We start from the raw sequence: 111,771 nt of genomic DNA, 5'->3' as shown, positions 1-111,771 counted from the left end.
GCCACTTCGTGCCTCGCGCCTTCATCTTGTGGTGTTTCGTCCCGGCCTTCACGAACGGCTTCTCCGTGCGGCCGCCACCGGCGACCACGCCGATGGTGGCGCGGCAGTCCGGGGAGAGCCGCTTGATCTCGCCGCTCGGCAGCTGAACGACCGCGGCGTCACGCTCGTGCGTGATGAGGTCCGCGTTCACGCCGCTGGAGCGCGCGAACTTCCCGCCGTCGCCCGGCTGACTCTCGACGTTGCAGACGGGCACGCCCTCGGGAATCTCGCCGAGCGGCAGCGTGTTGCCCGGTTCGATGGACGCGGAGACGCCGACTTCGATGGCGTCGCCGACGCCGACGCCCTCGGGAGCGAGGACGTAGCGCTGGTCGCCGTCGGAGAACTCGACCTGCGCGACCGGCGCGCTGCGCGCCGGGTCGTGCTCCACGCCGACGACTTCGCCGGCGAGGACGTCTTCGTCCTCTGCGTTCTTGTGCGTGAGATTCGCCTTGTATCGGTGCGACGGCGCACGGAACGTCGACGTCCCGCGCCCGCGTCGCTGCCCTTGGATTCTGCGTCCCATTGTTAGAACACCCCGATGCGGGAGGCGACGTCCTGCGCGTCGTCCTCCTCGGAGAGCGTCACGATGGCTTTCTTCTCGCCCTTCATCGTGATCATCGTGTTCACGTCGGTGACGGTGACGTCGTACTGTTCGGAGACGGCGTCACGGACGTCGGGCTTGTGCGCGTCGATGTCGACGATGAACTGGAGCTTGTTGTCGAAGTCCATGTCGTTCATCGCTTTCTCGGTGACGAGCGGGTAGTCGATGACGTCGCGGTCACTCATCGCTCGCTCACCTCCTCGACTGCGGCTTCCGTCCAGACGGTGAGGCGTCCGGCGTCCGCGCCGGGCGCGAGGTCCTCCGCGCTGACGTTCGCCGCGGTGGCGACGTCCACGCCGGCGAGGTTCCGCGCGGCCTTCGACGGGCCGGCCTCGCTGGACGTGACGAAGAGGATGGACTTCGGCTGCTTGTACTTCCGACCGCGGAGCTTCCCCTGCCCCGCGCGGACGGTCCGGCCGTCCTCGGAACGCTCGATGTCGCCGTCGACGCCGACGGCTTCGAGGAAGGAGACGACCTCCTTCGTCTTCACGAGGTCCTCGAAGTCGTCGGAGACGACGAGCGGAATCTCGGTGTCGTCGTCGAACACGTGGCCGCGTTCGGCGACGAGGTCGGCGTCCGCGGTCGCCGCGATGGCGCTCCGGACGGCCGCCTTCCGCTCTTTCGTGTTGAGGTCGAGCGACTGGTCTTTCTCCTTCTTCGGCGGGTGGGCCTTCCGGCCACCGACCGTCTGCGGAACGCGAGCACCCTGTCCCTCACTGCGGGGGACGTGGGCCATCCCGCGACCGCTCCCGAAGGATTCAGCGGACGTGCGGAGACCCGCGAACTCGTCCGCGCCGTATTTCTGTTTTCGGTTGGCCTGAGCGGCGAGCACGGCGCGCTGGATGAGGTCCGGGCGGAAGTCGGAATCGAAGACCGCCGGGAGGTCCAGCGTGCCAGCGTCGTCGCCGTCGAGGCTGCGTACGGTTGCCTGCATGATTTATCCCTGCTTGCTCTCCGTGCTGACGTAGCGCACCTCGGGGTCGAGGCGCGGCGATTCGTTCGGGCGGACCGCCGGCCGGAAACGCAGGAGGCGTTTGTCCGGACCGGGGAGCGAGCCCTTGACGAGCGCGTACGCGCCGGAGACTTCGCCGTAGTTGACGAAGCCGCCGTCGGCGTTCACGTCGTCCTCCTCACCGAAGTCGAGGAGGCGTTTGTTCAGTTCCGTGCGCTGGTGGTACCCCGTCTGACCGAGCTGGGGGACCGTCGAGCGAACACGGCTGGGGTTCCACGGGCCGAGGTTACCGATACGGCGCCGCCACCCCTGGCGGGCGTGTTTGCCCTTGCGTTTCTGGACGCCCCAGCGCTTGACCGGGCCCTGGGTGCCCTTCCCCTTCGTGACGCCTGCGGCGTCGAGGAACTCGCCCGCTCGGAAGACGTCGCCGAACTCGTGTTCGCCGCCGTCGCCGAGGAGGTCGAGCGCGAAGTCGGCGCGGTCCGCGATGGAACCGCCGCCGACGCGCGTCTCCATCACGTCGGGTTTCTTCTTCGGCACGCCGGACAGAACGTCCGGCGTGGTGTGTGTGATGACGCGAACGTCGCTGACGTCACCGTTCTCGATCGCTTCGGTGATGACGTCGGGGTCGCCGCCCGTTTCGGGGACGGAGAGCGCGCGGTCGAGGTTCTCGTCGAGGTCGTCCGCCCACACTTCCGTGAGGGGCTTCTGACCGTACGGCGTGTCCTCGTAGACGCGCACTGCGGCCGCTCGCATCGGTGGTGTTTCAACGATAGTGACGGGGACCGAGGTCTCCATCCCTTCCGTGGGGGAGTCCGGTTGGTCGTCGACCGTCACGACGTGCGTCATGCCTGCCTTGTACCCGGCGAAGCCCTGGAGGCCCGGCTGCCCGTCGTCGCTCGGCCAAGAGCTGAAGCGTGGAACTTCACTGGCCGCGCGCTTCCGGGGACCGAACCCCATCGAGCCTTTGCGTGGTCTGCTTGGTTGTGGCATCGTATCACTCCGTGAGCGTCAGGCACGCGAGGGCGGCGAACAGAGCTTCTTCCGTTCGCACGACCTCGCTGCCCTGGTCCGGGATGACGTTGAGCCAGGCGTCGAACCGTCCGGATGCGCCGGTGGAGTCGGTGGGGACGCAGTCGAGCGCGGCTTCGGTCCCGATAGCACTCGGGTCGATGCCGAGCATTGGCGGCAGCCCACGCGTCGGCGCGCCGAAGACCGCGGTCAACCCCTCACGCGCGACGCGGTCCGTGTGGTCCGTCAGCCCGGACGCCGTCAACGGCGTTCCGAAGCGTGACGTGGCCACGCGGTAGCCCGCGTCGTCACGGGAGAGTTCGCCCCCGATGGTCCCGCGAAACACGTCGAACCCCGGAAGGGGAACGTCTACGAGTTTCGCGCGGACCGGTCGTCGCGAAGAGACCCTGATGGTCACGCGCTCCCCCTCCCGAACCTCCATACCGGGAGGCGTCAGGAGAGAGACCGGGTGTTGCATGCCGCAATTGACCCGAACGCGCCCGTCAGATCCGACCTGGGTCACGATTCCCTGTCGTTTCGACCCCGAACCGCTCGATTCGGAGCCGGTCCATGCTGACACGCGGAGCGGCGGCAGGATTCCGGCGTACTCCAGTTCGTCGCGTTCGTCGAAGGCCTCCTTTCGGAGGTACGGTGGCGTTGCGGCGTACCGCAACACCGTTTCGACGAACCCGCCGCCCCACTGTCGCTCGCCGTCGGGGTCGTCGAAGACCACGAGGCGGTCGACCGAGTATACCGCCGCCGCACGGGCGACGTAGCCGAGCTTGCGAGTCGCCTCGCGTTTGTCCTCGGCTTCTCGAACGAGGGACGACGGCACGAGTACGCTGAGTGTCATGCCGATTCGCGTCCACGTCTCACCACGAGACTGTAACCACACTACCGACGTTGCGATTAAAAGGGTGTTGCTTCCCATCCGACGCTGAGACGCCGTCACACGGTACGCACGCCCAGTATCCGACCCGTCACCAACCCCCATCCCCTGTCGCGATTCGCAAGTCTTTTTTACGTGACCCGCATTGGATAGGATGCAGGCAAGCACTAGTAGTGTAGTGGTATCACGTGACCTTGCCATGGTCACAACCCGAGTTCAAATCTCGGCTAGTGCACATCCATAACCTTCCTTTCGTGACCTGGATCCGCGAGCGACTGGTGTTTCGCATCGAGTAACCGTTCTCGTCTCGCGACGACTCACGTCCCTCTATATCTTTATGCGAGCGCGCGCGTTAGAAGGCTGGCCTCGTCGCCGACGGGGTCGGAGGCAACGCTGGCTACGGGCGCGGGAAACGACTTACGTGGTGCGGCCTCCAACCTCGACGTATGACGGCCATCGCGTTTCTGAGCGTCGCACCGGTTCGGGAGGGGAGCATGGCGGCTGACGTGGCGAAAGCCGTCGACGCCCTCGACGACTTCGACGTGTCCTACGAGACGACGCCGATGGGGACGACCATCGAAGCGGAAGACGTCGGGACCCTCTTCGACGCCGCGCAGGCCGCACACGAAGCCGTTCCCGGCGACCGCGTGTCGACCGTCCTGAAGATCGACGACAAGCGGACGAGCGAGTCGACGGCGCGGGAGAAGGTCGAACACGTCGAGCGCGAGCTCGGCCGGCCGGCGAAACGCGAGCGAGAGGAGTGACTCCGCGGGCGTGAGGTCGGGGAGAACGCGACTTCGGCGTCGACGGCCGGTGACGCTGTCGCTCCGTGGGTGTAGAGTTGGAGCGGGGTTACTCGCCGGTATCCTACGTCGGCGATCGACCGCTCCGTCCCTGACTCGGGTGGCTTCGGGCATAAGGCCGTCGAAGCGCCGACTGAGAAACCCTTTACGGGGTGACGCCCGACTCGTGGAGTATGGAGAGCGTGAGCCGGAACGCCATCGAGTTGGCGGACGAGGCAGTAGAGTTCGCGGGCGAGTTGAACGTCGGCGCGTTCGACCTGGAGAACGGCGCGACCGTTATCGACTTCGGCGTCGACCACCGCGGCGGCGTCGAGGCCGGCCTGCTCCTCGCGGAGTTACAGACGGCGGGGTTGGCGACGGTGCAGACGCGGATGGGCGAGGTCGCGGGCGCGCCGTTCCAGTTCGTCGAGCTGTCCTGTGACCGCCCGGCGATCTCCCTGCTCTGCAGTCAGAAGGCCGGCTGGGAGGTCACCGTGGACGGGTTCGAGGCGCTGGGAAGCGGGCCGGCGCGCGCGCTCGTCGCCGACGAGCCGGAGTTCCGCGAGCTCGGGTATACGGACGCGTTCGACCTGACGGTGTTGACGCTGGAGACGGACGGGCTGCCGTCGGAGCGCGTGGCGGCGGAGATCGCGGAGCGCGCGGGCACCGCGACCGACGGTCTCTACCTCCCGGTGTATCGGACGGCGAGCGTCGCGGGGAGCGTGTCGATGGCGGCGCGGCCGGCGGAGCTCGCGGCCTTCCGGCTGTTCGAACTCGGCTACGACCCGGCGGACATCCTCGGGGCGTCGGGGAGCGCGCCGGTCGCGCCGGTCGCGGCGTCAGAGGAAGAAGCCATCGCGCGGACGAACGACGCGCTGGCGTTCGGCGGGCAGGTCACCCTGCGCGTGCGCGAGGACTTCGACGCGTTCGACGAGATTCCGTCGAACGCCTTCGAGGAGTACGGCGCGCCGTTCGCGGAGATATTCGCGGAGACCGAGTGGGAGTTCGCGGACGTCGATCCGCGGGCGTTCGCGCCGGCGCAAGTGACGGTGGACGTCGTCGGCGGGCCGACCTACGCGGTCGGGGAGACCCACGAGGAGCTCCTGCTCGACTCGTTCGACCTGCGGGAGTGAGGATGCGGTACAAGCCCGTGCCGCCCGCGCCGGACTCACCCGACGTGGTTTCGCGCGCACGCGACAGCCTCCCGGAGTCCGTCGACCCGGACGTGGACTGCTGTGCGCGCGTGATGGACGCCGTCGGCGTCGACCGCGGAACGGCGGCGGACTGGCTCGTCTTCCTCGCGGCGCTCGGTCTCCTCGACGAGCGAGACGGCACGTACGCGCAGAGCGCCGCGGCGGTCGAACGGGGCGCGCTCGCGGACGCGTTCGTCGAGCGCGTCTACGGCGCGCGCGAACTCGTCGACGTCCTCGACGACGACCCACGCACAGTAGAGGACATCGCGTCACGGGCGTCGGTGCTGCGTGACGCGGAGCGAGTCGCACGGCTGCTCGCGTGGTGTCAGCTCCTCGGACTAGCGGAGCGAGCGGACGGCGGGTATCGAGTCGCGAACGAGCGCCGCTAGAGGACTAGATGGGTTCGAGGGGGCGGCGGGGCGCGCGGTACCAGAGGAGGTAGACGCCGAGCGCGCCCGCCATCGTGGTGACACACCAGAGGGAGATCGGGTCGATGCCGACGACTGGGGCGGACGCGAAGCCCGCGGTGAGGGCGATAGCACCGAGCGCGGACGCGACGAGCGCGGCGGCGGCGTCGATTGAGAGGCGGGCGTGCGAGTGGGTAGTGACGTACTGGCGGACGCGAGCGCGCTGCGTGGCGAGCGCGCCGACGGGGGAGCCGAGCGTGAACGCGATAGCCGCCGGGTAGGGCGAGGGGAGGAACGGCACGAGGACGAGGAGCGCGAGGGCGTTCGTGATCGCGCCCGCGGCGAGCGCGCCGGCGACGCGACGGAGGCGGCGCTTCATACGCGTTCGACAGGGTGGAGTCTGATAAACCGTACGGCCGGGTCAGGTGCCCGCTTAGCGCGGTATCGGAGCGCACGCGGGAGGGGGCGTCAGCGGCCGCGGAAACGCGGCGTCGGCGGCCGCGGTGCGGTGGTCAGTCGAGGAGCGTGCGCACGGTGCCGACGCCTTTGCTGGAGCCCTCGCGGAAGACGAAGCGCTGGCCTTCTTCGAGGAGGTACGGTTGGAACTTGAAGCGGACAGTCGCCGAGCCGGTGTCGCCGGGGAGGAGCTGGCCGCCCTCGGGTTCGAAGACGGCGGCTTCGCTGATGGTTTCGAGGTGGACGACGGGTTCGTAGCCGGCGTCGATGCGGGTGGGGTGGTTGAGGACCATGACGTCGGCTTCGAAGCGCCGGGTGGCGCGCGGGGCGCTGTCGCGGGGGACGAGCGCCATGCCGCGGGTGATGTCGTCGGCGCGCACGCCGTTGAGGGCGATGCCGACGATGCGGCCGGCGTCCGCCTTGTCGACGCGGTGGTAGTGCATCTCGATGGACCGGACGTCGACGTCGCGGAAGGAGCCGTCGGGGAAGGGGCCGAGGGCGAGTTCGTCGCCGGCGGCGACGCTGCCGGATTCGATGGTGCCGGAGGCGACGGGGCCGACGCCGGTGACGTTGTAGGCGCGGTCGACGTAGAGGCGGAAGTCGCCGTCGCGCTGTCCGGCGGTCTTGGGGAGGCGGCGGAACATCTCGTGGAGGACGTCGAAGCCGTCCTCGGTGACGGCGCTCGTGCGGACGAGGGGGACGACGGTGTCGTCGAGTTCCTCGATGGCGGTCTCCGTGCCGTAGCGCGAGACGGGAAGGGGAGTGCGGCCCGCGCCGCGGAGGAGCCGTTCGACTTCGGTTTCGACCTCGCGGAGTCGCTCCTCGGAGACGAGGTCGGTCTTGGTGACGGCGACGATGGTGGGGAGTTCGGTGGCGAGGAGGACGCCGAGATGTTCTCTGGTCGTACTGGTCGGGCCGTCGTCGGCGGCGACGACGAGGAGGCCGTAGTCGAGCTTCTGTCCGACGAGCCCGCGAATCGTGGTGTGGAGCCAGGGTTCGTGGCCGACGGTGTCGACGAAGGAGACGACTCGGTCGGCGGTTTCGACGACTTTCGCGCGTTCGGGTTTCCGGTTCGGGTGGTCGACGTGGACGGTGTCGCCGTCGGCGAACCCGTAGACGCCGTAGGAGATGTCGGCTGAGAGGCCGCGTTCGACCTCGTGGGGTTGGACGTCCATGACGCCGCGCGTGCCGCCGTCGCCGTCGTCGGCGCGGCCGGTGACGAGCGAGCCGACGAGCGTGGATTTCCCGTGGTCGACGTGGCCGGCGGTGCCGACGATGATGTGGTCGTCGCCGCCGTCGAGCGCCGTGCCGTCGTGGATGGACGCGATACCGACGAGTCCGCCGTTGTCAGCGCCCCACGTCTGGACGTCGGCGATGTGCGCGCCGGCTTCCTCGGCGAGGAAGCTCAGGACGTCGAGCGTCTCCGAGAACGCCTCGGGCGAGGTTCCGGCGATGCCGCCGTCGTCGGTGACGCCGACGACGTAGAGCGCTTCGCCGTCCCCGGAGAGGACGCGGTGGCGGAGTTGCGCGGCGAGACTCTCCAGGCGGCCGTCGGCCAAGTGGACGTCTCGCGTGAGCCGTTCCTTGAACTCGACGTTTCCGCCCTCCTCCTCACCGCGTTCGAGGGCGGTGCGGAAGACGGCGCGGTCGAGGGCCATGTGGATTGGTAAGAGCCCACACCCAAATACGTGCTTCGCACAACTGAGAACCGTTCGCACAGTAGGGGTAGGGAGCTCGTGAGAGAGCGGCGGTTGTCCGTGAGCGGATGAGGCGGGCTACCGGAACGTGTCCGCGAGGTCGGCGAGGCCGACGAGGCTCGACACCGTGGGGGTGTCGTCGCCGCCGAGGTGGACGGCGCGCCAGCCGACGGCTTTTGCGCCGGCGACGTCCGCGTCGGCGCTGTCACCGACCATGACGTAGTCGGTCGCGTGCAGGGCGGCTTCGGCGGCGACGAAGGCGTCCGGCGCGGGTTTGTGCGCGCCCGCGTCGTACGAGGTGACGAGCGCGTCGACGTGGTCGTCGAGCCCCGTCGCGGCGAGTTTCCGCGACTGGAGGGAGCGGACGCCGTTCGTGAGCACGCCGACTGGGCCGCGGGCGGCGACCCGTTCGAGGAGGACGGACGCGCCGGGCGTCGCGTGCACGCCTTCGACTTCCGCGGCGGCGAGCGCGCGCGTCAGCGCCTCGGGGTCGGCGTCGAGGCCGAACTCGCGGACGACCGCCGACATCCCCGCCGAGTACGGCTCGTCGTCGAGCGCTTCGAACGCGCCGGAGAACGCCTCGCCGTAGACGTCGCCCCACGCGTCCTCGTACGCGCCGACGACGCGGTCGAACGCGTCTTCGAGCACTGCGTCGAACCCGTCGTCGAACGCGACGAGCGTCCCGTCGAGGTCGAAGAACACGGCAGTCGTCATACCGAGGGCGACGAGCGCTGCCGGTAAAAACGATGGCCCTCCCCGTCCGGGCGCGCCGTCGCCGCCCGCACGTTGATTGTGCCGCGCGCCGAAGAGCCGCGTATGAGCGTCACCGGCGTCTGTCAGCTGTGCGAGTCCGCGCAGGCACGCTTCGCGTGCGACCGCTGCGGCCGCGTCGTCTGCGCCGACCACTACGACCGCGGCTCCGGGCTCTGTACGGACTGCGCGAAACAACGAGGCGGCGAGGAGAAAACCACGAGCGGCCGCGAGCGCGGTGACCGGCCGGACGACTGGGGCGAACCCCGCTAGCGGTACTCGTTCAGTCGTTTCTTCAGCTTCCGAGCGGCGTCGCCCGCGGCACCCGCCCAGTTCGGGGAGTCCTCGCCGGCGAAGATGATGCCGCGCGTGGAGTTCACGACGCCGACGCCCGCGTCGGTCAGGCCGTGTTCCACCGCTGCTTCGGCGTCGCCGCCCTGCGCGCCGACGCCGGGGACGAGGAACGGGAGGTCCGGAGCGCGTTCGCGGACGGTCTCCAGTTCTTCCGGGGCGGTCGCGCCGACGACGAGGCCGACGTTCCCGTGCTCGTTCCACTCGCTCGCGCGCCGCGCGACGTGCTCGTAGAGGTACTCGTCGTACGACGCGAGTTCGAGGTTCTGGAAGTCCTTCCCCCCTGGGTTCGACGTCCGACAGAGGACGATGACGCCCTTGTCCTCCCGCGAGAGGAACGGCTGGAGGCTATCTCTACCCAGATAGGGGTTGACGGTGATGGCGTCGGCGCGGTCGAGCGCTCGGGCGTACTGGCGGGCGGTGTTCCCGATGTCCGCGCGCTTCGCGTCGAGGATGACCGGGACGCCCTTCCCGTGGGCGTACGCGATGGTCTCGACGAGGCTCGTCCACCCGTCAGGGTCCTCGTAGAAGGCGGCGTTCGGCTTGTAGCACGCGGCGTGTTCGTGCGTCGCGTCGATAATCCGTCGGTTGAACTGCCAGCGCGGGAAGTCGGCGTCGCGGACGTCGTCGGGGAGCCGGTCGAGGTCGGGGTCGAGGCCGACGCAGACGACGCTGTTCGTCTCGTCGATGCGGTCGGCGAGGTCGTCGAAGAAGCCCATCGTTACTCGCCAAGCGCGGCCGCCAGTACATCAACAACTCGCTTTACCTCGGCCGCGTCCGCGACGAAGACGAGCGTACGCGGCGGTTTCGACGCGACGGGGCGAACGCGCAGGCCGGCGTCCGCCGCGGCCGTCCGCGCGTCCGCTCGCCCCCGACGCAGGTCGACGTAGAGGCGGTCCGGCTGCATGTAGACCGCGCCCGCTCGCTCGCCGTCCAGTTCGATATCGTACGCCCGCGTGCCGTCCGGCGTCGGTTCGGCGTCGGTGTCGGCGTTCTCGACGGTGACGCGGTCGAACGGCGGGACCTGCCGGCCGGTGAGTTCAGAGGCGAGGAGTTGCGCGAGGCGGCGGCCGTCGGTCGTCTTCTCGGCGACCATCAGGCCTCCTCCTCCAGCGCGTCCCGCGCCACGCGAGCGGCGTCGTCGGCGGCGAGGCCGTGCCGGCGCGCGTACACGACCGCCGCCGCGTCCGCCGTCACACCCAGATTCCCCTGGAGGTCGTTGATGGCGGCGACCGTCTCTTGGCGGTCGTGCCCCTCCGCGACGAGGTCGTCGAGCACGCGCTCGAACGCCGAGCGCTCCCGGAAGAGGGAGTCGTCCACCGTGAACTCCTCGGGAATCTCGACGTCGCTCGCGTCGAACGTCGCCGCGACCCGCCCGTTCTCCCGGCGCAGCAAGCCCTCGCGCGCGCCGACGTCGAGGAGTTTCTTCGCCTGGTCGGGACTCATCCAGTCCCGGTCCAGCGAGAGCGCCACCACGAACTCCTGCTCGCCGATCTCCTCTTTGCCCTTCTGGAGGAACGGCGCGCCCACGGCGACCCGGAGACTCATTACCGAGTACTCCCTCACGCGGCGGCCTAAACCCCGCGGTCCCGACCCGCCTCGACGGCCCAACCACCGAACGCAGCCGGCCAATCAATCACCGCCCGCGAACAGATAGCTAACCACTACGGGTGGGGCATCGAAAGGGGGCGACTGGTCGCGTTCGCTCGGCGACCCCTATCCGCGAGCTTGCGAGCGGATATGTCGTCGAGCGGGCGCGAGCGGGAGCCGGCTTTCGGAGAAGGCGTCGACGAATTCGGAGATGAGTGAGACCGAGTGCTCGCCGAGAGTGCGGTCAGAACGAAGCCGAGTGGGAGCGAATCGACGTGGGGAACGAAAGCGTACTAGCGCCGATGAAAGCGAAGGCATCAAGTACGCGACGGGCTATTTCCTCCGTATGCAATACCAGGGTAAGTCTAAGCGCACGAAGACTGGTGCGCGAACGCGGCCGCAGCACAAGAAGCGCAAGGCGGAGCTCGGTCGGTCGCCGACGGAGACGACGGTCGGCGAGCCGCGGTTCCGCACCGTGGACTCTCGCGGGAACGAGAAGAAGGTTCGCGCGCTCGCGACGAACGTGGCGAACGTCACGGACGGCGGCGACACGAGCCGGCTGGAGATCGTGGACGTCGTGGAGAACGACGCGAACCCGAACTACGTTCGGCGTAACATCATCACGAAGGGCGCGGTCGTCGAGCTGGAGGACGGCACGCAGGCGCGCGTGACGTCCCGCCCGGGGCAGAACGGCCAGGTCAACGCGGTCGCGCTCGAATAATCGGTTTCTCACCCGTTTTCTCCCGTCCCGGAGCGGCCGCCACCGACCGGATTCCGTTGACGGCATCGTTTATCGGGGTCGAGCGCGTAGCGAGGGGTATGACGCAAGGGCCGACGCCGACGCACACGCGCTCGGACGTGGTCGCGGTGTTCGAGGCGACGGAGACGCCGGGGACGCCGTTGACGGCGAGCGAGGTCGCAGAGGAGCTGGGGTGTGCGCGCCGGACGGCGTACGGGAAGCTGGAGTCGCTCGCGGCGTCCGGCGCGCTGGAGACGAAGAAGGTGGGCGCGCGGGGGCGCGTGTGGTGGCGAGTCGAAGGTTCGTCGACGACGCCCGAGGAAGCGCCGGAAGCGACGGTAGAAGCGGCAGCCGCGACCGGCGGCAGGACTGACGGCGACGGTGAGGGGAGTGACGACACCGACGCTGACGGCAGTGCTGAGGGTGACGGGGATGCCGGGAGCGACGCCAGTGCCGACGCGGATGCCGACGGCGACGGGTCGCTGGCGGAGGCGCAGTTCCGCGAGTTCGTGGAGACGGTGTCGGATTACGCGATTTTCGTGCTCGACGAGAAAGGACGAGTGCGGACGTGGAACGAGGGGGCGCGGCGGGCGAAGGGCTACGAGGAGGAGGAGATCCTGGGCGAGCACGTGTCGACGTTCTACACGGAAGCCGACCGGGAGGCGGGGCGGCCGGAGACGAACCTCGCGCGGGCGGCGGCGGAAGGGCGGGTCGAAGACGAGGGGTGGCGCGTGCGGAAGGACGGGTCGCGGTTCTGGGCGAACGTCGTCATCACGGCGCGCTACGGAGAAGGCGGCGACCTCCGCGGGTACACGAAGGTCACGCGGGACATGACGGAGCGCCACGACTACGAGCAGCGGCTGCGCGAGCAGCGCGACGAGCTCGACGAGCTGAACCAGATCAACACCGTCATCCGGGATATCGACCAGGCGCTCGTCGCGGCGACGTCGCGGGACGGTATCGAGGAGGCGGTCTGCGAGCGGCTCGCGGCGTCGGAGACGTACGCGGCCGCGTGGGTCGGCGAGTACGACGAGGAGTACGAGACGATGACGGCGCGGACGGCGGCGGGCGTCGACGCGCCGCGTCTCGACGCAGTCAACGCGGGCGACGGCGACGGCGCGACGGCAGTCCGTGAAGCGGGCGCGGTCGCGCTGCGAACGGGCACCGTCCAGCGCGTCGGCGAACTCGTGTCGAGCGACTCGGAGAGCGAGAGCGGGGAGTCGGTGGTCGCCGTCCCGCTCGTCCACGAGGACGTCGAATACGGCGTACTGGTGGTCTCTGCGGACCGCGCGTCGGCGTTCGACGAGCGGAAGGTCGCGGTGATGGCGGAGCTCGGCGAGACGATCAGTCACGCGGTCGCGGCGGTGCGGCGGAAGGAGCGCGAGCGGACGCTCACAGCGCTCCAGCAGTCGACGCGCGACCTCCTGCACGCGGAGACACACGAGGAAATCGGGGACATCATCGTGACGACGCTCACGGACGAACTCACTCTCGACGACGCCTGCGTCTACCACTTCGACGCCGCGGAGAACACGCTCGACGCCGTGAGCTGGGCCGCGCGCGACGACGGCCGGGCGAGCGAGACGCGCGCGCTCGACGCCGGCGCGGGGTCGGCCGTCTGGCAGGCGTTCGTCGACGGCGACACGGGCGTCGTGGGTGCGGGGAGCGACACACTCGTCGTGCCGCTCGGCGAACACGGCGTGCTCGCCGTCTCGGCACCGGGACACGACGGGTTCAGCGGGAACACGCGGAACCTCGTCGAGCTGGTCGCGGCGACGGCGGAGGCCGCGTTCGACCGCGTGGAGAGTCAGGCGACGCTCCGAGAGCGCGACGAACTCTTACAGGAGCAGAACCAGCGGCTCCAGCGCGTGAATCAGGTGAGCACCATCATCCGCGACGTCGACCAGGCGCTCGTGGAGGCGACGACGCGCGACGAGATTCAGCGCGTCGTCTGCGAGCGCCTCACGCGCAGCGACCGGTTCCGGTTCGCGTGGATCGGCACGCCGACGGACAGCGGGGAGGCGCTCGCTCCGGCGGCGCAGAGCGGACAGGAGCGCGGCTACCTCGACGACGTCGACCTCGCACCGGCACCCGCGGAGGCCGCCGAACCCGCGGTGACCGCGCTCCGGACGGGTAACGCGACCGTCGTGTCGAACGTCGCCGAGAACCTCCGGGACGGCCAGTGGCGCGCGGACGCGTTCTCTCGGGAGTTCCAGTCCGTCATCAGCGTCCCGCTGCACTACGGTGACGTGACGTACGGCGTGCTCTCCGTCTACGCCGACCGCCCCGGCGTCTTCGAGGAGATGGAGGAGTCGGTCTTCGTCGAACTCGGCGAAACGATCGCGAACGCCGTCAACGCCGTGGAGTCGAAGCGCGCGCTCCTCAGCGACCGAGTGGTCGAGATCGATTTCCACCTGGGCGACGACGCGAGCGTCCTCGGTCGGCTCGCCCGCCGGCTCGACGCCGACCTCACCGTGGACGCGGTCCTGCCGCTCGCCGACGACCGCGTTCGCGTGTTCTTCGCCGCGCGCGACGTCGACGCCGACGCGGTCACCGACGCGCTCGCCGAGGTGGACGCGGTCGAGTCGAGCCAGTACCTCGGGACGGCCGGCGACCGCGTCTTCGTGGAAGCCGTCGTCGCCGGTCCGAGCGTCGTCGGCGCGCTCGCGGAGTACGGCGCGGCCCTCGGGTCGCTGACGCCCGCGGTGGACGGCCTCCAGCTGACGGCCGAACTCCCCGGGGCCGCGAGCGTCCGCGAGTTCGTAGAGTGGCTCCGCGGGCGCTACGCGAGCACGGAGTTCGTCGCGCGCCGCGAGCGCGAACGCGCCCCGAAGACTCGGGAAGGGATTCACGCGGAGCTCGACGACGTGCTCACCGACCGCCAGCGCGAAATCCTCGAGACCGCCTACTACAGCGGGTTCTTCCTCACGCCGCGACAGAGCACCGGGACCGACGTCGCCGACATGCTCGGCGTCTCACAGCCCACCGTCTCCGAGCAGCTCAGAACCGCACAGCGCAAGCTCCTCGACGTCATTCTCGACGGCCGGACGGCGGACTCCGCGACGTCGACGCCCGGAAAAACCGAATCAGGTGGGGTCCACGGGAGTTAGCGTGGGCGGTGGTGGTTCCTGTGGCAACTCCATTCCCCCATCCCCCAATGGAGGCATTTGACCCAAAGAACCAGATACACATAGAAGCAGTTCCTATCAATATAACCCCTGTCCAGTCCGGTGGGTATCAACATAGCCGGTCGTCGGTGGCGGATGAGGAAGCCGTGCGGTAGCGTCCGATTCGACGCGGCGAAGCGACGCGGAGAGTCGGCGCGAGAAGGCGGAGGAAAAGTCCGAGCGAAGCCGGAGAGGAGGTCGCGGCGCGGCGGCCTACTGGAAGCCGATGTGGCCGCTTTCGCGCTGCTGGGTCGGCGTGTTTCCGCCTTTGAACTGTTCTTCGACGGTGTCGTAGTAGTCGAGGAGGTCGTCCGTGATGGTGGGACGGACGTTCTCCATGGCGCGGCGGAAGTGCCGCATCTCGACTTCCTCGGCGTCGTCGTCGTCGCGGAGCGCCTCGATGGCGGCTTCTCGGGCGATGTTCGCGAGGTCGCTCCCGACGTAGCCGTCCGTGATTTCCGCGAGCTCGCGGAGGCTGACGTCCGGCGCGAGCGGCGTGTCGCTCGTGTGAATCTTCAGGATCTGCTCGCGGCCGTCGACGTCCGGCTGCCCGACCATCACCATCCGGTCGAAGCGCCCGGAGCGGATGAGCGCCGGGTCGATGATGTCCGGCCGGTTCGTCGCGGCGACCACCATCACGTCCTCCATGTCCTCCAGCCCGTCCAGTTCGGTGAGGAGCTGGTTCACGACGCGCTCGGAGACGTTGTTTCCGGCATCTTGGCCGCGACCGGGCGCGAGCGCGTCCAGCTCGTCGAAGAAGATGACGGTCGGGCTGACCTGCCGGGCCTTCCGGAACGTCTGCCGGATCGCCTTCTCCGACTCCCCGACCCACTTCGAGAGGAGCTGCGGGCCGCGCACGCTGATGAAGTTCGCGTTCGTCTCGTTCGCCACCGCCTTCGCCATCAGCGTCTTCCCCGTGCCCGGCGGCCCGTAGAGGAGCACGCCGGACGGGGCGTCGACGCCCATCCGCTGGAACTTCTCCGGGCTGTTTAGCGGCCACTCCACGGACTCCTTCACGTTCTCCTTCGCGTCCGTGAGCCCGCCGACGTCGTCCCACGTGATCTTCGGGAGCTCGACGAGGACCTCGCGCATCGCCGAGGGTTCGACCTCGTTCAACGCGCCGCGGAAGTCCGTCCGATTGACGATCATCCGGTCGATGAGGCTCGGCGGAATGTCCTCCTCGTCGAGGTCGATCTCGGGGAGGTACCGCCGGAGCGCGCGCATCGCCGCCTCCTTCGTCAGGCTCTCGATGTCCGCGCCGACGAACCCGTGCGTCTCGTCCGCGAGGTGCGGGAGGTCGATGTCGTCCGAGAGCGGCATCCCGCGCGTGTGAATCTTCAGGATCTCCTCGCGACCCACCTCGTCGGGGACGCCGATTTCGATCTCGCGGTCGAACCGACCCGGCCGACGCAGCGCGGGGTCGACGGCGTCGACGCGGTTCGTCGCCGCGATGACGATCACCTGCCCGCGCCCTTCGAGGCCGTCCATCATCGTCAGGAGCTGGGCGACGACGCGCCGCTCGACTTCGCCGGTGACGTCCTCGCGCTTCGGCGCGATGGAGTCGAGTTCGTCGATGAAGATGATGGAGGGCGAATCCTCCTTCGCGTCCTCGAAGATCTCGCGGAGCTGCTGCTCGGACTCCCCGTAGTACTTCGAGATGATCTCCGGGCCGGCGATGGAGAAGAAGCTCGCCGACGTCTCGTTCGCCACCGCCTTCGCCAGCAGGGTCTTCCCCGTCCCCGGCGGCCCGTGGAGGAGGACTCCTTGGGGCGGTTCGATGCCGAGTTTCTGGAAGATCTGCGGGTGCTTCATCGGGAGTTCCACCATCTCCCGGACGCGCTGAATCTCGTTCTGGAGTCCGCCGATATCCTCGTAGGTGATGCCGCCGCCGGTGCGCTCGTAGCCGCTGATGGGCTCCTCGCGCAGCTCGACGTCGGTGTCCTCGGTGACGAGGACGACGCCCTCCGGCTCGGTCTCGACGGCGATGAGCGGGATGGCCTGCCCTGGCGACCGCATGAACGGGTGGTTCGTCGAGGACATCACGGGGACGATGTCGCGTTCGACCACGGGCCGTTTCAGGATCTGTCGTTTCACCATTCCGGCCGCGTCGCTCCCGAACTGCACGCTCGCCTCCTCCGGCGGCGCGAGCACGAGCGTGTCCGCTTTCTCCGCTTCCGCCTTCCGGATCTTGACGCGTTCGCCGATACCGACGTCCGCGTTCTGCCGGGTGAAGCCGTCGATGCGAACAGTATCAGTATTCCAGTCCTGACGGTCCGCACGCCAGACTTTCGCCGCGGTCGTCTCCGCGCCCTCGATCTCGATGATGTCCCCCGGGCTCAGCTTCAGGTGAAGGAGCGTGTCGGGGTCGAGGCGGGCGATACCGCGTCCCGAGTCGTTCGGGTACGCCTTCGCCACCTCGAGTTGGACTTCGTTCATTGGTTGGGGTCTCTGTGGTGAGGTATCTTTCACGCCGACGAAAGAATCTTCCGCCAGCTGCTGTGTGTTTCACTACCACACGCGTCTACAAAGACGTGACGCCGCCCCCCTCCGTTGCCGGAACCCCCGACGCGACGGCCGGCGGGGGCGGGGGTCGGTTCAGCGATTATTCTTCGACGCGGTCGCGGTGTTGGTCGAGGGCGTCGTCGATGCTGAGTTCGCCGCGGGCGACGCGGCGGGCGAGGTCGTCGGGGAGGGTGCGGTCGTCGGGGGAGCGTTCGCGGGATTCGGCTTTGATGACTTGGAGTTCGCCGTCGGTGGGTTCGAAGTCGCGGGAGGTGGTGCGTTCGCCTTCGAGGCGGGCGATGTTGACGGCGGCGAGGACGTCGTCCATGCCGCGCGCGCCCGCGCCGAGGTAGGGGGTGGTGCCGGTTTCGTCGACGATTTCGATGGGGGCGTCGACGTCGTCGAGGATGCGTGCGCCGTGGAGGCGCGCGCCGTCGCCCATTCTGACGATCGGGTCGAGCGCCCCGGCGAGTTCGTCGTTGACGACGGCGGCGGCGTCCTCGGCGGGGACCTGGAAGGCGGCGACGACGAGGTCGCCGGAGAGCACGGCGATACCCGGGTTCGGGCCGGGGTCGACGCCGATAATTGTTCGTTCCGCGCCGCCGCGGAGGTAGGCGAGGGCTTCGTCGACGGCGCGCCGCGGGTCGTCGGGGTCGGCGACGACCGTCTCCACGTCGAAGTCGGCGTCGTCCGACTCCGCCGTGACGACGACGTCCGCGTCCGCCGGGAGCCCCTCGTCCGGTTCGATGGTCGTGAACTCGACGCCCCGGTCTCTGAGCGCGTTCACGACCTCGTGGTAGACTTCGAAATCCGCCGTCGCGACGACTATCACGCTCCCACCCTCGCTCTCGCGCGGCAAAAAGCCACGCGTCGCCGAGGGACGACCCGAAGAGATACCCGTCTACCGCCGAAACGGCGCGGTATGCGACTTCCCGCAGTCATCAACGCGGAACTCGGCCTCCGCTGGGCGCAGGCCCTCCTCCTCGTCGCGCTCGCCGTCGTCAGCACGCTGCTCCTCACGTGGAACCTCGCGTTCGTCTGGGTCGCCATCCTCGCCGCCTGGGCGCTCGGCCGCGCGTACGGCAGGCGGAGCGCCTACCGAGACGTCGGCCGGGCCGCCGACTGACCGGACTGCTTTTGCGACGGGGCGAACTACTCCCGGGTAGTGAGCGATTCGCACGTCTCGACGGGCTGTCCGCCGCTCGACGACCTTCTCGGCGGCGGCCTCGAACGGGGGCAGGTAACGCAGCTCTACGGGCCGCCGGGAGCGGGGAAGACGAACGTCGCGCTCTCCGCGGCGGTGCAGGCCGCCGACGCCGGCGGTACCGCCGTCTACGTGGACACGGAGGGCGTGAGCGTCGAGCGCTTCCGGCAAATCCTCGAAGCGAACGCGGAGGACCCAGACGAGGCCGCGGGGAACGTCGTCATCGAGTCCGCGCACGACTTCGCCGAGCAGGCGGAGGCCGTCCGAGACGCGAGCGACTTCGCCGAGCGGGCCGACCTCGTCGTCGTCGACTCCATCACCGGCTTCTACCGCCTCGAACGCGGAAGCGACGACCAGGGCGGCGACTCCCTGCGGGAGGTCACCCGCCAGGTCACTCACCTCCTCTCGCTCGCCCGGAAACACGACCTCGCCGTCGCCGTGACGAACCAGGTCTACTCCGACCCCGACGCCGGCACTGATTCCGTGCGCCCGCTCGGCGGCCACACCCTCATGCACTGGACGGGCGTCGTCGTCCGCCTCGAACGCTACAAGGGGAATCGCCGCCGCGCCGTCCTCGAAAAACACGGCGCGAAACCCGAAGGCGAACGCGCGAACTTCGCCATCACCGACCGCGGCCTCGAAGCCCCCTCCGCCTAACCGACGACGCGCGGCCGGTTGGCTACGCGGCGTGAAAGAACGAGGAACAGTGGGTCGCGCGGCTTAGAGCTGGTTGAGCTTCCGGAGGAGCTGGCCTTCGTACTCCTCGTCCGCCTGGATGCCCTTCATTTCGAGGACGTTGCGTTCGAGCTTGTCGACGGCGACGTGGAAGGCGTTGTCCGCGCCGTAGCCCTCGCCGGTCCCCATCGCCTGGCCCTTGTTGGTGCGGAGGCGAATCTGACACTGGATGAGGGCGGTGCCGCGGAGCTTCTCCTTGTGCTGGTGGAAGCGGACGTGCGCGTGCAGGACGTCCATCTCCGCGTACTTCGAGGCGACCTTGCTGATGGTCTCGCGGACGTCGTCGCGCGAGAGCGTTTCGAGCAGGTCGATGTTCGTGATCTGGACGTCCATCGTCTCCTCCTCGGTGTAGGAGAGCGCGCGGAGCACGTCCGTCTTCGTGAGGACGCCGCCGACGACGCGGTCGTCGTCGGGGTCGGTCACGACGAGGCCGGAGTAGTCGTTCTCGAGCATCGTCGCGACGGCGTCTTCGACGGACGTTTCGAGCGCCACGGTCTCGACCGGGCTCGACATGACGTCGTAGACCGGGAGGTCGAGGAGGCGTTCGATTTCGCCGCTGCGGTCGCCGCGCGTCGTCTTGTCGCCCTGGCGGACGACGAAGTCGACGATGTCGTTCGTCGTGACGACGCCGGTGAGGAAGCCGTCCTCGTCGACGACGGGGAGGCGGCTGATGCCGTTCTCGCGGAGGAGGTTGATGACGCGGCCCATCGTGTCGTCCTCGTCGATGGTGATGACGTTCGCGGTGTAGATGTCGGCGACGTCGAGCGCGTCGAGGCTGTCGAGGACGGCGTCGAGGATCTGGTCCTCGGTGATGATGCCCCAGAGGCGGTCGGCCTCGAAGACGGGGGCGACCTTCGTGTTACCCTCGACGAGCATCCGCGCGGTCTCTCGGATGTCCTCGGTGCGGTCGATTTTCGGCGCGGGCTTCATCATCGCGTGCGCCTTCGTGTCGTCGTCGATGTGCGAGCGGAGCAGCTGGCGCTCGGTGATGACGCCGGCGTACTGGCCGGCCTCCATCACGATGATGCCTTTCGGGTTCTCCTCGTCGAAGAGAGAACGGACTTTGCCGAGACGGTCTTCGGATTCGACCTCGACGTAGTCCGGGGTCGCGATATCAGCGATGTCCATAGCGTACTCTGGATTCACGGCCGACACTCTTGAAGGTTGTTGCAGGCGGTCGTGACGCGCCGAAACACCGATACGTCGTCGGACGGTACCGTCCCCCATGGGAGACCCGGCATGCTACCTTCGAGTCTGTCCGGCCTGCGATGCGACCTGCGACATCACCGACGACGCCTGCCCCGACTGCGGGGAGCCGCTCGCGGAGGGCTAGGCGTCGAGTTCGTCGACGGCGTCCCGGAAGAGACCGTCGAGAATTTCGGGCGTCGTCGGGTGGTAGGCGCGACTCGGGAGGTCGCGGACGTCGAGACCGAGCTCGACGATTACCTGCATCGTTTTCGCCATGACGTCGGCGTGGTAGTGGAGGCCCTGATACCCGAGCACCGTGCCGTCCTGGGCGACGACGAGGTCCGCGCCGCCGCGCGGGACGACTTTCGCCTCGAAGACGCCGTCGTCGCTCGCGTCGCGGGAGACAACGATGGGGTCGTAGCCGGCCTCGCGCGCGGCGTCGGCGGTGTGGCCGAGGCGCGCGTACGGGTAGGTCCCGAGGCCGGAGAAGACCACGCGGTGAACGGTCGGGTCGTAGGTCTCTAACTCCTCGCCGCGAGCGTGCGCGAGGATGTTTCGCCCCGCGGTGTAGCCTTCCTCTTTCGCGACGTGGAGGACTTGCTCGCGGCCGGTGACGTCGCCGACGGCGAAGACGCGCTCGTCGCCGCGCGCCTGCATCGTCTCTGCGACCCAGCCTTCCCCGGGGTCGACCGCGGTGTGTTCCAGACCGAGACCGTCGAGTGTCGGCACGCGACCAGTGAACAGAAAGAGGTCGTCCGCCTCGACCGTCGACCCGTCATCGAGGTGGACGGCGACGCCCTCGTCAGTTTCCTCGACGGCTTCCTCGCGCACGCTCGTGCGCACGTCGATGTCGTACTCCTCGCGGTAGCAGTCGAGGAGGTCGTCGCCGAGGCGGTCCGGCGCGTCGTCCAGCGGCCGCTCGTCGTGCTCGATGACCGTGAGGTCCACGTCGCCGACTTCGGCGAGGTAGGGCGCGAGTTCGAGGCCGACGAACCCGAAGCCCATCACGACGCCGGAGTCGGGGAACTCGGTCGCGTCGAGGACGCGCGCGGAGTCCCAGTAGTCGACGTCCTCGATGCCCGGCAGGTCCGGGACGTTCAGCGAGGAGCCGGTGGCGACGACCACGTAGTCCGCCTCGATTTCGCGGTCGCCGACGGCTACGGTGTGTCTCTCAGTCTCCGGCCGGTCGGTCGACGAGCGGGATTCCTCGGCGTCGACGAAGCGCGCGGTGTCGTGAATGAACTCGACGCCGTCGCGCTCGGCGAGGTCGTGGATGGCGTCGCGGCGGTAGCCCGCCCACCGCCCCGTGTTCTCGTCCTTCCGCTCGACGATGGCGTCGACGTCGGGCGCGACGGCGGCGTTCAACCGCGGGTCGTGCTCCGCCTGGTGCTTGTGCTCGCCCGCGGAGAGCACCTCCTTCGACGGCATACACCCGCGGAGGATGCAGAGCCCGCCGCCCGGGTCGCCGTCGTCGACCATCGTCAACTCCACGCCCTCCGCGTCCGCGAGCACTTCCGCGACGGCGGAGCCCGCGCTCCCGTACGCGCCGATGAGCACGACGTGCGTCATAGGTCACCCATCACCCGCCGCCGCCAAAGACCTACGCCCACCAGCACGCGCCGCTGGCGGTGGCGCGCGCCGCGGCCCGCGGTTTTTTCCCGACTCCCAGCGAGGTTGACAGCATGAACCCGCGAGAGAACTCCCTGAAACACATCCTCGACGCCGGCGACCCCGCGTTCGGCGTGCTCGACAACACCTACACGCCCGCCGCCGTCGAACTCCTCGGCGAGTTCGGCTTCGACTTCGTCTGGATCGACTTAGAGCACGCCGGCCCCAGCCCGATGGACGGCGAGCGCCTCGACGGCCTCCTGCGCGCCGCCGAACTCACCGACACGGAACTCCTCGTCCGCGTGCCCGCCGGCGACCCCGCGATGGTCCGGAAAGTCCTCGACGCGGGCGCGCGCAACGTCTTCCTCTCGCGCGCCGACACCGCCGCCGACGTCCGCGAAGCCGTCGAAGCCGCCTACTTCGAGGTCGACGGCGAACCCGGAAACCGCGGGCTCGCCGGCCCCCGCGCCGCCCGCTACGGCCGCGCCGAGAACTATCCCGCGACCGAAGACGAAGAAGTCGTCGTCGGCGTCACCCTCGAAACCGCCGCCGCCGTCGAGAACATCGACGACATCCTCTCCGTCCCACAGCTCGGCTTCGTCTTCGCCGGCCCGAACGACCTCTCCGTCTCCCTCGGCCACCCCGGCGAACGCGACCACCCCGACGTCCGGGCGGCCGTCGAAACCATCCGCGACTCCGCGCTCGACCACGGCGTCCCCGTCGGCAACCTCACCGCCGGCATGGACGACGTCATCGAGAAAGTCGACGACGGCTACCAGGTCCTCAACGTCGGCTCCACGCTCGGCGCGCTCACCGGCCAGTTCGGCGACTGGCACGACCGCTACGAGAACCAGTAGGCGGCGAACGCGTTTCGAACTGGAGAGAAGTACCGCGTATCCTCACCCAGCAGTAAACCACCAGCGACAGAAAGCACGTCGGCTACGACCGCCGGAAACCGGGAGGAGAGATGTACACCTACCCGCCAGCGACGAGAGCTCGAACTTCTCCGGGAGCACCAGGCGCGGCGGCGCACCGACGCGGCGGTCGAGTTCCTCGGGCCTCCGTGAGCGTCGACGGCGAACTCACGGACAACACCTCCCGTCGTCACGCGCGGGACATGGTGCGTCCTCGTCGGTGATGTAGCAGCCGCAGAACTCGCAAATCGGCGGGTCGAACGAAGTGGTCTGACTCACGCAGACCACCCCCGACCACAGACGTTTCTGCGGGGAGTGAAGAACGTTGAATCCGGGAAAACCCGGATAAGAGAGTGGGGTGGGGCGGATTGTGAACCTCAGTCGCAACTCTCCGAGTTGCTCCCTAGTTCAAATCCGCCCGATCACTTTCGGCGAAAAACGGACTCCTCGCTTCGCTCGTCGTCGTTGTTTCGTCAGAAAGTGGGTTGGGGCGGATTTGAACCGCCGGCCTCCTCCATGTCAAGGAGGTGTCATAGCCTGACTAGACCACCAACCCTCGGGGCTTCCTCGCATCTCTTCGTAGCCGCGGGGTACACTTGACGGTTTCGAATCGGAAGACCGCGCGAAAGAGTTATACTGATGGACAGACTTGTACATCGTAAGCCAACAACGGACATTGGAGTTCACTATGCAGGATTACATCGAGCGCGTGACGGACGGCGAAGACCTCTCCGTCGAGGCCGCCCGTGACGCCGCGACGGCGGTCTTCGAAGGGGCGACGGACGCACAGATCGGCGCGCTGCTCGCGGGGTTGCGCGCGAAGGGCGAGACGGAGGCGGAGATCGCGGGATTCGCGCAGGGGATGCGGGACGCCGCGCGGACCATCGACCCGGACCGGCGTCCGCTCGTCGACACCTGCGGGACGGGCGGCGACGACTACGACACCATCAACGTCTCCACCACGTCGGCGATCGTGACCGCTGGCGCGGGCGTCCCGGTGGCGAAGCACGGGAACTACTCCGTCTCCTCGAACTCGGGGAGCGCGGACGTGCTGGAGGTCGCGGGCGTCGACGTCGAAGCAGAGCCGCCCGCCGTGGAGGAAGCCATCGAGGAGGACGGCATCGGCTTCATGCTCGCGACCGTCTTCCACCCGGCGATGAAGGCCGTCATCGGGCCGCGGCAGGAACTCGGCGTGCGGACGGTGTTCAACGTGCTCGGGCCGCTCACGAACCCCGCGGGCGCTGACGCGCAGGTCGTCGGCGTCTACAGCGAGGAGCTCGTCCCCGTCATCGCGCGGGCGATGGCGCACATGCCCGTCGAGCACGCGCTCGTCGTCCACGGCAGCGGCATGGACGAGATCTGCATCCACGACACGACGACCGTGGCGGAGGTCCGAGGAGAGGACATCGAGGAGTACGAGCTCGAACCCGCGGACATCGGCGTCGAACGAGCACCCGTCGAAGCCATCGCGGGCGGGACGCCGGAGGAGAACGCGAGCGACCTCCGCGGCATCGTCACGGGCGACGTGACGGGCGCGAAGCGCGACGTCATCCTCGCGAACGCGGGCGCGGCCATCTACGTCTCGGGCGAGGCCGACTCGCTCGAAGGCGGCGTCGAACGCGCGCGCGAAGCCATCGCGTCCGGTGACGCCGCGGCGAAACTCGACGACCTCACCGCCGAGTCGGTCGCGCAATGACGCGCGCGAAGGTCTGTGGGCTCACCCGCGAAGCGGACGTCGACGCGGCCGTCGACGCGGGCGCGGACGCGCTCGGCTTCCTCGTCGACGTCCCCGTCGACTCGCCGCGCGAGATTCCCGTGGAGCGCGCGGCCGAACTCGCCGCGCGCGTCCCGCCCTTCGTCACCACGGTCCTCGTGACGATGCAGGAGACGCCCGGTCGGGCGCTCGGCCTCGCGGCGGACGCCGGCGTCGACGCCATCCAGCTCCACGGCGGACTCGGCGTCGGCGACCTCGCCTACGTGAAGGCGAACTTCGACGGCGCGCTCCTCGCCGCCGTCGACGCCGCCAACCCCGAAGAGGCGGCGCGCGTCGCGGGCGTGGTCGACGCGGTGCTCCTCGACTCTCTCGACGCGGCGGGCGCGGGCGGCACGGGCGAGACGGCGGACTGGCCGGCGACCGCGGACGTGGCGCGCGACCTCGACGTCCCCGTGCTCCTCGCGGGCGGCCTCACGCCCGACAACGTCGCGGAAGCGGTCGGCGTCGTGGCACCCTACGGCGTCGACGTCGCCTCCGGCGTCGAAGCCCGCGGCGGCGAGAAAGACAACGACGCCGTCCGGCGATTCGTGCGGAACGCGGAGCATGGAGACGCGGAGGTCGTGACGCCGTGAGTGGGCTCGACTGCACGCGCGAGGCGTTCACGGAGCGCGCAGCGCCGGACGACGGCCCGGTCGTCGCGTACGCGACCGCGACGCTCGACGTGGAGACGACGCCGCTCGCCGCCTACGCGGCGCTCGCGGACGGCGACCGCGCGTTCCTCCTCGAATCCGCACCTAAGACCGCCGCGAGCGACCCGGACGGCGCGTTCAGCCCGCCGACGGACGGCCAGGAACGCCACGCGCGCTACTCCTTCGTCGGCTACGACCCCGACGCCGTCGTCACCGTCGACGCCGGCGACGCCGGGGTGGAACGCCGCCGCGACTCACGCGCCGCAGAACACGTGTCAGTCGCCACCGGTTCGACGGACGGTGGAGACCGTGACTGCCTCGGTTTGCTCCGAGACGCACTGCCGGACGTGGAGCGTCGGGGGTTCCCGGACAGCGACCGGCAGGCGTTCACGGGCGGGTTCGTGGGCTTCCTCGCGTACGACGCGGTCTACGACCTCCACCTCGCGGAAGTCGGCGTGGAGCGGCCGGCGGAGACGCCGACGCCGGACGCCGAGTTCGTGCTCAACACGCGGACGGTGACGTTCGACGCGGCGACGGCGGAAGTGGAGCTCGTCTGCACGCCCGTGCTCGCGCCCGGCGACGACCCGGGCGACGTCTACGACCGCCTCGACGCGGAAGCCGAGCGCGTCGCCGACGTGCTCGCCGACGCCGCCGACCCCGCGACCGGCGGGTTCACGAAACACGGCGAGCAGACGACGCCGCGCGACGCGTACGAGGAGTCCGTGGAGAAAGCGAAAGAGGCCGTGCTCGACGGCGAGTTCTACCAGGGCGTCGTCAGCCGAACGCGGGAGATCGAGGGCGACCTCGACCCGCTCGGCCTCTACGAGTCGCTGCGGGACGTCAACCCCTCGCCGTACATGTACGTCCTGCGCGGCCCGGAGCGCTCCGTCGTCGGCGCGAGCCCGGAGACTCTCGTCTCCGTCGCGGGGACGCGCGTTCTCAACAACCCCATCGCGGGGACGTGCGCGCGCGGCGGGAGCCCCGTCGAGGACCGGCGGCTCGCCGGCGAGATGCTCGCCGACGAGAAAGAACGCGCGGAACACACGATGCTCGTCGACCTCGCGCGGAACGACGTCCGCCGCGTCAGCGAGGCCGGGAGCGTCCGCGTCCCCGAGTTCATGCGCGTCCTCAAGTACAGCCACGTCCAGCACATCGAATCGACGGTGACGGGAACGCTCGCCGACGACTACGACGCGTTCGACGCCGTGCGCGCGTCGTTCCCCGCCGGGACGCTCTCCGGCGCGCCGAAGCTCCGCGCGATGGAGTACATCGACGCGCTCGAAGCCCGGCCACGCGGCATCTACGGCGGCGCAGTCGGCTACTTCTCGTGGACCGGCGACGCCGACCTCGCCATCGTCATCCGGACCGCGACAGTCGAGCACGGCCGCGACTACGACACTGTCCGCGTCCGCGCGGGCGCGGGCATCGTCGCGGATTCCGTCCCCGAGAGCGAGTTCGAGGAGACGGAGCAGAAGATGGGCGGCGTCGTCGACGCGCTCGACGCCATCACCGAGCGCGACGAATCGGCCGACGCGCCGGAGGTGGAGCGGTGAGCGTCCTCGTCGTCGACAACTTCGACTCCTTCACGTACAACCTCGTGGAGTACCTCTCCGCGCACGTCGAGGTCGACGTCCTCCGGAACACGGCGTCGCTCGCGGACGTCGACGCGGTCGACCCGGACGCCATCGTCATCTCGCCCGGCCCCGGCCATCCGAAGAACGAGCGAGACGTCGGCGTCACCGCCGACGTGCTCACGGAGCGAAGCACGAGGATTCCGACGCTCGGCGTCTGCCTCGGGATGGAGGCCGCCGTCTACGAGTACGGCGGGTCGGTGGGGCGCGCGCCCAGCCCCGTCCACGGGAAGTCGAGCCCCGTCGCCCACGACGGCGACGGCATCTACGCCGGCCTCCCCGACGGCTTCGAAGCCGCGCGCTACCACTCCCTCGTCTGCACCGACATCCCCGACTGCTTCGACGTCACCGCCACCACCGAGCAAGCCGGCGAAACCATCGCCATGGGCGTCCGCCACGAGACGTATCCGCTCGAAGCGGTCCAGTTCCACCCCGAGTCGGTGCTCACCGGCGTCGGCCACGACCTCGTCGAGAACTTCCTCACCGACGCCGGCGTCGTCTGAGCGCGGAGAAAGAGGGGGCGAACGAATCGAACGGGCCGGCCGAACGCCCGGTTCAGGATTTCTCAGAGGAAGTTGCTGACGACCCAGAGCGCGCCGACGACGACGACGGCGACGACGACGAGTTTCCACGCGACGCTGAGGACGAATCGGCCGACGAAGACGACGACGCCGATGACGACGACGGCGAGGAGGAGGCGGCCGAGCGTGCTGTTGAACGCGTCGAGCTGGAGCGGCATCGCGGCGAGCAACGCCGGGAGCGCGGGGAGTGCGGCGAACATACCCGATTTCTCGACCGCGAGCGGCAAAAACGTACGGGCCGCGCGCGGTATGGCCCGGTTCGACAGACAGGTCAGTCCCGATATGGCCCGGTTCGACAGACGAGTCAGTCACGGAACGACCCGCGGCCCCGGGAGCCCAAAGTTGATAGCGGTCTGGCGGTAAGAACGGGTAATGGTACGTCTGCGGTGGATCGGCCTCGGGCTGCTCGCCATCCCGCTCCTCGACGCGCTCTTCTTAGTGTTCGTCGCCGGAACCATCGGGTGGCAGCTCACCGTCGCCGCCGTCGTCATCACGGCGCTGCTCGGCATGGTGTTCGTGCGCTCCGAGAGCCGGCACACCATCCGGAAGCTCCAGGAGAAGCTCGCCGTCGGGGAGACACCGACCGACGAACTCGTCGACGGCGGCCTGCTCATCGCCGCCGGCGCGTTCCTCCTCACGCCCGGCCTCGTCACCGACGCCACCGGGTTCCTCCTCGTCTTCCCGCCGACCCGCGCCGTCGTCCGCACGGTGCTCAAGGAGTACGTCATCGTCCCGAAGCTCGACGCCGAAACCGGTGGCTTCGCCACCGGCAACGTCTACACCTTCGGCTTCCCCAACGACGCCGGCGGCAGCGCCAACACCGGTAACCCGGGATTCGGCGGCTTCGACGACTTTGACGGCTTCGACGCGAACACCGGCAGCTCCGACGGCTCCGGCGACTACGTCGACCTCGACGACGACTCCTACGACATCGAATTCGACGACGACGACCGCTCCTCCACCGGCAACTAACCCTTCTCTCGCACCTCGGCGCGCCCGCCGAAACCACACCCGCGACCCCGCGCCTCGCATCCGATTTCTCGTACCGAAAGGAAACTCTTAAACTCACAACCCGGCTACGAAGGAATGCAGACGCACGCCCGGGCCAGTAGCTCAATTAGGTAGAGCGCCACTCTGATAAGGTGGAGGTTTGCGGTTCAAATCCGCACTGGCCCATCTTCATTCCTCTCAACGTCTCCGCCCTCGGTGATATTTTTCGCGTGGTTCTCGTCGTCGTCAGACTCTTCGCAGTCGGTTCCACCGTTGTTTACGGGGCATGCGTGGATTTTTCAGGCGTTGAGCAGTACCTCAGTTTTGGGCCGTCTGTTCGTCGCTGTTGTTTTCTGTGCCCTCAATGACGACATCGCCGAGGTGTTCGCGTGCACGTCGCATCACCGCTCGCTCTTGTTCTGTAGATTCCCGGCTTTTTCGATGCGACGACCGATATCCCGCTTCATACGGTTCATCATGTCGTCAGGGATTTAGATGACTACTTGCGCCACTAATATTATGTATTACAGCACTTCCCTATTCTTTTGTGATGTTCTGTTGGAGTAATGATTGTGCAAATTGGCAAGAGCATATGTGTACTCGGGTAGTATTTCAGTACATGAGTGCAACGCACGACGACAACACAATGAAGTCGACTTCGCTCGAATCCCCGAAAGCGACCTATATGAATTCATGAATCCTATCCGGCAGGAACAGGCTGACGGAACCGTGCCGCTCAACATATCCAGAAGTGAAGCGATACGGCGGACACTTCACGTGGTCGCAGACGGCTCGGAGCTACTAGTCGAGGAGGAAGACGAGGAGTAACTATGGTTCCTGAAGACGAGATCTCAGACGGTTTTCTTGAAACACTGGACAATCTTATTGAATACGAGGAGGTAGTCAAAGAGAATTTTGAGTTATTAGAAGAGGTCCTACATGAGCACGGGAACCGAATCGAAGTCAGAGTTAGAGAAGACTCAATTGTCCAGGCACTCGGGCAGACACTGGTTCCAGATGTGAAGCCAGACGTAGCCAAAGATATCGGTCTCAATATTTTTGAGTTCATAATATATGGAGACCTGGATAGCGTTAATTATCTACAACGAGAGGCTGAAAGCCCGGAGTATGTTAAGGGCCTCGTACATTTACTCTCACTCTACGGCACGCAGATGTCCTCTATTCGATTAGCTCGTCTTCAGGGCGATAAGTTTTGGAGTCGAATCAATACGGACCTCACTATTCGAGACCAAGGAGATCGGTATGGGATGACCCACCGGTTGGAAATTGCTCTGGATGAGACAGTAGAATTTGAGGCAAGCCCCCCATCAAACCTCAATCTCATTGGATACTTTATCAATCAGCAGATAAGGGCAATGAATTCATTCGGGACAACTGCCGGAGTATCAAAGTCTGAGATTGAGCAGTTCAAAGAGTTGGCTAATGAGCTAATAGATACGCATAACGAGCATTCAGATGGCTGAGAACACCCTAAGTCGAGAAGAAGCAACGGGATCTACGGTTAATTTAGACAACGTTAAACAGGTAACCACAAAGCGTGATGGGGAAGAGACACAGGGCTCTGCAAATCTCTTCGCCTTTGACCACGAGGAAAGTGGCGATACGCTTCTACACGTTGATTACGACAATCCATTAGAAGATGAAGAGGATGCAGGTCATGTAAACAAACCAGAGCACCCAGACGGACAAAAGATCTCTTTTGACCAGTTACTGATTAGCAGCGCAGAAAGGAACTCTGATGCAATGGTTCAGTCCATGGAATTGGAATCCCACATCTCCGACATATCCCGGAAGGCAGTTCTCGAGCCGTTATTTCGAGCTACGGCAATAGTCGGAGCCGCCATTACGAGCCTCCTCACGTTAGCTATGGTCGTCGCCGGCGGCTACCCTTTAGCAGCCGTATTCGCGATTGGAGTAATCTTCTGTATCTACGCGTACTATTATGACCTTCCATAGAAATGAGGGACTTCCTATTATTCGAAGGAGTGACTGAGACTTTGTTCGCGGCGTCATTTATTGCGCTAGCCGGAGGGGTTGCTAGAGGGTCATTCTGGAAGTTTTCCTTTGCAGCCGGTGAAGTCACTGGTACTTTTCCACCGTGGGCCGCTGCAATTGGGATACTGCTCTCGCTTGCTTTGATCTTCTTTCTCTCGTCAATTCTATGGGTGTCGACCAAGCGAAAAAACGCGATATAGACGACCAACGATTCGCTTCTCTACAACCACACTACCATCCCGCGTTCGCGTTTCTGCGCGTCGGGTGAGTGCGTGCCGCGGTAGTGTTGTAAAAACGTCTCCAGACCGTTCCATCCTCTGCAGATAACGAGGCCGTTGAGGAGGTCGGTTGCTTCGCGTTCTCTCAACCAGGCCTTCATGTCGTCGTGGCTCTCGTGCTGTGTCCATCTTTTCCGCATAAACAAAGTGCCGAGGTATCCTAGCCGTTTCGGCAGGGTTCGGGGGCATTTCGGGGGGAGATGTCCGACTCTACGCCAAAAGCCAGGCAGAGAAACGGATCGTTCGGTAGGAAATTATGGCAAACCAGTGCGGATTTAATGTTGTGTCACTCAGGACCGATATGGCTCCCAGAATCTTGTTACAAACTGCATCAGTACTAACACTTCTGATATTGGGAGAGATAGCCGCAATAGCGGTATTCAAAAAGGACACCGGTGGATACAAAATTCGGCCTGCTGATGTGGCGAGAGACGGAAACCTTGAGCAGTATCAACCGGTCATCCTCGTAGCCACACTTGGTGTTGGGATTACAATATTTCTGGGTTTAATCTATACCGGTTTATTGCAGTCTGCAGTCCTAGCTTGGCTCAGTTCGTTCTCAGTTCTCACACTATTTACATATAATGTTGGTCTGGTGTCTCTAGCAGTTATTCTGGGAACGTACTATAGCCGAGGGAAGAGTAACGACCGCCGGTTAGCCTATCTGATTCTGATTCTTATAGGATCATCCGCGTTATTCGCACAGTTACAATATGGCGTGTTCGGTGGATTCCTCTAGTCAGAAAGCCTGTGCACTCCGTTCACCCCGTGGCGTTCTTATCAATACTCGCTCCATCTTCGTAGTCCCATACCCCGACGGATGGGGGGCGAGGGTAGGAGACGTGTACGCAGCCCTCATACTATAGAGCTCCCGATAGACCGCGATTTATGCACTCTCCGCTCTAGGCGGAATACAAAAGCACTCAGACGTGCTTGTATGTGGCTAGTTTTGCGGTTGATCTGTAATATCTTAGACAGGAATCCTGTATCGTGCTCAATGTCGACGGCGAGTGAATCGGCGCAGATCTCGGGTACCCAAACACGCTCGATGTCGCGCCGATACACTCGGGGTCGAATTAGGCAGGCGAGTCGCGCACGAGAGATGTCGGTGACGTGTCTGTTGTTGTCGCCGGCGGGGAGCGCGAAGAAGCGGGAACCGAGGGGTTGAGGGATCCGCGCGTCGAAGGCGCGACTATGGCTTCGTACGAGTGGACGCGATTTCTCGTCGTGCTCGTCGGCGGCGTCCTCGGGTTCGGGCTGGCGAGTTCGGGGTTGTACGCGGCGGGCTACGGGTCGGTGCCGGTCGCGAATCTCTTCGCCATCACGGTGACCGCGGGACAGCTCGTCTGGGTGTTGGGGTACGGCGTGACGGCGTTCGTGCTCTGGTTCGTGTGGTTGCGCGACCTCGAACTCACGGGTGTGTAAGCGGAGTTAGGGTCGTGGTGCGGGCGAGTCGAGGAGGTCGTCGTAGCGCGCGCCGGTCTGTTTGAGGGTCGCCGTGGAGTAGAGGCGTTCGTGGGGAACGGGGAGGTAGTTCTCGGCGAGGTCGTCGATACAGGCGTCGACGGCGTCCTGTTCCCGGCCGTGAATCATCGTGAAGAGGTTGTACGGCCAGTCCTGGTCGGGTCTGCGAGGGCGGTTGTAGCAGAGGGTGACGTGGGGGAGCGCGCCGACGCGGGTGGCGCGCTCGTCGAGTTCGTCGCCGGGGACGTCCCAGACGACCATGCAGTTCGCGTCGAATCCGGTGACGACGTGGTTGACGACGCAGCCGACGCGCTTGATGCAGTTCCGGTCGAGGAGGCCGGCGATGGTGTCGACGACGTCCTCCGTGGACGCGTGGAGGGCGGTTCCGGGGCGGCTGGCACCGTCGGTCGTTGCGTCCCGGGAGACGGCGTCGGCGACGTCGGCGTACGGGGTCGCGGAGAGCGGGAGGCCGTCCTGGATGGCGAGGAGGACGCGCGCTTCGAGCGGCGTGAGGTCGGTCATCGCGTCCTCGCTCACGGGCGTGGGTTCGACGCGCGTGTTCCCGGTGGATTCGCGGACGAACTCGTCGCCGTTCACGACGGGGAACTCGAGGTTGATGTAGTAGTCCGTGACGAGCGGGAGGACGAGGACGTCGAGGCCGGTTCGTGCTTCGATGTCGGCGAGGATTCCGTCGCGTTTCTCGCGGGAGGACGCGGTGACGACGAACCACATGTTCCAGTCGTGGTTCCGGCGGTAGTTGTGGTTCACCTGCCGGTAGGAGTTGACGACGTCGGCGACCGCGTCGAAGCGGTCTTCGGGGACGCTGAGCGCGGCGAGCGTCGACGAGCCGATGACGGGCGGGTTCAGGACCGCGCCGAACCGCCGGAAGACGCCGCGCTCGCGCAGTCGCTCGACGCGGGCGAGCGCCTCGTCCGCCGTGATTCCGAGGTCGTGGGCGACGGCCTCGAACGGATTCACCTCGACGGGGAAGCCGCTCTGGTATTCGTCGACGAGGCGAGCGTCCACCGTATCCAAGTCCTCGCGCCAGTCCGCCATTACCGGGGGTAAGGACGCGCCGGAGTAGGTGTCTTTCGCCTTCCGCGCGATCGGGATGCCATCGTTTTTGCTGGACGAGCCCTAACGTTCAGGTATGAGCGATTCGTTCGGCGACTGGCCGCTGCAGCGGTTGATGACCGAGGTCGTCGGGTCCGGGCCGAAGTCCGCGGACGACATGACGGCCGCGCAGGCGACGGAGGCGTTCGAGCGCATCCTCGCCGACGAACCCGACCCGACGACGCTGGGCGCGTTCTGGCTCGCGAACCGCTGGAAGAAGAACAATCCCGAGGAGCTGGGCGCGTTCCTCGACGTGATGCGCCGCGACTCCGTGAAGACCGGCGTCCCCGAGTGCGACCCCGTGGACTGCGGCGCGAACTACGACGGGAAATCCCGGAGCGCGCTCCTCGGCGTCGCGTCCGGCGTCGTCGCCGCCGCCGCCGGCACGCCCGTGGTCGTCCACTCGGGCGACCACGTCCCCTCGGGGATGGGCGTCGCCTACAAGCACGTCCTCGACGAACTCGGCGTCACCACCGACCTCGGCCCGAGCGAGTCGGCGGACATGGTCGACTCGACCGGGTTCGGGTTCTACTACCAGCCGCGGTTCAACCCCGGCGTCCACGGCCTCTTCGGCCGCCGCGAGCGGATGGGCGTCCGCACCTTCGTCAACACCGTCGAGACGCTCGCGAATCCCGCGAACGCCGACGTCCACCTCGGGAGCTTCTACCACCTCGCGTTCGCCACCAAGGTCACCGACACCTTCCGCGCGTCCGAGGAGACCGACGTCGACCGCGTCCTCATGTTCCAGGGGATGGAGGGCTACGACGACGTCCGCCCCGGCTCCACCGTCGTCGCCGAGTGGAACGACGGCGACGACGACCTCGACGACTTCACCATCGAGACCGAGGAGTACGGCATGGACTTCGACAGCGAGGCCCTGGAGGTCGCCGACGTCGCCGCCGACTCCGCGGACATCACCCGGGACGTCCTCGCCGGCGACCGCACCGACGCGTTCGCCGACGCGGTCGCCCTCAACGCCGCGCTCCGCATCTACGCCCGCCAGGACGCCGACAGCATCGACGACGGCCTCGACATGGCCCGCGACGCCATCGCCTCCGGCGACGCCGAACAGGTCCTCGCCGACCTCGTCACCTTCTGACTCGGCCGCTATCGAGGCGCGGAAGCATCGGACCGCACCGCGTTCGAGGTCCGCTCGGACACGCCGCCGAGTACGGGAACCGAACCAGTTTTCCGCGCTCGCCGCCTCCCTCGGCGCATGAGCGACAGCGACCTGACCGCGACTCTCCACACGTCCGAGGGCGACATCGAAATCGAACTCTACCACGAGCGCGCGCCGAACACCGTCGAGAACTTCGTCGGCCTCGCCACCGGCGAGAAGACGTGGATCGACCCCGAGACCGAGGAGGAAGTCGACGGCGAACCCTACTACGAGGACGTCCCCGTCCACCGCATCATCAGCGGCTTCATGATTCAGACCGGCGACCGCACCGGCACCGGCCGCGGCGGCCCCGGCTACACGTTCGACGACGAGTTCCACGAGGACCTCAACCACGACGACGCCGGCATCGTCTCCATGGCGAACTCCGGCCCGAACACGAACGGCAGCCAGTTCTTCATCACCCTCGACGCCCAGCCCCACCTCGACGGCCGCCACGCCGTCTTCGGCAGAGTCATCGACGGCATGGACGTCGTCGAGGACATCGGCAACGTCCCCACCGACCGGAACGACGCCCCCGTCAAGGACGTCACGCTCGAATCCGTCGAAATCCACGACGACCGCTAACCACAACGACGACGCACCGCGCGCCCGCGCCCAGTTTCTCCGCGTTCCGCGCTCGTTTCGTGTCCTCCGTCCGCGCCGCCACCGACACGTGAAAGAGGCCGGGCCACCGAGTACGCGTATGAGCGACGCGGACGAACCGGTCGACCCGACCGAGATCGGCGAGTCGAACGCCCCGCCCGTCGAGGACGCCCCCTACAAGCTCCTCTTCGAGGCGAACAAATGCTTCGGCGCGGGGAAGTGCGCCGCCGTCTCCGACAACTGGGAGATGGACATCAAGAGCGGGATGGGCCGCCCGAAGACGTACTTCTTCGACGAGGACGCCCTCGACGACAACGTCGCCGCCGCCGACGCCTGCCCCGCGAAGAAGGGCCCCGGCGTCATCCACGTCATCGACCGCCGCACGAACGAGGAAATCGCCCCCGACCCCCACGGCGACGGCACCATCAGCGTCGACTGGTAGTCCGTCAGATTCAGGTAGGCCGGGCGGTTTGCTCCACTCGGAGAGTTACTCTCCAGCGAGGATGACTGAGTCTGGCCAAAGGTGGCGGACTTAAGATCCGCTCCCGCAGGGGTTCGTGGGTTCAAATCCCTCTCCTCGCATGTTTTCGAGCACGGTCAGAGCGTGGCTCTTCCCTGCTCGCGTTCGTACTACTCACGCGAGCGGAGCGAGAATAACTGCGAGCGAGGAGTTTGAATCAGGGAGCAAATCTCCGATTTGCGACCAAAGTTCAAATCACGCTCCTCGCATGTCGAACCCGTCGCGGAGCGACTGTGTTCACTTTCAGGAGAGGATTTGAACTCGGGAGGGCGCGCGCAGCGAACGCGATTCGGAGCGAGCGCAGCGAGTGAGAATCGCGGGAAGACGAGCGCCGTCGGCGCGAGTCAGCGAGCACGTCCGACCAAAGTTCAAATCCCTCTCCCCGCAGACCGGGCTGGTCGTCGAGCGACAGCGCTCGCGTCGTCGGGCGTCGAGGGGAGACGGCTACTGTCGGTGTTGGGTGGTCGCGGCTTCGAGGGCTCTGAGGATCTCGCGGTGGGCGAAGTCGCCGCTGTTGTCGAGGGAGACGAAGACGCCGGCGTCGGCGTCGGCGTCGACTCGGTGGATGAAGACGAGTTTGTCGTCGAAGACGTGGGTGGTCGTGTGGAGGTCGCCGCCGAATTCTTCTTCGAGGATGGGGGCGGCCATCGTCTGGAAGAGGGCTTCTCGGAGAGTGTCCTGCTGGCGGGTTTCGGGGAAGTCGGGTTCGACGTCTTCGCGGAGGAAGACGACGGTGCGTTCGGTGGCGGCGAAGGAGGCGACGCTCCGGAGCGCGTCGACGTCGTCGAGCGTCTCGTAGACGCTTTGGGCGACGGAGTCCATACTCCGACCACACCGGGAGGATGGATAAACGGGGTGGCCGGGTCCCGTCGGTCGAACGCCCGCGTCGCTCCGGCGAGGTCCGGTTCGGGGCTGTGGAGTGACGAAAGCCCCTTTCCGTTCGAACGCGTATTCACGCGGTATGAGTGAAGTGACGGCGGAGTTCGAGTCGCACGGGAAGTTCGCGGAGCGGGGCGAGGGGTTCGAGCCGACGACGAACGACTGGGACGCCGTCGTCACCGTGGACGGGGGGACGGTAACGGTGGCGGTGACGGTGCCGACGCTCGATGCGGTGGTCGAGGAGGACGTGGTGGCGGGCGTCGTTGAGGACGGGTGGTTCGAGACGTTCGAACTCCGCGTGGAGGACGTGGAGGGCGTCACGTACGCGGAGACGGGGGAGCCGACGGTGGAGCGTGACGCGGCGGAGGTGACGGTGACGACGACGCTCGACGCGCGCCCGGGGAACGCCCCGGACGACGCGCTCGCCGTCGTGAACTACGTCGAGGGCACGTGGTTCGAGGGAATCATCCCTGGATACGACTACGTCGAGCCGGTGCAGGCGATGCGCGAGCGCGCGAGTCAGAACGCGAGCGAGACGGGGACGCAGGGCACGCCGCTCTGATTAGTTCTGTCGCTCGAAGGGGAGGGGGGTCGAGGCCGTGTAGAACGGGCCGCCGAGTCGGCCGACGGTCGGGACGTTCTGGGAGTCGATTTTCCCGTCGACGAGGGCGTCGTCGGCGACGTGGAAGCGCGTGACGTCGCCGAGAACCATCAGTCGGTCGTGGACTTCGACGGCGTCGTGGAGCGTACACTCCATGGAGACGAGGGCGTCGGCGACGCGCGGCGGCGTCACCGTCTTCGAGGGCGCGCGCTCGACGTCGAACGCGTCGAACTCGCTCTCCTCGGGTCCGAGGCGTTCGGCCGTCGCGTCCATCGTCTCCAAGAGGGGTTCGGTGACGACGCTGACGGTGAACTCCTCGGTGTCGAGGGCGTTGCGCGCGGAGTCCTTGAGGCCGCCGTGATCGGCGTTCGGCGAGTTGAAGACGACGACGGGCTCCGCGGAGGAGACGTAGTTGTAGGAGCTGTAGGGCGCGAGGTTGTCGACGCCGTCCGGGCTCGTGGTTCCGACCCACGCGATGGGCCGCGGGGAGACGGCGGTCTTGACGATGCGTGCGCGTTCGCGCTCGGTCAGGTCGGCGGTTTCGAATTCCGGCACGCGTTCACGTAGAGCACGCCCCCTAAGAACCGTTCCGGGTGGACGTGTCGGGCTAGAAGATGTTCGCCTGGCGGTAGACGGAGATGCCGTTGTTCGTGATCTCGTAGGGTTTGGTCTCGCGGGAGTGGTTGGCGTCGCGGATTTTCTGTATCTCGATGGCGAGACGGGTTTCCCGGAAGTCCTCGGGGCGGACGTAGCGGAGGACGATGACGGCGTCAGTGAGATATTCGATGATGCCGTAGCGCGAGGAGAAGGCGTTGTCGTCGCTCGCCTCCGAGGTGAGCATCGTGGTGACGCCGGCCTTCTTCAGCGCTTTCGTGAAGTCGTAGATTTCGGTGCGGCGGACGGCCTGGTCGTCGTACATCATCTCGAGGAGGCTGACGGAGTCGAGGACGAGGCGGGACGCGCCGAAATCCTCGATGAGCGCCGGGAGTTCGTTCCGGATGTTCTTCAGGGAGTTCGCCATCTCGACGGGGTCTAAGTCGACGACGGCGAGGTCGCCGCGCTCGATGTACTCCTCGAACGGCCAGCCCTTCTCGGACGCGGACTGCACGATGCGCTCGCGGGTCTCCTCTAAGGTGATGTAGACGCCGCGTTCGTCGTTCTCGATGGCCTGATTGAGGAACTGAAGGCCGAACGTCGTCTTCCCCGTTCCCGCCGAGCCGATAGCGACGATGAGGCTGCGGTCGGGGACGCCGCCCTGCACCATCGCGTCCAGCCCCTCGATGCCGAGGTCGATGCGGGGGATGTTGGTCTCGAACGCCTCGTCGAACTCCTCCTCGGCCGCGCCGCCGGGCGACCCGTCACCACCGAGGTCGAAGCCGAACCCGCCACCGCCGCCGTCGCCGCCGCTCCCGCCCTCGTCGAGGTCGAACCCGAACTCACCGCCACCGCCCCCACCACCGCCTCCACCGCCGAAGGCGTCGGCGAACTCGTCGTCGGACGCCGGCTCGGACTCACCCATTCCGAACTCGCCGGCACTCTCAGAGCCTGCCGGCTCCTCGGCCGTGTCAGTCGCGAAGGCGTCGGCGAACTCGTCGTCGGACGCCGGTTCGGACTCGGCGTCTGGTTCGGACTCGGACGCCGATTCGGATTCGGCGTCTGGTCCGGGTTCCGGTTCGGGTTCGGCTTCCGGCTCTGGTTCGGTGTCGAAGTCGAACTCGGAGTCGGCCGCCGGCGCGGACTCGCCCTCGGCTGATCCGTCGGCGTCGACGTCGCCGGCGTCGGCTGTCTCCGCCGGCTCCGCGGGTTCGTCGCCCGCTTCGCGCGCTTCGTCCTCGGACTCCTCGGATTCGCCGTCCTCTTCGCGGAGCGCGCGCTCGAACCAGTCTTCCTCGTCGTCGTCAGCCATTGTCCCACCCCCTGTCCGCGTTGATGCCCCGGGTGTTCACACTCCCTTCGAGTGTGGGACTCCGCAAAGTAGTTTCGCCCGCCGCGCGCGTCCGACCGGTTTTTACTCCGGGCCGCCGTCGGGGCGGGTATGTTGGTGGGAATCGTGGCGCAGCGCGGGAACGCGCGCGCCGCCTATCTCGCGGCGGACGTCCGTGAGTTGCTCCGGGACGAGGGTGTCTCCGCCCGCGTCGACGAGGCGACCGCGGCGGATATCGACGTCGAGGGGTGGGCGGTCGACTCGTTCGACGCCTGCGACCTCGTCGTGAGTATCGGCGGGGACGGGACGTTCTTGTTCGCGGCGCGCGGCGCGGACGGGACGCCCGTGCTCGGCGTGAACCTCGGCGAGGTCGGGTTTTTAGCGCCGGTGTCGCCGGACGACGCGGTGGACGCGGTGGCGCGCGAGGTCGAGCGGTTCCGGGAGACCGGGAGCGTTCGGGCGCGCGACGTGCCGCGCATCACGGCGTCGGCGGGCGACGCGGAGTGGTCGCTGACGCCCGCGCTGAACGAGGTCGTCGTGCTCGGCTCGCAGCGCGGCCACGGGCAGGGGGTGAACGTCGAGGTGCGCGTGGACGAGTCGCTGTACGCGTCGGGGCGCGCCGACGGCGTTCTCCTCGCGACGCCCGCGGGGAGCACGGCGTACAACCTGAGCGAGGGCGGCCCGCTCGTCACGCCCGCGATGGACGGCTTCGTGCTGAATCAGCTCTGCGCGGACGACGCGATGCCGCCGCTCGTCGTCGGCTCGGAGAGCGAGGTATCGGTTCGGGTGGCGGACGCGGAGTCAGTCGTCGTGACGAGCGACGGCGCGGACCGCGTCGAGGTCGACCCGCCGAGCGTGGTGACGCTGGAGCGCGCCGACGTCCCCGCGCGGGTCGCCGGCCCCGACACGGACTTCTTCAAGGCGTTGAACAAACTCGAGTAGGCGACACCGGTGGTTCTCGCGGGCGTCCGCTCGCACACCCGAGTGGTAAGTAGTAACCACTAACCGGCGACCGGGCGAAGAGCGACCGATGAGTAAGCAGCTGCCGGACGTCCAGGCGTCCGCGCCCGACGTGTCCGTCGGACTGAGCCAGGTCGGCGTCACCGGCGTGGAGAAACTCGTGAAGCTCGCGCGCGAGGAGAAGCGTCCCATCGTGTTGATGGCGGAGTTCGAGGTGTACGTCGACCTCCCGAGAGAGCGGAAGGGCATCGACATGAGTCGGAACATGGAGGTCATCGACGAGACGCTGGAAGCGGCGACGCGCGAGCCGGCGTACCGCGTGGAGGACGTCTGCGGCGAGGCCGCCGACCGCCTGCTGGAGAAACACGACTACACGACGACGGCGACGGTGGAGATGGAGGCCGAGTACATGATTCGGGAGGACACGCCGGCGTCCGACCGCGAGACGCAGGGGACGGTGGACGTCATCGCGTCGGCGACGGCGCGCGAGGGCGAGCCGACGACCGAGGAGGTCGGCGCGCGCGTCACGGGGATGACGGTCTGTCCGTGCAGTCAGGAGATGATGAGCGCGACCGCGCGCGACGCCCTCGAAGACCTCGGCGTCGCCGAAGAGGACGTGAAGGCGTTCCTGCGCGAGGTCCCGCAGGCCGGACACAGCCAGCGCGGGCACGCGACGCTCACCCTCCAGACGGAGGGAACGCCGGACGTCGACCTGCTCGACCTCGTCGACATCGCGCGTGATTCGATGAGCGCGCGCATCTACAACCTCGCGAAGCGCCCGGACGAAGACCACATGACCTATCAGGCGCACGCGAACGCGAAGTTCGTCGAGGACTGCGTGCGCTCGATGGCCGAACAGGTCGTCGACGCCTACGACGGCCTCGACGACGGCGCGGTCGTGACGATGCGGCAGTCGAACGACGAGTCCATCCACCAGCACAACGCGCACGCAGAGCGCGTCGCGACCCTCGGCGACCTGCGCGCCGAAGTGAACGAGTAACGCGGTTCGGAGAGCGCCGAAGGCGCGAGCGAGAACCGCGATAAGGCGAGCGGGAGCGACCTGTGGGAGCGACACGCGAGCCAACGCGGTTCGGAAGGAGCGACGACGCGGTTCGGAACGACGACGCGGTTCGGAACGACGACCGCAGGGAGGAGTGAGCACGGTCGGAACAAGTTCCTCCCTGCTCGCACTCACTGGCGTTCGCGCGAAAACCGCGGAAAAGCGAGCGGGAGCGAAGCGACACGCGAGCAGACCGCAGGGAGGAGTGAGCACGGTCGGAACGAGTCCCTCCCTGCTCGCACGCACTGGCGTTCGCGCGAAAACCGCGGAAAAGCGAGCGCGAGCGAGAACGGGGTTCTCGCTCGCAACCGGAACGCGGAGCGTTCCGGTGACGGGGAGGAACGACCCGCGAGCAGAGCGAAGGCGGAGGCTGGGTCCGTCGAACGACGGGAACGGGCGGAGAGTCCGCGGTCGCTATGGTTCGGGGTTCGCGTCGCCGAACTCGGTGTGTGCGTCGTCGGGTTCCGCGTTCGCGCGCTCTGGTTCTGCGGCGGTGAGCGGCGTGGCGTCCTGCCACGTCTCCCGGAGTTCGTCGGTGACTTCGGCGGCGAACTCGGGGTCGGTGACGGCGACGAGCGCGAACGTTTCTTCGTGGTCGACGGGGTTCGGCATGCTGAGGCAGACTTCGGCGTCGTCGATGACGGTGAGGTCGCCGTCGACGGCGTCGGTGGCGCGGGCGTCGTAGCCGTCGCGGGCGAGGAGTTCGGTGACGTACTGTTCGTTGATGTCGGTGGGGAGTTCGGCGTAGAGGTCGGTGTTGGCGAGGAGGTCGACGGTGACGCCGCGGTCGACGGCGTCGACGAGCGCGGTGAGGAGGCGGTTGGAGACGTCGGAGAGGTCGATGCCGTTCACGGGGGTGGCGGCGGCCATGAGGACGTGGTCGTCGGCGGTGGCGATGCGTTCGAGGAGGAGGGAGACGGCGTCGTCGGGGCCGACGGCGGCCTCCCAGAAGCCCGCGTCGGGGGTGTCGACGCCGGAGAGCTCGCCGGTGAGGTCGTCGACGATGTCCTCGTACTGTTCGGCTTGCTCGGCGAGTTCGCGTTTCCGGGCGGCGAGGAGGTCGTCGAGGGCGCTCTCGGGGTCGACGGCGGCGTAGGATTTCGGGCGGCCGGCGGACTGCGCGCGGACGAGGTGTTGGGATTCGAGGCTGGAGAGCACGTCGTAGATTCGCCCCATCGGCACGTCACTAGCGGCGGACAACTCTTTGGCGGTTGTCGGGCCGGTTTCGAGGAGGGACCGGTACGCGTTCGCCTCGTACTCGGAGAGTCCGAGGTCGCGGAGTGTGGCCATACGCGTTCTGAGGACCCGGTGTCGGATTAAACCATCGGGGAGTTCACAGGGGGCGGGAGCGGGTCAGGCGCTGTCGGCGACGAGGCGCGCGAGGGACTCGGGGTCGTCGGCGCGGCCCCGTTCGCCCGCGTCGGTCTCGACGGCGGCGGTGCCCGTGGGGCCGTCGGCGTCGGGGACGACGATTTTCTCGTGGTCGGCCATGCGGAGGGCGGCGCGGTGGAGGTCGCTGCCGGGGGCGTCGGCGACGCGAATCGTGAGCGGTCGGGCGACGACGCGGGACGCGGCGGTGCCGTAGACGGCGACCTGGACGCCCATGCGGTCGGCCGCGCCGGCGAACGCGCCGATGGCGTCCTCGGCGCGCTCGCGGTAGGATTCGTCGCCGGTGAGGACGGCGAGGTCGACGAGCGCGTCCGCGAGCACGGCGTTGTCGTCCACCGGGTGGAGTTCCCGGTCGAGCAGGCCTTCCGCGCTCGTCGGGCCGTCCTTGAACGCGCCGCTCTCCGTGGAGAGGGAGTCGATGGCGGCGTCGGCGAGCGCGGCCGCCGTCTCCGCGTAGGCCGGGTCGAGAATCTGGGCGGCGTGCGCGAACGCCCGCGTCGCCCCGGCGTAATCCCCGAGGAGCCCGGTCGGCGAGTCCACGCGACCCACCGAGCGCGGCGCGTCGGTGACGAAGTGCGTGAGCGCCTCGCCGTCCCAGAGCGACTCCAGGAAGTCGAGCGTGCGCTCCGCGTACCGCGCCGCGACGTCGTCGTCCGTGTACGCCGCGTAGGCGAGGAGCGCGTCGGCGGCGACCGCGTTCCGGTCCGCGAAGCCGTGGTCGTCCACGCCCTCGCCGACTTCGCTCCCGGCGAAGAAGTCGCCCGTCCAGAGCGTCCCCGTCAGGTAGTCGATTGCGGCTTCCGCCGTCTCCCGGTACGCCTCCTCGCCGGTCGCGAGGTAGGCGTGCGCGAACGCCCGCGTCACGCCCGCCTGCGTGTCGAGCAGGCGCTCGCGCTGTGGGTCGGACCAGTCCGGTTCGTGCGCGAACCGGTAGAAGCCGCCGTCGTCGGCGCGGAGGTGGCGTTCGATGGCGTCCAGCGTCCGCGTCGCCCGCGCCCGGTCGCGCTTCAGCGCGAACTCCACCGTCCCCGGCATCGGGAATTTTTCGTTCTTCCCCCACCCGCCGTTCACCTCGTCGAACTTATCCTCTAGCTGGCCCGCGAGGAGTCGCTCGACGTCCGGCGTCACCGCGCCCTGCGGCGGCGTGTTCGACGCGAGCGCGCGCGGCACCCGCCCGGCGTCGTCGCCTTTCTCGTCGTAGACCTCGCGCACGCGTTCTAGCACGCTCCGCAGCCCCTCCGCGTCCATGTACGTCACCGCGGAAATCTGCTCGCCGGAGGGCGTGAGGAAGACGGTCGACGGGAAGCCGCCGGTCGTGTGGCGCTCGCGCACCATCGGCTGTTCGTCCGCGTTCACGCGCACCGGGATGAACGACTCGTGGATGTTCCCGGCGAGCGTCGGCACGCCGAACGCCTCCTCGTCCATCCGCGCACACCACTCCGACCACGGCGTCACGACCGAGAGCAGGATGGGTTTCTCCGCCGCCGCCGCGTCCGCGAACGCCTCCGGCCCCCACGGCCGCCACTCCACCAGCGAACGCTCCAGTAGGTCCGTCATTACCCGTAGTCGGTCGCCGGGGCGTGAAAGCACTTCGAACCCGGCCCGAATTACGGCGGGTTCGCCAGCGCGTCGAAGGCGCGAGGGCGTACGCGCTCGGTCACGGCGTCGTGACGACGAAGAGGAGGAAGTTGTGCGCGCCCGGACCGAGGCCGACGGCGGCGACGAGCCCGTAGAGCAGGAAGCCCTCGCGGGGTTCCTCCCGGGCGTACTCGGCGAGGAGGACGACGATGCCGGCGGCGAGCAGGGTCTTCACGAGGAGGAAGAGCCAGCCGCCGTAGCCGGGGACGACGGCGGCACCCGCCTGGATGACGATGTCGGAGAGCGGCGTCTGCTCGTGGAACCCGAGAATGTCGATGCCGACGGCGGTGGTGGCGGCGTCGAGCGTGTGGCCGAAGACGACGAGCGCGCCGGCCGCGCCCGCGACCCGCGTCGCGTCGGGCGCGAGCTGGTCGAGGGCGACCCAGACGACGGCGGTGACGGCGCAGGCGGCGACGCCGCCGGCGAGCGGCCACGCGAGCGTGAGGCCGCCGTGGGTCGCGCCGTACCGGAGCGCGAGCGAGATTGGGACGGAGAGAACGAGGAACCCGACGCCGGCGAAGACGCGGCGCGGATAGGGCGTGCGGAGCGTCGCGAGCCAGACGACGCCGGCGGCGACGAACGTCGTGAGGTAGACGGTCGGCGCGGTGACGGCGGGTGCGAGCACGCCGCCGACGAGGCCGAGCTGGGAGGCGACGTAGAGCGTGGAGCCGACGGCCATCCACGGCCCCCAGGCGAGAATCGTCGTCGCGTCCACGACCGGGTCGGCTCGCGAGAGCGCGTACCCGACTGCGAGCGCCGCCGCGCCGAGCACGGCGAGGTAGGCGACGGGGAACGTGAAACCCGAGGGCAACACCATACCCCGAGTCCGGGCGTGCGCCAGTTAAACGGTTGCTATTCGGGCTCCGCCCACGGGTCGGTCGTCGCGTCCCCGTAGCGCTCGCGCATCAGCGTGACGACGGCCTGCGGCGGGAACTGACCGCGCTCGGTGACGACGGCGTCCACGAACCGCGCGGGCGTCACGTCGAACGCCGGGTTCGCGACCTCGATGTCGCCGACGCGCTCGCGCTCGCCCGCCTCGATGACCTCCGATTCGCCTCGCATCTCGATCTCGACCGAGTGCCCGGCGAGCGTGTCCGGGTGGAGTTTCAGCGTCTGCGCCGCGCACAGCACGGGGACGCCGCGCTCCCGCGCGCTCACCGCCAGGCCGGCCGTTCCGACTTTGTTTATCACGGAGCCGTCGGCGGTGACGGCGTCCGCGCCGACGAGCACGTGGTCCACGTCGTCGAGGTACCGGTGCGCCGCGCTGTCCACGATGAGCGTCACGTCGACGCCGAGCTCGGCGAGCTGGTGGGCGGTGACGTGGCCCTGCTGGCGCGGCCGTGTCTCCTTCACGTACGCCGAAATCGATTTGCCGTCTTCGACGGCGTGTTCGACGCAGGCGAGCGCGTCCGTCGAGTGGCAGTGCGTCATGACGGTGTCGCCGTCGCGCAGGCGGTTCGCGCCGACGCGCCCGAGGTCGTCGCGCGCCGCGTCCAGCCCCGCGACGAACGCGTCGACGGTCTCGACGACGGACGCGCGGAGCTCCGACGCCGTCTCCCCCTGCACGTCGGTGAGGACGACGCGGAGGGCGTTCGGGAGGCTGACCGCCGTCGGCCGCGTGTCGTGGAGGACGCGCGCGGCCTCCCGGAGGTCCGCCCTGAGCGCCTCGGGGGTGTCGGCGTCCGACTCCTCGGCGGCCGTCGCCAGCGCTTCGGCGGCGGCTCGCGCGATCGTCGCCGCGCCGCGCACCTCCATCGTCGCGATTCGCTCCGCGGTTCGCTCCACCGCCTCGCTGACCATACATAGGGGTTCGCGGCCGGCCGGCAAAACCGCTTGGGCGCGGCGCTTTTCACTCGTCCCCACGAGACGGCGAACGTGTCACTCGACTCACGCCGTTCGCTCGCGCTCGCCGCGGTCGCCGTCACCGCCGTCGCCTGCCTGACCGTCGCCGCCGCGTTCGCGTTCGTTCCGTTCCACGTCGGGGCGAGCGAGGCGGCGACCGATTCGACGGTGGGGAAGACCGTCGCCGGGAACGCCACGAGCGAGTTCGACGGACGAATGCACCTGCACGCGGCGGGGCCGGGGAGCGACCGGGTGGCCGACGGCGTGGCGACGCGCCTCGAACGCGCCGGCCTCACGGTCGAGCGCGTCGAGACCCTGAACGGGAGTCACGACCGACCGGTCCTGGCGGTGCGCGTTCAGGAGCGCACCGTCGCCTACAACCCCGTGACGCCGTCGGCGACGGTCGCGTGGTCGTACGCGTACGTCGCGTCCGGGAACGGGACACTCGCGAGCCGCGCCGTCCGGGACGAGTCGCTCACGGTCGACTCCGGGAGCGACCGGTACGTCGTCGACGGCGACTTCACGATGCGCCACCGCGCCCGCGGCGTCTACTCCGCGCCCGGCTACGGTCGCCTCGTCGACGACCGAGTCGCGGCGACCACGACGGCGTCGCTCCGGAATCAGACGCGGGACTAGCGGCGGGTTTTTCTCGCTCCGCGCCGGCCGTCCGGTATGGACGCACGCGACCTCGCCGCGCGCATCGACCACACCGTGCTCGGGCCGGAGACGACGCCCGACGACGTCGAATCCCTCCTCGACGACTGCGTCGAGTACGGGCTGAACGCCTGTATCCCGCCGTGTTACGTCGCCGAAGCCGCCGACTACGCGCCGGACGTGACGCTCGCCACGGTCATCGGGTTCCCGCACGGCCAGCACGCGACGGCGGCGAAACGCGACGAGGCCGAGCGCGCGTGGAACGACGGCGCGGACGAACTCGACGTGGTCATCAACGTCGGCCGACTGCACGCCGGCGAGACGGAGGCGGTCCGCGAGGACATCGAGGCCGTCGTCGCCGCCGTGCCGATCGACGTGAAGGTCATCATCGAGACGAGCCTGCTCGAAGCGCCCGAGAAACACCGAGCGTGCAAGCTCGCTCGGGAGGCGGGCGCGGACTTCGTGAAGACGGCGACGGGGTTCGCCGACGGCGGCGCGACCGTCCCCGATGTCGAACTGATGAGCGAGTACCTCCCCGTGAAGGCGTCCGGCGGCGTCGGCGACTACGAGACCGCGGCGGCGATGTTCGACGCGGGCGCGACCCGCATCGGCGCGAGCTCCGGCGTCGCCATCGTCGAGGACTACGTCGAGAACTACGCCTGACGCGTCGGCGTCGGTGTTGCTGTCGCGACGGCCGCCCCGTTTTTGAGGATTCAGCCAGAGGGGTGGAGTATGGGCTGGGACCTCCCGTCGAGCGCGCCGTCCCGCGAGCGCGCCGCCTGGTGGGGGGTCGTCGCGGTTCTCGCCGCCGTCGTCGGGCTCGTCGCCCTCAAACTCCTCGGCACGTTCCTCCTCGGCGTCTTCATGTACTACGGCGCGCGCCCGATGCACCGCCGCGTCGAACGCCACAGTCCCTCGCAGGGCCTCGCGGCGACGGCGACGCTGCTCGTGACGGCGCTCCCCTTCCTCCTCGTCGCCGGCTACTTCGCCGTGCTCGCGCTCGGTGAACTCGCCCCACAGCTCGCGGAGTACCGCTCGATTCTCGCGACCGCCGGCATCGACGTCGACGCCCTCCTCACACATCCCGCTCGCCAGCTCTACGGCTACCTGATGGCGAACGGCGCGAGCACGCCCGTCCACATCGACATCGCGCTCTCCTACCTCGGTCACGCGTCGAACTGGCTCGCGAACGTCGGCGTCGCCCTCCTCGTCGCCTTCACTCTCCTCCGCGACGGCCACCGGCTCCGCGCGTGGTTCGCGCGCCTCGTCGGCCCCGGCAGCCTCGCGATGGCGTACGCGTCCGCCGTCGACGCCGACCTCGAATCCGTCTACTTCTCGAACGTCATCATCGTCGCGTTCGTCGCCATCGTCTCCGAACTCCTCTTCCAGGGCTACAACGTCCTCGCGCCCCCCGCCGTCGCCCTCCCGTTCCCGACCGTGCTCGCCATCGCGATGGGGCTCGCGAGCCTCGTCCCGCTCATCGCCGGGAAAGTCGTCTACCTCCCCGCCGCCGGCTACCTCGGCTGGCAGGCCGCGCAGGTCGACGACGCCCTCCTCGTCTTCCCACTGGCCTTCCTCCTCGTCACGTTCGTCGTCGCCGACTTCGTCCCGCTCACCTTCGTCCTCCCGCAGATCGCCGGCCGCCGCATGGACCTCCGCGTCGAACTCGTCATGTTCGGCTACGTCGTCGGAACCGTCGTGTTCGGCTGGTACGGCCTCTTCCTCGGCCCGCTCCTCGTCGTCCTCGTCGCCGAAGCCGCCGACCGCGTCCTCCCGCGACTCGTCCACCGCGACCCGCTCGATGACCCCTGACGCCCAGGGGTTCCTGCCCGCCCCCGGCGACCCCGGGTGTGTCCGGCGGAGCGAGTGTGCCAGGAGTTATCGGGCCGGTGAGTGCCCGTTCCGTCGTCCTTTTGGGCGTTCGCGTCGAAGGAGGAGGAAATGGCCCGGTACCACATCGAGACGTACGGCTGTACGTCGAACCGGGGGGAGAGCCGGGAGATCGAGCGGCGGCTCCGCGACGCCGGTCACCGCCGCGTCGACGGCGTCGACGAGGCGGACGTCGCCATCCTGAACACCTGTACGGTGGTGGAGAAGACGGAGCGGAACATGCTCCGGCGCGCCGAGGAGCTCGCGGACGAGACCGCCGACCTCTACATCACCGGCTGCATGGCGCTCGCGCAGGGCGAGGAGTTCCGCGACGCCGACGTCGAGGGCGAAGTCCTCCACTGGGACGAAGTCCCGGACGCCGTCACGAACGGGGAGTGTCCGACGACCACGCCGGACGCCGAACCCGTTCTCGACGGCGTCATCGGCATCCTCCCGATCGCCCGCGGCTGCATGTCGAACTGCTCGTACTGCATCACGAAGTTCGCGACCGGCCGCGTGGACTCACCGCCGGTCGAGGAGAACGTCGAGAAGGCGCGCGCGCTCGTCCACGCCGGCGCGAAGGAGATCCGTATCACCGGTCAGGACACCGGCGTGTACGGCTGGGACAACGGGGAGCGAAAGCTCCCGGAACTCCTCGAACGCATCTGCACCGAGGTCGAGGGCGACTTCCGCGTGCGCGTCGGAATGGCGAACCCCGGCGGCGTGCACGGCATCCGCGAGGAGCTCGCCGACGTCTTCGCGGAGTACGACGAAATCTACAACTTCCTGCACGCGCCCGTGCAGTCCGGGAGCGACGACGTCCTGGAGCACATGCGCCGCCAGCACCGCGTCGAGCAGTACCTCGACATCGTCGAGACGTTCGACGAGAAATTGGACGAGTGGACGCTCTCGACGGACTTCATCGTCGGCTACCCCACGGAGACCGATGAGGACCACGAGATGTCGATGGCGCTCCTGCGGGAGACGCGCCCCGAGAAGGTGAACGTGACGCGGTTCTCGAAGCGTCCCGGAACCGATGCCGCGGACCTGAAGGGGCTCGGCGGGACGAAGAAGAAGGAGCGTTCGAAGGCGATGAGCGAACTGAAGCGAGAGGTCGTCGCCGAGGCCTACGAGTCGATGGTCGGCGAGACCCGCAGCGTCCTCGTCACCGAGGAGGGCACGGCGGACTCCGTGAAGTGCTACGACGAAGCCTACCGCCAAGTCATCGTGCAGAACGCCTCCGAGCACGGCGTCGAACCCGGCGACTTCCTCGACGTCGAAGTCACCGGGCACCAGACCGTCTACGCGTTCGGGAAGCCCGTGTGAGCCGGGTCGGCAGACGGCTCACTCGCGCGTGACAGTCGGAGCGATAGCCGACTGACTCGGCCCGTCTGACCCGAAGCGACGGGCGACTAGCGGTCCTCGGGGTCGTCTGGTCCCGGGGTGGTTTCGTTTTTTGGTAGGTGGAACCCGAGTGGTTCTTTGCGAAGTTCTATGAGCGAGGCGTTCGTCTGTCGGTTGTAATGTCCGAAGGTTCGAGTGACGGCGAGTGGCGGCAGTACATCGGCGGTGAGTGGCGGGCGTCGTCGAGCGGGGAGACGATGGCGGTGGAGAATCCGGCGACGCGCGAGGCGTTCGCTGAGGTGCCGGCGGGGACGGTTGACGACGTCGACGACGCCTACGCGGCGGCGGCGGACGCGCAGTCGGAGTGGGCGGCGCTGTCGCGCGCGGAGCGCCTGGAGTACGTCGAGGCGATGCACGACGAGCTGAAAGACCGGTTCGGTGAAATCGCGGGCCTGCTCGCACGGGAGAGTGGGAGCGCGTCCGGGAAGGCGACGGGCGAGGTCGGTATCGCGCTCTCGGACTTCAAGACGGCGCTCTCCGAGGAGCCGCCGGAGGAGGACGTGCGTGACTCGGCGTTCGTCGGCGGGAAGCGACACCACATCGTGCACGAGCCGGTGGGCGTGGTGGGCATCATCTCGCCGTGGAACTACCCCCTGCATCTGTCGACGCGCGCGCTCGCGCCGGCGCTCGCGCTCGGGAACACGGTCGTGTTGAAGCCGGCGAGCGACACGCCCATCACGGGCGCGCTGTTGCTCGCGGACGTCGCGGACTCGGTCGGCGTCCCCGACGGCGTCCTGAACGTCGTCACCGGGAAGGGCTCCGAAATCGGCGACCACTTCGCGGGGCATCCGACGCCGCGCGTCCTCTCCTTCACGGGGAGCACGCAGGTCGGCCGGTCGGTTGCGAAGCACGCGGGCGAACAGATCACGCTCCCGGCGCTCGAACTCGGCGGGAACGGCCCGTTCGTCGTCACGGGCGACGCGGACGTCGAACAGGCCGCGGCCGCGGGCGCGGTCGGCTCCTTCACCCACCAGGGTCAGGTCTGCATCAGTATCAACCGCCACCTCGTCCACGAGGACGTCTACGACGAGTACGTCGAGGCGCTGGTCGAGCACGCGGAGTCGCTCGACGTCGGCGACCCCTCGGCTGGCGAGGTGGACTTCGGCCCCATCGTGAACGAGAGTCAGCGCGACAAGCTCGCGGACTTCGTCGAATCCACCGTCGCCGAGGGCGCGACCGTGGAGACGGGCGGAGAGTACGACGGCCTGTTCTTCGAGCCGACGGTGCTCTCCGGCGCGACGAACGAGATGTCCGCGGCGTGCAACGAGCACTTCGGCCCCATCGCGCCCGTCATCCCCGTCGAGAGCGAGGACGAAGCGGTCGAGCTGGCGAACGACACCGAGTACGGGTTATCCGCGGGCGTGTTCGCCGCCGACGTCGACGCGGGGCGCGCGCTCGCCGACCGCATCGACGCCGGGATGGTGCACGTGAACGACCACCCGATTCAGGACGAGCCGAACGCGCCGTTCGGCGGGGTGAAGGCCTCCGGCCTCGGCCGGTACAACGGCGAGTGGATCGTCGAAGAGCTCACCGAGCCGAAGTGGATCAGCGTCCAGCACGAGGACCGCGACTACGAGCTCCTCGAGTGAGCTAGAGGTCGAGGGTGACGGCACCGCTCTCGGCGACGCCGGTCGCGGCGTCGTGGTCGGCGAACGCGTCGTGAATCGCGTCGTAGGAGTCCCCGAGGCCCTCGACGATGACTTTCGTGTCGGAGACGACCGGCATGAAGTTCGTGTCCCCGCCCCAGCGCGGGACGACGTGCTCGTGGAGGTGGTCCTCGATGCTCCCGCCGGCGGGGCCGCCGCCGAGGTTCATGCCGGTGTTGTACGCGTCCGCGCCCATCGCTTCGTCGAGCGCGTCGAGCGTCACCTGCTTCAGTCGCGCGCACGCCAGCAGGGCGTCGTCGTCGAGGCCGGTGAAGTCGCCGCCGTGCGCGAACGGGATCACCATCGCGTGCCCGGGGTTGTAGGGTGCGTTGTTGAGGAGGACGAACGCCTCGTCGGCGCGCGCGACGACGAGGTTCTCCCGGTCGTCGCCCCGCTCGGGGAGTTCGCAGAACACGCAGGAATCGACGTCGGGGTTCTTGTTCTCCCGTTCCACCCACTCGATGCGCCACGGCGCGAACACCTGCTCCATACGCCGACTCTGCGGCCGCCGCGCGCAAGAACCGTTCGGTCGTCACGGGGGTCGACGACGCCCGTGGCCACTTCCTTACGGAGTGACCAAGGGTTGGGTTTTTGTAGAGGGAGTCCGTGTGTGATTACGAGGGTGGTTCCGATGGCAAGCAAAACACCGCATTCCGACGGTATGACTGAGCAGTGCGAGAAGTGCGGCCGCGAGACCCCTCACGAGGTCTCCGTCGAGCTCAAAACTGAGAGCTCGAAATCCGAGAACGCCGAATTCTCGCGGGAACCCTACCGGGTTTCCCAGTGCCGGATGTGCGGCGACGAAACCAGCACGCGGATGAACAACGCCTAACGGCGGTTCATCCAGAGGCACTCGCTGCCGTCGATTCCCCTCAATTTATTCCCCCTTCGCGCGGGGCTGCGACCGATCCTGATACCGGAAAGCAGCCGCGCGACCGACTAGCTCACTCCGTCGTTCGTTCGTGGCCGTCTTCGGTGACGATGATGGTGTGTTCGGCCTGACTGACGAGTTCGCCGTCGTCTTCTTTCAGCACGGGGTAGGAGCGGAGGCTGTCGTTCATGACGAGGCGGCGGAGCGCCATCTCGGTGCGGCCGCCGTCGAGCCAGCGCGCGGCGAACGGGAGCTCGCGGTACTCGTCTTCGACGGTGTCGAGAATCTGGCGGGCCTGGCGGTTGCGGACGCCGCGCGTGGACTTGAGCGAGTAAATCTCGGTCTTCGACCCCTCGGTCACGCGGCCGGAGCCGGTGGTGGCGAACGGCTCGATGGCGAGGACGTCGCCGGCTTCGAGGACGGTTCCCTCCTCCGTGCCGCGGTTCGGGACGTTCGGGCCGGTGTGGGCGTCCCAGTGCGCGAGGCCGTGGCCGGTGAGGTTGATGATGGGGTTGTAGCCGTACGCGCGGATGACGTCCTCGACTTCCGCGCCGATTTCGCCGGTGTGCACGCCGGCTTCGACGACGTCGAGGCCGGCTTCGAGGGCTTCCTCGGCGGCTTCGACGAGTTCGGTCTGCTCGCCGGTGAGGTCGACGGTGCGCGCGGCGTCGGCGATGTAGCCATCCACGTGGACGCCGACGTCGAGGCAGACGACGTCCTCGCCGAACTCGGTGTCGTCGTCCGCGCCCGGGGAGGCGTGGCTCGCTTCCTCGTTCACGCTGATGTTCACGGGGAACGCGGGCTCCCCGCCGAGTTCCTCGATCTTCTCCTCGGCGAACTCGGCGACCTCGAGGTGGGTCGCGCCGACCTCGACGCGGGCTTCGGCTTCGTCCATCACTTCGACGAGAATCTCGCCGGCTTCCACGTACTGCTCGTACGCCTCACTGCCGAGTTCGACGGTGTCCGTCATACTCCGAGATTCACTCGAACCGCCGAAAGGTCTTGCGCTACACCGCGCCCGCGCGCCACCGCCGGCCAAACACTATATAGGCCTATACACCGCTATTAGTAACCGATTAAGCCGCTCGCGTCCTCTCTCTACTCGACAGCGCGGGGGAGCGCGCCGGCCGGCGGCGAGCGGCCTCCGAACGAGACTATGTCCACTCACACGTTCCACGACGCGGTCGCCCCGCACCACCGACGGATCGACATCGACGCCTACGACGACGTCTACGTCGTCGGCGACGTCCACGGGTGTCGAGCGGAGCTCGACCGCCTCCTCGACCGGCTCGCGCTCGGCCCGTCCGACCTCGTTCTCTTCGTCGGCGACCTCGTCCGGAAAGGCCCGGACAACACGGGCGTCGTCGACCGCGTCCGCGGCGACGACCGGCTCGTGAGCGTCCGCGGGAACAACGAGCAGAAGATCATCGAGGGGCGGAAAGACCCCGACTGGCTGCGGCCGGGCGACCGCGAGTTCTTCGAGTCGCTCCCGGTCGTGGTGACGTGGGACGGCGGGATGGTCGTGCACGGCGGCGTCGACCCGACGCGCCCGCTCGCCGACCACGCTATCGACGACCTGCTCAACATGCGGTCGCCGAACGGCGACGGCTACGACGGCCCGTTCTGGTACGAGGCGTACGAGGGGGACGCCCGCGTCTTCTTCGGGCACACCGTCCACGACGAGCCCGTCGACCTCGATTCGGCCGTCGGGCTGGACACGGGCTGCGTCTACGGCGGGTCGCTCACGGCGTACGACCTCCGCGACGACTCCTACCTCGCCATCCGCCCGTCGGAGGTCCACGAGGACCGGAGCGCGTCGAAGGTCGTGACGCCGCCGACGGTCGCCTGAACCGGCCGAAGCAACGCGGAGCGGTCGCGGCCAGGGGGGAGCTATGACCACTGAGAGAGACACATCCGACCTCGACGACGAATCGTACTACCTGAATCGGGAGCTGGCCGAACTCGCCTTCCAGCGACGCGTCCTCGCGGAGGCGACGGACGACCGGAACCCCGTCCTGGAGCGCGTGAAGTTCCTCGCGATTCTGACGCAGAACCTCGACGAGTTCTTCATGAAGCGCATCGGCGGGCTGAAACAGCAGATCGAGGCGGGTGTCGACGACCCGACGGTGGACGGGATGACGCCGACGGAGCAGTGGCGCGCGGCCATCGAGACCGCGGACGAGCTCTTCGAGGCGCAGGCGGCCTGCTGGCAGCGCGTGCGCGACGGCGTGCTCGCGGACGCCGGCATCGACGTCGTCGGGTACGAGGACGTCGCGCCGTCCGAACGGGAGCGCCTCGACGACTACTTCGAGTCCGACGTCCTGCCGACGCTCACGCCGCTGACGTTCGACCCCGCCCACCCCTTCCCGCACATCTCGAATCAGAGTCTCTCCATCGCGGTGCTCACGCGGGACGACGCGGACGAGGCCGGGGAGACGACGTTCTCCCGAGTGAAAGTCCCGGGGAACCGCCCGCGGCTCGTCGCCGTCGGCGACGAGACGTTCGTGCCGCTGGAGGAAGTCATCCGGCACAACCTCGACGCGCTCTTCCCGAACGTCGACGTCGTCGACCACTCGCTCTTCCGGGTGACGCGGAACGCGGAAGTCCGGCGGAACGAGTCGGTCGCAGAAGACCTCGTGAACCGCATCGAGGCGGTGCTCAAAGAGCGGCGATTCGCGACGGTCGTCCGCCTCGAAGTCGAGTCCGGGACGCCGGACGCCGTCGTCGACCTCCTCGCGACCCACCTCGACCTGGCTGCGGAGGAAGTGTTCGAACTCGACGGCCTGCTCGACTACCGCGGGCTCTTCCGGCTCACCGACCTCGACAGGCCGGCGTTGAAACTCGACGCGTGGACGCCGAGAGACCACCCGCGCCTCCCGGCGACGAGCGGCCCCGGCGTCTTCGAGACGATTCGGGAGGGCGACGTGCTCGTCCACCACCCCTATCACTCGTTCTCGCGGACGGTGCAGACGTTCTTCGACGCGGCCGCGCGCGACCCGGACGTGCTCGCCATCAAGGCCGCCATCTACCGGACGGCGCGCGATTCGAAGATTATCGAGAGCCTCATCGAGGCCGCGCGGAACGGGAAGCAGGTCGCGGTGATGGTCGAACTGAAAGCGCGGTTCGACGAGGAGAACAACCTCCGGTGGGTGGAGCGCTTAGAGGAGGAGGGGATTCACGTGGCGTACGGGACGCTCGGGCACAAGGCGCACACGAAGACGGCGCTCGTCGTCCGCGAGGAATCCGAGGGCGTACGCCTCTACTCGCACGTCGCGACGGGGAACTACCACTCGGAGACGGCGGAGAAGTACGAGGACATCGGGCTGCTCACCGCGAACCGCGGCATCGGGAACGACCTCGTCGCGCTCTTCAACTACTTCACGGGCCACTCCATCCCGCAGAACTCGCGAGAGCTCCTCGTCGCGCCCGTCGGGATGCGCGAGCGGTTCCTCGACCTCATCGAGCGCGAAGCCGAGCACGCACGGGACGGCGAGGACGCCCGCATCGTCGCGAAGATGAATCGCTTAGAGCACCCGACGGTCGTCCGCGCGCTCTACGAGGCCTCTCGGGCCGGCGTCGACATCGACCTCGTCGTGCGCGACATCTGCCGGCTCCGCCCCGGCCTCGACGGCGTCAGCGAGACCGTCAGCGTGCGGAGCATCGTCGGCCGCTTCCTCGAACACTCCCGCATCTTCTACTTCGAGAATACGGGCGACCCGGACTACTTCATCGGGAGCGCGGACTGGATGGTGCGGAACCTCGACAACCGCGTCGAGGCCGTCACGCCGGTCACTGACGACGGCCTGCGGGACTACCTCGACTTCGCGCTCGACACGCTGCTCGCCGACAACTGGAACGCCTGGGAGATGAACCCGGACGGGACGTACGACGCGGTGACGCCGGGCGACGACGCGGTCGTGAACGCGCACGCGGTCTTCATGGAGCGCGCAGCCGCGGAAGCCCGCGTCCGCGACGTCCCCGAAGTCGAAGACATCGAGGACACGAACTACGACGAGCCGGTCGACATCGGCGGCGACGCGTCCGACCCCGCGAGACCGCGCTCCACCGACCGCGGAGGGAGCGATAAAGTCCGAGAGAGCGGACGAGACGGCGGAAACGAAGAGAGCGGAGACGGCGGGGAGGGCGGGGCGAGTTCGGCGGTGGAAGGGCGGGAGTCGCTGTGAGCGGGGGCCGGGTGGTTACTCGTCAACGGCGGTCTGCATCGCTTCGGCGTTGAAGGCTTCGCCGGCGTTGCCGTCGGCGTCGAGGACGATGACGCCGGCGGTGGAGCCCGTGAGTTCGGCGAACTCCTCGACGGCGAGGCGGGCGGCGTCCTGGGCGTCGTGGCCGGATTCGAGGTGGCGGACGGCGCGGCGGGTGAGCGTGGTTTTCGCGATGTCTTCGCCCGCGCCGGTGGCGCTCGCCGCGCCCGCCGGGGAGGCGTAGAAGCCCGAGCCGACCTGTGGGACGTCGCCGACGCGGCCGGCGAGCGCGAGCCACCGCCCGCCCGTGGAGGTGGCGACGGCGAAGTCGTCACCGTCGAAGGCGACCGCGCCGACGGTGTCGTGCCCGCCGAATTTCTCCTCCAGCCACTCCACGTGGTCGAGGGGCGTGCCCTCGGGGTGGGTGTCGAGGTCGTCCCAGCGCGCTTTCGACTGTTCCGTCCAGAGGTCGCACTCGGTCTCGACGCCGACGTCGGCGGCGAAGTCGACGGCGTGGACGCCGGCGAGCTGGATGTGCGGCGTGTCCGTCATGACGTGGCGGGCGACCGTGACGGCGTGTTCGACGCCGGGCATCGAGGTGGCCGCGCCCGTCTCGCGGTCGCTCGTCATCACGCCCGCGTCCGTTCGGACGACGCCGTCGGACTGGACCGCGCCGCCGCGGCCGGCGTTGAATCGCGCGTCGGCTTCGAGCACGCGGACGGCGTCTTCGACGGCGTCCACGGGCGTGTCGGCGTCCGCGCCGGCGGCCGCGGCCTCGTCGAGCGTGTCCTGTCGGGGTCCGGGTTCGTCGGGCGCGCCGCCCGCGCCGCCGTGCACGATGACCTTCATGCCCACGCCGTCGCCGGGCCACAGGATAAATCCCGACGGTTCCGCCGCTCGGCCCAGATAGTCGTCACGCGTCGAACCCCGGTTTCGACCAGTTTCGGGAGAGACGCGTGGAAACAGCAGGCCTTTTAGTGACTTGTCGAGTGGGCCTAGGTGATTATGAGCCACGACTACGAGCAGGTCGACGTTCCCGACGGAGAGAAAGTAACGTACGACGAGGACGCGGAGGAACTCGTCGTCCCCGACAACCCCATCGTCCCCATCATCTACGGGGACGGCATCGGGAAGGACGTCGCGCCCGTCGCGCAGAAAGTCCTCGACGCCGCCGCCGAAGCCACGGGCCGCGACATCTCCTGGATGCGCGTCTACGCCGGCGAGAGCGCGCGAGACAAGTACGGCGAGAACCTCCCGGACGACACCGTCGAGGCGCTCCGCGAGTTCCGCACGTCCATCAAGGGCCCGCTCACGACGCCGGTCGGCTCCGGCTTCCGCAGCCTGAACGTCGCGCTCCGCAAGAAGCTCGACCTCTACACGAACATGCGGCCGACCTACTACCTCGAAGGCGTCCCCTCCCCGGTCAAAGCCCCCGAGGAGATGGACATGGTCAACTTCCGCGAGAACACGGAAGACGTCTACGCCGGCATCGAGTGGGAAGCCGGCACGGACGAAGTCGAGCAGGTCCGCGAGTTCGTCGAGGACGAAATGGGCTTCGACTCCACCATCCACGACGGCCCCGTCGGCATCGGCGTGAAGCCCGTCACGGAGTTCGGCACGAAGCGCCTCGTCCGCCAGGCCATCGAGTACGCCATCGAGAACGACCGTGACTCCGTCACCCTCGTCCACAAGGGCAACATCATGAAGTTCACCGAGGGGGCCTTCCGCGACTGGGGCTACGAGCTCGCCGAGGAGGAGTTCCCCGAGGAGACCATCGACGAGGACACGCTCTGGGAGGAGTACGACGGCGAAGCCCCCGAGGGCAAGGTCGTCGTCAAGGACCGCATCGCCGACAACATGCTCCAGCAGCTCCTCACCCGCACGGGCGACTACGACGTCCTCGCGATGCCGAACCTCAACGGCGACTACCTCTCCGACGCCGCCGGCGCGCAGATCGGCGGCCTCGGCATCGCCCCCGGTGCGAACCTCGGCGACGGCCGCGTCCTCGCAGAGCCCGTGCACGGCAGCGCGCCGAAGCACGCCGGCAAGGACAAAGCGAACCCGAGCGCGATGATTCTCTCCGGCCGCATCCTCCTCGAACAGCTCGGCTGGGACGACGCCGCGGACCTCGTCCACGACGCCGTCGAACAGCAGATCTCCTCGAAGCGCGTCACCTACGACCTCGAACGTCAGGTCGAAGGCGGCGAGAAACTCGCAGCCAGCGAGTACGCCGAGGAAATCGTCGAGAACATCCACGATCTCGCCTAATCGGCGAGATCGTTCACGGGAGATCAGAGATCTCCCGTTAGCAGTCGGAAAGCAAAGCTTTCCGACGACATCCACGACCTCGCCTAATCGGCGACGCTCGCTGAATCCACGACCTCGCCTCGTCGGCAGGTTCGTTCGACCGTATCGCTCGTTCGAGCAATCTCCTCCGTTTTTTCGCGTCGCGAAGGCGGCGTCGGCGGATTCGACGCGCGTACCGGTCGGGCTAAGTGGCTCTACACGCAACCTCCAGATATGCAGTATCGGGAACTCGCGGATTCCGGTATCGACGTGAGCGAGGTTGGCTTCGGCGCGTGGACCGTCGGCACCGACTGGTGGGGTGACCGCGACGAGTCCGACGCCATCGAGATGATGGAGTACGCGCTCGAACAGGGCATCACGTACTTCGACACCGGCGACGTCTACGGTCACGGCCGCAGCGAGGAGTTAGTGGGGAAAGTGCTCGCCGAGCACGACGACATGGTCGTCGCGACGAAGGTCGGCTACGACTTCTACGATAATCCGCAGGCCGGCCACGGCGAACTCCCGAAGAACCTCTCGCCGGCGTACATTCGCGACGCCGTCGAAGGCTCCCTCGAACGATTAGGAACGGACCACGTGGAGTACCTCCAACTCCACAACGCGAACGTGGAGGAGATCACGCCGGACGTCCTCGAGGTCCTCGACGAGCTCCGCGAGGAGGACCGCTTCGACGCGCTCGGCCTCGCGCTCGGCCCCTCCATCGGCTGGCTCGCCGAGGGCGACTTCGCCATCGAGCAGGAGTTCGACGGCGTCCAGTACGTCGGGAACCTCCTCGAACAGGACATCCACCAGCACTTCGTCGACTCCGTCCGCGAGTCGGGCGCGTCGACGAGCCTCATCCCGCGCGTCCCGCACTCCTCCGGCCTCCTGAACGAGCAGGTGACGCCGGAGACCGAACTCGAAGCGGGCGACCACCGCGGCTTCCGCCCGGACGAGTGGTACGAGACGGGCTGGGAGAAAGTCGACGCCCTCCGCTTCCTCGAACGCGACGGCGAGCGGACGATGGGGCAGGCCGCCATCCAGTGGCTCCTCTCCTTCGACGAAGTCGCGTCCGTCACGCCGACGTTCCGCTCGAAGGCCGACGTCGACGAGTGGGCGCGCACCCCCGACACGCCGCGCCTCAGCGACGAGGAACGAGAGCGCATCGCCGAACTCTACGCGGACAACTTCGGCGTCGACCGCTTCGACGGCATGTCGAAGGAGGACTACCGCACGAGCGTCGACGGCGACGACCTGCGGGACGCCGGCCTCGTCGGCACCGCCGACTAACCGCGAACGCGCCGCAGGCGCGCCTTTTTAAGTTACTTTTTGCCGGAGCGGTTCCCGCAGGCCGAAGGCCGAGGAAACCCGACGGGAAAAATTCACGCGACTTGACCTCCGCGACGCCGGCCTCGTCGGCACCGCCGACTAAGCGTCACCCGACACACCGTTTTTCACGCGGTTCGCGTTACTCCCGACGAAAGCGAGAGCTACTGGTCGTCCGTTTCGTCGCGGAGCTCTTCGAGTTCGTCGCGGAGTTCCTCGACGTCCGCGTCGCGTGCGCCCCAGTAGGCGACGCCGACGACGGAGGCGAGGAAGATGACGCTCCAGCCGAGGAGCGCGTACTCGTCGGGGACGTAGAGGTTGAAGATGCCGTCGACGACGCTCTCCAGCGAGAACACGATGACGACCGGTCCGAGGATCTCCCGCGGGAGGAAGTAATCCACGTACGCGCGAAGCACAGCGAAATCCATACGCGACGCGTCGCCCGCTCGACAGTTGAATATTCCGCCCGACTACGAAGCGAGAGTCGAACGGCCACCGCAGTCGGTGGACGACCGACTATCCACCGCGAACACTCAGAAGGCCAAACCGCCACGAGCGTTCCGCGAGCGAGCGTTAACGAGACGGCTTTGCCGTCTCGTTCGCCAACCAGAAATCTCCGATTTCTGGTGATGGCTCGCTCGTTCCTCGCTCGCGGCTCAGGCCAAGAATACGTGTCGCGGGCGGTCCGCGAGGACGTCGCGGCCCCACTGGACGGTGTCGCGGAAGGCGTCGGAGCGGAAGAAGGCCATGGCGTCCGCTTTGGACTGCCAGCGGGAGTCGATGAAGAAGGCGTTCTCGTCGTCGGTGTCCTGGAGGAGTCGGGTTTCGTCGTGGCCGTCCTGGCCGGCGAGGGCGTCGCCGACGGCGTCGAACTTCTCGACGAAGTCCTCGCGGTAGTCGGGTTTGACGGTGTAGAACATGCCCATGGTGCCCCAGCCGTCGTCGGGGTCGGCGACGCGGCTGGTGACGTCGGGGAGGTCGGCGAGGAAGCCGGCGGCGGTGTCGGCGGCGCTCTGGGTCTCCCAGAGGGAGACGACGGCGGCGGGGCCGTCGCCGTCGACGGGCGCGTAGACGTCGGTTCCCTCGTGGGTGTCGTAGTGGTCGAAGGATTCCGCGAGCCCCGCGACCTCTTCTTCGAGCTCGTCGAGGTCGGCCTCCGAGTAGAGGCCGACGGCGTAGACGTCCTCGCCGTGGGGTTTCCCGGCGTAGACGTCGAGGTCGGCGAGTTCCTCGCGGAGGGACGCCTCGCCGTCTCCGTCCTCAGACCCCTCCGAATCGCCGCCGTGGTCGTGTCCGCTCTCGCCGTGCGCGCGGTCGTTGCCGTGGTGACCGCCCTCGCCGTGGTCGTGTCCGCTCTCACCGTGCGCGCGGTCGTTGTGGTGGCCGTGGTGTTCCCCGGTCGCCTTCTCCTCGTCGGGGACGGGGACGGCGTCGCCGGCCATGTACGCGTGGAAGTCCTCGGGCGGGAAGCGGCGGCCGACGTAGAAGGAGCCGAACTCGCCGTATTTAGACGAAGCCTCGTCGAAGCGCATCTCGTAGACGATGTCCTTCAGGTGGGTGGGGTCGTCGCTGAAGAGGGTGACCCCCCACTCCCAGTCGTCGAGGCCGACGCTGGACGCGATGACCTGTTTGATCTTGCCGGCGTACTCGCGGCCGACGTCGCCGTGGCCGGCCATGAGGTCGGCGCGCTCGTCGAAGTCGAGGTCGTACCAGTTGTACTCGGGGTCGCGGCGCTTGCTCATCGGGTAGAAGGAGACGTAGGTGTCGTCGGGGATTTCCGGGGTGAGCTTCCCCTCGATGTAGCGGCGGAGGCCCTCGTCGACGGCTTCGGGGTCGGTGAAGTACTCGTCGGAGACGTAGCCGGAGACCTCCGTGACGGAGACGTAGGAGTACTCGCGCTCCGTGTAGCCGGCGAACTCGGTGGCTTCGAAGGAGCGCTGAATCTGGTCGAGTTCGTCGAGCGTGGGGCGGAAGTGGACGAAGAGGAGGTCGGCCTTGTTCCCCGTGACGGTGAAGACCGCGGAGTCGCCGTCGTCGCTTCCGGCGAGGCGTTCGCGGTGGTTCTGGAACTGTTCGGCGGATTCGACGGCCGCCTCGCGGTCGCGTTCGGGGGCGTCCCGCCAGGCGTCCCAGTCGACGCTACGGAAGTCGTGGAGCGCGTACCAGCCTTCCGCCGTCTCCGGAGCTTCAACCATATCTCGTTCTTGGAGGGCGTCCGCCAAGGGTTTTTCCAGTTCGTCGAACCGCCGCTCCGTGACCCGAAACGCTTTCCCGACGCGCGTGGGAGGTTCGGACGAATGCGGAAGAGCGGACCGCCTAAAGGCCTCGTCTCGTACCTCGTCCTCGAACTCCTCGCGGAACGCCCGAGATACGGCTACGAGATACTGAAGGAGATCACGGAGATCAGCGGCGGCCACTGGGAACCCTCCTACGGTTCCGTCTACCCCATCCTCTACAAGTTCGAGGACAACGGCTGGGCGGAGCGCGTCGAACGCGAGGACGAACCCGACCGGAAGTACTTCGCGCTCACCGAGGCCGGCGAGGACGAACTCGCGGAGAAACGGAAGGAGGTCGGCGGCACCGGGCGGGATTTCGCCGACGTCATCCTCGGGTTCTACCACGTCTTCATGGCGCTCGCGACCGACGACCGCTTCCAGATAGAGAACCCCGAGGACGGCTGGCAGTTCGACGAGACCTTCTCCGCGTGGATCGTCGAGCAGATGGTCCGCCACCACGACTGGAAGTTCGACGTCTTCGAGCGCATCGAGGACACCCCCGAGGAGTTCTACGAACGCATGGGCGTCGACTACGACGACTAGCGAATTTCCGGATTTTCGACGGTCGAACAAACTGGGCCGCCGCAGGTATCGACCGGTGAGACGTTTACGTGTCGAAAGTCCGCGCGACGACCGCCGGCGACGGCCGGCCGGACGATGCCTCTAGGTGGGAAATCGAAAGGGGCGGTCGGCTGCGGGTGAGCGAGCCACCGGCGAGCGAGCGGGACGCGGTCGTCGGCAGGGTTCCCGCGAAGCGGGATGCCGACGACCGGGCCGCAGCCGGCCGGGGCTTTCGGGGACACCGACGGCGGAGTTAGCTGCAGAAGCGGGACGGCGGCGACAGCCACAGCAGCCAAAAGCTGCTTACGACAATAATTGCGGGCCGAAGACCATGATGAGGAGGCTGACGAGCATGGTGAGGCCGACGGTGGTGGTGACGGTGCGGACGGCGCTGGGTTTGTCGTCGACGGGGAGGCGTGAGACGACGGCTTCGGTGCTGGTGCGGAGGAGGTGGCCGCCGTCGAGGGGGAAGGCGGGGATGCAGTTGAACGCGCCGAGGTTGAGGTTGATCCAGCCGGTCCAGAAGAGGACGTTCGCGAGGATGAAGACGAGGGGTTCGAAGCCGGAGAGCGGGCCGGTGACGGTGTAGAAGTTCGCGTTCACGTCGACGAAACCGGCGAAGTTGTAGCCGAAGCCGGCGGCGACCGCGCCGAGGAACGGGAGGAGGAGGAGGTAGAGGCCCTGCTGGGCGAAGTTGACGTCGAGGTCGCCGCCGACGATGTCGAGGAAGGTGGCGGCGGGGTAGAGGTCGACGCCGAAGTCGCTCGTGTCGAGGCCGGAGACGCCGACGTAGCTGGTGACGCCGAGGAAGCCGGTCTGGGTGTTCGTGTTGGGGTTCTCGCCGAGCGTGACGGTGTAGGTCTGTTTGGTGCCGTCGACGTAGGCTTCGACGGTGACGTCGTCGCCGGGGTGGGTGTCGGCGAGGGCGGTGGAGACGTCGCCGCCGGTGACGACGCGGTCGCCGTCGAGGTGCGTGATGACGACGTGCTGGTTCGCGGTGAGCGCGGTGTCACGGGCGAACGGGCCATCGGGGGCGACGACGGCGAGCGCGCCGACGGGCCCGGTCGCGGTGGTCGTGCCGGAGGCGTTCGTGGTCGTGATGGTGGCGACGGTGCGGTTCTGGAGGGCGTCGCGGAACTCGGGTTCGGTGTTGACGGCGGTGCCGTTGACGCGCTCGACGGTCGAGTTCACGCTGAACGCGGCGAACGGCGAGACGTTCTCGACGACGCCGGTGACGAGGAGGTCGCGGTCGACGGTGGTCGACTCGCCGCCGGCGAGCGTGACGGAGACGGTTTCGGCGCGAGTGGCGGAGAGGACGCGGTCGAGTTCGGAGTTGTTCGCGACGTCGACGCCGCCGACGGCGGTGATGCGGTCGCCCTGGTCGATGCCGGCGCGGTCGGCGGGCGACCCGGGAATCGTGCCGCCGACGGCCGCGCCGGGCGCGACGGCGATTGCGCCGACGACCGGGCCCATGAGGAGCGCGAACGCGAGGACGGTGACGAGGAAGTTGTTCGTCACGCCCGCGGCGAACATCCGCGCGCGACTCCCGCGGTCGGCGTTCCGCTGTTCTTCCTCGTCGGGTTCGACGAACGCGCCCATCGGGATGACGGCGAGGAGGACGACGCCCATCGATTCGACGCCGATGTTCCCGACGCGGCTCAGCACGCCGTGGCCGCCCTCGTGGACGACCATGCCGATGAGGAGGCCGAGGACGATTTCGGGGGCGACGGAGAGCGGCAGGAAGTCGTTCACGCCGGGGATGACGAGGACGTTCCGCGGCTGCGTCACCGCGCTCGGCTCCGGCGGATTGAGGAGAATCATCACCGCCTGCACGACGAGGAGGACGAACGCGCCGACGCCGACGACGAGCGCGAGGCCCAGCCCGAAGTTCCCCCAGGCGCGCCACGCGCGCTTCGGCCGGGCGAGCCAGTCGAGGAGGTCCTTCCCGCGTTGCGTGTGAATCGTGAGGAGCGGCCCCATCGTCCCCACGGAGTCCGGGAGGACGCCGCGGTTCCGGAGGGTCGCGACGACCAGCCAGTAGAGACCCAGACCGACCGCCACCCACAGCCACGTATCCATTACTCGGCGTAACGCGTGGACTCGGGAAAGGCATTGTCCTCTGCGCCGAACGCGACGGAGAGCCCGTCAGGCGTCGCGGCGGAGAGGCCGTCAGGCGTCGCGGCGGAGGCGGTCGACGACGAATTCGGTGTCGAGGTCGGCGAGGAACTGCCCGAGCTTCGGGCCTTCGTTCTCGTCGAAGAAGAGCCGGTAGCCGGCGGTGAAGAAGTCCCCGATGTCGACGTCGTGGCGTTTCGCCGTCTCGTAGATTTCGCCCTGGAGCGTCTCGCCGTCGGGCTCCTCGGCTGCGACGAAGTCCGCGAGGTCGTCGAGCGCGTCTTCCACGCGCTCGTCGAAGTCGTGGTCGGGGAGGTGGGAGCGCGCGAGCGTGTAGTTGTACTGGTTGTCGGTGCGCTCCGCCCACTCGCGGGCGAGTTCGACGCGCTGGAGCGCGGCGTCGACGGCGTCCTCGCTCGCGTCCTCGGGGATGTGGCCTTCGCGGCGCGCGGTCGCCTCCCGGAGCGCCGGGTCGTCGAACATCCCGAGCACGGCCGCGAACGTGAACGGCAGGCGAATCGGGCGCTCCTCGGTGTCCTCGACGAGGAGGGGGTAGACGCGCTCTGCGAACGCCAGCTCTCGCTCCGTGCCGTCCTGCTCCCCGTAGTAGCGGGCTTCGAGCTGGTCGAACTCGTCGACGAGCTGGTCGAGCCGCGAGACGTCGAAGTCACGCGCCTTCGTCGGGTCCTTCGCGAAGAAGTATCTGAGGACGGGAGTTTCGAGCATCCGCAGCACGTCCTGCACGAGGATGACGTTCCCGGCGGACGACGAGAAGGGCTCGCCGTTCAGCGTGAACCACTCGTAGACCATCGGCACCGGCGGTTCCTCGCCGAGGACGTTCCGGGAGATGTCGACGCCCGACGGCCACGACCCCTCCGCGTGGTCCTTCCCGAACGGCTCGAAGTCCACGTCGAGGACGTCCCACTGCGCCGGCCACTCGAACCGCCACGGGAGCTTGCCGTCTCGCAGTCCGGCTTCGCCCTCGTGCCCGCAGCCCTCGATGGTCTGGTCGCCGGCTTCGAGGTCCGTGCATTCGTAGGCGACGACGCCCCGGTCGAGGTCGATGTCCGTCACCGCCCCCGTGACCTTCCCGCACGACTCGCAGATGGGGTTGAAGGGGACGTAGTCGTCGCCCGCGGAGTCCTGGTACTCGCTCAGGACGGCGGCGGCCTCCGCCTGGTGGTCGAGGAGGAACTCGGTGACGCCCTCGAAGTCGCCGTCCTCGTAGAGCGCGGTGTTCGACACCATCTCGACGTCGACGTCGAGGAGCCGCGCGGACTCCACGATGAGCGTCGCGAAGTGGTCGCCGTAGGAGTCACAGCAGCCGAAGGGGTCCGGGATATCCGTGTAGGGTTTCCCGAGGTTCCGGCCGAGCGCGCCCGCGTTCACGTCGCCGAGGTCGACGACGTTCCCATCTAAGTCTGCGAGTTTCCGCGGGAGGCCGCGGAGCGGGTCGCGGTCGTCGGAAGTGAAGATCTGGCGGACGTCGTGGCCGCGCTCTCTGAGGACTTCGGCGACGAAGAACCCGCGGAGAATCTCGTTCATGTTGCCGAGGTGCGGGACGCCGGACGGGGAGATGCCGCCCTTGATGACGACGGGGTCGTCCGGGTCGCGGGATTCGACGACGTCGGCGACGGTGTCCGCCCAGAAGACGTGGTCGCCGGTGTCCCGGAGGATGTAGGGGTCGTCCACGTCCACGTCGGCGTCGGCGTCGGCGTCCGTCATGTTAGCGCGCCCAGTAGGAGACGTCGTCCTCGGTGCCGGCGGGGACGATGTCGGTGCCCTCGTGCTCGCCGTCGAGGACGGCGCGTTCGATGCGTTCGGGGTCGGTGCCGTCGAGGACGATGGTGCGCATCCCGGAGCGCTCGATGAGTTTCGCGGCGAGCAGGTCGACGGGAGCGTTCGCGCCGGCCGCCATCTCGATGTCGGCGATGACGTCGACGAGGTCGCCGGGCGTGATCTGGTCGAAGCGCTGGGCCGTGTCGTCCTTCTTCGGGTCGGCGCTGAAGACGCCGGGGACGCTCGTGGCGAAGACGAGGAGGTCGGCGTCGACGTACTCGGCGAACGCGGCGGCGACCGCGTCGGTCGTCTGCCCGGCGACGACGCCGCCCATGACGGTGACGTCGCCGCGGCGCATCGCCGCGCCCGCGGTCTCGTAGTCCTCGGCCGGGCTCGGCGCGGCGACGTCGCCGAGCGCGGAGATGAGGAGGCGCGCGTTCAGGCGCGTGACGGCGATGCCGATGTCGTCCAGTTGGATCTCGTTCGCGCCGAGCTCTCGCGCGGCCCGGATGTACTGGCGCGCGACGCCGCCGCCGCCGACGACGGTGCCGACGTCGATACCTTCGTCGTCGAGACGCTCGACGACGGCCGCGTGCTCGTTCACTCGCTCGTGCTGTAAGTCGGGCGCGAGCACGCTCCCGCCGATTGAAATCACGACTCGCATTCTTACTCCGGATACCGGCGAGGCGGCCATAAGGGTTCTCACATCCACGCCCCACCGACACGGCTTCACGCGCCCCAAGGGGTGACGGTGGACGCGGGGGTTTTCCCGTCGGGAGCCAGTGCACTCGACTATGATTCAGGTGTCGGCACCCGCGCTGAAGGCGATGCTGGGGCTGGCGCTCGTCGCCGCCGTCGTCGTCGGTCTCGTGCGGTACGGGCGGGGGCGGCGACCGACGCGCTTCCTCGGTGGCGTCGTCGTCGTCGCGCTCGCGGCCGCCGCGGGCCGCACGGCGACGACCGCCCCGCGTCTCTCGCCGCGGCTTCGAACGACCGCGCTCGTCTTCGCCGCGCTCTTGCTCCTCGCGGGCGTCGGGTTCGCGCTCGACGCGGTTCGCTCGGACCGCGTGACCGTCTGACGGCGGGAGGCGAAACCGACATACTCGCGGCTCACGTCCCGTCCCGTATGCACGTGCTCGCGCTCGCGGCCCCCAGTGAGAGTCGGGACGCCGCGGCGGCCACGCTCCGAGACGCGCTCGCGGAGGCGGGCCGAGTCGGCGTCGTCACCGCCGGCTCGCTGGAGACGCCCGACCACGACACCTACACGGTCGACGGCGCAGCGTGGCGCGGGAGCGGATCGGGCGGCGGCCTCACCGACGCGCTCGACCGGCTCGCTCGCGACCACGACTACGCGCTCCTCGTCGGCTTCCCGGACACGCGGTTCCCGACGGTGAGCGTCGGAGCCGACACCGACGTCGACGACCCCCTCGTCGACGCCGACGCGCTCGACGACCTCGACCCCGCGAGCGTCGTGGACGCGCTCGACGACACCGAGCCGCTGGAGACGCTCGACTCCCTCGTCGCCGACCTGAAACGTCACCCGGACGCCGAATACGCCGGCGCGGTCGCGACCTTCACGGGACGCGTCCGCGCGAAAGAAGGCCCTGACGACGACCCGACGACGGAGTTGACGTTCGAGAAGTACGCGGGCGTCGCCGCCGACCGCCTCGACGCCATCCGCGACGACCTCACCGACCGCGAGGGCGTCATCGAAGTGGCTTTCCACCACCGCGTCGGGCCCATTCCCTACGGCGACGACATCGTCTACGTCGCCGTGCTCGCCGCGCACAGGAGAGAAGCGTTCCGCGCCGTCGAGGACGGCATCGACCGCCTCAAAGGCGAGGTCCCGATATTCAAAAAGGAGGTCACGGTCGGCGACGAGTTCTGGGTCCACGACCGCTGACCGCGCCCCGCTTCGGACCGCGCGCGCCGCCGACCGGCCCGCCGCGACCCCGTCGGATCCGCGATTCACCGCCGATTTCGCGGCCCGAACACACCGCTCCGAACCCCGCGTCGAAAACAGGAATTACCGCCCCTGATAGCTCGATAAAAAGTCTAAACGTCTCTCAGTGGTTCGTAAAAGGTCCGTGAAACGTCAGACGCCGGGTGAATTGTGTCGAAACGACCCTAGCGTTCACCCCTTTATATCCCCCGGCGGCCGGTACGAGGGAGTGAGGTGTCACAGATGAGCGCAACCGTATCCTCCACCGACGCCGTTCAGCCCGAGTCGAAAGAAGCCCGCCTCCTCGCGTACCTGCGCGAGCGGGCGGCGGACGGCGAGCTCTACTTCAAGAGCAAGTTCATCGCCGACGACGTCGACCTCTCCACGAAGGAGATCGGCGCGCTGATGGTGAAGCTCTCGGAGAGCGCCACCGACCTCACCATCGAGAAGTGGTCGTACACGTCCGCGACCACGTGGCGCGTCGAGTCGGCCTGAACACCCTGAATCGCCCTGAGAACTCCCCGTCTCCAGCGAGCCCGACCGGCTCGACTGTCCGTTCCGACACACCTTTCTCCGGCCGTCGATTGCGCTGAGACGTGTCTTTCGCCGCCGCAGTGACGACCGCCGTACTCCCGGTGCTGCTGATCGCGAGCGTCGGCTACCTCCTCGCGTCCGTGCGCGACATCGACGTCGACGGCCTCGGCACGGTCGCGGTCTACATTCTCACGCCCGCGCTCGTCTTCGACTCGCTCGCCACGACCGACCTCGGCGGCGGCTCCATCGCCCGCATCGCCGTCGGGTTCGTCGTCGTGGTCGCCGCGCTCGCCGTGCTCGTCGAAGCCCTCGGGCGGCTCCGCGGGCGCTCCGTCGGCGAGCGGAGCGCGCTCGTGCTCACGTCCGCGTTCCCGAACTGCGGGAACTACGGCATCCCGCTCTGCGCGTTCGCGTTCGGCGCGGTCGGCCGCACGACCGCCGTAATCTTCGTCACCGTCCAGTCCGTCGTCGTCTACACGCTCGGCGTCTGGATCGCCTCGCGCGCCGGCGGCGGCCGCGGGCTGGCCGCCGTCCGCGAAGTCTTCAAGCTCCCCTTGCTCTACGCCGTCGTCGCCGCCGCGCTCGCCCGCGCGCTCGACCTCGTCCCGCCGAGCGGCTCCTCGCTCATGGACGCCATCTCGATGGTCGGCGACGCCGCGATTCCCGTCATGCTCCTCGTGCTCGGCATCCAGCTCGCGAACACCGACGCCGGCGCGTCCCTCCGCCGCGTCGCCACGCCAACGACCGTGAAACTCGCCGTCGCGCCCGCTATCGCCGCCGCGGTCGCCGTCGCGTTCACCCGCGTCGGCTTCGGATTCACCGACTCAGCCATCGGCCGCGCGTTCGTCCTCGAGTGGGCGACCCCGGCGGCCGTCACCCCGCTCGTCCTCACCGTCGAGTTCGCGCGCGACGCCGACATCGGCGGACTCAGCCCGCCCGAATACGTCAGCAGCGTCATCTTCGTCACCACCGTCCTCAGCGTCGCCACCGTCGCCGCCGCCATCGCCGTCCTCGAATCCGGAGTGCTAGGAATATAACCGCCGGCGAGGCATAAATCGGACAATGACTGGCGAGGCCGGTGACGCGCCCGCCCCGGAGGCGTTCGCGTCCGTCTTCTCGACGTACGAAGTCCACGAGCGCGAGGACGGCGGTGCCGTCTACTACGGCGAGCCCCTCGTCGACGAACGCGAACTCTACCGCGCCGTCGCGCCGCTCTTCGACGACGCCGGCTACGACGTGCAGTTGAACTACCGGACGGGCGAGTTCGTCCTCGTCGCCGAGCCGCAGGCGGAAGCCACGGAGGGGTTCCCGTGGACGAACGTCGCGCTCGCGCTCGCGACCATCGTCTCCACGCTCTACGCCGGCTCGATGTGGTACTACGTCTCCGACCCGCTCTCCGCCGACATCCTTCGGGCGGTGCCGTTCACGCTCGCCGTGATGGGCGTGCTCGGCATCCACGAGTTCGGCCACTACGCCGCCTCGAAATACCACGACGTCGACGCCACCCTCCCCTACTTCATCCCCGTGCCGACGCTCATCGGGACGATGGGCGCGGTCATCCGGATGAGGGGCCGCATCCCGAGCCGGAGAGCGCTCTTCGACATCGGCGTCGCCGGGCCGCTCGCCGGCCTCGCCGCCACCATACTCACCGCCGCCGTCGGTCTCCTCCTCGGCCCCATCACCGTCCCGCAGGCGCTCCTCGACGCCGCGGCGAGCGGGAACGCCGTGAACATCGAGTTCCACTACCCGCTCCTCATGCACGGCATCGCGTGGGCGCTCGGCGAGCCGCTCGCCTACCCGAACGACCCGACGAAAGCCGTCAACCCCGTCGTCATCGGCGCGTGGGTCGGGATGTTCGTCACCCTCCTGAACCTCATCCCCGTCGGCCAACTCGACGGCGGCCACGTCCTCAGCGCCATGCTCGGCGACGCTCACGCGCGCGTCGCCGGCCTCGTCCCCGCCGCGCTCTTCGCGCTCGCCGGCTACCTCTACGCCTTCACCGACGCCGGCCAAGCCGCCTTCGTCTGGGTGCTCTGGGGCGTCATCGGCCTCTTCATGGCGTGGCGCGGCTCCGTCCCCACCATGGACGACCAGCCGCTCGACCGCAGACGCTTCGCCGTCGGCGTCCTCACCTTCGTCCTCGGCGCGCTCTGCTTCGTTCCCGTTCCCATCCAGATAACACCGCTCTAAGCGGGCGGTTTAGAGGGAGTTGCTCCTGTCGGAGTGACAGAGACGACACCTCCGAAAGCGCTCGTCCTCGCGAGTTCTCGATACCCCTCCGACGTAGCTGAGTGATAGGCATCGGCGGCGGTGTCCGCGGCCTCACTCGACGCCGGTGTGGGTGTAGCCCTCGTCGGGGAGCGGGTCGCCGTCGAGCGTGACGTCTCGGTCGGTGACGTCGCCGACGACGGAGAGCGGGACGTCGAGGCGCTTTTCGACTGCATTAACGGCGTCCTCGGGGAGGGTGACGACGAGTTCGAAGTCCTCGCCGAACGTGAGCGCGCGCCGGAGTCGGTCACCGTTCGAGAGTTCGTCGGCGACGGGAACCCGGGTCGAGTCGACGGCGAACCCGACGTCGCTCGCTTCGGCGAGTTGGTGGAGCGAGCGCGCGAGGCCGTCGCTCGAGTCCATCATCGCGCCCGCGTCGTCGGCGAGGACGCGGCCCGCCGCGACGCGCGGCGTGAAGCAGAACAAGTCGTTCGCGAGTTCGGTGTCGCCGGCGTCGAAAGCGTCGAGCGCCGCCGCGGAGCGGCCGAGCGTCCCCGTGACCGCGACGACCTCGCCGGGCGTCGCGCCGTCCCGCCCGACCGGCCGGTCGGTCTCGCCGATGGCGGCCGTGGACGCCGTCACCTCCTGCGTGTCGTCGAGGTCGCCGCCCACGTATTCGGTGTTCACGGCCTCGCAGACGTCGGTCGCTCCCTCGACGAACGCCGTGATCTCTCCCTCTTCGAACCGCGGCGCGCCGTACACGGCGACCGCCGCCGTCGCCGCCGCGCCCATCGCCGCGACGTCCGAGAGCGACGCCCCGACGGACCGCCACCCCATCGCGTAGTAGGACGTCCCCGCCGGGAAATCCGTCCGCTCGTGCAGCATATCAATCGTGATGACGGTATCGCCGACGACGGCCGCGTCGTCGCCCGCCGCGTCCACCAGCCCGCCGACGACGGAGAGCGCCGCCCGTTCGTCCATACACTCCGACTCCCCGTGAACGAGTAAAAACCCCGCGGGACGGGCTGATTCGTCGTCGGTCGGTGGGTTTACCCTCGCGGCGCGAGTCCGGCCACGTAATGGATTTCGACACGCGGGGTATCGCGCTCGGCTTCGTCGGTGCCGCCGCCGTGCTCGCCGTACTCGTCTGGTACGTCGGCGTCGGCGACCTCACCGCCGCGTTCCGTATGCTCTCTGCGACCTCTCTCGCCCTCATCCTCCTCGCCGGCCTCGCCTGGCTCGCCGCCTGGGGAATGGCGCTCCGCCGCGTCCTCGCCGCCCTCGGCATCGACGCCTCGATCACCGACGGCTTCCTCCTCTACGCCGCCGCCGCGTTCGCGAACAACGTCACGCCCTTCGGGCAGGCCGGCGGCGAACCCTTCTCCGCCCTCCTCATCTCCCGCGCCACGAACTCAGAGTACGAACGCGGCCTCGCCGCCATCGCCAGCGTCGACTCCCTCAACTTCGTCCCCAGCATCGTCATCGCCCTCATCGGCCTCACCTACTACATCGCCACCGTCGCCGTCGGAAACAACGTCCTCCTCGTCCTCGGCGTCGTCGTCGGCCTCGCCGTCCTCGTTCCCACCGTCGGCTACCTCGCGTGGCGCTTCCGCACGCGCCTCCAGCACGCCATCGCCGGCGCGATCACGCCCGTCGTCACCACGCTCGCCCGCGTCGTCCCCAGCATGGACACCGTGAAACCCCCCGCCATCCGCGACCGCGTCGCCTCCTTCTTCACCTCCATCGAACGCGTCGCCACCAGCCGCCGCGACATCGCCATCTCCCTCGGCTTCTCCGCCGTCGGCTGGCTCTGCATGTGCCTCGCCCTCTACCTCTCCCTCCGCGCGCTCGCCCCCGACAGCGCCTTCCCCGGCTTCGTCGTCCTCGTCGTCGTCCCCGTCGCCACCATCGCCTCCATCACCCCGCTCCCCGGCGGCGCGGGCGGCGTCGAGTTCGCCATCGTCCTCCTGCTCGTCCCGACGACCGGCATCGACGCCGCCACCGCCTCCGCCGCCGCCATCGTCTACCGCGGCGCGACCTACTGGTCTCCCACCATCATCGGCGGCCTCTGCGCCGCCCTCCTCCAAGGACGAACCCACCGATAGTCCGCCCGAACCCCACAACTCCCCACCGACCCGCTCGTTCGCGCGGACCAGAGTTACTAACGATGGCTTTAAACTTCGCCGCCGAGAATTCGGGAACATGGTAACCCTCTACGACGCCCCCGCCGACGACCTCATCGAGGAGGTCGCCGCGGACCTCGAGGACCGATTCGACGCCCCGGACTGGGCGAACTTCGCGAAGACCGGCGCGGGCCGCGAACTCCCGCCCGAGCAAGAGGACTTCTGGCACGTCCGCGCCGCCAGCGTCCTCCGCAAAATCGCGACGAACGGCCCCGTCGGCGTGCAGCGCCTCACCACCGAGTACGGGAACACCCGCGACGGCAGCATCCGCTACCAGGTCGCCCCGTCCAAGCGCTCCGACGCCTCCGGCGCGGTCATCCGCACCATCGTCCAGCAGCTCGAAGACGAAGGCCTCGTCCAGGAGAAAGGCAGCGACGGCCGCGTCGTCACCGGTGACGGCCGCAGCCTCCTCGACAACACCGCCGCCGACGTCCTCGAACAGCTCGACCGCCCCGAACTCGAGCGCTACGCCTAACGACCTTTTACGCTACGCGCGCCTCCGGCGCGCTCGGTAAAAGCTCGACCAAAAGCACTTCTCCTTCGGTTCGCTCGTTCCACTCGCTCCCCTCAGTCGTCGGCCTCGCGCTCGCCGCTGGCTCACGCGAGTGAACCGCTTCGCTCGGGTTCTTCGAACCGCTCGCTCGCGGATGCTCGACGCGTGGTCTGTCGCGTCTCGGTTGTGTGGTCGTCGACGTGGCTGCTGGCGAGCGAGGCGGTCGTTCGGGATGCGCGAGCTACCGCCTGCGAAGGAATTTTGACGCTTCAGTGGGTAGATTGAACCACTATGAGTGGGAACTCCGACGAGGACCGACTGGACGAGATTCGCCAGCAGAAGATGGAGCAGTTGAAAGAGCAGCAGGGCGGCGGGCAGGGCCAGGGGCAGGCGGAGGCCCAACAGCAAGCCCAACAGCAGGCGGAGCAGCAGAAGAAGGCGATGCTGCGGCAGTACCTCAGCGACGACGCGCGCCAGCGGCTGAACTCGGTGCGGATGACGAAGCCGCAGTTCGCGGAGAAGGTCGAACAGCAGGTGCTCGCGCTCGGGAAGTCCGGGCGGCTGCAGGGGCAGATCGACGAAGAGCAGATGAAGGAGCTGCTCCGCGAGCTGAAGCCGGAGTCGAAGTCCTTCGACATCTCGCGGCGGTAGCTCGATGGACTGCGGGGTGCTCTTCAGCGGCGGGAAGGATTCGACGCTCGCCGCGTTAGTACTGGAGGATTTCTACGACGTGACGCTCGTCACGGCCGGGTTCGGCGTGACGGACGACTGGGAGCACGCGCGGGCGGCGGCGGACGACCTCGGGTTCGCGTTCGAGCGCGTCGTGCTCGACGAGTCGGTGGCGGCGGACGCCGTCGAGACGATGGTCGACGACGGGTTCCCGCGGAACGGGATTCAGGCGGTGCACGAGCACGCGCTGGAGGTCGTCGCCGAGCGGAAGTACGACGCGGTCGCGGACGGGACGCGGCGCGACGACCGCGTTCCGACGGTCTCGCGGGCGAGCGCGCAGAGCCTGGAGGACCGCCACGGCGTGGATTACCTCTCGCCGCTCACGGGCTTCGGGCGCGGCGCTATCGACGACCTCGTGGAGCAGGAGCTCGTCGTGGAGTCGGGACCGAGCGAGGAGGTTCCGAAGGGCGACTACGAGACGGAGTTGCGCGCGCTCATCGAGGACCGAGAAGAGGGGAGCGTCGCAGAGGTCTTCCCGGCGCACGAGCAGACGCGCGTGACCGGACGGCGCTGAAGCGTCACGCCCCGCGCGAGCCGAACCTCGGCGGTCCTCGGTGTCCGCGCGTGCGGCGTACTCCCGTGGACGGCGGTGAATCGAACGCCTCTTCGGGATGCTTCGACTCTCTCCGGATATGGCTGCCGGGCTCTTCTACGCGCTCGCCGCGGCGTTCCTCTGGGGGGCGTATCTCTTCGGGCTGAAGCGGTACTTCGACGACTACCCCGGGCCGGTCGTCATCGTGCTCGTCGACGGGCTCGCGCTCTGCCTCTACCTCCCCGTCTCGACGGCTATCGGCGGCGTCCCGGACGTGCCGGCGTTCGGCGTGGAGGCGGCGGTACTGGTCGTCGCGGCAATCGCGCTCGCGGCGCTCGGCTTCCTCACGTTCCTGCGCGCGCTCTCGGGCGGCGACGTCTCGCTCGTCGCGCCCGTCTCGAAGACGGTGCCGGTGTTCGTCCTCCCGCTGGAAGTGCTCTTCTTCGACGAGTTCTTCGGGCCGCTCCAGGTGGCGGGTATCGTCGTGGTGACGGCGGGCGTGTACCTCGCGAACTACCGGGGCGGCGGCGTGCTCACGCCGCTCGAAAACCTCGTGTCGTCGCGCGCGGTGCAGTTCGCGCTCGCGTCGGCGGCGTGCTACGCCGTGAGCGACCTCGCGAAACGCGTCGTCCTCCAAGACGCCGGCGTCCCGGTTCGAGTGTGGGTGCCGCTCCAACTCGGCGGCATCGCCCTACTGGTCCTCCCGCTCGCGCTCCGCCACTGGCCGAGCGGCGTCGCCGCCGACCTGCCGAAGTTCCTCGTCGCGGCCGGCGTCGTCGCGCTCGCCCAGCAGACGACGGCCGTGACGTTCGCCGTCACGTCCGCGAGCGTCGCCTCCACCGTCATCAACCTCCAGGCGGTCGTCGCGGTCGTCCTCGGCGGCATCGTCCTCGGCGAAGAACACCTCCGCACGCGCCTCGTCGCCGCCGCGCTCGCCGTCGCCGGCGTCGGCCTCATCGCCCTCTGAGCGCGGGCGGAGAGCCCGGAAACGGAAGGGTTCAAACGCCCGCCGGCAGAAGACGAGAGTATGTACGACCGACTCAAGGGGTTCCGTGACTTCTACCCCGGCAAGATGCGGGCGCGCCGCGAGGCGATGGACGCCGTGGAGGCGTCCGCCGCCGGCTACGGCTTCCGCGAAATCGACACGCCCGCCCTCGAACGGATGCAGATGTACGTCGATAAATCAGGGGAAGAAATCGCCGACGAGCTCTACTCCTTCACCGACCAGGGCGGACGCGACGTCGCGCTCACCCCCGAGCTCACGCCGACCGTCGCCCGCATGGTCGTCGCGAAGGGGCAGGCGCTCAGCAAGCCCATCAAGTGGTACTCGACGCGGAAGTTCTGGCGGTACGAGGAACCCCAGTCGGGCCGGAATCGGGAGTTCTACCAGACGAACGTCGACATCTTCGGGTCGAGCGAGCCGGCGTCGGACGCCGAAGTGCTCGCCGTCACCTCCGACGCCCTCCGGAATCTCGGCCTGGGGAGCTCGGACTTCGAGTTCCGCGTCAGCCACCGCGACATCCTCGGCGGCCTCCTCCGCTCCTTCGACGCCGACGTCGACGTCCGCGCGGCCATCCGCGCCGTCGACAAATCCGAGAAAATCGACGCCGACGAGTTCCACCGCCTCCTCCGGGACGCCGGTCTCACAGACTCGCAGGCCGTTCGGTTCGACGACCTCCTCGACGCCGGCGAGAACGACCTCGACGAACTCGTCGACTTCGCCGGGGAGAACGTCCAGAGCGCCGTGGAGAACCTCCGGAACGTCCTCGCCGCCGCCGAGGACTACGGCGTCAGAGAGGACTGCACCGTCTCCCTCTCCACCGCCCGCGGCCTCGACTACTACACCGGCGTCGTCTTCGAATGCTTCGACCGCACGGGCGACGTGAACCGCGCCGTCTTCGGCGGCGGCCGCTACGACGACCTCATCGAGTCCTTCGGCGGCCAGCCCACCCCCGCAGTCGGCGTCGCCGCCGGCTACTCCACCCTCTCCCTCCTCCTCCAGCGCGCCGGCGTCTGGCCCGACGAAGAACTCCGGACTGATTACTACGTCCTCTCCGTCGGCGACGTCCGCCCCGTCGCCCTCGACGTCGCCCGCGACCTCCGCGCGAAGGGCCACACCGTCGAGACCGACGTGTCCGACCGCAGCTTCGGCTCCCAGATGAACTACGCCGACTCCATCAACGCCGAAACCGTCGTCATCGTCGGCGAACGCGACCTCGAAGACGACGAGCTCACCCTCAAAGATATGGAGACCGGGAATCAGGTCGCCGTCCCCGTCGACGACTTCCCCGACTACGAACGGCCGACCATCGAGGATTACGAGTAACGCGGTCCAGAGGCCGCCGAAGGCGGCCGAGAACCGCGGAAAAGGCGAACGGCGAGCAGAGCGAGCCGTGAGCCAGCGCGACTGAGCACGGTCGGAAGCGAGCTCCCCCCTGCTCGCACTCGCTAGCGCTCGTGCGAGAACCGCGAGTGCGCGCGTTCCGAGAGGGTCGACGTCGCGTTGCGCCGAGGGTTCAAGTGTGATGGGGCGGCGAGGAGCGCGTATGCCGTGACTGTGTACCGCCGGGCGTCCGCGGGAGTGCGACAGCCGTCCGGTGTTCGGGGGTCGTCGCCTGTCAGCCCCAAGCGAACGAGGGAAGACGCCGGGTCTCGTTCTTCCGTGTATGTTGCGGCGTGCGTTCCGCGTGGCGTACGACGGGCGGCCGTACTACGGCTTCCAGCGGCAGCCGTCGGTGTCGACGGTGGAGGACGCGATGTTCGACGCGCTGCGGAAGCACGGCGTGCTCGACGACGGAGAGGGCGCGCCGTCGGGGTACGCGGCGGCCGGACGGACGGACGCCGGCGTGTCGGCGCGGGCGCAGACGGTGGCGTTCGACTGTCCCGAGTGGTTGACGCCGCGAGCGTTCAACGGCTACCTCCCGGAGTCGATTTACGCGTACGCGAGCGCGGACGTTCCGGGTGACTTCCACGCGACGCATCACGCGCGCTCCCGGTCGTACGAGTATCATCTCTACGCTCCCGAGAGCGATGCAGAGCTCGCGGCGGCCGCGCTCGACCGGCTGCGCGGGGAGCACGACTTCCACAACCTCACGCCGGACGACGCGGGGACGGTGCGCGACCTCGACTGCGGCCTCGTCGTCGACGGCGACTACTTCGTGCTCTCCTTCGAGGCGAGCGGGTTCCCGCGAGCGCTCGTGCGGCGGGCGACGACGCTCGTGCAGAGCGTGGCGTCGGGTGCGGCCCCGCTCGACCGCGTCGACGCCATCCTCGGCGCGGAGCCGGTGGACGGACGGCTCGGCGTGCCGCCCGCGCCGGCGTTCCCGCTCTTCCTCGCGGACGTCGCCTACGACGTCGAGTTCACGGTCGACGAGCGCGCGCTCCGGGACGCCCGCGAGGCCTTCGAGACCGCGTCGAGCGACGCGCGGACGCGGAGCCGCGTCTACGGCCGCATCGCGCAGATCACCTAGTCCCAGTCGGCCGGCCAGATTTCGGCGGCCTCCATCCCGGGTTTCAGGTCGCGGTCGTGGAGGCGCTCGCGGACGCCGTCGGCGTCGAGGCGGTCGACGTCTCGGCCGCTGAGTTCGCGGACGAGGAGCGCGGCGAGCAGGCCGTGTTCGCGGATGTCGCGGGCGTCGGCTTTGTCGCGCGTGTCGGCCGCGGTGTGTCCCCAGCCTCGGTCCCGCGAGCCCGTGGCGGAGTAGAGTTGGAGGGCGGGGACGCCGCGGCGGACGAACGGCCAGTGGTCGCTGTAGGGATGGAGGTTCTCCTGAACGTCGACGGGTCGGTTCGCGGCGTCGGCGACGGCTGCGGCGAGGTCGGCGAAGGCGTCGGTGCCGTGCGGGAAGACGCGGAGGCCGCGGGCGCGACCCGCGCCGTCGACGTTCACGACAGCCTTCACGGTGTCGAGAGCGAGTTCGTCGGCGAGTGCGTCCGCGCCGAGGAGGCCGACTTCCTCGCTGCCGACGCCCGCGACGCGGACGCGGCAGTCGAGGTCGTCCTCGATCTCGCTCAGAACGCTCGCGGCGGCGACGACGGTGGCGACGCCGCAGCCGTTGTCGAGCGCGCCCTCCGCGATGTCGTGCGCGTCGATGTGCGCGCAGACGACGATTTCTTCTGCCGTGTCGGGGCCGAGGACGCCGTGGACGTTGTGGCTCTCTCCGGCTCTCGTCTCGGCGTCGACGGTGAGGGAGAGTTCGCCGCCGTCGGCGGCGTACTCGGTGAGCCACGCGCCCGTCTCCTTCGACACGCCGACGCCGGGGACGGCGGCCTCCTGATTGAAGCGGAGGCTGCCCGTGGGCGGGAGTTGGCCGTCGAGGTGGTTGTGGAAGACGAAGGCTTCCGCGCCCGCGGCGGCGGCGTGCCCGAACTTCTCCATGCGGTGGATGAACCGCTCGCTCTCGGGCGGGGAGTCGGTGGCGGCGAGCGCGACCTTCCCGGCGAGGTCGGCGGCCTCGATTTCGGCGGGGGTGCCGTGGCCGACGTCGACGAGTTCGGCGTGAACGTCGCCGCTCGGCGAGTAGGGGAGCGCGATGGCGGGGAAGTCGCGTTCGACGGGGCTGGTGACGGCGAGTTCGGTGCGGCCGCGCCGCCAGGCGCGCATCGGGAAGCCGTCGACGGTCACGTCGCGGCAGCCGATGTCGTCGAGGGCGTCGGCGACGGTTTCGGCGGCGGCGCGCTCGCCGGGGCCGCCGGCCATCCGGTCGTACTGCGTGAGGTCGCTGAGCACCTGCCACGGCCGGTCGTCGGCCCAGGCGCGGCCGAGCGCCGCGGCGAGCGTGTCGTCGAACATAGCGGAAAGAGGGGACGGGACGGCCTTAACTGTCGGCGTCGGCGGCGGCCGCCGGAAGCGCGCGGTGGGTTGAGGAACGCTTAACCTCGGCGCGTGAAACGTGTCGGACATGAGTAGCGAGTCCGGCGTGCCGGAGCGAGGCGAGATCGAGAGCGAGTACAAGTGGGACTTGGAGAGTATCTACGGGAGCGACGAGGAGTGGGAGGCGGCGTTCGACGCCGTCCAGGAACGCCTCTCGGAGCTCGAAGCCTACGAGGGCGAGGCGGTCGCGGACGGCGAGACGCTCCTCGAACTCCTCCGGCTGCGGGACGAGATTATGCGGGAGGTGTCGACGGTGTCGGCGTACGCGCGGATGCGGAGCGACGAGGACACGCGCGACCAAGAGTACCAGGGGATGTCGGCGCGGGCGTCCGCGCTGGCGTCGGAGGCGTCGGCGGCGGCGTCGTTCATCGAGCCGGAAGTCCAGTCGCTCGACGCTGACGCGCTCGACGCGATGGTCGAGGAGACGGAGGGGCTGGAGGAGTACGATCACTACCTCGACGACGTGCTGCGGATGAAGGCGCACACGCGGAGCGCGGAGGTCGAGGAGCTGCTCTCGGACCTCGGTGAGGTCATGGGCGCGCCGAGCGACATCTACGGGAAGCTGACGAACGCGGACGTGACCTTCCCCACGGTCGAGAAGCCGGACGGGAGCGAGGTGGAGATCACGCAGTCGAACTTCACGAAGCTCCTGAAGAACCAGGACAGAGAGTTCCGACAGACGGTGCACGAGTCGTTCTTCGAGGAGTTGGAGGGCGTGCGGAACACGATCGGGACGAGCCTGCAGTACTCGGTAAAAGGTGACGTGAAGTCGGCGGACGCGCGGTTCTACGAGACGGCGCGAGAGGCGGCGCTCGACGGGCCGAACGTCCCCGTCGAAGTCTACGACAACCTCGTGGACACGGTGGACGAGAACCTCCACGTGCTGCATCGGCACGCGAAGCTGAAGCGGGAGGCGCTCGGCGTCGACGAGCTGCAGCCGTGGGACCTCTACATGCCGCTCGTGGAGTCGGAGAGCCCGGAGCTCGACTACGACCGCGCGGCGTCCTACGTCGTCGAAGCGATGGCTCCGCTGGGCGAGGAGTACCAGGAGCGCGTCTCGGCGGGGCTGGAGTCGCGGTGGGTGGACGTCTACGAGAACCGGGGGAAGCGCTCGGGCGCGTACTCTGGTGGGACGTACGACACGCAGCCGTTCATCTTGATGAACTACCAGCAGGACATCCCGTCGATGTACACGCTCGCGCACGAGCTCGGGCACAGCCTCCACAGCCAGCTGACGAGCGAGAGCCAGCCGTACGTCTACTCGAACTACGAGATCTTCGTCGCCGAGGTGGCGTCGACGGTGAACGAGGCGCTGCTCACCCATCACTTGCTCGACGTCGTGGAGGACGAGGAGTTCCGCCTGCACGTGCTGAACGAGTACTTAGAGCGCTTCCGGTCGACGCTCTTCCGGCAGACGCTCTTCGCGGACTTCGAACACCAGATTCACACGATGGAGGAGGAGGGACAGCCGCTCACGCCGGACGTGCTGGACGAGGCGTACGGCGACCTGAAGGGGAAGTACTACGACCCGATGAACGTCGACGAGCACATCGCGCGTGAGTGGATGCGCATCCCGCACTTCTACTACAACTACTACGTCTACCAGTACGCGACAGGCATCTCGGCGGCGGTCGCCATCGTCGACCGCATTCTCGACGAGGGCGAGTCGGCGGCGTCGGACTACCTCGACTTCCTGGCGTCCGGGAGCACGCAGTACCCGATGGAGCTCCTCGATATCGCGGGCGTCGACATGCGGTCGTCAGACCCCGTTGAGGCGGCTATCGACGCGTACGACGACCACCTCGACACGGTCGCGGACCTCGTCTGATCGGGGGTACGTGACCCAAAGGAACTTCTTTGTCCGGGGCATACACGTGGAGTAACAGGATGTCCCGGAGCCCATCTTTACCGGACCGGCCTACGCTGGATCTCGACCCGGAATCTACGCCTACAGAACACCTCGCAGCGCTCGAAGACCACTACGCGGACCTCGTGGACGTGCGCGAGCAGCTCGAAGCGCAGCTCGAGTCCGTTCGCGACCACCGCGAGGACCTCCGCGAGGACGTCGACCGCCTGCAGCGGGAGAACGAGACGCTGAAGACGGCGTCGCTCTACGTCGCGACCGTCGAGGACCTCTCGGAGGACGGCGCGGTCATCAAGCAACACGGGAACAACCAGGAGGTCTTGACGGAGCTCTCCGACCGCATCCGCGAGGACATCGAGGTCGGCGACCGCGTCGCCATCAACGACTCCTTCGCGGTGCAGCGGATTCTGGACGCCGAGACGGACGCTCGCGCGCAGGCGATGGAGGTCGACGAGTCGCCGAGCGTCGAGTACGCGGACATCGGCGGTCTGGAAGAGGAGCTGACGGAGGTCCGCGAGGCGGTCGAGGACCCGCTCGTGAATCCGGAGCAGTTCGAGCAGGTGGGCGTCGAGCCGCCGAGCGGCGTGCTCCTCCACGGGCCGCCAGGTACAGGAAAGACGATGATGGCGAAGGCCGTCGCGAACGAGACAGACGCGACGTTCATCAAGATGGCCGGCAGCGAGCTCGTCCAGAAGTTCATCGGCGAGGGGTCGCGGCTCGTCCGCGACCTCTTCGACCTCGCGGAGCAGAAGGAGCCGGCCATCGTCTTCATCGACGAGATCGACGCCGTGGCGGCGGAGCGCACGGACTCGAAGACGTCGGGTGACGCCGAGGTTCAGCGGACGATGATGCAGCTCCTCTCCGAGATGGACGGCTTCGACGAGCGCGGCGACGTCCGCATCATCGCGGCGACGAACCGCTTCGACATGCTCGATTCGGCGATTCTCCGCCCGGGGCGCTTCGACCGCCTCATCGAGGTGCCGAACCCCGAGCAGGCGGCGCGCGAACGCATCCTCGAGATCCACACGAAGGACATGAACCTCGCCGAGGCGGTGGATTACGCGACGCTCGCAGAGAAGACGGAGGGCTTCAGCGGCGCGCAGCTCGAATCCCTCACGACGGAGGCGGGGATGTTCGCCATCCGCGACGGCCGGAACGAGGTCACGATGCAGGACTTCGAGGACGCCCGCGCGAAGCTCGAACAGGAGTCCGAGGACGGGACGTCGACGTACGCGACGTACCTCCACTAGACGGGCGCTCCGGTAACTGGAATCGGATTTTTCTCGCAGAAGACATTTACTGAGGCCGTCGGTAGCGGTGGGTATGGCGCGTTCGCACGCGACGCTCGCCCTCCTGCTCGTCGTGGTGGTCGCCGCCGGCTGCGTCGGCGGGTCGCCGCAGACGACGTCGACGCAGCCGACGGAAACGACTTCGACGCCGGCGGAGACGACGACGTCGACGACGTACGCGGGGATGGGCGCTGACGGGTGGTATCGGTCGTTCACGTTCCGCGCGAGCGAGGTTTCGGCGGCGGAGATGGCGCGTGACGTCGCGCCGGAGCCGACGCACGGAGAGCGGCCGGCGCTCGCCCGGGAGGCGGCGGCGAACGGAACGGTCACGGTGAGGCACGTCGGGGCGGACGGGCCGTTCGACGACGGCGACTCTCTCCGGGTGAACGGGACGTACTACCGGGTGAGCGCGACGACGGTAGAGAGGGAGACGCGGGAGGCGTTCCGGTTCGACCTCTCCGGGCCGGTCGCGTCGCCGGCCTCGGAGTACGACGTGGAGCGCGCGGCGGCGGAGGCGACGGCGGTCGGGAATCTCTCCGCGGCCGACCGGCGCGCGTTCTCCGAGTGCCTCCCCGCGGACGGCGACGTCCCCGACGCGGGCGAGGGGGCGTTCTCGGCGGGGTGTTTCGTCTTCTACGCGAACGACACCGCGCCCGCGAGCGCGACGCTCCTCGACGGAGACGTCCACTTCGTCGCGTACGAGGGGCAGTACTTCGCGGCGTCGCTCGACGAGCGCCAGCGCGTCGAGCGCTACACGACCCGCTACGCGTTCAGCGAGGTCGCGCCGAACGCGTCGGCGTTCGCCGCGTCGATTCGGGACGACTACGTGACGAACCTCTCCGCGTCGAACCTCACCGACCGGGAGCGCCGGCTGCTCGTCGACGTCGTGGAGAACGGGACCATCGAGTGGTCGGGCGACCGGCAGAACGTCACGGCGGCGATTCACGCGCGCGAACGCCTCCTCCGCGACCTCCCGCCGCGGGACCTCGGCCGCATCGCCTACGTCGAAATAGACGGCGAGCGCTACCGACTCACGCTCCGGAAGGCCGTGGAGTGAAAGTGACTATTCGTCCTGACGGCAGTCCGAGTGTTTATTCCGGACGCGCGGGATAGCGACCCCCGTATGCAGTTCCGACAGTCCCTCCACGCCCTCTTCGACCTCCTCGTTCGCCCCGATGCGTTCTTCGAGCGTGACGGCGCGTGGTCGCTCGGCCGCGCGTTCGGCGTCGTGCTCGCGGTGAGCGCGGTGACGACGGCCGCCGTCGCGGCGATGGGATGGCTGTTCACCTCGAACATCGACGCGACGGTGACGGTGACGACGATGGAGCCGTGGTCGGACGCGACCTGCGAGTCGTTCGCGGAGATGAACTCGACGCCGGAGCCCTGCACGATTGACGAGCCGCAGACGAAGCAGGTGTCCGTCGGCGCGAAAGTCTGGTCGGCGTTCGTCGGCCGCCTCCCGTTCGTCTTCGTCGCCTCACTGCTCGGCTGGGTGCTCGTCGCGGCCGCGCTCCACGCCGCCACGTGGCTCCTCGGGGGCGAGGGGTCGTTCGCCGGGACGCTCACCGTCGCCGGATGGGCGGTCGTCCCGACTATCGTGCAGGCCGCGTTCGCGCTCGTCGGGTTCACGCTCCTCGTCCGCGGGACGGCGTTCTCGAACGACCCCGAGGTGCTCGTCCAGCAGCTCCGCACGCTCTCTTCGTCCACCGGCAACGCGTGGGCGGCCGTCGGCGGGCTCGTCGCCGGCGTCTGGCAGGCGTACATCTGGACGCACGGCCTGGCGCACGCGCGCTCGCTCCGCGTCTCCGACGCCGCCGTCGCCGCCGGTATCGTCGCAGTCGTGACAATCGCGCTCTCGCTCGTGTAGCGAACCGAAGGCCCTTACCGAGACAGTCGCCTCGCCTCGGGTATGCAGACGATTCGAGTCGCGTGGGGCACGGGGACGGGGCCGACGGCGATGAGCGCGTACGACGCCGCGCTCGCGGACGCGAACCTCCACAACTACAACCTCGTCGCCGTCTCCTCCGTGGTTCCGGGCGGCGCGGCCGTCGAGGCCGTCGGGACCGCGCCCGACCTCGGCCCGGCCGGGAACCGCCTCACGGTCGTCGAGGCGCACGCGAGCACGGCAGGCCCCCGGCACGTCACCGCCGGCCTCGGCTGGGCGACGAGCGCGAACGGCGACCCCGGGCTCTTCTACGAAGTCGCCGACGAAACCGACGCCGACGACATCGAGCGGCGCGTGCGCGAGGGGCTCGACGCCGGCCGCGACCTCCGGGACTGGGACTTCGAGGATGAAGAAGTGCGGACGGTGAGCGTCGACGCCGACCCCGGCGAGTACGCCTCCGCGGTGGTCGTCGCCGCCTACGGGCAGTCCGAGCCGATTCTCTGAGCGGCCGTCGCGAGTCGACGCGCAATCGCGCGGTTTTACCGGTCGGACCATTAGGATAGAGGTAATGCGGGATATCTTCGAGATTCGGCGGCAGGACGCGGGCGGGCGTATCGGCGAACTCCGGGTGCCGCGCGCGGGCGTGACGGTGGAGACGCCGACGCTGATGCCGGTGGTGAACCCGAACCTCATCACCATCGAGCCGTCGACGTTCACGGAGTTCGGCGCGGAGATGCTCATCACGAACTCCTACATCATCAAGTCCGACGACGACCTCCGGGAGGAAGCGCTGGAGAAGGGGCTCCACGAGATGCTGGGGTTCGACGGCGCGATCATGACGGACTCGGGGTCGTTCCAGCTCGCGGAGTACGGCGAAATCGACACGGACACCGAGGACATCATCGAGTTCCAGCGCGACATCGGGAGCGACATCGGCACGCCAGTGGACATTCCGACGCCGCCGGACGCGTCGCGGGAGTCGGCGGAGATTCAGTTGGGCGAGACGGAGGAGGCGCTGGCGCTGGCGGAGGGGATGGACGTCGGCGAGATGCTGGTGAACGCGCCGGTGCAGGGGTCGACGCACGTCGACCTGCGGGAGGCGGCGGCCGAACACGCGTACGGGACGGACCTCGACGTCTTCCCGGTCGGCGCGGTGGTGCCGCTCCTGAACGACTACCGCTACGCGGACATGGCGGACGTCGTCGCGGCGGCGAAGCGCGGCCTCGGGAGCGACGCGCCCGTGCACCTCTTCGGCGCGGGCCACCCGATGATGTTCGCGCTCGCGGCGGCCCTCGGGTGTGACCTCTTCGACTCGGCGGCGTACGCCATCTACGCCCGCGACGACCGCTACATGACGGTGCGCGGAACGGAGCACCTCGCGGACATCGACCACTTCCCGTGTTCGTGTGCGGTGTGCAGCGAGCACTCGCCGGACGAAGTGCGGGCGCTCGCGGACCCCGCGCGCGAGGAACTGCTCGCGGAGCACAACCTCCACGTCTCCTTCGCGGAGCTCCGCCGCGTGAAACACGCCATCAAGCGCGGCCGCCTGATGGAGCTCGTGGAGTCCCGCGCGCGCAGCCACCCGGAGATGCTCGACGGCTACCGCGCCTTCCTCGACCACGCCGACCAGTACGAGCGCTCCGACCCCGCGAGCAAGGACACCTTCTTCTACGTCTCCGGCGAGTCCGCCCGCCGACCGGAGGTCGAACGCCACCACGCCCGCCTCCCCCGCCTCGACACGGCGGACGAAGTGCTCCTCTCCGAATCCGGCGCTGGCTCGGACGACTTCGACGAGATATACCGCGTGAAACCGCCGTTCGGCCCGTACCCGACGGCGCTCGCGACGACCTACCCGGTGACGGGCGAGGTCCCGGACCGCCTCGACGACGAGGCCTATGCGGCCGCCGCGCGCGGAATCGCCGCGCTCGCCGACGCCAACCCCGACACCGACTTCACGCTCGCCCACTACGACTGGCCCGACACCGCTCTCGCCGCCGTCCCCGAACGCGTCGAACTCTACGACATCGACGCCGACCGCGACGACAACGGCGGAGACGGCGACGGCGAGTAACCCAACAGACGCCTGTTTCGGCGACGACACCGACCACGCGAACCGGCCGACGACACACTCACTTCGGGTGGGAAATCGAAAGGGTTCTCGCGAGCCCCGAAGGGGCGAGTGAGAGCAAGCGGGGCCGGCGGTCCCGCCGTGGCCGAGTTCTCGCGTCGAGGTCTGCGACCCCTATCGCGAGTGTAACGAGCGATATGTCGCAGAGCCGGCGCGAGAAGGAGGGGGCTTTCGGAAGCGTCGAAGGCGAGACAGTCACCGTTCGAGAGGAGGCTTTCGGAGGCGTCGAAAACGGTGTCGTCGCCTGAATAATTGAACCCTCGTTCTAGCGGGTGTGGAAGGGAAGATAGTTCCCTCCCGCCGCCTGATTCTGGGGTATGACCGAGTATTTCGAGGTGCACGCGCGGGACGGCGCGGCGCGCGTGGGCGAGCTTCGGCTGTCGGAGTCGGTGCGGACGCCGTGCGTGGCGGACGAGTTCGTGGAGGACGCGGGGAGTCTGTGGGCGGCGGAGCGCGACGTCCCGGAGGGGGACGAGTCGGTGGTGACGATGCTGCCGCACAGGGGGTTCCCGCGGGGGACGGACGAGCGCGTGCAGGAGTCGTTCGCGGTGACGTATCCGGATGTCGACTATCCGAACGGCGCGGTGGTGTCGCCGGAGACGGCGGAGGACTACGGGGCGGACGTGTACGCGCTGTCGGGGTCGCCGGCGCTGGTGGATTACGCGAGCGCGTTCGTGGAGGAGGTCGTGGAGACGCGGGAGGCGATTCCGGAGGATTCGGCGCTCTACCTCTCGGGGGTGGCGACGCCGCGGAACGTGGCGTCGCTCGTGTACGCGGGCGTGGACCTCGTGGACGGGCATCGCGCCGTCGTCCGCGGGACGCAGGGGACGTATCTGACGACGGAGGGCGAGTACGACGTCGACGACCTCGACGAACTCCCCTGTGCGTGTCCGGCGTGTCAGACGAGCGTCGAGTCCTTCGACCGGGAGGACTGCGCAGAGCACAACCTGAACGCGCTGCGGGCGGAGCTGTCGCGGGTGCGGCGGCGCATCGGCGACGGTCGCTTGCGGGATTACTTGGAGGGGCAGGCGCGGCACGAGGCGTTCGGAACGGGCGTCCTCAGGGGCCTCGACCAGCAGTACGGCTATCTGGAGGAGCGCACGCCGATGATGCGCGAATCGCTCCTGCTCGCGGCGACGGAGGATACGATTCGGCGGCCGGAGATTCAGCGGTTCGCGCAGCGAGCGACGGAGCGATTCACGCAGCGCATCACGGACCACCCGCTCCTTCTTGTACCTTGTTCGGCGGCGAAACCCTACTCGGAGAGTCAGAGCCACCGGCAGTTCCAGGACGCGGCGAAGTACCGCGCGCACCTCGCGTCGATGACGTCGCCCATCGGCGTCGTCCCGCAGGAGCTCGAACTCACCTACCCCGCCCAGCATTACGACACGGTGGTGACGGGGCGGTGGACGGAGAACGAGATCTCGTTCGTCGTGGACGTCCTGTCCCGGTATCTGGAGCAGACGGAGTATCCGCGGGTCATCGCGCACGTCCCGGAGGAAGGCTACCGGGAGATCTGTGAGCGCGTCGAGGCGCAGGTGGACGTGCCGTTCGAGTACACGGTCGAGGACCACCCGACGGCGGACGAGAGCCTGGTGAACCTCCGGGAGACGCTGAAGGGCGAGTCCCAGATTCGCGTCTCGGAGAAGGAGGAGGCGACGCTGCGGGCGGTCGCGGACTTCCAGTTCGGGCAGGGAGCGGGCGACGAGTTCCTCGGGGAGTTCGACCTGCGCGGGCGGTATCCGAAGCTGCAGGCCATCGCGCCGGACGGCGAGCAGCTGGGCGCGCTCGTGCCGCAGTACGGGACGTTCTCGCTGACGCTCGCGGGCGGGAAGCGCTGGGTGGCGAGCGACACGCCGACGAAGACGGTCGAGATCGACGGGTTCGTCCCGCAGGGGAGCGTGCTCGCGCCGGGCGTGCTCGCCGCGGACGAGTCGATTCGGCCGGGCGACGAGGTCGTCGTCGAAGGGCCGAAGGCGTTCGCGGTCGGACGCGCGACGACGCACGGCGCGGCGATGGCGGACGCGACCCGCGGGATGGCGGTCGAAGTGCGGCACGTCGAGGAGCGCTAACCCGATTTTCGTTCAGCGAACGAGCGGGTGACCGAACGCCCCTTCACGCGTTCGGAAAGTCGGGGAACCGCCCGACCGAGAATTTATTTCAATTAGTTCTTCGGCGAAATAATTTATCAACCTGGGGTCTGTAACGACGGTATGATGCTGCCAGTCCGCCGAACGGAGGTGGTCCGACGGTGACTGCTCGGAGCAACGGAAGCGCGCTTCGAGCCAAGGTTCCCGCCGTCGCGGCCGCCCTGCTCGTCGTCGTCTCCGTCGTCGCCGGCGTCGTCTACTTCTCCGGCACCGTCTTCGGCGTCGGTCTCGCCGTCCAGACCGGCGAGCCGTCCGTCCAGTCCGGCGAGGAGGCGACGCTCGTCGCCCGCAACGTCGACGCCGGGAACAACGTCACCTTCGCCGTCAACAGCGACGGCGATTCGAAGGTCGAAACCGTCGTCGGCACCGCGACCGCCGGCGACGACGGCGTCGCCACCCTCCGCTTCACGCCGACCGAGTACAACATCACGAGGGAGGGATGGTACAACTTCAGCGCGACGACGACGACGTCCTCCTGGTGGGGCGGGTCGACGACCTCGCGCGCCATCAACCGGAGCGAACTCGACGACACGGCCCCCGCGGTGACGCTCACGGGGAGCGAGACGCCCGACCAGCACGCCGGCCTCACCGTCACCGCCGCGGACGACGTCACGAACTACGAGCGACTCGACCGGCTGAACGTCACGCTCGAAGGCCCGCGCCGCGTCGTCCTCACGAACGACGACTTCACGGCGAACAGCTCGCTCGCGTGGAACGAAACGACGTACGCCGTGAACGCGTCCGTTCCCGTCGACGGGAACTACACGGTCTCGCTGACGAACGCGACCGACGGCGCGGGGAACGCCGTGCCGGAGCGCACGCTGCCCGCGACGCGCGTGACGGTGGACACGCACGCGCCGAACCTCTCCAGTCCCGCGCCGACGGGCTACGCGAACGCGACGACGCCGACCATCGTGGTCGGCGCGACCGACGACACCCTCCACGTCGAGGAGTCCTCCATCGCGGTGACGCTCACGCAGGCAAACGCGACCTACCTGAACGCGTCCTCCACCGCGCACGCCGGCGTCTCCTACAACGGCACGCACGTCACGGTCGACCCCGCGAAAGCCGGATTCGACCTCGCGCAGGGACCGGCGTCCGTGACGGTCACGGCGAACGACACGGACGCCCCGGCGAACCACGCGAACCGGACGTGGGGGTTCATCGTGGACAGCGTCGCCCCCGAGGTGACTGACGCGTCCGCGAGCGACACCGGGAACGAGAACGGCATCGTCGCCGACGGCGACGTCGTCTCGCTCGAAGCCACCGTGACGGACGCGCACCTCGACGCGGTGACGGTGGACGCGAGCGCGTTCGGCGCGGGCACGGTCGCCCTCGAACGCGTGAACGACACGGACACCTTCGCGGCGAACGTCACCGTCGACGACGCCCCCGGCCTCGCGGACGGCGACCGCACGCTCACGGTCGTCGCCGCGGACGCCGCGGACAACCACATGCCGGTCGACGCCGGCACGCTGACGCTCGACACGAGCGCGCCCGCAATCTCGGACGTCTCCCCCGCGAACAACACGTTCGTGAACGGGAACACGACCGACGTCACCGCGACAGTGACCGAGGCGAACACGCTCGACTCCCTCCACGTCACCGTCGAAGACTCGGACGGCACGCTCGTCGACGGCGACCGCAGCGCGAAGCGCGTCTCCTTCGAGAATGGGCAGCTCGACGTCGCTATCGGCGGGAACGACACGCGGCCGCTCGCCGAAGGCCCCGTCACGATCACGATGACGGGCGAGGACGGCGAAGGGAACGAGCGCACGCGGCGCACGCAGTTCATCGTTGACACCGTCAAACCGGTGTTCCACACGGTCTCCGTCGAGGAGACGGGGACGCAGAACGGCATCGTCGCGCCCGGCACGGACGTCTCCATCATCGCGAACGTCTCCGACCGCCACCTCGGCACGGTCCGCGCGAACATGACCGGGTTCGGCACGGGCTGGGTCCGCCTCGGCAGCACGGCGAACACCACGCTCGGCCGCACCGTCGCGGTCAGACGGGACGCCGTCCCCGGGAATCACACGGTCGTCCTGACCGCGGGCGACGACGCCGGGAACAGCTACACGTTCCCCGTCGACACGCTCGCCGTGGACGTGACGCCGCCGACGTACGGCGAGGGCTCGCCGAGCGGCGTCGTCTCCGACTCCCAGCCGACGGTGTCGGTGCCGCTGAACGCGACCGGCAGCCCGCTCGACGCGGAGAACGTCACCGTCACGGTGACGAACGACGGCGGCGCGGTCTTCGCGGGCACGGTCGGGAACACGACCGCCGCGACCTACGAGAACGACACCCTCGCCGTGAACCTCTCCGCGGCCGACGCGACGCTCGTCGACGGGCAGACGACCGTGCTCGTGCAGGCGAGCGACGTGGACGGGAACGCGGCGACGAAGACGTTCGCGTTCGCCGTCGACGACACCCCGCCCGCGCTCTCGAACGTCACGGTGACACCGGTCGACGGCGACCGGGCCGTCACGAGCGGTGACCGCGTGCGCGTCGAAGCCGAAGCGACCGACCCGCACTTCGACGCCGTGTCCGCCGACCTGACGGCGCTCGGCGCGGGCGTACAGCGCCTCGACCGCGGCGTGAACGACACGTACGAATCGACCGTCACCGTCGGCGTCGACCGCGCGGTCGACCGCTCGCTCACGGTTCCGGTGACCGCGGTCGACACCGCGAACAACACCGCGACCGCCGACACGGACGCGCTCCGCCTCGATACGGTTCCGCCGGAGCAGCCGACGGTCGGCGCGCTCGGGAACGTGACTGCTGACGCCGCGGACGCCTACGCCGTGCCGGTGTCGAACGTCGCGGGGACGACCGTCACCGCCACGCTCACCGCCGGCAACGAGTCCGTGAGCGCGCAGAAGACGGCGGGGAGTGACACGGACGCGACGACGGTTCGCGTGAACGCGTCCGCGCTCCCCGACGGCACGGTCGGCGTCGACGTCACGGCGTCCGACGCCGCCGGGAACGCCGCCCCGGACACGACGCCGGGCGCGACGGTCGTGGCGAAGGACACCGCCCGGCCGGCCGTCGAGTCCGCGAACACCGCCGCGGGCGACGAGACGGTGTTCGTCTCGACGAGCGAAGCGCTCGCGGCCGCCGACGCCGCCGCGTTCGCGTGGACCGGCGACGGCTCCGTCACGAGCGTCGACGCCCGGCACGATGGTCTCTACGCGCTGACGCTCGACCGCGCCGTGAGCGAGTCGAGCATCAAGAATCCGAACGCCACGGTCGCGCTCACCGAAGCCGCGACCGACCCCGTCGGCACGCACGCCGCCGCGAACGCGTCGGGCGAGCCGCTCCACGCCGGCGCGACGGCGCTCGCCGGCGTCGACGCCACCGTCGACAGCACACGGGTCACGGTGACGTTCAACGGTCCCGTCGCCGCGAGCGACGGCGGCGCGCTCACCGCTGACGACTTCACCTACACCGACGCGCACGCGAACGGCTCCACCGCGATCACGAGCGTCAAGCACGCGGCGGACGGGGCGACGGCGACGCTGACGCTCGACGCGCCCGTCGCCCCCGGCGACCTCGGGAACGACACGCTCGGCTACGACGCCGACGCGGTCGTGAACACCGCCGGGCGGTCTCTCCCCGCGGCCACGCGCGCGGTCGCCGACACCGACGGCGTGCAAGTCGACACGCTCGACGCGACGACCGACTACGGCACCGTCACCGTCGCCTTCGAGAGCGACGAACCGCTCGACCGCGTCGAAGCCACCGTCGCCGCCGCGTACGGAAACGAATCGGCGACGCTCACCGCCGGCGACTTCACCGTCACCGAATCCGATGGCGCGTACCGGTACAGCGCCGACTACCGCGTCCCCGCGGACAACGACTACGCGGTGTCGCTCCGGCACGCCGTCGACTACGGCGGCCACGACGCCGGCGGCGCGAGCGCGACGGCGACCGTGGACGCCCACGCCCCCGCCATCGCCAGCGCCGAAATCACGGACGTGTCGGCCGGCGGCGCGAACACCACCGTCGCGGTCGAGTTCACCGAGCCCGTGAACGCCGGCGGTCTCGGCGCGGGCGACGTGACCGTCTCCGACGCGAACGTCACGAGTGTGACGGCGACGCGGCTCGACGGCGGGAACGCCACCGACCGCGTCGACGTCACCGTCGCGGGGAGCCTCGACACCTCGCAGTCGCCAGTCGTCTCCCTCAGTGACGGGAGCGTGACGGAGGCCGCCGGAGACGGCACGGCGAGCAGTGACGCCGCCGCGCCCGTCTACGCGACCGTCCGCGACCTCCACGAGGGCCGGAACTACGTCTCCATCCCCGCTGAGTCCGGGCACGTCGACCTCGCCGACGTCGACCTCTCCGGCGTCCAGTCGGTCTGGACGTACGACCACGGGATGTGGCAGTCCTTCGACCCGCGCGCCGAGAACAACACCCTCGACCGCCTCGAAGGCGGGAACGGCTACGTCTTCGTCGCCGAGGAGAACCGCAGCATCGGGTTCGCCGTCGAGAACACCGTCCCCGAGCGCGCGGAGTCGAACGTGACGCTCGACGAGGGCTGGAACCTCGTCGGCCACTACCAGGAGGACAGGCAGTCCGTCGGCGTCGCGCTCGACTCCGTCGAGAACGTGACGCGCGTGCGGACCGCGAGCGGCCAGTCGATGCTCGCCGCCGACGGCGCGGACGACTTCCGCGCCGGCCACGCCTACTGGGTGTACGTCTCCGACGGCACGCAGACCTACGAGCCGGCGTCCGGCAACGCCACGGCCGCGGGGGGTGACGCGTGATGCGTCGCGCACTCCTCGCCGTCCTCCTCGCGACCGCGGCCGTGCTCGGCGCGGCCGCCCCCGCGCTCGCCGTCGCCACGCACGACGCCGGCGGCCCGCCACAGCCCCCGCAGCGCTACTTCGGGCACGCGACCTACGCGAACGGCACCGCCGCGAGCGGCGTCACGGTCACCGTCGCCTACGACGGCGCGACCCTGAACACCACCACGACGAACGCCACCGGCTACTACGACGTCTACGTCGACGACCCGACCGACACTCGGACGAACGAACGGGTGGTCCTCACCGCGGCGAACGACACCGCGAGCGCCACCTGGGAGCCCGCCGGCTCCACGCAGGTCGACTTCGTCGTCGCCGCACCCGACAGCGGCTCTAGCGGCGGTTCCGACGGCAGCGCCGGCGGAGATACCGGCGGCGGTTCTGATAGCGGCGACACCGGCGGCAGCGGAGCTACCGGCGGGTCCGGTGGTTCCGACGGCGGCTCGGACGGGGGTTCGAGTCCGTCAACCACGACGCAGGCGACGAGTACGGAGACGAACGCGACGACCACCGAGACGCCCACGGACGCGGCGTCGACGTCCCCTTCGAGCGGTGAGTCGGACGGCGAGAGCGCGCCGGCCGAGAGCACGACGACGTCAAGCGGCGAGGACGCGGTCGGCGGGTCGACGTCGACCACGGCCGCGGCGAACAGAGACGGGAACACGACGAACGCCGACGACCGCGACGTCCGGGAGAGCGCGGGTCTCGGGTCGTTCCTGCCGTGGGTCGGCGGCGTCCTCGTCGTCGCGCTCTGTGCGGCGTTCCTCGCGCACCGCTACCGGCGCGTCGGCGACTACGAGTACGACCGGCTCTGAGCGGGCCACGACGCCGGCCGGTTTCCGCGGAGTCTTTTAGGGCGGCGGCGACACACAACGTGTGAATCGTGACGCGTTCCGGGCGGGCGTCCGCGACGCCCTCCCGCTCCTCCTCGGAATCGTGCCGTTCGGCCTCGTGTCCGGCGTCGCGGCCGTCGACGCCGGGTTCTCTCTCGCGCAGGCGATGGGGCTCTCCGTCTTCGTGTTCGCGGGCGCGAGCCAGCTCGCCGCGCTCTCGCTCGTCCAGGAGGGCGCGCCCGCGCTCGTCGTCGTCGCCACCGCCGTCGTCATCAACCTCCGGATGGGGATGTACTCCGCGAGCCTCGCCCCCCACTTCCGCGAGTACACGACGCGGTGGAAGGCCGCCATGGCGTACGTGCTGACCGACCAGGCGTACGCGCTCAGCGTCGCGCGCTACCGGGGCGGCGACGTCGACAAGCGCCCGTACTACCTCGGCGTCGCCCTCACGCTCTGGGTCGTCTGGCAGGCCGCGACGGTCGTCGGCCTCGTCGTCGGCGGCGGCGTCCCCGAGTCCTGGGGGCTCTCGTTTACCGTCCCGCTCGTCTTCCTCGCGCTCCTCGTCCCGGCCGTCGAGGACCGCGCGACCGGCGTCGCCGCCGCCGTCGGCGCGGTCGCCGGCACGCTCGGCGCGGTCTACCTCCCCCTCCACCTCGGCCTGCTCGCCGGCGGCCTCTGCGGCGTCGCCGCCGGCCTCCTCGTCGACAATCCCGACGAAACAGACGACGCTGGCGACGAAACAGCCGCCGGCGGCGAGACCGCCGGGGAACCTCCGAGAGACGCTGACGCGACCGAGGAGGTGAGCGAGTGATGGACGCGCTCACGATTTGGCTCGTCATCCTCGCTATCGGGATTCCGACGTTCCTCGTCCGGTTCTCCTTCATCGGCCTGCTCGGCCGGCTCGACGACGTCCCGGACTCGCTGGAGCGCGCGCTCCGCTTCGTGCCCGCGGCCGTGCTCGCCGCGCTCGTCGCCCCCGAGTTCGTCGCCCCGTCCGGGTCGCTCGGGAACGTCCCGCTGGACGCGCTCGCCGGCGGCCTCGTCGCCGCCGTCGTCGCGTGGCGCACCGAGGACGTCCTCGCCACCATCGCCAGCGGGATGCTCGTCCTCTGGGCCGTCCGTTTCTGGCCGTTCTGACGTTTTCGAGCGGGAGGTTCCCCCTCGAATTATTGATAACGTTCTTTGCTGTCAACCCCCAAGCAGCACTTTGGGGACCCAGCCCCGGCCAGTGTGTACAGCCACCCCCTGAGCGGAGTTCCGCACACACTGGCCCTCCCCATCGAAACCACTTACTCCTCGCTCCCGTGAGACACGGTCATGGACCGCCGCCTGCGCTGGCTACCCGCGCTCGCCGTCGCCGCCGTCGTGCTCGCCGCCTCGGTCTCCTCGGGCGCGCCGCAAGGCCCCGAACTCGGCCCGCTCGGCCTCGTCGGCTTCGACAAATACCTGCACGCGCTCGCCTACGTCGCCCTCGGCGGCGCGCTCGGGTTCGCGCTAGGAACCAGGCGGACGTGGCTCGCCGTCCTGCTCGCCGTCGGCGTCGCCACCGCCTACGGCGGCGCGATCGAAATCGTCCAGGGCGTCGTCGGCCGCGACGCCTCCCTCTACGACTGGGCCGCCGACGCCCTCGGTGCCGTCGTCGGCGCGCTGCTCGCCGCCGCACTCGACCCCTGGCTCGCCAGGATTCGACCCAAAGGCGACCCCGAGAACTGAACCAACCACCGAGAACAGCCGATGACACAGCCACCTGTACGTTGAAGCGGTTTCTTGACGCGTAGCGTTCACTGCACCGCGGCTAACTCCACAGCGCGTTCTACGGATAGCACCAGCTAGTGAGCCGTAGCACTCAACAACCTCGCGGTTTCTCCCTGAAGCTCCGGTAAAATGAGCGGTTATCCTGCGAGCATCCACACCATAAGTCCATTATACCGACTCAGAACCAGTCGAAAAACCGGATTTCGTCGTTCAAACTTCAACTTCTTCTATCGAGAACACGAACCACGATCTAGTAGGAAATTATATATATATATATATATATTCTCCAAAATACGTTAGTCCATGGTCTCAGATGACCGTGGTGAAGGCCGTCGAAGTCCTGTAACAAAGAGAAAATTCCTTCTCTCTGTTGGCGGGTCTGCTTTAGCACTGGGTACTGGTACTACTCTAGTTTCGGCAAAGAGTAATCAGAATAGTACAGACACAGTGCTCTCAATTATCGCCGGTTGGAAAGAAGACCACGGAGGATCGATACAGATGACGACCCGGACTCTCGGAAGTTCAAATTAACCAATGGGATAAACGTGGCGCTGGAATCAAGGTAAGATGAAGTCAGAGATCTGGGAAGTAATGAATCAGGTGCAGCAGTACTGGCACCCATTTTCCACATTTGTCATTATTGGAACAATTGCGGTTTTCGGTCTTTTTTCGGTTATTGGATTGGGGGGGCCACAGCATACACAGACCACCCAACTTATGGGCTACATCGTTTGTATTCTCGTGTCTTCATTAGTAACGATATATTTTTCATGTGTCCCAAAAGTGACAATTTTATATGCCGGCCAGCGTGCGCGAGGGCGGCGAGGGCTTTCAGGAGTCGACGCCGAGATCGACCGCGGGAGCGGCTACACTCCAAGATTCGACGCCGAGAGTGACTGTGGGAGCGGAACAGTCCATAGAGACAGACACGACGACGAACCCGAGTAACCGAAGGCGCTTTCCCCGCTGACCCGCTGGTTTCGGGTAATGAGTCAGCCGTCGCCGGAGGTCTACGAGGAGGGGCGTGGGATGGACGCCCACAATCAGGTGATGCGGGAGTTGCGGGCGGAGAAGGGGTCGAAGCAGTACGATCCGGAGGAGCCGACGCGCGTGTGGATCGATGAGGACAACACGCCGGACGGCGTCGTGCAGTCGTTGACGATCATCCTCAACACGGGCGGGTGTCGGTGGGCGCGCGCCGGCGGCTGTACGATGTGCGGGTACGTCGCGGAATCCGTCGAGGGCGGGAGCGTCGGCGTCGACGCGTTGATGAGCCAGATCGACTCGTGCCTCGAACACGAAGCGGAGGAAGCAGACGAGGAGTCGCCGCTCGTGAAGATCTACACGAGCGGGTCGTTCCTCGACGAGCGCGAGGTCGAGGCGGAAGCCCGCCGGCGCATCGCCGAGACGTTCGCGGACCGAAAGCGCATCGTCGTGGAGAGCCTGCCCGACTTCGTGCAGGCCGACCGCGTGAGTGACTTCGTCGACGTCGGCCTGGAGACGGACGTCGCCGTGGGGCTCGAAACGGCGACGGACCGCGTGCGCCACGACTGCGTGAACAAGTACTTCGACTTCGCGGACTTCGAGGCCGCCGCCGCCGAAGCCGAATCCGTGGGCGCGGGCATCAAGGCCTACCTCCTCATGAAGCCGCCGTTCCTCGCCGAATCCGAGGCCATCGAGGACATGAAGGCCTCCGTCCGGCGCTGCGCCGACGTCGACGGCTGCCACACCGTCTCCATGAATCCGACGAACGTCCAGCGCTACACGATGGTCGACGACCTCCACTTCCGCGGCGGCTACCGCCCCCCCTGGCTCTGGAGCGTCGCCGAAGTGTTAGAGGATACCGCCGACGTCGACTGCATCGTCGTCTCCGACCCCGTCGGCCACGGCAGCGACCGCGGCCCCCACAACTGCGGCGAATGCGACGACAAAGTCCAGCTCGCCATCAAGGACTTCGACAAACGCCAAGACCCCAGCGTCTTCAGCGAAGTGACCTGCGAGTGCGAACACACGTGGGACGCCGTCGTCGAACGCGAGACCACCTACAACCTCCCGCTAGCAGAGTAGAGAGAGCGGAACCCCGACGGCGCGTCCGGCGCAATCATTGTTTTCGATGTCTCCGAAAGCCCCCTCGGCCTCGACGGCGGTGGCCGGCATATCGCTCACTTCGTTCGCGATAGGGGCCGCCCACCGCTGCCGACGCCTCGGCCCCTTTCGATGCCCCACCCGGAGCGACTTCCGAGTCGGTCGGATACGGCGGCTGGTCGGTCGGCTGAATCGCGGGGAACTCGTAGCTGGCGAAGCACGAGCGGGTTTTCCTCAGGCGAAGGCCTTCAGAATTCCTTGGCCGTCGGTGCGGCCGAGGTCGGGGAGGGTCGCGCGTTCGGGGTGGGGCATCATGACGGCGACGTGCTCCTCGTCGCCGAGCACGCCCGCGATGGCGTGGGTGGAGCCGTTCGGGTTCGCGTCCGGGGAGACCTCGCCGTTCTCGTCGCAGTACGTGAAGAGGACGCGGTCCTCGTTTTCGAGCTCCTCGACGTGCGCCTCGTCGAGTTCGTAGCGGCCTTCGCCGTGGGCGATGGGGATTTCGACGACGTCGCCCTCGTCGTAGGCGGCCGTCCAAGGCGTCTCCGCGTTCTCGACGCGGAGGGAGGCGGGTTCGCACTGGAAGCGCGCGGAGGCGTTGGTGGTGAACGCGCCAGGCGTGAGTTCGGCCTCGCAGCCGATTTGTGCGCCGTTACAGACGCCGAGGAGCGGCGTGCCGTCGGCGACGGCGTCGCGGACGTCGTCCATGATGGGGGAGCGCGCGGCCATCGCGCCGGCGCGGAGGTAGTCGCCGTAGGAGAACCCGCCGGGGAGGACGATTCCTGAAACCTCCGCTGGGAGGCCGTCTTCGTGCCAGGCGATTTCGGCGTCGACGCCGAAGTGTTCGAGCGCGCGGACGGCGTCGCGGTCGCAGTTCGAGCCGCCGAAGCGGACGACGGCGACTGTCACAGCGACACCTCCGTGTGACGCTCACAGGCGGCGTCGTTGATGGCGACTGAATCCGTCATTCGCGGGCTTCGACCTCCACGTCGTAGTCGTGGATGGTGGGGTTGGCGAGGAGGCGGTCGGCCATCTCGGTGGCGCGCTCGGCGGCGTCGTCGGCGTCGTCGGCGTCGAGGTCGAGTTCGAAGCGGTCGGCCGAGCGGAGGGCGTCGAGTTCGAAGCCGAGGCGTTCGAGGGCGCGCTTCGTGGTTTCGGCCTCGGGGTCGAGGACACCCCGCTTGAGTCGGACGGTCACCGTGGCCGTGTACGCGGTCATCACCGGAGACTGCGCGTCCGTGGTCAAAAAGGCTTCTGGAAACGCCATGGTTTACACGAACGTGCTGTCCGTACGCGGCCGTGGAAGAGCGTGGCACGCGCGGAGTCGTGCAATATCGGGACTGACCCGTCTGTCGAACCGGGTCATATCGGGCGAGACGGCCACGTTTTTCACTGCGCGCCCCCTCCGAGTGGGTGTATGCCCGCGTTCGACACGCAGCGGAGGTGGCAGCGTTGAGTAGTGACTTCGCCGAGATCACCGTGGTCGGAGGGGACCGGACGGGAATCGTCGCCGAAGTCACCGGAGCGCTGTTCGAACGCGGCGTCAACATCGAGGACATCGACCAGGCCGTCCGCGACGGCACCTTCCGGATGACGCTCCACGCGGACGTCTCCGAGATGGTGTGCACGCGCGAGACGCTCCGCGACGCGCTCGACGGCGTCGGCGACGACCTCGGCGTCGACGTCCGCGTGCGCTTCCCCGACGAGGCGGACAGAAAACGCCTCGCGCTCCTCGTGACGAAAGAGTCCCACCCGCTGGAGTACCTCCTGAAGCGCCGCGACGCCCTCGACGCGGAGATCGCCGTCGTCATCGGGAACCACGACGTCCTCGAACCCGTCGCCGACGCCCACGGCGTCCCCTTCCACGACATCGGCGAGAAGGGCGGGACGCCCGACGAGGACGAACTCCTGCGCCTCCTCGACGACTACGACGTCGACTGCGTCGGCCTCGCGCGCTACATGCGCATCCTCAGCCCGGACGTCGTCTTCCGCTACGAGGGCCGCATCATCAACGTCCACCCGAGCCTCCTGCCGTCCTTCCCGGGCGCACAGCCCTACCGGCAGGCGCTCGACGCCGGCGTCCGCATCGCCGGCGTGACGGCGCACTACGTCACCACGGACCTCGACCAGGGCCCCATCATCGCCCAGCGCGCCTTCGACGTCCCGCCCGACGCCACCGTCCCCGACATGAAGGCGCGCGGCCAACCCCTGGAGGCCGCCGTGCTCTTCGAGGCCCTCAGGCTCCACCTGAACGACGACGTCGCCGTCCACCGCGGCACCGTGAAGTTCCGCGGCGACCCCGAAGACTACCAGCTCGGCCTCACTCCCGAAGCCCGCGCCGCGAACCCCCACGAACCCGTCGACGACGGCCTCGACGCCGAACGCGTCGACCCCCTCGAAGTCAACACCGACGACTAACCCCCTCCCTCTTCGCCGTCTTCACTCTCGTCTTCGTCTGCTCTTGTCTCCTACACGTCTCCGTTCGCGCTGCGCTCTTGTTCTTCGCCGTTCAGGCGTGGAGCGTGTACGTCACCGTCTCGACGTCCGCGGCGTAGTAGGCTTCGACGGGGTCGTCGGCGTCGGACGGGACGACGCGGCGGCGGACGGGGAGCGCGACGACGTCTGAGTCGAACGGCCACGGGTCCACGCGGACCGCAGCGGGGCCGATCGGGTCGAGCGAGAGAGTCTCAGTTCGGTCGTCGTCGACGGGGACGGGGCCGATTTCGTCGCCGCCGAAGGTGGAGGCGGTGCAGGCGTAGAGGGAGAGCGCGTCGAACGCCTGGAGCCGGAGGTAGTTCCGCCAGAGCGGGCTCGTCTCGTCGGTCTCCTTCCGCTCGTGGAGGTCGGCGAGGACGGCGCGGTCCCCGTCATCGAGGTCGAGGTCGTCGGCGAGCTTCTTCTGGTGGGCTTCCTGGCGGGCGACGAAGCCCGCGCACCGCGGCTCGTCGAGGCGGTCGGGGATGGCGGGGCGCGCGCCGTACCCCGAACACCGGAGGCCGGCGGCGTGCATCGAGGTGAGCAGGCCGGCGTAGGCGTCGAGGTCGGCGACCGTCTCCACGCCGTCGGCATAAAAGTCGTGCCAGTCCTCGTCGGGGACCTGCGTGAAGTCCACCGGCCCGCCGTCCTCGAAGCGCGGGCGGAGGTCGTAGTCCACCCAGCCCTGGTCGTGCGCTTCGGCGGCGACCAACACCGAGTGCCGGCGCGCGGGTCGCGCGAACGTGTCGTTCCCCCAGTGTCGCGCCAGCCGACCCGACAGCGCGCCGTGGTCCGGCTGCGTCACGAACCGATACCGGCCCGCCGACTCCGTGACAATCATACTCGGAGTTCGCGCGCCGGGCACAAAGAGGTAGGCGCACCGGAACCCCGAATCTCGAAGGGGCCGGTCAGAGGTCGCGGACGGCGTCGACGGCGTCGGCGATGTCGGGCGCGTCGAACCACGCCTCGTCGGTGTAGGCGTTCGCGCCCGCGGCGTAGAGGTCGGCGACCGCCCGAAGGACGTTGTCGGGGAGCGGCTTCGGGTCCGCGTCGACGAGGGTGCGCCAGTCGGCGATGCCGCGCTCGTCGGCCTCGGCTTTCGCGTCGCTCACGGCGGCGACCCAGTCGGGGTCGTAGGATTTGTAGAACTGGCGGACGACCTCCTTCGAGACCTGCTGGCCGGCGTAGGAGAACCGGTTCTCGTCGAAGGTGCCGGCGACGTCGGCGACGACGACCTCGCCGTCGAGGTAGGCGCATTCGATTTTGCCGTCCTGGTGGTCGAAGCCCGTTTGCTCTGCGTGTTCAGTGACGACGCGGTTCACGTCGCGCGCGAGCGCTTCGAGCGCGTCGATGCTCGCGTCGCCGGCGATTTCGTCGGCTTCTTCGCGAGAGAGGTAGCGGTCTCGTTCTTCGTACTTCGTGGAGAACTCGACGACGGGCTCCGGGAGGGAGACGGGTTCGTCCGGCCACGCGTCGGCGTCGATGCCGTACTCGGCGGGAGTGCCGCGGGAGCGGAGGCTGGAGCCGACGGGGACGGTGTTCCGGAAGACGATTTCGAGGGGGACGAGATAGTTCGCTCCCGCGCCGGCGTGGTAGGCGTCGTAGTCGTAGCCGGCGTCAGGCGTATGAGGGAGGTCGGGGACCCGAACGAGGTCGATCGCCATCTCGCGGGGCGCGGTCTCGGCCTCCGGGAGCGGCACGGGGTCGTCGGCGTCACCGTCCGCCGGGACGATGCCCCGGTAGTGCGTCGGAACGCCCTCTGCTTCGAGGCGTTCGAAGTTGAACGCGCCCATCGTGCAGAGCACCGCGCCCTTCGCGGGGAGTTCGTCGGGCATCCGCCCCCAGTCGAAGACGGAGTAGTCGTCGGAGAACACGAACCGCCCGCGGCCGGGGGCGTCGCGCGTCGCCGCCGCGTCCACGCGGACATCCTTCACGCTCGTCATGCGTAGGGGAGGTGCCCCGTCCACCAAAGGAGTTTCCATCGACGTGCTCACCGAGGATGAACGATTCGTGATTCTATACACGACTATGCTGTCAGGAGCGGTGGTTATCAGCCCCAGCAGCGTGCGACCGGACGGGACACGCGCCGGCCACGTCGACCGGGGGAGCGCGATTTATCTCCTCCTCGCGGTCGCCCGTTCCCGTGGTTCGACCCGCACACGCCGCTCGCGCTCGGCGTCCGCGGCGTCCTCCGCGGCCTCGACCCCGAGGGCTCCGTCGACCCGCCGACTACGACGTGGTTACGCAGAACGCCGAGGACCTCGTCCGGGCTGAGAGAGCGGCTCGCGGGCCCGGAAACGCTTTTCTCTCCGTCGCTCGTCCTGTCGGGTATGGCCCTCCGTGACGCGTTCGACTGGCGAAGCGCCGTCTACGCTATCATCGCCCTCGCGGGCACCGGCACGCTCGCGCTCGGATCCCCCCCGCTCGTGGAGGCGTTCGCGTTCGCGCTCATCGCCGTCGTCGCCGCGGTCGGCGTCCCCGTCGCCGGCCGCGAGGCGGTGCCCGAGTACGATCGGGTCTTCGCCGTCTGCCTCGGTGCCATCGGCGTCGCCCAGCTCGCGGCCGAGGGGCTCGCAATCCTCCCCGTCCTGTTCGCGCTGATCGGCGTCTCGTCCGTCGTCGCGATGGTCTACGAGCGCTACACGGGTCGGTCGACGCGGCTCGCGTGAACGTCATCGACCGCCCCGGTTCTCTGACGGAGCCCGGTCGTTTTTCACGCTCGGCGACGAACCCGGTGCATGGCGGATCCCGACGCGCGCGCGGCGTCTCTCGACGCCTCCTCGTTCGATTTCGACTACCTCCCGACGTCCGAGCAGTCCTTCGAGAACGCGCTCGCGAAGGCGCGGGCGGGCGACCGGCTCACCGTCGCCGACGGCGTGGAGCTCATCACGACCGGGACGGAGAGTCGAGGGATCGACAGGGAGCGAAAAGAACTCGTGTTGGAGGCGGCGGACCGGCGGCGAGCCGACGTCGTCGGCGACGAGGTGACGTTCGTCGCGAACCTCAACAACAACGTCACCACGGCGTGCAACACCGGCTGTCTCTTCTGTAACTTCAAGGACACCGCCCACCAGTTCGAGAAGTCCCACGAGGAGTCGCACGCGGGGTTCACGAAGACGCCGGCGGAGTCGCGCGAGATCGTCGCCGACGCCGTCGAGCGCGGCATCTACGAGGTGTGTTCGGTCTCCGGGCTCCACCCCGCGATGGGGCTGAACGAAGCGCACAGGGAGGCGCTCGACCCGGACGACCCGACGGCGAACTACAAGCCGCCCGAGACCTACGAGACGGACCCGACGACGTACGAGGAGCAGATTTCGGCGATGAGCGTCGACGGCGTGCACGTCCACTCGATGACGCCGGAGGAAGTCCACCACGCCCAGCGCGGCGTCGACTGGGACTACGAGCACGTCTACCGCGAGCTCGCTGACGTTGGCCTCGACACCGTCCCGGGGACGGCCGCGGAGATTCTCGTCGACGAAGTCCGCGACGTCATCTGCCCCGGGAAAATCACGACGCAGGAGTGGATGGACTCGATGCGCGCCGCCGCCTCTGTCGGCCTGCCGATGACGGCGACGATGATGTACGGGCACGTCGAGAACGAGATGCACCGAGTGAAACATCTGAAACGCCTGCGCGACCTCCAGGACGAGACCGGGAACATCACGGAGTTCGTTCCGCTCTCCTTCATCCACCAGCAGACGCCGCTCTACGAGCAGGGCGTCGTCTCCGGCGGGCCGTCGAAGGCCGAGGACGAACTCCTCGTCGCCGTCGCCCGGCTCTTCCTCGACAACGTCGAGCACATCCAGTCCTCCTGGGTGAAGTACGGCGACGAGTTCGGCCTCAAGCTCCTGAACTGCGGCGCGGACGACTTCATGGGCACCATCCTCTCCGAGGAGATCACGAAGCGCGCGGGCGGCGGCTACGGCGAGTTCCGGAGCTTCGACGACTACGTCGAGATGATTTCGGCCATCGGCCGCACGCCCGTGGAGCGCTCGACGGACTACGAGCAGCGCCGCCGCATCGACCTCGGCGAGGCGTCTTACGGGCCGACGCTCGGCCCGAAAGCGGACGGCACGCCGCTCCTCGGCGCGAGCGAGCGGCCGGGACCGCGGCCGTGATGGCGACGACGCACGCCGCGCTCGGCGTGCTCACCGCGCTCGTCCTCCTCCCCGTCGAGCCGTCGCTCGCGCCCGCCGCGGCGCTCGCAGCCTACGCTGGCGGACTCTTCCCCGACCTCGACGTCGCCGTCGTCGAACACCGGAAAACCCTGCACTTCCCCGAGTTCTACCCGCTCCTCGCCGTCGCCGCGCTCGCGTACGCCGCGCTCGCCCCCAGCACGGCGTCCGTCGGCGTCGCGTTCTTCCTCCTCGCCGCCGCCCTCCACTGCCTCACGGAGGTCTTCGGCGGCGGCCTCGGCCTCCGCCCGTGGCTCGAAGACGACGACCGCGGCGTCTACTACCACCTCGGCCAGCGCTGGCTCCCGCCCCGGCGAATCATCCCCTACGACGGCTCGCCGCGCGACCTCGTTCTCTGCGCGCTCGCGACGCTCCCCGGCGTCGTCGCCTTCGACGGCTGGGTCAGAAATCTCCTCCTCGCTGGGTTCGCGGTCTCCGTCGTCTACACGGCGCTCAGAAAGAGACTCGTCGAGTGGTCGCCCGACTGGCTACTCGGCCTCTGAGCGGTCCGCGCTCGCGCCCGCGAGCGAGTCCCCGCGGCGCACCGCGCGGTAGCGCTCGCCGGCCGCGGAGTCGGCGTCCAGCTCCCGACGAATCCGCTCGCTCACCCAGCGCTCGCCGTCGAGGAACCGCTCGTAGGTCGGCAGGCGCTCGACGAGAGGAACGCCCGCCTCGTCGGCGATATCTTCGAGTTCGCGGAGCGCGGGCCACGCGTAGTCCGGGTTCACGTGGTCGTCCGTGACCGGGGACACGCCCCCCAAATCGTCCACGCCGCAGTCGAGGACCTCTCTGACCGGTGCGAGGTTCGGCGGCGACTGCACCGACACTGACCCGGGGAGGACGTCGCGCGCCATCGCCACGGTCCGCCGGTAGTCGTCGACGCTCGGGCTCCCCGCCTGCCAGCGCTCGTTGTTCGACACCGGCTGGACGATGACTTCCTGGACGTGTCCGTACTGCTCGTGGAGGTCGCGAATCGCCAGCAGGCTCTCGGCTCGGTCGCGCCAGTCCTCGCCGATACCGACGAGAATTCCCGTCGTGAAGGGCACGTCGAGCTTCCCGGCGTTCGCGATGGTGTTGAGTCGCTGGCCGGGGTTCTTCCCGCGGGAGCCCCCGCTGTGCGCGCGGACTTCGGCGGTCGTCTCCAACATCACGCCCATCGAGGCGTTCAGGTCGGCGACCCGCTCCATCTCCTCGTAGGTCTGGTCGCCCGGGTTCGAGTGCGGGAGGAGCCCCTCGTCGAGGGCGACCTCGCAGGCCGCCGCGAGGTAGTCGTGGATGGAGTCGTACCCCCACTCGTCGAGCTGCGCATGAATCGCCGTGTAGCGGTCGTCGGGGTCGTCCCCGAACGTGAAGAGCGCCTCCGTACAGCCCGCGTCCGCGCCGCGCGCACAGATGTCGCGGACCTCCTCCAGAGAGAGGAGCGACGCCTCTCCGGGCGCGTCGTAGTACGTACAGTACGTGCAGGTGTAGCGGCACGCCGTCGTCAACGGGACGAAAACGTTCCGCGCGAAGGAGAGTTCGGACGCCGCCGACACGTCGCTCGGCGTCACGTCCAGCGCGGCCTCGACGGCCGCGTCGTCCACGGAGACGTCCACGTCGTAGGCGTCGACTCCCGGAATCACACCCGTCATTGGCGGCCGCCCCCGATAGGGCTTCCCCGTCCGGTCCGCGAGTGGCTTCCACGCCGCCCGCGGAGCGGGGCGTTCGGCGACGCCGCCGACGTCTCCCGGTGCGCTCGGGGTGGGACGGCCATTCCGGTTAGTGGTCGGCGTCGTGGGGGTTCAGCTCGACGCCGTAGTGTTCGGCGTGGTCCTCGTAGTCGATGAACCGCGGCGCGTCCGGGTCGAAGGGGCGTTCGAGCGACTCGAACGCCTTCTTCTTGTCCCAGGACTGGAGCTTCCCGACGGCCTTCCGCGACTCGAGGTCGTGGTAGTCGAGGTCGGGTTCCGCGGCCTCCCACGCCTTCACGCCCTGCTCCGTGCGGACGATGACGGAGGAGTACTCGTCTGAGGAACCGACGGAGCCGACGGTGATGTCCGACGTGTAGCCGGTGAAGTCCGCGCACTCGTCACACCCCTTCAGGGTGGCGTCGTGGAACTCCGTGACGTCCTCGTTCACGAGCTCGTTCATCTCGTGGTCGTAGACGCGCATCTCGCCGTCGAGCACGTCCATCTTCCCGATTTCGTCGGGGCTGATTCCGCGTTTCTCCTCCAACTGCTCGCCGATGAGGCGCTCGTAGTTGAAGTTCTTCGTGCACATCAAGGAGATGCGGTAGTCGACCGCGCGCAGCCCCTGCTCTTGGGCCTGGAGGTCCCAGTCGAAGTCCTGGAGCGCGCGAATCCCCTCGATCTCACAGGGCGTCCCGACGGCCGCGAGGCTCAGCTCGTCGCGCGGCTTGTCGGGGAGTTTGTCCGCCCACTGGTCGAGGTCGAGGTTCCCGAGCGCCATCGTCTGGTTGTAGAACGACCCCGCGTTCTCGATGAGCTCTTCCGTACTCGTCGCGAGGAAGGACTCCGCCTTCCACGGCTCGTCCTCCGACTCGGTCGCGACGAGCGCGCCGTCGATCTCGCCGGATTCGAGGAGGTGTGAGAGGATGGACGTGACGACGCCGCCGTCCTGTGCGCCCTCCCGCCAGTCCTCCTCGACTTTCGCGGAGAACTCCGTGATGGGGTCGCCAGCGCCCGTGACGTTGTCGTCGCCGCCGGTAATCTTCCACTGGCGCTCGTAGCGCATCCCGCCGCGCGGGCAGAAGTCCCAACACATCGAACAGCCCGTGCACATCTTCACGAGCTTCGGCTTCCCGTCGTCGCCGATGCCGATGGAGTCCGACGGGCAGGCGGCGACGCACGTCCCGCACTGGATACAGCGGTCCTCCTGAATGACCGCCTCGTCGAGCTCCATGAACCACGTCTTCGAGTCCGGCGTCTCGATGTCGTTCATCTCCTCGCGGATGCCGTACCCGGGCGTGTCGAGGTCGACGCCCTCGGGCACGTTCGGATGTGACGCCGGGTCCGCGTCCGGCGAGTCGACGTCCTGACTCGCGTTCTCCGCGGGCTTCGTGAACTCGAGGTCGCCCAGGCTCCCCTGGTCGTCGACGTTCGCCGGCTTCGTCCCGCCGTCGGCTCTCGCGACCCGACGTCGTTCGGCGTGTGACGCCTCACCGCCGTCGGCGACCGCTTGCCGCGAGGTGTCCTGTGCGCCGCAGGTGCACGCGTCGCTCCCGCAGGAGCCGCCGCGCTCGGCGGAGGCGGAGGCCGCGTCGGCGTCCGCATCCGCGTCTTCCGTCTCTCCTCCGGGCGTTCCGGGGACGCGGGGCTGACGGCGGTCCGGGTTCGAATCAGTCACCGTGCGCCACCCCCGTGGAGACGGGCGCGTCGGCCTCCTGCATCACGTCGCGGAGGTGTTGGTTGTCGACGCGCCGGCACCACTCGTAGAACCGCTCGTCGTCGAGGCGCTCGTCCGCGTAGGCGTCGAAGAGCTGTTCGAGCGCGGGAATCACGGCGTCGGCGGGGACGGCGTTCTCCACCCAGTCGAGGAACTCGTTGTCCGAGCCCAGCGAGCCGCCGAGCCCGAAGTCCATGCCCTCGACGATATCGTCGTTCTCGCCGTCGCCCGCGCCGAGTTTCACCGTCTCGCCGCGGAAGCCGATGTCCGCGATCTGGGGCTGTGCGCAGGACGCCGAGCAGCCCGACATGTGCATGCGGACGACTTCGAGGTCGTCCGGCGTGTCGATGCGCTCGTCGAGTTCGCGCGCCCACTGCTTCGTGCGTTTCTTCGTCTCGATGATGGCGTAGTTGCAGAACTCGTTGCCCGTGCAGCCGACCGCGCCCCGGGAGAACGGGCCGGGGTTCGGCTGGTAGTCCTGCGCGAAGTCCTCCGCGAGGAGGTCGTCCACATTCTCCTCGGGGATGTGCGTGACGAGGAAGTTCTGGTCCGTCGCGAGGCGAATCGACGACTCCTCCGTGCCGTACTTCCGTGCGGCGCGGGCGGCCTGCGCGAACTCGTCGCCGCCCATCCGACCAGTGATAACGTTGAACCCGACGTACTGGAGGCCCTCCTGCTTCTGGTCGTGGACGCCGACGTGGTCGCCCTGGTAGCCCTCGGTCAGGTCGGTGCCCCGAGCGGGGAGGTCGACGCTGCAGCGGTCGCGGACCGCTTGCTCGAACTTCTCCGCGCCCATCTGCTGGACGAGGTAGCGCATCCGACAGACGCCGCGGTTCTCGCGGTCCCCGAGCTCCTTGAACGCCTGCGCGACGGCGCGCGTGAACTCGACGGCGTCCTCCGGGCGGACGAAGACGTCGAGGTCGGAGCCCATCCGCGGGCCGTCGGAGAGCCCGCCGCCGACGCGGACGTGGAAGCCGTAGAGGTCCTCGCCGTCCACGGTCTTCCGCGCGGGCGTCATGCCGATGTCGTTAATCTGGGACTGCGCGCAGTCGTGCTTGCAGCCCGTGATGGTCATCTTGAACTTCCGCGGGAGGTTCGCGTACTCGCGGTTGTTCGTGAAGAAGTCCGACACCGCCTCGATGACCGGCTGCGCGTCGAAGCACTCGTGGTCGTCGAGGCCGGCGGCCGGGCAGCCGAGGACGTTCCGCGCGGAGTCCCCGCAGCCCTGAATCGTCGTGAGACCGACTTCATCATACCGCTCCCAGATGTCGGGGACGTCCTCGACTTCGACCCAGTGTTTCTGGATGTCCTGACGGGTCGTGATGTCGAGGTAGGCGTCGCCCCAGAGCTCGTTCTGCGTCTCGCCGCCGTGTTCTTCGGGGGCGCGAGCGTACTCGTCGGCGACCTCCCCGATGACCTCCGCCTGCTCGGGGGAGAGGTATCCGCCGGGCGCTTTCGTCCGCATCATGAAGTAGCCGCGCTGTTTCCCGTGGGCGTACATCCCGGCCCACTTCAGTCGCTCCCACTCGCCGTCCCCGGCGCGCTCCTCGATTTCGTCGAAGGAGAGGCCCTCCTCGGCGTACTCGTAGACGTCGTCGACGACGTCGAGGGGGTGTTTCTCCTGTTTGTGTTTCTCGACCTGATTGACCATAGTCGTCCTCCGAGCGCGGCTGGACGCCGCGACTCGGCGCTCACTGAGTGTGTGTTCCCCGCCGCCATACGTGCACGCGTGCCTGCGACATCTGCCAGCGGTCGCGGATAGCGCGGGTTCTCTCCGCCGCGCGTGACGACGGAGTCGGCGGGAAAGCCCAACGACGGCGCTCGCCGCGGCGGTGTGAGAACGACCACTGCCTCCTCACCGCGTCACCAAAAGCGGCCATCGTTGCCTACTCTTCCGAGGGGTTGCCGTACGCCGCCTGGTTCCGGTAGACGAAGCTCCCGTAGCCGAGGAGGACGCTGACGCCGATAATCGCCACCCAGCTCGTCGTGAGCATCGCGACGACGCCGCCGGACGCGACGGCGAACAGGGCGTCGACCGCGACGTCCACGGCGAGCTCCTCGCGCGGTTTCGACTGGAGTTCGGTCGCGATGGTCCGCCCCCACGGCGCGAGGGAATCCGCGACCGCGAGCGCGACCGCGATGCCGACGCCCTCGCCGACCGGCGCGCTCGACGGCCACGGCACCGGGAGGACGGCGAAGAGCCAGCCGAACGCGAACGTCAAGACGAGCGCGCAGACGGCGACGACGACCAGCGTCGCGAAGAACCCGACGACTCGGCGAGTGTCCATACTCGCGTCTCGTCGCGGAACCGCTAAGGCGTTTTCACTCCCGTTCGGCGACCGCGCGCCCGTCCGCCTCCCGCACCCGAAAGCCCGCGTCGCGCAGCCAGTCGACCGCGCGTCCGTCCCCGAGGAGGAGGAGGTCGACGAGGTCCCCCGGCTCGTCGATGTCCGTGCCGAGGCGGAGCGAGTCGACCTCCTCGACCGTTGCGCCGACGCGCGCGGCGTTCTCCCGGTGGGCGCGGTAGGACGCGCCGTGGTAGTCGAGTTCGAAGCCGTCGTGGCGGACGACGAGCGCGTTCGTCCCGCCGCCCCGGCCGGGCGCGACGACGACGTCGCCGCGCGCCTCGTA

Annotated in this window: 107 protein-coding genes and 4 tRNA genes (2 of these 111 only partly in view); 67 read left to right on the top strand and 44 right to left on the bottom strand. The window is 68.5% G+C overall.

Translation table 11 applies throughout. The features are described from left to right. The 5 genes in view from IEY26_RS03040 to IEY26_RS03020 are tightly spaced (at most 4 nt apart) and all read right to left on the bottom strand, a layout consistent with a single transcriptional unit that may run on beyond the window. On the bottom strand, nt 1-562 hold the 5' portion of the coding sequence (locus IEY26_RS03040) for a 50S ribosomal protein L2 (protein WP_188975706.1). The gene continues 161 nt to the left of window position 1, outside the view; the window shows 562 of its 723 coding nt (coding positions 1-562); the start codon lies at nt 560-562; the stop codon falls past the left edge of the window. 2 nt (nt 563-564) lie between these two features. Next, nucleotides 565-825 carry a 50S ribosomal protein L23 gene (locus tag IEY26_RS03035; protein WP_188975704.1) on the bottom strand — a complete coding sequence of 87 codons (261 nt, stop codon included), beginning with the start codon at nt 823-825 and terminating at the stop codon, nt 565-567. Continuing rightward, complete coding sequence (rpl4p, locus tag IEY26_RS03030) at nt 822-1,574, bottom strand: 50S ribosomal protein L4 (protein WP_188975702.1); 753 nt, start codon at nt 1,572-1,574, stop codon at nt 822-824. The genes IEY26_RS03035 and rpl4p overlap by 4 nt, the downstream gene beginning before the upstream one ends. 3 nt (nt 1,575-1,577) lie before the next feature. Further along, nucleotides 1,578-2,585, bottom strand: a complete 1,008-nt coding sequence (locus tag IEY26_RS03025; RefSeq protein WP_188975701.1) for a 50S ribosomal protein L3 — start codon at nt 2,583-2,585, stop codon at nt 1,578-1,580. Nucleotides 2,586-2,589: 4 nt separating this feature from the next. Next, nucleotides 2,590-3,456 carry a putative RNA uridine N3 methyltransferase gene (locus IEY26_RS03020; RefSeq protein ID WP_188977086.1) on the bottom strand — a complete coding sequence of 289 codons (867 nt, stop codon included), beginning with the start codon at nt 3,454-3,456 and terminating at the stop codon, nt 2,590-2,592. A 200-nt stretch (nt 3,457-3,656) separates the two neighbouring features. Between IEY26_RS03020 and IEY26_RS03015 the strand changes: the two genes are divergently transcribed. The 4 genes from IEY26_RS03015 to IEY26_RS03000 all read left to right on the top strand — a co-directional run bounded on the left by IEY26_RS03015 (nt 3,657) and on the right by IEY26_RS03000 (nt 5,856). Then, nucleotides 3,657-3,727, top strand: a tRNA-Gly gene (locus IEY26_RS03015). 211 nt (nt 3,728-3,938) lie between these two features. Continuing rightward, nucleotides 3,939-4,256 (top strand): MTH1187 family thiamine-binding protein, encoded by a 318-nt coding sequence (locus IEY26_RS03010; RefSeq protein ID WP_188975699.1) that lies wholly within the window; start codon nt 3,939-3,941, stop codon nt 4,254-4,256. A 212-nt stretch (nt 4,257-4,468) separates the two neighbouring features. Next, entirely contained in the window at nt 4,469-5,407 is a 939-nt protein-coding gene (mch, locus tag IEY26_RS03005) for a methenyltetrahydromethanopterin cyclohydrolase (RefSeq protein WP_188975697.1), read from the top strand. 44 nt (nt 5,408-5,451) lie between these two features. After that, the gene (locus tag IEY26_RS03000; RefSeq protein WP_188975695.1) at nt 5,452-5,856 is read left to right on the top strand and encodes a hypothetical protein; all 405 of its coding nucleotides are present in this window, start codon (nt 5,452-5,454) and stop codon (nt 5,854-5,856) included. Nucleotides 5,857-5,860: 4 nt separating this feature from the next. Here the strand turns inward: IEY26_RS03000 and IEY26_RS02995 are convergent, their stop codons facing one another. From IEY26_RS02995 to IEY26_RS02985, 3 genes are all read right to left on the bottom strand, one after another. After that, a complete protein-coding gene (locus tag IEY26_RS02995; RefSeq protein WP_188975693.1) occupies nt 5,861-6,253 on the bottom strand; it encodes a hypothetical protein in 393 nt (130 codons plus the stop codon). A 133-nt stretch (nt 6,254-6,386) separates the two neighbouring features. Then, nucleotides 6,387-7,988 (bottom strand): GTPBP1 family GTP-binding protein, encoded by a 1,602-nt coding sequence (locus IEY26_RS02990; RefSeq protein WP_188975691.1) that lies wholly within the window; start codon nt 7,986-7,988, stop codon nt 6,387-6,389. Between the two features lie 117 nt (nt 7,989-8,105). Further along, a complete protein-coding gene (locus tag IEY26_RS02985; RefSeq protein WP_188975689.1) occupies nt 8,106-8,741 on the bottom strand; it encodes an HAD family hydrolase in 636 nt (211 codons plus the stop codon). A gap of 102 nt (nt 8,742-8,843) precedes the next feature. Between IEY26_RS02985 and IEY26_RS02980 the strand changes: the two genes are divergently transcribed. Then, nucleotides 8,844-9,050, top strand: a complete 207-nt coding sequence (locus IEY26_RS02980; RefSeq protein WP_188975687.1) for a hypothetical protein — start codon at nt 8,844-8,846, stop codon at nt 9,048-9,050. On the opposite strand, the gene pyrF is transcribed toward IEY26_RS02980, so the two are convergent. Genes pyrF through IEY26_RS02965 form a run of 3 tightly spaced genes read right to left on the bottom strand, consistent with a single transcriptional unit; the run spans nt 9,047 to nt 10,676 of the window. Continuing rightward, complete coding sequence (gene pyrF / locus IEY26_RS02975; RefSeq protein ID WP_188975685.1) at nt 9,047-9,847, bottom strand: orotidine-5'-phosphate decarboxylase; 801 nt, start codon at nt 9,845-9,847, stop codon at nt 9,047-9,049. The two genes, IEY26_RS02980 and pyrF, sit on opposite strands and share 4 nt — an antisense overlap. 2 nt (nt 9,848-9,849) lie before the next feature. Beyond that, nucleotides 9,850-10,224 carry a hypothetical protein gene (locus tag IEY26_RS02970; protein ID WP_188975683.1) on the bottom strand — a complete coding sequence of 125 codons (375 nt, stop codon included), beginning with the start codon at nt 10,222-10,224 and terminating at the stop codon, nt 9,850-9,852. Then, a complete protein-coding gene (locus tag IEY26_RS02965; RefSeq protein ID WP_188975681.1) occupies nt 10,224-10,676 on the bottom strand; it encodes a DUF2240 family protein in 453 nt (150 codons plus the stop codon). The genes IEY26_RS02970 and IEY26_RS02965 overlap by 1 nt, the downstream gene beginning before the upstream one ends. Nucleotides 10,677-11,064: 388 nt before the next feature. On the opposite strand from IEY26_RS02965, the gene IEY26_RS02960 reads away from it, so the two are divergent. Together IEY26_RS02960 and IEY26_RS02955 are read left to right on the top strand one after the other, a co-directional pair. Then, on the top strand, nt 11,065-11,439 hold the full coding sequence (locus IEY26_RS02960) for a 30S ribosomal protein S8e (RefSeq protein ID WP_188975679.1): 375 nt from the start codon (nt 11,065-11,067) through the stop codon (nt 11,437-11,439). Between the two features lie 98 nt (nt 11,440-11,537). Then, entirely contained in the window at nt 11,538-14,567 is a 3,030-nt protein-coding gene (locus IEY26_RS02955) for a bacterio-opsin activator domain-containing protein (RefSeq protein ID WP_188975676.1), read from the top strand. Between the two features lie 270 nt (nt 14,568-14,837). Here the strand turns inward: IEY26_RS02955 and IEY26_RS02950 are convergent, their stop codons facing one another. Both IEY26_RS02950 and IEY26_RS02945 read right to left on the bottom strand, forming a co-directional pair. Next, nucleotides 14,838-17,060, bottom strand: coding sequence for a CDC48 family AAA ATPase (locus IEY26_RS02950; RefSeq protein WP_188975675.1), 2,223 nt, complete (start codon nt 17,058-17,060; stop codon nt 14,838-14,840). 166 nt (nt 17,061-17,226) lie between these two features. Next, nucleotides 17,227-17,958: a hypothetical protein gene (locus IEY26_RS02945; RefSeq protein WP_188975673.1), complete on the bottom strand. Its 732-nt coding sequence runs from the start codon at nt 17,956-17,958 to the stop codon at nt 17,227-17,229. Nucleotides 17,959-18,048: 90 nt separating this feature from the next. On the opposite strand from IEY26_RS02945, the gene IEY26_RS02940 reads away from it, so the two are divergent. Together IEY26_RS02940 and radB are read left to right on the top strand one after the other, a co-directional pair. Further along, nucleotides 18,049-18,252 carry a hypothetical protein gene (locus IEY26_RS02940; RefSeq protein ID WP_188975671.1) on the top strand — a complete coding sequence of 68 codons (204 nt, stop codon included), beginning with the start codon at nt 18,049-18,051 and terminating at the stop codon, nt 18,250-18,252. 39 nt (nt 18,253-18,291) lie between these two features. Then, complete coding sequence (gene radB / locus IEY26_RS02935) at nt 18,292-18,987, top strand: DNA repair and recombination protein RadB (protein ID WP_188975669.1); 696 nt, start codon at nt 18,292-18,294, stop codon at nt 18,985-18,987. A 63-nt stretch (nt 18,988-19,050) separates the two neighbouring features. Here radB and IEY26_RS02930 read toward each other — a convergent pair whose 3' ends face one another. Next, nucleotides 19,051-20,193, bottom strand: a complete 1,143-nt coding sequence (locus IEY26_RS02930) for a CBS domain-containing protein (RefSeq protein WP_188975667.1) — start codon at nt 20,191-20,193, stop codon at nt 19,051-19,053. Nucleotides 20,194-20,394: 201 nt separating this feature from the next. Beyond that, nucleotides 20,395-21,822 carry a dihydrolipoyl dehydrogenase family protein gene (locus IEY26_RS02925; protein WP_188975665.1) on the bottom strand — a complete coding sequence of 476 codons (1,428 nt, stop codon included), beginning with the start codon at nt 21,820-21,822 and terminating at the stop codon, nt 20,395-20,397. A gap of 113 nt (nt 21,823-21,935) precedes the next feature. Here IEY26_RS02925 and IEY26_RS02920 point away from each other — a divergent pair, with 113 nt between their 5' ends. Continuing rightward, on the top strand, nt 21,936-22,718 hold the full coding sequence (locus tag IEY26_RS02920; protein ID WP_188975663.1) for an HpcH/HpaI aldolase family protein: 783 nt from the start codon (nt 21,936-21,938) through the stop codon (nt 22,716-22,718). 538 nt (nt 22,719-23,256) lie between these two features. Here IEY26_RS02920 and IEY26_RS02915 read toward each other — a convergent pair. Next, a tRNA-Val gene (locus IEY26_RS02915) sits at nt 23,257-23,331 on the bottom strand. Between the two features lie 132 nt (nt 23,332-23,463). Here IEY26_RS02915 and trpD point away from each other — a divergent pair. Genes trpD through trpG form a run of 4 tightly spaced genes read left to right on the top strand, consistent with a single transcriptional unit; the run spans nt 23,464 to nt 27,312 of the window. Continuing rightward, nucleotides 23,464-24,471, top strand: coding sequence for an anthranilate phosphoribosyltransferase (trpD, locus tag IEY26_RS02910; RefSeq protein WP_188975661.1), 1,008 nt, complete (start codon nt 23,464-23,466; stop codon nt 24,469-24,471). Then, nucleotides 24,468-25,121 (top strand): phosphoribosylanthranilate isomerase, encoded by a 654-nt coding sequence (locus tag IEY26_RS02905; RefSeq protein WP_188975659.1) that lies wholly within the window; start codon nt 24,468-24,470, stop codon nt 25,119-25,121. The genes trpD and IEY26_RS02905 overlap by 4 nt, the downstream gene beginning before the upstream one ends. Then, nucleotides 25,118-26,731, top strand: coding sequence for an anthranilate synthase component I (gene trpE / locus IEY26_RS02900; protein ID WP_188975657.1), 1,614 nt, complete (start codon nt 25,118-25,120; stop codon nt 26,729-26,731). The genes IEY26_RS02905 and trpE overlap by 4 nt, the downstream gene beginning before the upstream one ends. Further along, on the top strand, nt 26,728-27,312 hold the full coding sequence (gene trpG / locus IEY26_RS02895) for an anthranilate synthase component II (RefSeq protein WP_188975655.1): 585 nt from the start codon (nt 26,728-26,730) through the stop codon (nt 27,310-27,312). Before trpE ends, trpG begins: the two co-directional genes overlap by 4 nt. Nucleotides 27,313-27,374: 62 nt before the next feature. Here trpG and IEY26_RS02890 read toward each other — a convergent pair whose 3' ends face one another. Continuing rightward, on the bottom strand, nt 27,375-27,590 hold the full coding sequence (locus tag IEY26_RS02890) for a hypothetical protein (protein WP_188977142.1): 216 nt from the start codon (nt 27,588-27,590) through the stop codon (nt 27,375-27,377). 172 nt (nt 27,591-27,762) lie between these two features. Between IEY26_RS02890 and IEY26_RS02885 the strand changes: the two genes are divergently transcribed. From IEY26_RS02885 to IEY26_RS02860, 6 genes are all read left to right on the top strand, one after another. Further along, a complete protein-coding gene (locus IEY26_RS02885) occupies nt 27,763-28,362 on the top strand; it encodes an FxsA family protein (RefSeq protein WP_188975653.1) in 600 nt (199 codons plus the stop codon). 130 nt (nt 28,363-28,492) lie between these two features. Further along, nucleotides 28,493-28,566 (top strand) — tRNA-Ile (locus IEY26_RS02880). A gap of 644 nt (nt 28,567-29,210) precedes the next feature. Next, nucleotides 29,211-29,864, top strand: coding sequence for a hypothetical protein (locus IEY26_RS02875; protein ID WP_188975651.1), 654 nt, complete (start codon nt 29,211-29,213; stop codon nt 29,862-29,864). Continuing rightward, nucleotides 29,857-30,357, top strand: a complete 501-nt coding sequence (locus IEY26_RS02870; protein WP_188975649.1) for a hypothetical protein — start codon at nt 29,857-29,859, stop codon at nt 30,355-30,357. Before IEY26_RS02875 ends, IEY26_RS02870 begins: the two co-directional genes overlap by 8 nt. Nucleotides 30,358-30,975: 618 nt before the next feature. After that, the gene (locus IEY26_RS02865; protein ID WP_188975648.1) at nt 30,976-31,413 is read left to right on the top strand and encodes a hypothetical protein; all 438 of its coding nucleotides are present in this window, start codon (nt 30,976-30,978) and stop codon (nt 31,411-31,413) included. A gap of 455 nt (nt 31,414-31,868) precedes the next feature. Beyond that, nucleotides 31,869-32,099, top strand: a complete 231-nt coding sequence (locus tag IEY26_RS02860; protein ID WP_188975646.1) for a hypothetical protein — start codon at nt 31,869-31,871, stop codon at nt 32,097-32,099. Nucleotides 32,100-32,105: 6 nt separating this feature from the next. Here IEY26_RS02860 and ahbB read toward each other — a convergent pair whose 3' ends face one another. Then, entirely contained in the window at nt 32,106-33,194 is a 1,089-nt protein-coding gene (gene ahbB, locus IEY26_RS02855) for a siroheme decarboxylase subunit beta (RefSeq protein ID WP_188975644.1), read from the bottom strand. 94 nt (nt 33,195-33,288) lie between these two features. Here ahbB and IEY26_RS02850 point away from each other — a divergent pair, with 94 nt between their 5' ends. The 4 genes from IEY26_RS02850 to IEY26_RS02835 all read left to right on the top strand — a co-directional run bounded on the left by IEY26_RS02850 (nt 33,289) and on the right by IEY26_RS02835 (nt 35,595). Beyond that, nucleotides 33,289-34,350, top strand: coding sequence for an anthranilate phosphoribosyltransferase (locus IEY26_RS02850; protein ID WP_188975642.1), 1,062 nt, complete (start codon nt 33,289-33,291; stop codon nt 34,348-34,350). A 117-nt stretch (nt 34,351-34,467) separates the two neighbouring features. Next, complete coding sequence (locus IEY26_RS02845; protein ID WP_188975640.1) at nt 34,468-34,995, top strand: peptidylprolyl isomerase; 528 nt, start codon at nt 34,468-34,470, stop codon at nt 34,993-34,995. A gap of 118 nt (nt 34,996-35,113) precedes the next feature. Beyond that, a complete protein-coding gene (locus tag IEY26_RS02840; protein ID WP_188975638.1) occupies nt 35,114-35,455 on the top strand; it encodes a ferredoxin in 342 nt (113 codons plus the stop codon). A 55-nt stretch (nt 35,456-35,510) separates the two neighbouring features. After that, nucleotides 35,511-35,595, top strand: a tRNA-Leu gene (locus tag IEY26_RS02835). Between the two features lie 382 nt (nt 35,596-35,977). Here the strand turns inward: IEY26_RS02835 and IEY26_RS02830 are convergent. Beyond that, nucleotides 35,978-36,355: a hypothetical protein gene (locus tag IEY26_RS02830; RefSeq protein WP_188975636.1), complete on the bottom strand. Its 378-nt coding sequence runs from the start codon at nt 36,353-36,355 to the stop codon at nt 35,978-35,980. Between the two features lie 139 nt (nt 36,356-36,494). Between IEY26_RS02830 and IEY26_RS02825 the strand changes: the two genes are divergently transcribed. Further along, nucleotides 36,495-36,974: a DUF5813 family protein gene (locus IEY26_RS02825; protein ID WP_188975634.1), complete on the top strand. Its 480-nt coding sequence runs from the start codon at nt 36,495-36,497 to the stop codon at nt 36,972-36,974. Here the strand turns inward: IEY26_RS02825 and IEY26_RS02820 are convergent, their stop codons facing one another. Further along, nucleotides 36,975-37,568 (bottom strand): flavin reductase family protein, encoded by a 594-nt coding sequence (locus tag IEY26_RS02820; protein ID WP_188975632.1) that lies wholly within the window; start codon nt 37,566-37,568, stop codon nt 36,975-36,977. 52 nt (nt 37,569-37,620) lie between these two features. Beyond that, on the bottom strand, nt 37,621-38,919 hold the full coding sequence (locus IEY26_RS02815; protein WP_188975629.1) for a KaiC domain-containing protein: 1,299 nt from the start codon (nt 38,917-38,919) through the stop codon (nt 37,621-37,623). Nucleotides 38,920-39,048: 129 nt separating this feature from the next. Between IEY26_RS02815 and IEY26_RS02810 the strand changes: the two genes are divergently transcribed. Further along, the gene (locus IEY26_RS02810; protein WP_188975627.1) at nt 39,049-39,879 is read left to right on the top strand and encodes an NAD(+)/NADH kinase; all 831 of its coding nucleotides are present in this window, start codon (nt 39,049-39,051) and stop codon (nt 39,877-39,879) included. An 88-nt stretch (nt 39,880-39,967) separates the two neighbouring features. Further along, complete coding sequence (mptA, locus tag IEY26_RS02805) at nt 39,968-40,897, top strand: GTP cyclohydrolase MptA (protein ID WP_188975625.1); 930 nt, start codon at nt 39,968-39,970, stop codon at nt 40,895-40,897. Nucleotides 40,898-41,371: 474 nt separating this feature from the next. On the opposite strand, the gene IEY26_RS02800 is transcribed toward mptA, so the two are convergent. From IEY26_RS02800 to IEY26_RS02785, 4 genes are all read right to left on the bottom strand, one after another. After that, a complete protein-coding gene (locus tag IEY26_RS02800; RefSeq protein ID WP_188975623.1) occupies nt 41,372-42,247 on the bottom strand; it encodes a TrmB family transcriptional regulator in 876 nt (291 codons plus the stop codon). Nucleotides 42,248-42,310: 63 nt separating this feature from the next. Next, entirely contained in the window at nt 42,311-43,903 is a 1,593-nt protein-coding gene (locus IEY26_RS02795) for a DUF255 domain-containing protein (RefSeq protein ID WP_188975621.1), read from the bottom strand. Between the two features lie 100 nt (nt 43,904-44,003). Then, a complete protein-coding gene (locus tag IEY26_RS02790; protein WP_188975619.1) occupies nt 44,004-44,801 on the bottom strand; it encodes a DUF63 family protein in 798 nt (265 codons plus the stop codon). 35 nt (nt 44,802-44,836) lie between these two features. Beyond that, nucleotides 44,837-45,784, bottom strand: a complete 948-nt coding sequence (locus IEY26_RS02785) for a ribose 1,5-bisphosphate isomerase (RefSeq protein WP_188975617.1) — start codon at nt 45,782-45,784, stop codon at nt 44,837-44,839. A 75-nt stretch (nt 45,785-45,859) separates the two neighbouring features. On the opposite strand from IEY26_RS02785, the gene IEY26_RS02780 reads away from it, so the two are divergent. The 5 genes from IEY26_RS02780 (at nt 45,860) to IEY26_RS02760 (ending at nt 51,342) form a co-directional block, all read left to right on the top strand. Next, on the top strand, nt 45,860-46,462 hold the full coding sequence (locus IEY26_RS02780; protein ID WP_188975615.1) for a hypothetical protein: 603 nt from the start codon (nt 45,860-45,862) through the stop codon (nt 46,460-46,462). A 36-nt stretch (nt 46,463-46,498) separates the two neighbouring features. Further along, nucleotides 46,499-47,143 (top strand): deoxyribose-phosphate aldolase, encoded by a 645-nt coding sequence (gene deoC / locus IEY26_RS02775; RefSeq protein WP_188975614.1) that lies wholly within the window; start codon nt 46,499-46,501, stop codon nt 47,141-47,143. A gap of 69 nt (nt 47,144-47,212) precedes the next feature. Continuing rightward, complete coding sequence (locus IEY26_RS02770; protein ID WP_188975612.1) at nt 47,213-48,292, top strand: AI-2E family transporter; 1,080 nt, start codon at nt 47,213-47,215, stop codon at nt 48,290-48,292. A 129-nt stretch (nt 48,293-48,421) separates the two neighbouring features. Further along, complete coding sequence (locus IEY26_RS02765) at nt 48,422-49,675, top strand: tRNA (N(6)-L-threonylcarbamoyladenosine(37)-C(2))-methylthiotransferase (RefSeq protein ID WP_188975610.1); 1,254 nt, start codon at nt 48,422-48,424, stop codon at nt 49,673-49,675. A gap of 197 nt (nt 49,676-49,872) precedes the next feature. After that, nucleotides 49,873-51,342 carry an aldehyde dehydrogenase family protein gene (locus IEY26_RS02760; protein WP_188975608.1) on the top strand — a complete coding sequence of 490 codons (1,470 nt, stop codon included), beginning with the start codon at nt 49,873-49,875 and terminating at the stop codon, nt 51,340-51,342. Between the two features lies 1 nt (nt 51,343). On the opposite strand, the gene IEY26_RS02755 is transcribed toward IEY26_RS02760, so the two are convergent. Continuing rightward, nucleotides 51,344-51,889, bottom strand: a complete 546-nt coding sequence (locus IEY26_RS02755) for an HIT family protein (RefSeq protein ID WP_188975606.1) — start codon at nt 51,887-51,889, stop codon at nt 51,344-51,346. Nucleotides 51,890-52,030: 141 nt separating this feature from the next. On the opposite strand from IEY26_RS02755, the gene IEY26_RS02750 reads away from it, so the two are divergent. Continuing rightward, nucleotides 52,031-52,231, top strand: coding sequence for a DUF7835 family putative zinc beta-ribbon protein (locus tag IEY26_RS02750; RefSeq protein ID WP_188977084.1), 201 nt, complete (start codon nt 52,031-52,033; stop codon nt 52,229-52,231). A 112-nt stretch (nt 52,232-52,343) separates the two neighbouring features. Here IEY26_RS02750 and map read toward each other — a convergent pair whose 3' ends face one another. Next, the gene (gene map, locus IEY26_RS02745) at nt 52,344-53,240 is read right to left on the bottom strand and encodes a type II methionyl aminopeptidase (protein ID WP_188975604.1); all 897 of its coding nucleotides are present in this window, start codon (nt 53,238-53,240) and stop codon (nt 52,344-52,346) included. Between the two features lie 186 nt (nt 53,241-53,426). Between map and IEY26_RS02740 the strand changes: the two genes are divergently transcribed. Continuing rightward, nucleotides 53,427-54,119, top strand: a complete 693-nt coding sequence (locus tag IEY26_RS02740; protein WP_188975602.1) for a metallophosphoesterase — start codon at nt 53,427-53,429, stop codon at nt 54,117-54,119. 43 nt (nt 54,120-54,162) lie between these two features. Beyond that, nucleotides 54,163-56,454, top strand: a complete 2,292-nt coding sequence (gene ppk1, locus IEY26_RS02735) for a polyphosphate kinase 1 (RefSeq protein ID WP_188975600.1) — start codon at nt 54,163-54,165, stop codon at nt 56,452-56,454. Nucleotides 56,455-56,469: 15 nt separating this feature from the next. Here ppk1 and IEY26_RS02730 read toward each other — a convergent pair whose 3' ends face one another. Beyond that, nucleotides 56,470-57,321, bottom strand: coding sequence for an isoaspartyl peptidase/L-asparaginase (locus IEY26_RS02730; RefSeq protein WP_188975598.1), 852 nt, complete (start codon nt 57,319-57,321; stop codon nt 56,470-56,472). A 156-nt stretch (nt 57,322-57,477) separates the two neighbouring features. Between IEY26_RS02730 and icd the strand changes: the two genes are divergently transcribed. After that, a complete protein-coding gene (gene icd, locus IEY26_RS02725) occupies nt 57,478-58,740 on the top strand; it encodes an isocitrate dehydrogenase (NADP(+)) (protein ID WP_188975596.1) in 1,263 nt (420 codons plus the stop codon). 252 nt (nt 58,741-58,992) lie between these two features. Then, nucleotides 58,993-60,048: an aldo/keto reductase gene (locus tag IEY26_RS02720; RefSeq protein WP_188975594.1), complete on the top strand. Its 1,056-nt coding sequence runs from the start codon at nt 58,993-58,995 to the stop codon at nt 60,046-60,048. Between the two features lie 200 nt (nt 60,049-60,248). On the opposite strand, the gene IEY26_RS02715 is transcribed toward IEY26_RS02720, so the two are convergent. Both IEY26_RS02715 and IEY26_RS02710 read right to left on the bottom strand, forming a co-directional pair. Continuing rightward, complete coding sequence (locus tag IEY26_RS02715) at nt 60,249-60,512, bottom strand: hypothetical protein (RefSeq protein WP_188975592.1); 264 nt, start codon at nt 60,510-60,512, stop codon at nt 60,249-60,251. Between the two features lie 228 nt (nt 60,513-60,740). Then, complete coding sequence (locus tag IEY26_RS02710) at nt 60,741-62,279, bottom strand: heme-binding protein (RefSeq protein ID WP_188975590.1); 1,539 nt, start codon at nt 62,277-62,279, stop codon at nt 60,741-60,743. Between the two features lie 102 nt (nt 62,280-62,381). Between IEY26_RS02710 and IEY26_RS02705 the strand changes: the two genes are divergently transcribed. Then, entirely contained in the window at nt 62,382-62,903 is a 522-nt protein-coding gene (locus IEY26_RS02705; RefSeq protein WP_188975588.1) for a PadR family transcriptional regulator, read from the top strand. Between the two features lie 321 nt (nt 62,904-63,224). Here the strand turns inward: IEY26_RS02705 and IEY26_RS02700 are convergent, their stop codons facing one another. From IEY26_RS02700 to pyrH, 3 genes are all read right to left on the bottom strand, one after another. Then, on the bottom strand, nt 63,225-65,000 hold the full coding sequence (locus IEY26_RS02700) for a site-2 protease family protein (RefSeq protein ID WP_188975586.1): 1,776 nt from the start codon (nt 64,998-65,000) through the stop codon (nt 63,225-63,227). Between the two features lie 90 nt (nt 65,001-65,090). Further along, entirely contained in the window at nt 65,091-66,761 is a 1,671-nt protein-coding gene (gene lysS, locus IEY26_RS02695; RefSeq protein WP_188975584.1) for a lysine--tRNA ligase, read from the bottom strand. Nucleotide 66,762: 1 nt separating this feature from the next. Then, complete coding sequence (gene pyrH / locus IEY26_RS02690; RefSeq protein WP_188975581.1) at nt 66,763-67,479, bottom strand: UMP kinase; 717 nt, start codon at nt 67,477-67,479, stop codon at nt 66,763-66,765. Nucleotides 67,480-67,609: 130 nt separating this feature from the next. On the opposite strand from pyrH, the gene IEY26_RS02685 reads away from it, so the two are divergent. From IEY26_RS02685 to IEY26_RS02665, 5 genes are all read left to right on the top strand, one after another. Next, nucleotides 67,610-67,894, top strand: a complete 285-nt coding sequence (locus IEY26_RS02685; RefSeq protein WP_188975579.1) for a hypothetical protein — start codon at nt 67,610-67,612, stop codon at nt 67,892-67,894. Nucleotides 67,895-67,941: 47 nt separating this feature from the next. Beyond that, complete coding sequence (locus IEY26_RS02680; RefSeq protein ID WP_188975578.1) at nt 67,942-68,718, top strand: molybdopterin synthase; 777 nt, start codon at nt 67,942-67,944, stop codon at nt 68,716-68,718. Nucleotides 68,719-69,000: 282 nt separating this feature from the next. Continuing rightward, nucleotides 69,001-69,252 carry a DUF7123 family protein gene (locus IEY26_RS02675; RefSeq protein ID WP_188975575.1) on the top strand — a complete coding sequence of 84 codons (252 nt, stop codon included), beginning with the start codon at nt 69,001-69,003 and terminating at the stop codon, nt 69,250-69,252. 101 nt (nt 69,253-69,353) lie between these two features. Further along, on the top strand, nt 69,354-70,328 hold the full coding sequence (locus IEY26_RS02670) for an AEC family transporter (RefSeq protein WP_188975573.1): 975 nt from the start codon (nt 69,354-69,356) through the stop codon (nt 70,326-70,328). A 25-nt stretch (nt 70,329-70,353) separates the two neighbouring features. Continuing rightward, a complete protein-coding gene (locus IEY26_RS02665; protein WP_188975571.1) occupies nt 70,354-71,481 on the top strand; it encodes a site-2 protease family protein in 1,128 nt (375 codons plus the stop codon). A gap of 132 nt (nt 71,482-71,613) precedes the next feature. On the opposite strand, the gene thiL is transcribed toward IEY26_RS02665, so the two are convergent. Then, nucleotides 71,614-72,480, bottom strand: a complete 867-nt coding sequence (gene thiL, locus IEY26_RS02660) for a thiamine-phosphate kinase (RefSeq protein ID WP_188975569.1) — start codon at nt 72,478-72,480, stop codon at nt 71,614-71,616. Between the two features lie 98 nt (nt 72,481-72,578). On the opposite strand from thiL, the gene IEY26_RS02655 reads away from it, so the two are divergent. The 7 genes from IEY26_RS02655 (at nt 72,579) to truA (ending at nt 78,906) form a co-directional block, all read left to right on the top strand. Then, nucleotides 72,579-73,604, top strand: coding sequence for a lysylphosphatidylglycerol synthase transmembrane domain-containing protein (locus tag IEY26_RS02655; protein WP_188975567.1), 1,026 nt, complete (start codon nt 72,579-72,581; stop codon nt 73,602-73,604). A gap of 97 nt (nt 73,605-73,701) precedes the next feature. After that, entirely contained in the window at nt 73,702-74,157 is a 456-nt protein-coding gene (locus IEY26_RS02650; protein ID WP_188975565.1) for a 30S ribosomal protein S19e, read from the top strand. Between the two features lie 309 nt (nt 74,158-74,466). Then, nucleotides 74,467-74,826, top strand: coding sequence for a DNA-binding protein (locus IEY26_RS02645; protein ID WP_188975563.1), 360 nt, complete (start codon nt 74,467-74,469; stop codon nt 74,824-74,826). A 4-nt stretch (nt 74,827-74,830) separates the two neighbouring features. Continuing rightward, on the top strand, nt 74,831-75,418 hold the full coding sequence (locus IEY26_RS02640) for a DUF7411 family protein (protein ID WP_188975561.1): 588 nt from the start codon (nt 74,831-74,833) through the stop codon (nt 75,416-75,418). Between the two features lie 118 nt (nt 75,419-75,536). Next, a complete protein-coding gene (locus IEY26_RS02635) occupies nt 75,537-76,403 on the top strand; it encodes an EamA family transporter (protein WP_188975558.1) in 867 nt (288 codons plus the stop codon). A 60-nt stretch (nt 76,404-76,463) separates the two neighbouring features. Further along, a complete protein-coding gene (hisS, locus tag IEY26_RS02630; protein WP_188975556.1) occupies nt 76,464-77,762 on the top strand; it encodes a histidine--tRNA ligase in 1,299 nt (432 codons plus the stop codon). Nucleotides 77,763-78,102: 340 nt separating this feature from the next. Then, entirely contained in the window at nt 78,103-78,906 is an 804-nt protein-coding gene (gene truA / locus IEY26_RS02625) for a tRNA pseudouridine(38-40) synthase TruA (protein WP_188975554.1), read from the top strand. On the opposite strand, the gene IEY26_RS02620 is transcribed toward truA, so the two are convergent. Continuing rightward, entirely contained in the window at nt 78,903-80,228 is a 1,326-nt protein-coding gene (locus tag IEY26_RS02620; RefSeq protein ID WP_188975552.1) for a M28 family metallopeptidase, read from the bottom strand. The two genes, truA and IEY26_RS02620, sit on opposite strands and share 4 nt — an antisense overlap. A gap of 109 nt (nt 80,229-80,337) precedes the next feature. Between IEY26_RS02620 and pepF the strand changes: the two genes are divergently transcribed. The 13 genes from pepF (at nt 80,338) to IEY26_RS02555 (ending at nt 99,088) form a co-directional block, all read left to right on the top strand. After that, nucleotides 80,338-82,137, top strand: a complete 1,800-nt coding sequence (gene pepF / locus IEY26_RS02615) for an oligoendopeptidase F (protein ID WP_188975550.1) — start codon at nt 80,338-80,340, stop codon at nt 82,135-82,137. 59 nt (nt 82,138-82,196) lie between these two features. Next, entirely contained in the window at nt 82,197-83,423 is a 1,227-nt protein-coding gene (pan2, locus tag IEY26_RS02610) for a proteasome-activating nucleotidase Pan2 (RefSeq protein ID WP_188975547.1), read from the top strand. Nucleotides 83,424-83,496: 73 nt separating this feature from the next. Further along, on the top strand, nt 83,497-84,519 hold the full coding sequence (locus IEY26_RS02605; protein ID WP_188975545.1) for a hypothetical protein: 1,023 nt from the start codon (nt 83,497-83,499) through the stop codon (nt 84,517-84,519). 66 nt (nt 84,520-84,585) lie between these two features. After that, the gene (locus tag IEY26_RS02600; RefSeq protein ID WP_188975543.1) at nt 84,586-85,329 is read left to right on the top strand and encodes a YIP1 family protein; all 744 of its coding nucleotides are present in this window, start codon (nt 84,586-84,588) and stop codon (nt 85,327-85,329) included. Between the two features lie 42 nt (nt 85,330-85,371). Further along, nucleotides 85,372-85,851 (top strand): pyruvoyl-dependent arginine decarboxylase, encoded by a 480-nt coding sequence (locus IEY26_RS02595; RefSeq protein WP_188975541.1) that lies wholly within the window; start codon nt 85,372-85,374, stop codon nt 85,849-85,851. A 64-nt stretch (nt 85,852-85,915) separates the two neighbouring features. Beyond that, entirely contained in the window at nt 85,916-87,418 is a 1,503-nt protein-coding gene (tgtA, locus tag IEY26_RS02590) for a tRNA guanosine(15) transglycosylase TgtA (protein ID WP_188975539.1), read from the top strand. A gap of 374 nt (nt 87,419-87,792) precedes the next feature. After that, the gene (gene arcS, locus IEY26_RS02585; RefSeq protein WP_188975537.1) at nt 87,793-89,547 is read left to right on the top strand and encodes an archaeosine synthase subunit alpha; all 1,755 of its coding nucleotides are present in this window, start codon (nt 87,793-87,795) and stop codon (nt 89,545-89,547) included. A gap of 179 nt (nt 89,548-89,726) precedes the next feature. Then, entirely contained in the window at nt 89,727-94,394 is a 4,668-nt protein-coding gene (locus IEY26_RS02580) for a beta strand repeat-containing protein (protein ID WP_188975535.1), read from the top strand. Next, on the top strand, nt 94,394-95,248 hold the full coding sequence (locus IEY26_RS02575; protein ID WP_188975533.1) for a hypothetical protein: 855 nt from the start codon (nt 94,394-94,396) through the stop codon (nt 95,246-95,248). Before IEY26_RS02580 ends, IEY26_RS02575 begins: the two co-directional genes overlap by 1 nt. A 61-nt stretch (nt 95,249-95,309) precedes the next feature. Next, nucleotides 95,310-96,077 carry an AzlC family ABC transporter permease gene (locus tag IEY26_RS02570; protein WP_188975531.1) on the top strand — a complete coding sequence of 256 codons (768 nt, stop codon included), beginning with the start codon at nt 95,310-95,312 and terminating at the stop codon, nt 96,075-96,077. Next, on the top strand, nt 96,077-96,403 hold the full coding sequence (locus tag IEY26_RS02565) for an AzlD domain-containing protein (RefSeq protein ID WP_188975529.1): 327 nt from the start codon (nt 96,077-96,079) through the stop codon (nt 96,401-96,403). The genes IEY26_RS02570 and IEY26_RS02565 overlap by 1 nt, the downstream gene beginning before the upstream one ends. A gap of 180 nt (nt 96,404-96,583) precedes the next feature. Beyond that, the gene (locus tag IEY26_RS02560; protein WP_188975527.1) at nt 96,584-96,979 is read left to right on the top strand and encodes a VanZ family protein; all 396 of its coding nucleotides are present in this window, start codon (nt 96,584-96,586) and stop codon (nt 96,977-96,979) included. Between the two features lie 1,029 nt (nt 96,980-98,008). Continuing rightward, the gene (locus IEY26_RS02555; RefSeq protein WP_188975525.1) at nt 98,009-99,088 is read left to right on the top strand and encodes an archaeosine biosynthesis radical SAM protein RaSEA; all 1,080 of its coding nucleotides are present in this window, start codon (nt 98,009-98,011) and stop codon (nt 99,086-99,088) included. Between the two features lie 252 nt (nt 99,089-99,340). On the opposite strand, the gene purQ is transcribed toward IEY26_RS02555, so the two are convergent. Together purQ and purS are read right to left on the bottom strand one after the other, a co-directional pair. Beyond that, the gene (gene purQ / locus IEY26_RS02550) at nt 99,341-100,015 is read right to left on the bottom strand and encodes a phosphoribosylformylglycinamidine synthase I (RefSeq protein ID WP_188975523.1); all 675 of its coding nucleotides are present in this window, start codon (nt 100,013-100,015) and stop codon (nt 99,341-99,343) included. Nucleotides 100,016-100,070: 55 nt separating this feature from the next. After that, nucleotides 100,071-100,325, bottom strand: coding sequence for a phosphoribosylformylglycinamidine synthase subunit PurS (purS, locus tag IEY26_RS02545; protein ID WP_188975521.1), 255 nt, complete (start codon nt 100,323-100,325; stop codon nt 100,071-100,073). Between the two features lie 233 nt (nt 100,326-100,558). Here purS and IEY26_RS02540 point away from each other — a divergent pair, with 233 nt between their 5' ends. Next, nucleotides 100,559-101,524 (top strand): formyltetrahydrofolate deformylase, encoded by a 966-nt coding sequence (locus IEY26_RS02540; protein WP_188975519.1) that lies wholly within the window; start codon nt 100,559-100,561, stop codon nt 101,522-101,524. Nucleotides 101,525-101,615: 91 nt separating this feature from the next. Here IEY26_RS02540 and IEY26_RS02535 read toward each other — a convergent pair whose 3' ends face one another. Together IEY26_RS02535 and IEY26_RS02530 are read right to left on the bottom strand one after the other, a co-directional pair. Further along, nucleotides 101,616-102,422 (bottom strand): DUF3891 family protein, encoded by an 807-nt coding sequence (locus tag IEY26_RS02535; protein ID WP_188975517.1) that lies wholly within the window; start codon nt 102,420-102,422, stop codon nt 101,616-101,618. A gap of 67 nt (nt 102,423-102,489) precedes the next feature. Further along, entirely contained in the window at nt 102,490-103,524 is a 1,035-nt protein-coding gene (locus tag IEY26_RS02530) for a phosphoribosylaminoimidazolesuccinocarboxamide synthase (RefSeq protein WP_188975516.1), read from the bottom strand. 387 nt (nt 103,525-103,911) lie between these two features. Between IEY26_RS02530 and IEY26_RS02525 the strand changes: the two genes are divergently transcribed. The 3 genes from IEY26_RS02525 to IEY26_RS02515 all read left to right on the top strand — a co-directional run bounded on the left by IEY26_RS02525 (nt 103,912) and on the right by IEY26_RS02515 (nt 106,259). Next, nucleotides 103,912-104,250 carry a hypothetical protein gene (locus IEY26_RS02525; protein WP_188975514.1) on the top strand — a complete coding sequence of 113 codons (339 nt, stop codon included), beginning with the start codon at nt 103,912-103,914 and terminating at the stop codon, nt 104,248-104,250. Nucleotides 104,251-104,319: 69 nt separating this feature from the next. Beyond that, complete coding sequence (gene cofH, locus IEY26_RS02520) at nt 104,320-105,699, top strand: 7,8-didemethyl-8-hydroxy-5-deazariboflavin synthase subunit CofH (RefSeq protein ID WP_188975512.1); 1,380 nt, start codon at nt 104,320-104,322, stop codon at nt 105,697-105,699. After that, the gene (locus IEY26_RS02515) at nt 105,699-106,259 is read left to right on the top strand and encodes a metal-dependent hydrolase (RefSeq protein ID WP_229773895.1); all 561 of its coding nucleotides are present in this window, start codon (nt 105,699-105,701) and stop codon (nt 106,257-106,259) included. The genes cofH and IEY26_RS02515 overlap by 1 nt, the downstream gene beginning before the upstream one ends. Here IEY26_RS02515 and cofG read toward each other — a convergent pair. The 5 genes from cofG to cofC form a co-directional block, all read right to left on the bottom strand. Then, the gene (gene cofG / locus IEY26_RS02510; protein ID WP_188975509.1) at nt 106,245-107,378 is read right to left on the bottom strand and encodes a 7,8-didemethyl-8-hydroxy-5-deazariboflavin synthase subunit CofG; all 1,134 of its coding nucleotides are present in this window, start codon (nt 107,376-107,378) and stop codon (nt 106,245-106,247) included. The two genes, IEY26_RS02515 and cofG, sit on opposite strands and share 15 nt — an antisense overlap. Nucleotides 107,379-107,514: 136 nt before the next feature. Next, nucleotides 107,515-109,101: a Coenzyme F420 hydrogenase/dehydrogenase, beta subunit C-terminal domain gene (locus tag IEY26_RS02505; RefSeq protein WP_188975507.1), complete on the bottom strand. Its 1,587-nt coding sequence runs from the start codon at nt 109,099-109,101 to the stop codon at nt 107,515-107,517. Then, the gene (locus IEY26_RS02500; RefSeq protein ID WP_188975505.1) at nt 109,094-110,791 is read right to left on the bottom strand and encodes a nitrite/sulfite reductase; all 1,698 of its coding nucleotides are present in this window, start codon (nt 110,789-110,791) and stop codon (nt 109,094-109,096) included. The genes IEY26_RS02505 and IEY26_RS02500 overlap by 8 nt, the downstream gene beginning before the upstream one ends. A gap of 235 nt (nt 110,792-111,026) precedes the next feature. After that, complete coding sequence (locus IEY26_RS02495; protein ID WP_188975503.1) at nt 111,027-111,428, bottom strand: hypothetical protein; 402 nt, start codon at nt 111,426-111,428, stop codon at nt 111,027-111,029. Nucleotides 111,429-111,462: 34 nt separating this feature from the next. Next, on the bottom strand, nt 111,463-111,771 hold the 3' portion of the coding sequence (gene cofC, locus IEY26_RS02490; RefSeq protein ID WP_188975501.1) for a 2-phospho-L-lactate guanylyltransferase. The gene runs 294 nt beyond the window's last position; only the last 309 of its 603 coding nucleotides appear in the window; the start codon falls outside the window, past its right edge; it ends in the stop codon at nt 111,463-111,465.

The organism is Halocalculus aciditolerans (genome assembly GCF_014647475.1).
GTDB lineage: Archaea > Halobacteriota > Halobacteria > Halobacteriales > Halobacteriaceae > Halocalculus > Halocalculus aciditolerans.
Note: the sequence above shows the minus strand (reverse complement) of the source record. Positions and strands in the feature narration are given on the sequence as shown.

What these genes read in the sequence shown, in the direction of transcription:
- ahbB (WP_188975644.1), bottom strand. Translation starts at nt 33,194, where the DNA reads ATGGCGGACTGGCGCGAGGACTTGGATACGGTGGACGCTCGCCTCGTC.
- IEY26_RS02875 (WP_188975651.1), top strand. Translation starts at nt 29,211, where the DNA reads ATGGTTCCTGAAGACGAGATCTCAGACGGTTTTCTTGAAACACTGGAC.
- IEY26_RS02700 (WP_188975586.1), bottom strand. Translation starts at nt 65,000, where the DNA reads ATGGATACGTGGCTGTGGGTGGCGGTCGGTCTGGGTCTCTACTGGCTG.
- IEY26_RS02565 (WP_188975529.1), top strand. Translation starts at nt 96,077, where the DNA reads ATGGACGCGCTCACGATTTGGCTCGTCATCCTCGCTATCGGGATTCCG.
- IEY26_RS02640 (WP_188975561.1), top strand. Translation starts at nt 74,831, where the DNA reads ATGGACTGCGGGGTGCTCTTCAGCGGCGGGAAGGATTCGACGCTCGCC.
- IEY26_RS02685 (WP_188975579.1), top strand. Translation starts at nt 67,610, where the DNA reads ATGATTCAGGTGTCGGCACCCGCGCTGAAGGCGATGCTGGGGCTGGCG.
- IEY26_RS02755 (WP_188975606.1), bottom strand. Translation starts at nt 51,889, where the DNA reads ATGGAGCAGGTGTTCGCGCCGTGGCGCATCGAGTGGGTGGAACGGGAG.
- IEY26_RS02495 (WP_188975503.1), bottom strand. Translation starts at nt 111,428, where the DNA reads ATGGACACTCGCCGAGTCGTCGGGTTCTTCGCGACGCTGGTCGTCGTC.
- pepF (WP_188975550.1), top strand. Translation starts at nt 80,338, where the DNA reads ATGAGTAGCGAGTCCGGCGTGCCGGAGCGAGGCGAGATCGAGAGCGAG.
- lysS (WP_188975584.1), bottom strand. Translation starts at nt 66,761, where the DNA reads ATGACGGACGCCGACGCCGACGCCGACGTGGACGTGGACGACCCCTAC.
- IEY26_RS02785 (WP_188975617.1), bottom strand. Translation starts at nt 45,784, where the DNA reads ATGGTCAGCGAGGCGGTGGAGCGAACCGCGGAGCGAATCGCGACGATG.
- IEY26_RS02800 (WP_188975623.1), bottom strand. Translation starts at nt 42,247, where the DNA reads ATGGCCACACTCCGCGACCTCGGACTCTCCGAGTACGAGGCGAACGCG.
- ppk1 (WP_188975600.1), top strand. Translation starts at nt 54,163, where the DNA reads ATGACCACTGAGAGAGACACATCCGACCTCGACGACGAATCGTACTAC.
- IEY26_RS02790 (WP_188975619.1), bottom strand. Translation starts at nt 44,801, where the DNA reads ATGGTGTTGCCCTCGGGTTTCACGTTCCCCGTCGCCTACCTCGCCGTG.
- IEY26_RS02885 (WP_188975653.1), top strand. Translation starts at nt 27,763, where the DNA reads ATGGTACGTCTGCGGTGGATCGGCCTCGGGCTGCTCGCCATCCCGCTC.
- IEY26_RS03020 (WP_188977086.1), bottom strand. Translation starts at nt 3,456, where the DNA reads ATGACACTCAGCGTACTCGTGCCGTCGTCCCTCGTTCGAGAAGCCGAG.
- IEY26_RS02500 (WP_188975505.1), bottom strand. Translation starts at nt 110,791, where the DNA reads ATGGTCAATCAGGTCGAGAAACACAAACAGGAGAAACACCCCCTCGAC.
- pan2 (WP_188975547.1), top strand. Translation starts at nt 82,197, where the DNA reads ATGTCCCGGAGCCCATCTTTACCGGACCGGCCTACGCTGGATCTCGAC.
- IEY26_RS02985 (WP_188975689.1), bottom strand. Translation starts at nt 8,741, where the DNA reads ATGACGACTGCCGTGTTCTTCGACCTCGACGGGACGCTCGTCGCGTTC.
- pyrF (WP_188975685.1), bottom strand. Translation starts at nt 9,847, where the DNA reads ATGGGCTTCTTCGACGACCTCGCCGACCGCATCGACGAGACGAACAGC.
- IEY26_RS02675 (WP_188975575.1), top strand. Translation starts at nt 69,001, where the DNA reads ATGAGCGCAACCGTATCCTCCACCGACGCCGTTCAGCCCGAGTCGAAA.
- trpD (WP_188975661.1), top strand. Translation starts at nt 23,464, where the DNA reads ATGCAGGATTACATCGAGCGCGTGACGGACGGCGAAGACCTCTCCGTC.
- IEY26_RS02920 (WP_188975663.1), top strand. Translation starts at nt 21,936, where the DNA reads ATGAACCCGCGAGAGAACTCCCTGAAACACATCCTCGACGCCGGCGAC.
- thiL (WP_188975569.1), bottom strand. Translation starts at nt 72,480, where the DNA reads ATGGACGAACGGGCGGCGCTCTCCGTCGTCGGCGGGCTGGTGGACGCG.
- IEY26_RS02870 (WP_188975649.1), top strand. Translation starts at nt 29,857, where the DNA reads ATGGCTGAGAACACCCTAAGTCGAGAAGAAGCAACGGGATCTACGGTT.
- IEY26_RS02815 (WP_188975629.1), bottom strand. Translation starts at nt 38,919, where the DNA reads ATGGCTGACGACGACGAGGAAGACTGGTTCGAGCGCGCGCTCCGCGAA.
- IEY26_RS02655 (WP_188975567.1), top strand. Translation starts at nt 72,579, where the DNA reads ATGGATTTCGACACGCGGGGTATCGCGCTCGGCTTCGTCGGTGCCGCC.
- deoC (WP_188975614.1), top strand. Translation starts at nt 46,499, where the DNA reads ATGGACGCACGCGACCTCGCCGCGCGCATCGACCACACCGTGCTCGGG.
- icd (WP_188975596.1), top strand. Translation starts at nt 57,478, where the DNA reads ATGAGCCACGACTACGAGCAGGTCGACGTTCCCGACGGAGAGAAAGTA.
- IEY26_RS02720 (WP_188975594.1), top strand. Translation starts at nt 58,993, where the DNA reads ATGCAGTATCGGGAACTCGCGGATTCCGGTATCGACGTGAGCGAGGTT.
- IEY26_RS03035 (WP_188975704.1), bottom strand. Translation starts at nt 825, where the DNA reads ATGAGTGACCGCGACGTCATCGACTACCCGCTCGTCACCGAGAAAGCG.
- IEY26_RS02760 (WP_188975608.1), top strand. Translation starts at nt 49,873, where the DNA reads ATGTCCGAAGGTTCGAGTGACGGCGAGTGGCGGCAGTACATCGGCGGT.
- mch (WP_188975697.1), top strand. Translation starts at nt 4,469, where the DNA reads ATGGAGAGCGTGAGCCGGAACGCCATCGAGTTGGCGGACGAGGCAGTA.
- IEY26_RS02840 (WP_188975638.1), top strand. Translation starts at nt 35,114, where the DNA reads ATGAGCGACGCGGACGAACCGGTCGACCCGACCGAGATCGGCGAGTCG.
- purS (WP_188975521.1), bottom strand. Translation starts at nt 100,325, where the DNA reads ATGACCGCGTACACGGCCACGGTGACCGTCCGACTCAAGCGGGGTGTC.
- map (WP_188975604.1), bottom strand. Translation starts at nt 53,240, where the DNA reads ATGACGGACACCGTCGAACTCGGCAGTGAGGCGTACGAGCAGTACGTG.
- IEY26_RS03025 (WP_188975701.1), bottom strand. Translation starts at nt 2,585, where the DNA reads ATGCCACAACCAAGCAGACCACGCAAAGGCTCGATGGGGTTCGGTCCC.
- IEY26_RS02990 (WP_188975691.1), bottom strand. Translation starts at nt 7,988, where the DNA reads ATGGCCCTCGACCGCGCCGTCTTCCGCACCGCCCTCGAACGCGGTGAG.
- IEY26_RS02515 (WP_229773895.1), top strand. Translation starts at nt 105,699, where the DNA reads ATGGCGACGACGCACGCCGCGCTCGGCGTGCTCACCGCGCTCGTCCTC.
- IEY26_RS03010 (WP_188975699.1), top strand. Translation starts at nt 3,939, where the DNA reads ATGACGGCCATCGCGTTTCTGAGCGTCGCACCGGTTCGGGAGGGGAGC.
- rpl4p (WP_188975702.1), bottom strand. Translation starts at nt 1,574, where the DNA reads ATGCAGGCAACCGTACGCAGCCTCGACGGCGACGACGCTGGCACGCTG.
- cofH (WP_188975512.1), top strand. Translation starts at nt 104,320, where the DNA reads ATGGCGGATCCCGACGCGCGCGCGGCGTCTCTCGACGCCTCCTCGTTC.
- IEY26_RS02650 (WP_188975565.1), top strand. Translation starts at nt 73,702, where the DNA reads ATGGTAACCCTCTACGACGCCCCCGCCGACGACCTCATCGAGGAGGTC.
- IEY26_RS02930 (WP_188975667.1), bottom strand. Translation starts at nt 20,193, where the DNA reads ATGGACATCGCTGATATCGCGACCCCGGACTACGTCGAGGTCGAATCC.
- IEY26_RS02830 (WP_188975636.1), bottom strand. Translation starts at nt 36,355, where the DNA reads ATGGACTCCGTCGCCCAAAGCGTCTACGAGACGCTCGACGACGTCGAC.
- mptA (WP_188975625.1), top strand. Translation starts at nt 39,968, where the DNA reads ATGAGTAAGCAGCTGCCGGACGTCCAGGCGTCCGCGCCCGACGTGTCC.
- arcS (WP_188975537.1), top strand. Translation starts at nt 87,793, where the DNA reads ATGACCGAGTATTTCGAGGTGCACGCGCGGGACGGCGCGGCGCGCGTG.
- IEY26_RS02620 (WP_188975552.1), bottom strand. Translation starts at nt 80,228, where the DNA reads ATGTTCGACGACACGCTCGCCGCGGCGCTCGGCCGCGCCTGGGCCGAC.
- IEY26_RS02715 (WP_188975592.1), bottom strand. Translation starts at nt 60,512, where the DNA reads ATGGATTTCGCTGTGCTTCGCGCGTACGTGGATTACTTCCTCCCGCGG.
- IEY26_RS02865 (WP_188975648.1), top strand. Translation starts at nt 30,976, where the DNA reads ATGGCTCCCAGAATCTTGTTACAAACTGCATCAGTACTAACACTTCTG.
- IEY26_RS02600 (WP_188975543.1), top strand. Translation starts at nt 84,586, where the DNA reads ATGCAGTTCCGACAGTCCCTCCACGCCCTCTTCGACCTCCTCGTTCGC.
- IEY26_RS02845 (WP_188975640.1), top strand. Translation starts at nt 34,468, where the DNA reads ATGAGCGACAGCGACCTGACCGCGACTCTCCACACGTCCGAGGGCGAC.
- tgtA (WP_188975539.1), top strand. Translation starts at nt 85,916, where the DNA reads ATGCGGGATATCTTCGAGATTCGGCGGCAGGACGCGGGCGGGCGTATC.
- IEY26_RS02680 (WP_188975578.1), top strand. Translation starts at nt 67,942, where the DNA reads ATGCACGTGCTCGCGCTCGCGGCCCCCAGTGAGAGTCGGGACGCCGCG.
- IEY26_RS02905 (WP_188975659.1), top strand. Translation starts at nt 24,468, where the DNA reads ATGACGCGCGCGAAGGTCTGTGGGCTCACCCGCGAAGCGGACGTCGAC.
- IEY26_RS02730 (WP_188975598.1), bottom strand. Translation starts at nt 57,321, where the DNA reads ATGAAGGTCATCGTGCACGGCGGCGCGGGCGGCGCGCCCGACGAACCC.
- IEY26_RS02665 (WP_188975571.1), top strand. Translation starts at nt 70,354, where the DNA reads ATGACTGGCGAGGCCGGTGACGCGCCCGCCCCGGAGGCGTTCGCGTCC.
- IEY26_RS02965 (WP_188975681.1), bottom strand. Translation starts at nt 10,676, where the DNA reads ATGAGTCTCCGGGTCGCCGTGGGCGCGCCGTTCCTCCAGAAGGGCAAA.
- IEY26_RS02925 (WP_188975665.1), bottom strand. Translation starts at nt 21,822, where the DNA reads ATGACGCACGTCGTGCTCATCGGCGCGTACGGGAGCGCGGGCTCCGCC.
- IEY26_RS02950 (WP_188975675.1), bottom strand. Translation starts at nt 17,060, where the DNA reads ATGAACGAAGTCCAACTCGAGGTGGCGAAGGCGTACCCGAACGACTCG.
- IEY26_RS02860 (WP_188975646.1), top strand. Translation starts at nt 31,869, where the DNA reads ATGGCTTCGTACGAGTGGACGCGATTTCTCGTCGTGCTCGTCGGCGGC.
- IEY26_RS02575 (WP_188975533.1), top strand. Translation starts at nt 94,394, where the DNA reads ATGCGTCGCGCACTCCTCGCCGTCCTCCTCGCGACCGCGGCCGTGCTC.
- IEY26_RS02825 (WP_188975634.1), top strand. Translation starts at nt 36,495, where the DNA reads ATGAGTGAAGTGACGGCGGAGTTCGAGTCGCACGGGAAGTTCGCGGAG.
- IEY26_RS02980 (WP_188975687.1), top strand. Translation starts at nt 8,844, where the DNA reads ATGAGCGTCACCGGCGTCTGTCAGCTGTGCGAGTCCGCGCAGGCACGC.
- IEY26_RS02940 (WP_188975671.1), top strand. Translation starts at nt 18,049, where the DNA reads ATGCGACTTCCCGCAGTCATCAACGCGGAACTCGGCCTCCGCTGGGCG.
- IEY26_RS02530 (WP_188975516.1), bottom strand. Translation starts at nt 103,524, where the DNA reads ATGACGAGCGTGAAGGATGTCCGCGTGGACGCGGCGGCGACGCGCGAC.
- hisS (WP_188975556.1), top strand. Translation starts at nt 76,464, where the DNA reads ATGTACGACCGACTCAAGGGGTTCCGTGACTTCTACCCCGGCAAGATG.
- IEY26_RS02595 (WP_188975541.1), top strand. Translation starts at nt 85,372, where the DNA reads ATGCAGACGATTCGAGTCGCGTGGGGCACGGGGACGGGGCCGACGGCG.
- IEY26_RS02560 (WP_188975527.1), top strand. Translation starts at nt 96,584, where the DNA reads ATGGACCGCCGCCTGCGCTGGCTACCCGCGCTCGCCGTCGCCGCCGTC.
- IEY26_RS02995 (WP_188975693.1), bottom strand. Translation starts at nt 6,253, where the DNA reads ATGAAGCGCCGCCTCCGTCGCGTCGCCGGCGCGCTCGCCGCGGGCGCG.
- IEY26_RS02635 (WP_188975558.1), top strand. Translation starts at nt 75,537, where the DNA reads ATGGCTGCCGGGCTCTTCTACGCGCTCGCCGCGGCGTTCCTCTGGGGG.
- IEY26_RS02955 (WP_188975676.1), top strand. Translation starts at nt 11,538, where the DNA reads ATGACGCAAGGGCCGACGCCGACGCACACGCGCTCGGACGTGGTCGCG.
- pyrH (WP_188975581.1), bottom strand. Translation starts at nt 67,479, where the DNA reads ATGCGAGTCGTGATTTCAATCGGCGGGAGCGTGCTCGCGCCCGACTTA.
- IEY26_RS02705 (WP_188975588.1), top strand. Translation starts at nt 62,382, where the DNA reads ATGCGGAAGAGCGGACCGCCTAAAGGCCTCGTCTCGTACCTCGTCCTC.
- IEY26_RS02795 (WP_188975621.1), bottom strand. Translation starts at nt 43,903, where the DNA reads ATGACGGACCTACTGGAGCGTTCGCTGGTGGAGTGGCGGCCGTGGGGG.
- IEY26_RS02770 (WP_188975612.1), top strand. Translation starts at nt 47,213, where the DNA reads ATGGGCTGGGACCTCCCGTCGAGCGCGCCGTCCCGCGAGCGCGCCGCC.
- IEY26_RS02740 (WP_188975602.1), top strand. Translation starts at nt 53,427, where the DNA reads ATGTCCACTCACACGTTCCACGACGCGGTCGCCCCGCACCACCGACGG.
- IEY26_RS02710 (WP_188975590.1), bottom strand. Translation starts at nt 62,279, where the DNA reads ATGGTTGAAGCTCCGGAGACGGCGGAAGGCTGGTACGCGCTCCACGAC.
- IEY26_RS02960 (WP_188975679.1), top strand. Translation starts at nt 11,065, where the DNA reads ATGCAATACCAGGGTAAGTCTAAGCGCACGAAGACTGGTGCGCGAACG.
- IEY26_RS02850 (WP_188975642.1), top strand. Translation starts at nt 33,289, where the DNA reads ATGAGCGATTCGTTCGGCGACTGGCCGCTGCAGCGGTTGATGACCGAG.
- IEY26_RS02890 (WP_188977142.1), bottom strand. Translation starts at nt 27,590, where the DNA reads ATGTTCGCCGCACTCCCCGCGCTCCCGGCGTTGCTCGCCGCGATGCCG.
- IEY26_RS02555 (WP_188975525.1), top strand. Translation starts at nt 98,009, where the DNA reads ATGAGTCAGCCGTCGCCGGAGGTCTACGAGGAGGGGCGTGGGATGGAC.
- truA (WP_188975554.1), top strand. Translation starts at nt 78,103, where the DNA reads ATGTTGCGGCGTGCGTTCCGCGTGGCGTACGACGGGCGGCCGTACTAC.
- IEY26_RS02645 (WP_188975563.1), top strand. Translation starts at nt 74,467, where the DNA reads ATGAGTGGGAACTCCGACGAGGACCGACTGGACGAGATTCGCCAGCAG.
- IEY26_RS02810 (WP_188975627.1), top strand. Translation starts at nt 39,049, where the DNA reads ATGTTGGTGGGAATCGTGGCGCAGCGCGGGAACGCGCGCGCCGCCTAT.
- IEY26_RS02750 (WP_188977084.1), top strand. Translation starts at nt 52,031, where the DNA reads ATGGCAAGCAAAACACCGCATTCCGACGGTATGACTGAGCAGTGCGAG.
- IEY26_RS02535 (WP_188975517.1), bottom strand. Translation starts at nt 102,422, where the DNA reads ATGATTGTCACGGAGTCGGCGGGCCGGTATCGGTTCGTGACGCAGCCG.
- IEY26_RS02525 (WP_188975514.1), top strand. Translation starts at nt 103,912, where the DNA reads ATGGCCCTCCGTGACGCGTTCGACTGGCGAAGCGCCGTCTACGCTATC.
- IEY26_RS02970 (WP_188975683.1), bottom strand. Translation starts at nt 10,224, where the DNA reads ATGGTCGCCGAGAAGACGACCGACGGCCGCCGCCTCGCGCAACTCCTC.
- IEY26_RS02765 (WP_188975610.1), top strand. Translation starts at nt 48,422, where the DNA reads ATGGCCCGGTACCACATCGAGACGTACGGCTGTACGTCGAACCGGGGG.
- IEY26_RS02605 (WP_188975545.1), top strand. Translation starts at nt 83,497, where the DNA reads ATGGCGCGTTCGCACGCGACGCTCGCCCTCCTGCTCGTCGTGGTGGTC.